This window comes from Microbacterium sp. MMO-113, from assembly GCF_037148555.1.
Taxonomy (GTDB): domain Bacteria; phylum Actinomycetota; class Actinomycetes; order Actinomycetales; family Microbacteriaceae; genus Microbacterium.
The window spans coordinates 54905-170247 of the sequence record NZ_JBBCTD010000002.1; the positions used below are offsets into that span (position 1 = coordinate 54905).

The following is a 115343-nucleotide window of genomic DNA, read 5'->3' on the forward strand; positions in this document are numbered from 1 at the left end:
GCGGCGATCAGCAGCCAGTGGCGGCGCTCCGGGAGCCGGATGCCGTGCCGCAGCGCGATGATCGTCAGCACGAGGGTGCCCACGGCCATGCGCAGCAGCGCCAAGGCCCCGGGGTCGTAGTGCGGCCCCGCGCCCCGGATCCCGATGAAGGCCGAGGCCCAGAGCACCACCGTCACCGCGGCCGCGAGCAGGACCAGGGCGCCGCGCGATCGCGCCGGCGAGCCCTGCGGGTCGAGCCGCTCCGATGCCCTGATGTCCTGTCGCACCGTCCGATCCTGGCACCGGCCGCCGACATCGGCGATGCGCGGAAGCGACAGCCGTCGTCGCATTCCCGCCAGCGTCGCCGCGGGGCGCTGCTAACGTCGAAGAGCAGCCACTGTCCGGGCAGGTCGAGCGTTCCGCTCCCACCGGGGAAGAACTGTCCTCCTCTCCCGGATACGGCTGCGCCCGATACATGACGGAAGAGTTTGAGGACGATACGTGACGAACAGTGAACGAGTAGCGATCATCGGCGCCGGCCCCTCGGGGATGGCGCAGCTGCGGGCCTTCGAGTCCGCGGCCCGCGCGGGGGCGGAGATCCCCGAACTGGTCTGCTTCGAGAAGCAGGCCGACTGGGGCGGCCAGTGGAACTACACCTGGCGCACCGGGCTGGACGAGTACGGCGAGCCCGTGCACTCCAGCATGTACCGCAACCTGTGGTCGAACGGCCCGAAGGAGGCCCTGGAGTTCGCCGACTACACCTTCGACGAGCACTTCGGACGGCCGATCTCGTCGTACCCGCCGCGTCCGGTGCTGTGGGACTACATCGCCGGGCGTCTCGCGAAGACGCAGGTGCGCGACCTCATCCGCTTCGAGACCGCGGTGCGCTGGGTGGAGTTCGACGAGGACCGTGAGGTTTTCCGTCTCACCAGCGAGCACCTGCCGACCGGACGCACGACCACGGAGGAGTTCGACCGGGTCGTCGTGGCCAGCGGGCACTTCTCCTTCCCGAACGTGCCGCACTTCGACGGCATCGAGACCTTCCCCGGATCCGTCGCCCACGCGCACGACTTCCGGGGCGCGGAGGCCCTCGCCGGGCGGGACGTGCTCGTGATCGGGTCGAGCTACTCGGCGGAGGACATCGGCAGCCAGGCCTTCAAGATGGGCGCCCGCTCGGTCACCGCGAGCTACCGGACCGCGCCGATGGGCTACGACTGGCCGGAGGGCTTCGAGGAGCGTCCGTGCGTCGAGCGCTTCGAGGGCCGCACCGTGCACTTCGCCGACGGCACCTCGAAGGAGGTCGACGCGGTCATCCTCTGCACCGGCTACCTGCACAAGTACCCGTTCCTGCCCGCGGAGCTCGCCCTGTCTTCGCCGAACAACGTCTACCCCGACGGGCTGTACCGGGGCGTGCTCTGGCAGGGCAATCCACGCCTGGCCTACCTCGGCGCGCAGGACCAGTGGTTCACGTTCAACATGTTCGACGCGCAGGCGTGGTTCGTGCGCGACGTCATCCTCGGCCGGATCGCCCTGCCCGACGAGGGCGAGCGCGCCGCGTCCATCGCCGCGTGGCGGAAGCGGTTCGCGGAGATCGACTCGGCGGCGACGGAGATCCGCTTCCAGGCCGACTACATCCGCGACCTGCTGGAGTGCACCGACTATCCGGCGTTCGACCTCGATCGCGTCGTGGAGATCTTCCTCGCCTGGAAACACGACAAGAAGGCCGACATCATGGGCTACCGCGACCGCGTGTACCCCTCGGTCATGACCGGGACGCTCGCCGCCGCACACCACACCCCGTGGCTGGACGAGCTCGACGACTCCCTCGAGCGCTACCTCGAGGCCGACGCGCTCCTCGTCTGATCGCCGACCCACCCCCTTCCGGCCGTCCCACCCCTTTTCGTACGTTCGCAAGGGGGTGGGGCGCACGGGAAGGGGTGGGTCACAGCCGGGCCCGACGCCGCCCGATCCCCACGACGAGCGCGGCAGCGGCGAGGATGATCGCGGCGATGAGGAGGACCCAGAGCGCGACGCCGCCGTAGCCGCCGTTCAGCGCGGGATCGAGGAAGGGGTAGGGGTACCACCACGGGATCCCGGTCGCGGGTGCGGTCACGAGGTTCGCGCGGAGCAGCGTGTAGATCACCCACACGATGGGGAAGATCGCGGCGATCCCCACAGCGCCCCAGCCGAGTGCGCGACGACGCGGCGCGAACAGCACGTCGGCGAGCAGGACGAGCGGGATGACGACGTGCAGCACCTCGTTCGACCAGGCGACCGTGGCCCCCTGCGGCAGCGCGATCCCGCGGAGGAGCGTGTTGTAGACGACGCCCGTGACGATCATGTAGGTGCTCGCGCACACGAGGAGTGTCGCCAGCCACGTCGGCTCGACTCTCGCGTCGCGGTGCGTCAGCGCCCAGATCCCGCCGACGGCCAGCACCACCGCGGCCAGCACGTTGGAGAGGATCGTGAAGAAGCTGAAGAAGTTTGCGAACACGGTGGGCAGGTGCGCGCCCCACGCGGTGTCCGCGGCGAGGGCGATCTCCAGCGTGCGCACGAGCTGCGCCACGATCGCCGCCACCGCGAGCGCCGCCGCCGCGAGTCGGATGTAGGGCCACCACCGCGTCATCGCCACCTCCGTCGACACTGTAGCGGGATGGGAACCGCGCCCTCCCGGCACGATGCGGGATTAAAACCGTGCTTCCGACAGCCGGATCAGGAGCATATTCCGTCCCGTATCGAGCTTCCCGGGGGCTGTCGGAGGCCTGCCGATAGGATGGGAGCGCCCGAAGAGGGCCAGCTCATCGGCCGGTGCAAACCCGGCGAAAGCCAAGGGGTTACCCATGCCAGGAATCGTTATCGTCGGCGTGCAGTGGGGCGACGAAGGAAAGGGCAAGGCCACCGATCTGCTCGGTGAGCGCACCGACTGGGTGGTGAAGTTCAACGGCGGCAACAACGCCGGGCACACCGTCGTCGTGGGCGACGAGAAGTACGCCCTGCACCTGCTGCCCTCCGGCATCCTGTCGCCCGGCGTGAACCCGGTCATCGGCAACGGCGTGGTCATCGACCTCGAGGTGCTCTTCTCCGAGCTGGAGGCCCTGTCCGCCCGCGGCATCGACGTCTCGCGGCTCAAGGTCAGCGCGAACGCGCACATCATCACCCAGTACCACCGCACGCTCGACAAGGTCACCGAGCGCTTCCTCGGCAAGCGCAACATCGGCACCACGGGCCGCGGCATCGGTCCGGCCTACGCGGACAAGATCAACCGGGTCGGCATCCGCGTGCAGGACCTCTTCGACGAGAACATCCTGCGCCAGAAGGTCGAGGGCGCCCTCGACCAGAAGAACCACCTCCTGGTGAAGGTCTTCAACCGCCGCGCCGTCACCTGCGACGAGATCGTCGACGACCTGCTCTCCTACGCCGAGCGTCTGCGTCCGATGGTCGCCGACACCGGCTACCTCATCGACCAGGCCCTGAGCCGTGGCGAGGTCGTCGTGTTCGAGGGCGGTCAGGCCACGATGCTCGACATCGACCACGGTACCTACCCGTTCGTCACCTCGTCCTCGGCCACGGCCGGCGGCGCCTCGACCGGCTCCGGGGTCGGCCCCGGCGCCCTCGACCGCATCGTCGGCATCGTCAAGGCCTACACGACCCGCGTCGGCTCCGGTCCGTTCCCGACCGAGCTGTTCGACGAGCAGGGCGACTGGCTGCGCAAGCAGGGCTTCGAGTTCGGCACCACGACCGGGCGTCCCCGCCGCGTGGGCTGGTACGACGCTCCCATCACCCGGTACGCCACGCGCATCAACGGCATCACCGACCTCGTGCTCACCAAGCTCGACATCCTCACGGGCCTGGAGCAGATCCCGGTGTGCGTCGCCTACGACGTGGACGGGGAGCGGTTCGACGAGGTGCCGGTGAACCAGACCGACTTCCACCACGCGAAGCCGATCCTGGAGTACTTCCCGGGCTGGAGCGAGGACATCTCGACCGCGCGCACCTTCGAGGACCTTCCGCAGACGGCGCAGGACTACGTGCTCGCGCTGGAGGAGATGAGCAACACCCGCATCTCGGTGATCGGCGTCGGTCCGGAGCGCGATCAGGTGATCGTGCGCCACGACCTGCTCGACTGACCGGCATGACGCGGTTCTGGCTCGGGGGCTACGGCCCGGCGATGGAGGGCTCCGCCGAGGGGATCGGCGTGCTGGCAGGCGACGAGGGCCGTGAGGCCGCGACGCTCGCCTACCGCGGACCCGTGACGCAGACGCCGTCGCCGTCGTGGCTCGCGGCGCATCCGTCCCTCGATGTCGTGTACGCGGCGTTGGAGGGCGATGCCGCCGTGCAGGCGTTCGCGCGCACCCGGGAGCTGGCGCTGACGCCGCTCGGCGATCCGGTGGCGACGGGGGACGGCGTCTGTCATCTCGCGGTGTCGCCGAACGGCCGGACGCTCGTCGCCAGTTGCTACGGCGACGGACGGGTCGTCCGGTTCGCACTCACCGCCGATGGTCGTCTCGTGCCGGCGAAGGAGGATGCGGCCGCGGCCCTGCGTGCCGCCCTGTTCGGCGACGGTGATCCGGAGGCGGCCCCGGCCACGCCCGCCGGGGACGGCATCGCCGCGGTCGACCCGTACGGCGACGCGGGCCGCGCATCTCACGCGCACGCCGCCGCCTTCCTGCCGGACGGCCGTGTGGCGACGACCGACCTCGGCTTCGATCTCGTCCGGTTCTGGCGCCTGCAGGGCCCCGGGCTCGTCCTCGACCAGGAGGTCGTGCTTCCGCGCGGCACCGGTCCGCGCCACATGGTCGTGCATCCGAGCGGTCACCTGCATGTCGTGACCGAGTACTCCTGCGAGGTCTTCACGCTCGCCGCCGCCGCCGACGGCACCTGGGGCGTCGTCTCCTCGGCTCCGGCCAGCCCCATCGCGCAAGTCGGCGCGGACTTCCCCGCCGAGCTCACCCGCTCCAAGGACGGTCAGTTCCTCTACACCGCCCTCCGTGGCAGCAACACCATCGCGGCTCTGCGGGTGCGCGGCAGCGGCGAGGCCCTGGAGCCGGTCGCGCTCGCCGACTCCGGAGTCGACTGGCCGCGACACCACCTCGTCTACCAGGGCAAGCTCCTCGTCGCCGGTCAGCGCTCCGACACCGTCACGCTGCTCGACCTCGATGAGCGGACGGGAGCGCCGCTCGGAGTCCGGCACGAGGCGCAGGCTCCCGCGCCGACAAGCATCCTCCCGCTGTGCTGACTCCCTGCCGGACCCGCGTCCATCCGGGACTTGACCTCAACCATTCTTGAGGTTCTAGCGTCGTCCTCATGACGACCGAGACCGGGCGCACCGCGCCGTCCACGCCCGCCCCGTCCCGCATCCTCGGCGGCGAGTACGTCTGGATCACGATCGGCGCGTGCGCCCTCGTGTTCCTCGGCGCCTTCGAATCGCTGGCGGTCACCACGGTGATGCCGGCGGTCAGCGCCGACCTCGACTGCGAGCGGTTGTACGCGCTCGCCTTCGCCGGACCGCTCGCGACGAGCGTGATCGGCATGGTGGTCGCCGGCAACTGGTCCGATCGGCGGGGTCCCGTGGTGCCGCTGTACGCCTCCGTCGCCCTGTTCACCGTGGGGCTGCTCGTCGCGGGGCTCGCGCCGACCATGGAGGTCCTCGTCGCGGGCCGTTTCGCGCAGGGGCTCGGCAACGGCGGACTCATGGTGGCTCTCTACGTCGTGGTCGCCCGGGTGTACCCGACGTCCCTGCATCCGGCGATCTTCGCGGGGTTCGCCGCCGCGTGGGTCGTCCCCTCGCTGATCGGTCCGACGATCGCGGGTGCGGTCACGGAGGTGTGGAGCTGGCACTGGGTGTTCCTCGGGGTCGTGGTGCTCGTCGTGCTCGCGCTGCTGATGGTCGTCCCGGCCCTGCGCGGCCTCGCGCGCAGCGGAGACGCCGCCACGCCGTGGGCTCTCGGGCGGCTGGGGTGGTCGGTGCTCGCCGCCTCCGCCGTGCTCGCCCTCGACCTCGTCGGAGAGGTCCCGGTCGCCGGTCCGTTCCTGTCGGCGGCCGCGGTGGTGGTCGCGATCGCGGCGGTGCGCCCACTCGTTCCCCGGGGCGCGCTCGTCGCCCGCCGGGGCCTGCCGTCGGTGATCCTGGTGCGCGGTCTGGGGGCGGCGGCGTTCTTCGGGGCGCAGATCTACCTGCCGTACCTGCTCACCGACCGGTACCTGCTGTCGCCGACCCTCGCCGGGCTCGCGCTGACCGGGGGTGCGCTCGCCTGGTCGGCGGCGGCGACCGTCCAGGGGCGGATGGGCGAGCGCCTGTCGAGCGTGACCGCGGTGCGGGTGGGGACGGTCCTCGTGGTCATCGGGATCGCCCTGATCCTGGTGATCACGGTCACGCAGGCCACCCCGCTGCTCGCCGCCCTCGCCTGGGTCGTCGCGGGTGCGGGCATGGGGTTGATGAGCCCGCGATCCAGCGCGCTCGTCCTCGCGATGTCCTCCCCGGCGGAGCAGGGGTTCAACAGCGGTGCGATGACCGTGGCCGACTCCTTCGGAAGCGCGCTCGCCCTCGCCGTCACGGGCTCGCTCTTCGTCGCGCTCGGGGCCGTTGCCGGAGTGGATGCGTTCGCGGGAGTGTTCGCGCTCGCCGCGGTGATCGGTGCGGCGGCGGCCGTCCTCGCCCCGCGGACGAGGAGTGTGGAGCCCGCTGGGGAGTGATTTGCGCGGGCTGTGCGGGCACCCCTACCCTGGTGAACGGTGTTCAGGTGAACACCGTTCAGGAAGGAACACCCGATGGCATCCACCTCCCGCGACACCTCCGCGACCCTCGGCCGCGTCGCTGTCTTCGCCGCGCTCATCATCGTGCTCGGCACGGTCGTCGTCCCGCTGCCCGGTGGGGTGCCCATCACCGGACAGACGCTCGCCGTCATGCTGGCCGGTCTCGTCCTCGGCCCCCGGGTCGCGCCGTGGTCCGTCGCCCTCGTCCTCGTGCTCGCGGCGGTCGGCCTTCCCGTCCTCGCGGGCGGACGCGGAGGTCTCGGGGTCTTCGTCGGCCCCACGGCCGGGTACCTGCTCGGCTGGATCGTGGGCGTCGTCGTCATCGGACTCCTGATGCGCACCGGTCGCCCGACCTGGTGGCGTGCCGCGCTCGCGGCCTTCGTCGGCGGTGTGCTCGTCGTCTACGCCTTCGGCATCCCCGTCCAGGCTCTCGTCACCGGCGTGCCGCTCGACCTCACGGCGCTCTCGACCCTGGCCTTCCTCCCGGGCGACCTCATCAAGGTGACCGCGGCGACCCTCATCGTCGTGGCCCTCCGTCGCGCCTACCCCCGGGCCTTCGCCGACCGTCGTCCCGTCCCGTCCGTCGTCGCCTGACCCTCGGACCGCCCCTGCCCGTCCCGTCGACTCCGGTCGTCCATGTTCCAGATGCACGACCGCGGCACGTCTGCCGGCGGATCGTCTCGTCCCTCTCGTGCGGCCGTCCCCAGGTCGTGCATCCGGAACGTCGCATCCGGACCCGGATCCGAAACCGAAACCCGACGTCGGGAAGGACGGGCATATCGGCGGACGGGAACAACTCACCCGTGACTCGACGTTCCTCATGAGCGAGACTGGGCCACGGACCGCCGCGGCCACGAGAGGGGCGAGCATGACTGCTGCCGAGAAGACCGACGAATACGACCTCATCGTGCTGGGCGGTGGTCCGGTCGGGGAGAACGTGGCGGACCGTGCCGTGCAGGGTGGTCTCACCGCGATCATCGTGGAGAGCGAGCTCGTCGGCGGGGAGTGCTCGTACTGGGCGTGCATGCCGTCGAAGGCGCTGCTCCGGTCGGCCCAGGCGCTCCGTGCCGCGCAGCACGTCTCCGGCGCCGCGCAGGCCGTGACCGGCTCGCTCGACGTGCGCGCGGTGTTCGAGCGTCGCGACTCCTTCACGAGCAACTGGTCCGACGACGGACAGGTGAAGTGGCTGGAATCCGCTCACATCGACCTCGCCCGGGGTCACGGCCGGCTGACCGGGGAGCGCGAGGTCACGGTGACCGACCAGGACGGCGGCACCCGGGTGCTGCGCGCGCGTCACGCGGTCGCCATCAGCACCGGTTCGGATGCGATCATCCCGCCGATCGAGGGCCTGCGGGAGGCGTCGCCCTGGACAAGCCGCGAGGCGACCAGCGCCGAGGAGCTGCCCGACAGTCTTGCGGTCATCGGCGGCGGCGTGGTCGCGGTCGAGATGGCCACCGCGTACGCGGCGCTCGGCTCGTCGGTGACACTGCTCGCCCGCAGCGGGCTGCTGGGCGGAATGGAGCCCTTCGCCGGAGAGCGCGTGGCCGACGGCCTACGTGAGCTCGGCGTCGACGTCCGCACCGACACCGGCACGACGGCGGTGCACCGCGACGGGGACCGGGTGACCATCACCCTCGACAACGGGGAGACGGTGACCGCGGCGGAGGTGCTCGTCGCGACCGGACGCTCTCCTCGCAGCGCCGACATCGGGCTCGACGCGGTCGGACTCGAGCCGGGTCGCTGGATCGCGACGGACGACACCCTCCGCGTCCCCGGGCACGACTGGCTCTACGCCGTCGGCGACGTCAACGGCCGCGTGCTGCTGACCCACCAGGGCAAGTACCAGGCGCGTGCCGCGGGCGACGTCATCGTCGCGCGGGCGCAGGGCGACGCGGTGGACGACGCGCCCTGGGGCCGTCACGTCGCCACGGCCGACCACGCCGCGGTGCCCCAGGTCACCTTCTCGATCCCGGAGGTCGGGTCCGTCGGACTCACCGAGGCGGCGGCGAAGGATGCCGGGACCGCCGTCCGCGTCGTCGACTACGACCTCAGCTGGGTGGCGGGCGCGAGCCTCTATGAGGACGGCTTCGCCGGGCAGGCGCGCCTGGTCGTCGACACCGACCGGGACGTCGTGATCGGTGCGACGTTCGTCGGTCCCGAGGTCGCCGAGCTCGTGCAGGCCGCGACCATCGCGATCGTCGGCGAGGTCCCGATCGCCCGACTCTGGCACGCCGTCCCCTCCTACCCCACGATCAGCGAGATCTGGCTGCGGCTCCTGGAGGGCTACGGCCGCGACTCCGCCTGATCCGGGCAATCCGATTCCAGACGCGTGACGAACAGAACGCGCATTGTGTCCCAGATTGACGACCCCGCGCGCAACCCGGTGCCGGATGTCGCACCCGTCTTATACGCTCGTACCCACATCCGAGGAGGCAGGACCATGAAGGCTGTACTCGCAGGAAACGTCATCGCCGAGGCCGACCAGGACGACCTCATCCGCATCGAGGGGAATTGGTACTTCCCGCCGGCAGCCGTCGCGCCGGACGCGCTCGTCGAGAGTCCCACCCCGTACACGTGTCCGTGGAAGGGCGAGTGCCAGTACTACTCCGTCCAGGTCGACGGAGAGCTGCACAAGGATCTCGCGTGGTCGTACCCGCACCCGTACCCGTCGGCGTTCGACCGGGTCGGCAAGGACTTCTCCGGCTACGTCGCCTTCGCCCCGGGCGTCGAGGTCTCGGCCTAGTCCGCCACGACGAACGACCGCACGTCCGCACGACCGTCGGAGAGACACCCTCATGATCGAGTTCCGTAACGTCACGAAACGCTTCCCCGACGGGACGCTCGCCGTCGACGACTTCAGCCTCGTGCTGCCCTCCCGCAAGACCACCGTGTTCGTCGGCTCGTCCGGCTGCGGCAAGACCACCCTGCTGCGGATGATCAACCGCATGGTGGAGCCGACGTCGGGGGAGGTCGAGATCGACGGGGAGAGCGTGCTGTCTGGCGACCCGGTCGCGCTGCGCCGGCGCATCGGCTACGTCATGCAGAACTCCGGGCTCATGCCGCACTTCACCGTGATCGACAACGTGGCCACCGTGCTGCGGCTGAACGGGGTGAAGCGCAAGGAGGCGCATGAGCGGGCCCGTGAGCTGCTCACGACGGTCGGCCTCGACCAGGCGCTGGCCGAGCGGTACCCGAGCCAGTTGTCCGGCGGCCAGCAGCAGCGCGTCGGGGTGGCCCGCGGGCTCGCCGCCGACCCGAACATCCTCCTCATGGACGAGCCGTTCGGTGCGGTCGACCCCATCGTCCGCGCCGACCTCCAGCAGGAGACCCTGCGACTACAGCACGAGCTCGACAAGACGGTCGTGTTCGTCACGCACGACATCGACGAGGCCTTCCTCCTCGGCGACCAGGTCGTCATCCTCGACAAGGGCGCCCGGATCGTGCAGGTGGGCAGTCCGAGCGAGATCATCGAGAACCCGGCCGACGACTTCGTCTCCTCGTTCATCGGAGCCGACCGCGGCCGCCGGGCGCTGCACCTCAAGCAGACCGCGCGCGGGACCGTGGTCGTCGACTCGGAGGGCCGCACGCAGGGAGCGATCGTCGATGCGCCGGAGGGCGTGGTCGACGGAGCCGACGCGCTGAAGGCGGCCCCGTGAACTGGGTCGGCGACAACCTCGGGCTGATCCTCGATCTGACCGCAGCTCACCTGCGCCAGAGCGTCATCCCGATCGTGCTCGGGTTCGTCCTCTCTCTTCCTCTCGGCTGGGTGGCATGGCGCTATCGGCTGGTGCGGGGACCGATCATCGCGCTGACCGGTCTGCTCTACACGATCCCGTCGCTCGCGCTGCTGATCCTCCTTCCCGCGGTGCTCGGCTACTCCGCGATCAACGAACCGAACCTCATCGTCGCCCTCACGATCTATGCGATCGCGATCCTCGTCCGGGCCGTCGCCGACGGCCTGGACTCGGTCGACGACGACGTGCGACAGGCGGCGACCGCGACGGGCTTCGCCGCCTTCCGACGGTTCTGGGCAGTGGAGTTCCCGCTCGCCGGACCGGTCATCCTCGCCGGGCTCCGTGTCACCGCGGTCAGCACGATCTCGCTGGCGACGGTCGGTGTGCTGATCGGCGTGCGAAACCTCGGCTATCTCTTCACCGACGGCCTCCAGCGCCGCATCATCGAGGAGGTGTTCGCGGGCGTCGTCGCCGTCGTCGTGATCGCTCTGATCGTCGATCTTCTTCTCGTGCTGGCCGGGCGCGCGCTGATGCCGTGGACGCGCACGGCGACGAAGACGGCGACCAAGGCCGCCGTGAGCCGGACGGCGGCGATGGGATCGGCCGCATGAATCTTTTCACCGATGCCTTCATCTGGCTTTTCTCACCCGACCGCTGGACAGGCCCGTACGCGCTGCCGGTGCTGTTCGGTCAGCACATCTTCTACACGGTGATCTCGGTCGCGATCGCGGCGGTCATCGCCGTCCCGCTCGGGTGGCTCATCGGGCACACAGGCCGCGGACGCGAGGTCGCCGTAGCGATTTCCGGTGCCGCACGCGCCATCCCGTCGTTCGGTCTCCTCATCCTCCTGGTGCTGCTGCTCGGGGTGCTCCGCACACCGGTCGCCGCCGTCATCACGTTCGTCCTCCTGGCGATCCCCTCGCTCCTCGCAGGCGCCTACACCGGGCTGGAGGCGATCGACCGCCGAGTCCTCGATGCCGCCCGAGCCATGGGAATGACAGAGTGGCAGGTGTTCTGGAAGGTCGAGGTGCCGCTCGGTCTCTCGCTGCTCATCGGCGGGCTCCGCTCGGCGCTGCTGCAGGTCATCGCCACCGTCACCATCGCGGCCTACGTGAACCTGGGCGGCTTGGGATGGCCGATCATCCAAGGTCTCCCCCTCCGCCGCTTCGATCAGGTGCTCGGCGGCGCGATCCTCGTCGCGGTGCTGGCGCTCCTCGTCGACCTCCTGCTCGCTCTCGCTCAGCACGCCGCAGTGCCCCGCGGCGTGCGCACGCGTCCGCAAAGACGCCGAACTCGGTCGACCGCTCGCGCGGTCGCGACCGCCTGACCCACAGCATCGTCCCCCAGAGAAGAGGAAGTCCCATGTTCACCGCACGCACATCTCGTTTCGCCCTTGCCGGCGGCGTCGCTCTCACCGCCGCGCTCGTGCTGGCCGGATGCTCCAGCAGCAATCCCCTCGACACCCCGACCGAGGAGTCCGGCTCGGGCGGCAGCGAGACCATCGTCATCGGCTCCCAGGCGTACTACTCCAACGAGATCATCGCCGAGATCTACTCCCAGGCACTCACCGCCGCCGGGTTCGACGTCGAGGAGAAGTTCAGCATCGGCCAGCGCGACGCCTACATGCCGGACGTCGAGTCTGGGGCGATCGACCTGTTCCCGGAGTACACGGGCAACCTGCTCGAGTACCTGGACAAGGATGCGACGGCCACCAGCCCGGACGACGTCTACGCCGCCCTGAAGGACGCGCTCCCGGACGGCCTCACCGCGCTCGACTACGCGGAGGCATCCGACCAGGACACCTACACGGTGCTCAAGAGCTTCGCCGAGGAGAACGACCTCACCTCGATCGCCGACCTCGCAAACGTCACCACCCCGGTCACGATCGGCGCGGCGCCCGAGTTCGAGCAGCGTCCGTACGGCCCTGCTGCGGCCAAGGAGGTCTACGGCGTCGACCTGGCGTTCTCGGCCACCGGTCCCACGACGCTGGAGTCGCTGCTCGCCGGCGAGATCCAGGTGGCGGACATCTACTCCGCCGACCCGGCATTCCAGACCGAGGACATCGTGGCGCTGGAAGACCCGGAGAACATCATCCTCGCCTCCAACGTCGTCCCCATCGCGTCCAGCGACGTGGCCGACGAGATCGCCGACGTGATCAACGGCATCAGCGCCAAGCTGACCGCCGAAGAGCTCGTCGCCCTCAACGTGCAGAGCACGGTCGACCAGAAGTCGGCGGAGGACATCGCGAAGCAGTGGCTCACGGACAACGACCTCATCTGAGTCGTCTCCCCGCGAAGCGCCCGGCCCTCAGGGGTCGGGCGCTTCGTCGTCCCCGCCTGCCGGTGTGCACAGCTTCGGAGATCTCGCCAGACACGCCGTGGAGGACCCCCGGCTGACGGTGTGTCGCCCCGGGTCTCCGAAGTTGTGCCCGGGGGTGAGGCCCGGGGTCAGGTGCGGGAGTCCTGCTTCGGCACGACCACCTGCTTGACGATGATGAGGATCGAGGCGGTGACGGGAACGGCCACGAGGGCGCCGAGCAGGCCGAGGAGCGTGCCGCCGGCGAGGGCGCCGATGACGACGAGCGAGCCCGGCACGGCCACCGCCTTGTTCATGACCCGGGGGGTGAGCACGTATGCCTCGATCTGCATGTAGACGAGGTAGACGGCGGCGAAGATCAGCGCGGCGATCGGGTTCGTGAACAGCGCGAGGACGGTGCCGATCATCCAGAACAGCACCGAGCCGACGAGCGGGATGAGCGTGACGCAGAAGGCGATCGCGGCCATGAGCGGCGGGAACGGCAGGCCCAGCACGGTGTAGAGGATGAGGGCGAGGGTCGCGTTGCAGAAGGCCAGGACGACCATCCCCATCACGTAGCCGCCCACCGAGTCGGTGATCTGCTGGGAGATGTCGCCGGCGCGGTCGCGGTCGCGGGCCGGGACCAGACGCAGCAGACCCTGGCGCATGGCCGGCAGGGTCGCGAGGAAGTACAGCGTCAGCACGAGCACCACGATCGCGCCCGAGATCCCACTCGCGATGGACGCGCCCACCTGGAGCGCGCCGCCGCCGATCGTGGCGAGGTTCCCGAAGTCCGAGAGGAACTTCTGCACCTCCGAGACGAGGTCCTGGAACTGGTCGCCGAACTGGTTGTTGAGGGTCGCGTAGAGGTCGGACTTCGTGAAGTCCTGGATCATGCCGGGGACCGACTTCACGAACCCGGCGATCTGATCGACGACGATGGGCACGATCATCCACAGGACGAGGGCGACGACGACGATGAGAGCGAGGATCGTCACCACGACGGAGAGCGCGCGGGAGATGCCGCGGCGTTCGAGGAAGCGGACGGCCGGGTCGAGGCCGAGCGCGGCGAACAGGGCGAGGGCGATGTAGATGAGGACGGTGGAGAGGCTGTAGAGCGCGCTGCCGATCACGATCGCCCCGAGACCGCCGAGGGTCACGAGGAACCCGAAGACGAACGGCCGATCGATCCGCGTCCAGAACGAGCGGCTCGGCGTGGTCGGCTCGATCACCACGGGGACGGACGGCTTCGCGACGGCGTCGGGCGCCTCCACCGCGGCACCGACGAGCGCGGCGTCGACTGGGGCGGGGACGGAGTCCGGGGCGGGGCCGCGCTGGCCGGCGTGCGGAGCGGAGGCCGGCGACTGGTCGTTGCTCATGAGCACACGATAGCGGTGCCCCTCGTCGGAAGCCGGGTGATCTGCGGCTCTAGAGTAGGGGCATGACTGCCGCTGAGGATCCGAAGGCCGAACTGCTCCGGCTGCGTGCGAGCATCGACAACATCGACGCGGCCCTGATCTTCCTGCTCGCGGAGCGGTTCCGCGCCACGCAGCAGGTGGGCCACCTCAAGGCCGAGCATGAGATGCCGGCGTCCGACCCGAACCGCGAGGAGCAGCAGGTCGCCCGGCTCCGCGCGCTCGCGGAGGATGCCCACCTCGACCCGGAGTTCGCGGAGAAGTGGTTCAACTTCGTCGTGGCCGAGGTCATCCGCCACCACACCGAGGCCGCGGAGGGGCGCTGAGCCCGCGCGTCAGGCCCCGCGTGCGGCGAGCAGTCGATCCCGCACCTCTCGCCGCAGCACCTTGCCGATGAGCGACCGGGGGAGGTCGTCGACGGCGGTGATCCGGCGCGGCACCTTGTAGGCGGTCAGCCGCGTGCGGCAGAAGTCGCGGAGGCCCTCCATGTCGTCGGCGGCACCCTTCCGGAGGACCACGGCGGCTGCGACCTCTTCGCCGCCGCTCGACCGGGGAAGCCCGACGACGGCGGCCGCCACGACATCCGGGTGCGCTTCGAGCGCGTTCTCGACTTCGCTGGGTGAGACGTTGAAGCCGCCGGTGATGATGAGCTCCTTCCGGCGGTCGACGATGGTGACGAACCCGTCGGCGGAGACCTCGGCGATGTCTCCAGTGCGGAGCCAGCCGTCCGGCAACAAGGCCTCGGCTGTCTCTCCGGGACGACCCCAGTAGCCCTGGAACACCTGCGGACCGCGCAGCAGCAGCTCGCCGGGCTCGCCCGTGGGCACCTCGACATCGGGGTCGTCGGGGTCGACGATGCGGATCTCGGTGCTCGGGAACGGGACGCCGACGGTGCCGGGCCGCCGGGTCGGGCCCATCGGGTTGCCGAGGGCGACGGGGGAGGCCTCGGTCATCCCGTACCCCTCCACGAGCAGTCCCCCGGTCGCCTCCTCCCAGCGCCGCACCGTCTCGACGGGAAGGCTCATGGCTCCGGAGATCGCGAACCGCACCGTGGAGAGGTCCACCGTGCCGCGTCCGGCCGCGCGGGCCAGCTGATCGTAGATCGGCGGGACGGCGGGGAGGAAGGTCGGCGGGCTCGTGCGGGCGGCATCGGTCACGAGTCCGAGGTCGAACGTCGGGAACAGCACCACCTTCGCCCCGATGCTCAGGGCGAACGTGAGGCACAGGGTGAGTCCGTAGGCGTGGAAGAGCGGGAGCACGGCGTAGAAGGTCTCTTCGCCGTCGCGGAGCCCGGGCACCCAGGCCCGCCCCTGCATCGCGTTGGCCCGCAGGTTCGCATGGGTGAGGATCGCCCCCTTGGGTATCCCGGTCGTCCCGCTCGTGTACTGCAGGACGGCGGTGTCGCCCAGCGACGGCCCAGGGGTGCGGCGGGGGAGCCGGCGGTGCGACACGAGCTTCTTCCACGGCGTCAGGTGCCGCGCGCGTGGCGTGCCGGTCAGCTTCGCCCGCGATGCCCGGGCCTTCGGGACCGGGAGTCGCAGCAGGAGGCGCTTCGACAGGGGCATCGCCGCCGTGAGGTCGACGCTCACGATGTGGCCGACCCGGAGGTCGTCGGGGAACCCCGCGACGGTGTCGGCGACCTTGTCCCACACGATCGCGACGCGGGCCCCGTGGTCCTCGAACTGGTGGCGCAGCTCCCGCGCGGTGTAGAGCGGGTTGTGCTCGACGACGATCGCCCCGAGACGCAGGACCGCGTAGAACGCCACGACGTGCTGCGGGCAGTTCGGCAGCACCAGTGCCACCCGGTCGCCCTTCGTGACCCCGAGATGGCGGAGTCCTTCCGCGGCGCGGTCGATCTGCTCGCCGAGCTCCCGGTAGGTCGTGACGGCGCCGAAGAACTCGAGGGCGGGGCGGCGCGCATACCGCCGGATGCCGCCGGCCAGCATCTGCGGCAGGGTCTGCGTCGGCTCGTCGATATCGGCCGGCACGCCCTCGGCATAGGAGCGGAGCCAGGGACGGGAAGACAGCGGCGCGTCGGTCATGCCCTCATCCTCCGTCACGGACCTGTGCTCCGCCTCCCCCTTGCGCTCCCGCCCGTCCGGCGTGCAGTCACTCGTCTGCGAGGATGCCCATGACGATGGCGTCGACCCACTCGCCGTCCCAGCGCAGCGCCTCCCGACGCCGGCCCTCGACGACGAAGCCCGCCTTCTCGTAGGCGCGCTGCGCCCGCGGGTTGAACGCGTACACCTCGAGCTCCACCCGGTGCAGTCCCACGGTGTCGAAGGCGTGACGGATGACCGCGCGCGTCGCCTCCGTCCCGTATCCCGCGCCGAACCACTGCGGCCCCGCGAGGGCGATGCGGAACCCTGCGGAGAGGTTCTCCTCGTCCAGATCGCTGAGGACCACCTCGCCGATGTGCGCGCCGTCTTCGCGACGGAGGATCGCCCAATCCGCCCGGTCGTCCCGGTCGGCGAGCGACCGGAGCCAGGTCTCGACGCCCTCCCGGGTGAAGCGCGCGTGGGTGCCGGTCAACCGCAGCACCTCGGGCTCCTGCAGGGCCGCCCAGGTGCCGTCGAGATGCTCGGGTCCGAGCGGCACGAGGTCCAGCCGCTCGGTCGCCAGGGCGGGGACGGGAGTGAGGGAGAGCGCCATCAGACGGTGAGCACCCGCCCCGTGACGATCCCCTCGACCGCGCGCACGTACGCCTGGCCGACCTCGTCGTCGGTGACGGGCCGGTGGCCGGGGAAGGTCGAGAAGTACCCGGGGGAGTTCGCCAGCACGTCGGGGGAGACCGCGTTGATGCGGATCCCCCGCGGGGCCTCGGCCGCCGCCGTGATCACGAACGACTCCAGGGCGCCGTTGGCCATCGCCGCCGCCGCTCCCGTCGCGATCGGCTCCCGCGCGAGCACGCCGCTGGTGAGGGTGACGGAGCCGCCGTCGGTCACGTGGTGGAGGGCGACCCGTACGACGTCGAGCTGCGCGAGGGTCTTCCCGGTGAAGGCGGCCAGATAGTCGTCGCGGTCGAGGTCGGCGAGCGGCTTGAAGGGCACCGAGCCCACCGCGACCACGACGGCGTCGACGGGGCCGACCCGCTCGAAGAGGCTGCGGATGGAGGCCGGATCGGTCACGTCCACGCTCTGCTCGCCGGAGCGGGAGGCGCGCACGACCTCGTGTCCGCGGACGTCGAGGGTGGCGGCGACGACTCCGCCGATGCTGCCGGTTGCGCCGATCACGAGTGCCTTCATGCGGATTCCTCCCAGGACGGATCGAGACGACGGACGGCCGCCTCGCGGGATCGAGTCTCCCATCCCTCCCCGGCCGGGAGGGAGCGGATGACGGGCGCGTCCGTCAGCGCGGGCTGAACTCGGCGGCCACCACGCGGGTCGCCGCGCCCAGGAGGACGGCGTCGTCGAGCGCGCTCGGCACCACGCTCGGTCCGAGGGAGGGGTGCGAGGCGGCACGGACCGCGGCGGCCGTCGCGTCCACGAACTCCGGGGAGACGATCCCGTCCGGACCGCTCAGGACGATCGTGGGAAGGTCGACGGCGGCGGCGATGACCGAGAGCGACGTGCCGAGCCGGGCGCCGGCGGCGGCGAGCACCGTCGCGTGGTCCGCGCCTGGGGTCTGCAGGCGCCGGGCGATCGCGGGAGCCGCGGCCCACGCATGGACGCAGCCTTCGCGCCCGCACAGGCAGACCTCGCCCGGATCGCCGCCCGCACCGACGTGCGCGAGCTCGCGGGCTCCGATGGAGCGCTCCACAGGGGCGCCGTCGTCGCCGACGACGCGGATCGCGGTGCCGATGCGGGTGCCGATGCGGACGAGGAGGAAGTCGGTGCCGACGGAACCGAACCGCTGCTCGGCGTCGGCCACGAGATCGGCGTCGTCGAAGAGCCGCACGGGGGCGTCGAGGATCTCCGCGAGTCGCGGTCCGAGACCGAGCAGCGCGGAGGAGCCGGTGGGCACGCCGATGCCGATGCCGAGCGCGGGACCGTCGGCGAGGGCCCGCAGCTCGGCGACGAGACCGGCGATTGTCCCGGCGACGTCCGGGGTGCGCGGCCGGTGGAGGCGGTGCGTGATGCGGCCGTCGGGTGAGGCCAGCGCGCCGACGATGTCGTCGGGCGCGGAGAGGTCGAGCGCAATGACCTGGACCGCGCGCTGGTCGAACTCGAGCATCACGGCGGGCTTTCCCGGCCGGGACTCCTGGCTCGGGCCGCTCTCCCGGATCACGCCGTCGGCGAGCAGGTCGCGCACGACCTCGGAGACGGTGGGGCGGGCGAGGCCGGTGAGGCGGGACAGATCCGCGCGACTCAGGGCCGCCTGCTCCATGAGCGTGCGGAGGACGAGGGCGCGATTGCGCTCCCGGATGCCGCGGGCGTGACCGTTGCCCGGTGTCTGCGCGGCTCGTGCCCGATCGGCGGGGCGCTCTAGGATCTGGGGGTAGCGCACGATGCTCCTCCCGATCGACGCTCGGGCTGACTAAGTTCAATGAATAAACTAACGGACCGAGCGTACGGAGCGGTACGCGCGCTGTCAATCGACGCCACCTCGGCCCCGAGAAGGAACTCGCAGATGTTCACCCACGACGACGCGCTGGACACCCAGGCGGCGGTTCGGCGAGCGAATCTGCGACGGGCGCTGCAGCTGGTCTTCCAGGCCTCTGGTTCCCAGACCCGCGCCGGCATCGCGCGGACGACGGGCCTCACGGCGGCGACCGCGTCGTCCCTCGTCGCGGAACTCATCGAGCACCGGCTCATCGCCGAAGGTGAGCAGGCGGTGAGCACGGGGGGCAAGCGCGCGACCACACTCAGCATCGACGCGGAGCACCATCTGATCCTCGTGCTCGTCGTCCAGCCGACCAGTGCGTACCTCGCGCTCGTCGCCCTCGACGGCTCCGAGGTCGAACGACGCAGCATCTCCTACACGATGCAGACCCGGGACCGGGTCCTCGACGAGACGGTCGCGGATGTCGTCGCCGCATACGGGTCGCGGCTGCTCGCGGTCGGTGTGCAGGTCCCGGGGACGACCGACGGGCGCACGGTCCTGGAGAGCGTGCAGCTGGAGTGGCACGAGGTGCCGCTGGCGGAGCGCTTCGAGAGCATCGCGGGCGTCCCGGTCCTCCTCGTCAACGACGTCGATGCCGAGGCCATCGCGGAGGCCGGACTCGACTCCGCCCCCTCGGGCTACCGGCTGTTCATCCACAGCGGCGGAGGCATCGGCGCCGCGGTCACCCTCGACGGGGAGCTCGCGCCAGGCCCCCGAGACCGTGCCGGGGAGATCGGTCATGTGCAGGTGGTGTTTGGCGACGCCGCCCGCCCGTGCCGCTGCGGGCGTCGCGGCTGCCTGGAGTCGGCGGCTGCGATGGGACCGATGCTCGGAGAGGAGTTCTCGGATGCCCTGGACGCCTCGGCGGTCCGTGCCCTCGTCGCCCGGGCGGATCAGACCCTGATCGACGACGGCGCGCGGGCACTGGCCCGGGCCATCAAGCTCATCGGGGCGCTGCTCGATCCGATCGAGATCGTCATCGGCGGCCCCGCGACCGAGCTCGGCCCCCGGTTCCTGGAACGGGTCCGCGCTGAGAGCGGCTACCCCGCGCGCGGCACCGCCGACGTGCCGATCCGGTATGCCGACCCGCGCGTGGCCCCCTCCGCCGGTCCCGCGCAGGCTGCGCTCACCGCGGTCCTCGGCGTGCGATGGAGCCCGGAGCAGCTCCGCGCCGGCGGCCGCCGTTCCTGATTCCGCCCCCTGACCTCTCCCCTCGGATGTTCCGGCTGCACGATCCGGGTACGGGTGCACGCCCGGATCCGCCCGGAACCTCTGCACGCGCGCCGCGGTCGTGCAGAGGTGCCGGAGGGGAACCCGGGGACGGGAACCCGGACGGGCTACTTCACGCTGCCGGCGGTGAGGCCGCCGACGAGACGCTTCTCGATGAGCATGAAGAGGATGATGACCGGGAGGATCGCGACGATCGAGACGCCGAACACGTACTGCCAGCTCGTCTCGTACTGACCGACGAACTTCGTGAGCGCGACCGACAGCGGCTGGTTCTTGTCCGTCGACAGGATCACCAGCGAGGCGGCGAACTCGTTCCAGCAGGCCACGAACGTGAACACGATCGCGGTGACGATGCCCGGCCAGACGAGCGGGAGGTTGATCCGGAACAGGACCGTCAGGCGTCCGGCGCCGTCGATCTGCGCCGCCTCGTCGACCTCCTTGGGGATGCCGGCGAAGAACGAGTGCATGATCCACACGGCGAACGAGAGGTTGAAGGCCGCGTTGATGAAGATCATGGCGGTCCAGGTGTCGCCGAGGCCGAGGACGGTGAACTGCCGGAACAGGCCCGACGTGAGCACAGCCGGCTGCAGCATCTGCGTCACGATCACGAGGAACAGGAACACCATGCGGCCGGGGAAGCGGAACCGGGCCGTGTAGTACGCCGCGGGGAGCGACACGAGCAGCACCAGGAGCGTCGCGAACACGGAGATGACGATGGTCGAGACGAGGTTGTACGGCAGCGGCGTCTCGGGTGTCGACCACATCGTGAGGTAGTTCTCCCAGTGCCACTCCACCGGGAGGTAGGTCGGATCGACCGAGCGGATCTGCGCCTTCGTCTTCACCGATCCGAAGAACATGATGAGGTACGGCAGCACGAAGATCGCGAGCACGAGGAACCCGGCGGCGGTGCGCAGGATCACCCGAGGCAGCGTCACCTGATCCGCGGTGTAGCGGCGCCGGCGGCCGGGGATCGGCGGGGTTCGTCGTCCGCGGGAGTCGGCGGTGGTCACGAGGGCGGTCTCGGTCACGGTCATGATCAGACCTCCTTCATGGGCTTGACGATCTTGACGTAGGCCGCGACGATCGCGATCACGATGAGGAAGGCCACGACCGACAGGGCGCTCGCGACGTCGACCTTCTTCTGCAGCTCGATGTACTTGAAGATGAGCGTCATGATCGTGTCGGCGCCGTAGCCCGGGATCGACCCCGTCATCACCTTCAGGATCGGCAGCGAGTTGAAGACGTTGATGATGTTGATGAGGATCGCCACGGCGAGGGCGCTGCGCAGCTGCGGCAGGACGATCGACCAGTAGGTGCGGGCGGCGCCGGCGCCGTCCATCTTCGCGGCCTCGATCGCGTCGGCGGGGACCGCCTGGAGCCCCGCGAGGATCGTGTAGGTCGTGAAGGGCAGCGACACGAACACCGCGATGACGATGGACCAGGCGAACGCCGTCGTCGGGTTCTTCGTCCAGCCGTAGCCCACCGCGTCGTCGGAGAGCCCGATGTCGTAGAGGAACTTGTTGAAGACCCCGAAGTACGGCTCGAGGCTGTAGTAGAAGACCATCGTGGTCATCACCACGGACGCGGCCCACGGCACGATGACCGCCATCCGCACGAGCTGGCGCCCCGGGAACGCCTTGTTGAGGATCTGCGCGAGGCCGAGCGAGATCACGACCGTGAACAGCACCACCGACACGACCCAGACGATCGTGCGGACGAAGATCGGCCAGAACTCCGGGAACGTGAAGACGGTCACGAAGTTGTCGAAGCCGACCGAGCCCTTGTCCAGGCCCGAGAGCGAGATGTCACGGGTGGAGTTGAAGAACATGACGCCGGCGGGGAACAGCACCACGCCGATGATGAGCACCAGCGCGGGGGCGATCCACGGCAGCGCTTGCAGGAGGTCCCGTCCGCCGGGGCGACCGCGCACGGCCGTCCCGGCGTCCGGAGTGCGGGGGCGGCCGGTGGCCGCCCCCGCGAGGTTCGAGGATTCTGTCGTCTGGCTCATGGGGGATTCCCGAACCTCTCCGTTCCGCGGGTCAGCCCGCGTCCACCTGGTCCTGGATCTGCTTCAGCACATCGGCCGCCGGCTGATCCTGGATCTGTCCGAACAGCGACTTGAAGGCGCCGTCCGCTGCCGACCACTTCGGGTTGGTCGACGGGTAGAACTGCGCGTCGGGCAGCACGTCGAGGAACGGCTTGAGGGACTCCTCGCCGGACAGCTCCTCGGCACCGGACTTCGTGACGGGGAGGAAGCCCTCCGCCTGCACCCACGGCACGTAGACCTCGGGCGAGTAGAAGTAGTCGAGGAACTTCGTGATCGCCTCCTGCTTGTCGCCGTCGTTCTCGAACGCCATGAGCTGGTCCATGACCCCGAGGGTGAACGGCGAGCCGTCCTTGGTCGGGATCGGCACGATCGAGTAGTCGAGGTCCGGGTTGTTGTCGGCGATCTGGCCGACCGTCGGCGGCAGGCCGACCTGCATGCCGATCTTGCCCTGGATGAAGATGTCCATCAGCGGGGAGCGCTGCGTGGAGCCGGGGTCGGCCTGGGTCGCCCCGGCGTCGATCATCTTCTTGATCTGCTCGGCGCCGACGAGGTTCTCCGGGGTGTCGATGGTGATCTCGGACGCGTCGCCGAAGGATCCGCCGCCGCCCCAGAGCCAGACGGCGGCCTCGGCCTGCGCCTCCTCCGAGCCGAGCGGCATGCCGTAGCCCGCGACGCCGCCGCCGAGGGCGGACACCTTGGTCGCCGCGTCGAGCAGGGAGTCCCAGTCGGTCGGCGCCTCGACGCCCGCCTGGGAGAGGAGGTCGTTGTTGACGAAGAGGGCGCGTGCGGAGGCGATCATCGGCAGGGCGTAGGCCGTGCCGTCGACCTCGGCGTTGGCGAGGAAGGAGTCCTGGAAGTCGGAGTAGACGTCGTCGGACACGACCTCCTCGACCGGGTAGAGCAGCTCGTCCTCGACGAAGCCCGCGAAGGGGCCGCCGTTGTAGATGTCGGGCGCCTCGCCGGCCTGGACCTTTGTGGAGATGACCTTCTCGAGGTTGTCCCACGACTGCACCTCGAGGTTGACCTTGATGTCGGGGTTGTCCTTCGTGAAACCGTCGATGACGTCTTCCCAGAGACCCTTCGTGGCGTCGGAGTAGCTGGGGACGAGCAGGTCGAGCGTGCTGGCGTCGTCGCCGCCGCCGCTGTCTCCTCCCGATCCACCGAAACCGCAGGATGCGAGCGACAGCGTGGCGACGGCCGCGACCGCTGCGGCCCCGTATCGCCGTGACTTGTTCATGGGCATTGCATTCCTCACTGTGGGTGCTGCTCCAGCGGGCGGGGTCCGCTCTCCGGAGAGGGGGGTGGTGCACAGTCGCAGAACACTCCACGCGACGGTGCGTGATGATCACGCCGCCGAGGTGGTCGCGATCGTCCGAGCGGGGGCTCGGGGGAACTCGTCCTGATTATTTGTCAGGCAAACAAACAAATCAAGATGTTGCTCTCTTGGGACGAAATACTATGATCGGATTACGCCCGAAACAATCACAAGTACGCAACAACTCGTCCGAAAGGCCTCATCATGACCGATTCGCTGCCCGGCGCGCACATGCGCGAAGAGCTCCGCTCCCAGCCGCAGATGTGGGCCACCGCCGCCGAGCTCACCGCGGAGCAGGCGCTGCTGCCGGCTCACGGGGCACGGGTCGCGGTCGTCGGCTGCGGCACCTCGTGGTTCATGGCCCAGTCGTACGCCGCCCTGCGCGAATCGTCCGGTCACGGCGAGACCGACGCGTTCGCGGCCTCCGAGGCCTTCGTGGACCGCGGCTACGATGCCGTCGTCGCCCTCACCCGCTCCGGCACCACGACCGAGGTGCTGGAGCTCGTCGACCGCATCAAGGGGCGCACCCGCACGATCGGCGTGATCGGCGACCCCGACTCCCCGCTCGTCTCCCTCGTCGACGACGCCGTGCTGCTGCCGTTCGCCGACGAGCAGTCGGTGGTCCAGACACGCTTCGCCACGACCGCGCTCGCCCTCTTCCGGGCGTCGCTGGGCGAAGACCTCTCCGGGGCCATCGCCGATGCGACGGCCGTGCTCGCCGAGGAGGGCGACGACATCGCGCTGCGCGACGCCGAGCAGTACACGTTCCTCGGGCGGGGCTGGACGATCGGCCTGGCCCACGAGGCCGCGCTGAAGCTGCGCGAGTCGTCGCAGTCCTGGACCGAGGCGTACCCGTCGATGGACTACCGCCACGGTCCGATCGCGATCGCCGCCCCGGGCCGGGTGACGTGGCAGTTCGGAGAGGCGCCGGAAGGACTGGCCGCGGAGGTGCGCGCCACGGGCGCCCGATTCGAGCACCGCGCGATCGACCCGCTCGCCGACCTCGTGCGCCTGCACCGGACGGCCCTCGACCGTGCCGTGGCCCGCGGGCTCGACCCCGACCAGCCGCGCAACCTCACGCGATCCGTCATCCTGGATGCATGACGCCAGCGATCCCCGGAGCCGAGCGATGACCCCGAACGACGCCGCGGACGCGATCCCCGACGTCGCGAGGGACGAGGCCGGCGAAAAGCTCGCCGCGGTGCGCACGCTCGGTGCCGGGTCACCCGTCCTCGCCTTCGACGTCGGCGGGACGGACATCAAGTCGGCGCTGTTCGACGCGGACGGGCGGGCGCTCGGCCTCCGCCGCACGCCCACCCCCACGGCCGACGGCGACCGCACCCCCGCGCTACTCGACCGGCTGGAGGTGCTCGCCGCGCAGCTCCGCGACGAGCATCCCGACGTGGTGCCTCGCGCCGCCGGCCTCGTGGTGCCGGGGATCGTCGACGCAGCCGCCGGGATCGGCGTGTTCGCGAGCAACATGGGCTGGCGGGACGCGCCGCTGCGCGCGCTCGCCGCGGAGCGTCTCGGCCTCCCCGTCGCGTTCGACCACGACGTGCGCGCCGCGAGCTGGGCCGAGCACGAGCTGGGCGGCGCGCGGGCCTACGACGACGCGGTGATCCTCGTGATCGGCACCGGCATCGCCGGGGCCCTGCTCGTCGGCGGCCGCCCCTACACGGCCGGGGGCTACGCCGGCGAGATCGGGCACTCCCCGATCGCCGACGGACCGGTGTGCCCGTGCGGTGCCCGTGGCTGTCTGGAGGCCGTCGCCTCGGCGGGCGCCATCGCGCGCCGCTACCGGGAGGCCACGGGGACGACCCCGGACGGCGCCAAGGACGTCATCGCCCGGGCGGCCGCCGGGGATCGGGTCGCCGCCGACATCTGGGACTCGGCGCTGGACGCGCTCACCCTGTCGCTCGCGCAGCTGACCGCCGTGGTCGCCCCCGAGGCCGTGGTGATCGGCGGCGGACTGTCGCGGGCGGGCGGCGCGCTCTTCGACGAGCTGCGCACCCGCCTCGCCGCCCGCCTCAGCTTCCACCGCCTCCCCGCGCTCGTCCCCGCCGAGCTGTCCGGCAACGCGGGCCTGATCGGCGCCGCCCTCCGTGCCAGGGAGCTCGCATGATCCTCACCGTCACCCCGAACCCCGCGCTCGACCTCACCTGGCAGGTCGATCGGCTTGTGGCAGGCGGGACGCACCGCGCCGACACCGGGGCGTCCCGCGCCGGCGGCAAGGGCCTCAACGTCGCCAGGGTCGCACACGCCGAGGGGGCATCCGTCCTCGCGCTGACCACGGCCGGCGGTCCGGTCGGCGCGGAGTTCGCCGCGGAGCTCACGGCCAGCGGGGTGCCCCATGTGCTCGTGCCCGTCGCGGCCGACACGCGTCGCAGCATCGCCCTCGTCGACGAGGCAGCGGGCGACACCACGATCGTCAACGAGCGAGGGGTGAACCCGACAGATGCCGAGTGGGGCGGGCTCCTCGCGGAGGTCGTCGACCGGCTTCCCGGTGCCGCGGTCCTCGTCGTCTCCGGGAGCCTTCCGCCCGGGGCGCCGGAGTCGCTCGTGCCGATGCTCGTCGCGGTGGGTGCGGACGCCCGCGTCCCCGTGATCGTGGACACCTCCGGCCAGGCCCTCCTGAGCGCTGCCGACGCCGGAGCGACCGTGCTCAAGCCCAACGCCGCGGAGCTCGCCGAGGCCACCGGCATCGACGACCCCGTCGAGGGCGCGCGGTCGCTGCTGGTCCGGGGCGCCGAGCTCGTGCTCCTGTCGCTCGGGTCCGACGGCATGCTCGCCGTCACCGCGACCGATCTCCTGCACGCCCGACTCGACGAACCGCTGGCCGGCAACCCGACCGGGGCGGGAGACGCCGCGGTCGCGGCCTGCGCCGTGCTCTCCGCGGAGGGTGAGCGCGATCCCGAGCGCATCCTCCGTCGCGCGACCGCGTGGTCGGCAGCCGCCGTCCTCATGCCGCTCGCCGGCGACATCTCCCCCCGCTGGCGCGCGCTCGAGGAGCAGCTCCGCGTCTCCCGCCCCGACCCTGCCTCCTTCCGGAAGGACCCTTCGTGACCCTCGTCTCCGCTCGGGAGCTCGTCTCCGCGGCCGCCACCGCCGGCACCGGCATCGGTGCGTTCAACGTCATCCACCTGGAGACCGCAGAAGGCCTCGTGCGGGCCTCCGCGCTCGCCCAGCTCCCCGTGATCCTGCAGATCTCGCAGAACTGCGCCGACTACCACGGCGGTCTGGAGCCGGTCGCCCTCGCGACGCTCGCCGCGGCGAGACGAGCGGAGACCCCGGTGGCGGTGCACCTCGACCACGCGGAGCGGCCGGAGCTCGTCGACGAGGCCGTGGCCCTCGGGTTCGGCTCGGTCATGTTCGACGGCGGCGCGCTGCCCTACGACGAGAATGTGGCGCTCACGGCCGAGGTCGCCGCCCGGGCCCGCGCGGCGGGAGTGTACGTGGAGGGCGAGCTCGGCGAGGTGGGCGGGAAGGACGGCGCCCACGCCCCCGGTGTCCGCACCGATCCGGACGAGGCGCGGGCGTTCGTGGCCGCGACGGGAGTGGACGCGCTCGCCGTGGCCGTGGGGTCGTCGCACGCCATGACCGACCGCACGGCCTCCCTCGACCTCGACCTCATCGCCCGCCTGCGTGCGGCTCTGCGCGGAGCCGCCGCGGACGGCACCGACGTCCCCCTCGTGCTGCACGGCTCGTCCGGGGTGGCCGACGCCGTGATCGCCGATGCCGTGCGCGCCGGCATGACCAAGGTCAATGTCTCCACCCACCTCAACGGCTTCTTCACGCGCGCGGTCCGCGAGGTGCTCGCCGCCGACGAGCGTCTGGTCGACTCCCGCAAGTACCTCGCTCCCGCCCGCGCCGCCCTCGCGGACGAAGCCGCCCGGATGCTGCGGCTGTTCGCCCTGCTGCCGTCGCAGAATCCCGCTCCGGTCGCAGAGGTTCCGGGCACGACTGCGACCTCGACGCGAAACGACGACCGGTGAAGCGCGCGGCCCGACTGCACGCGATCCTCGACCTCCTCGCGGCGGACGGAGAGGTGACGGTGGAGGAGCTGGTGGAGCGGTTCGGGGCCTCCCCGGCCACCACCCGCCGCGACCTCGACTCCCTCGCCGAGCAGCGGCTGCTCACCCGCACGCACGGCGGTGCCGTGGCGCAGACCGTCGCCTACGAACTGCCCCTCCGCTACAAGAGTCATCTCCGCACGCACGAGAAGGAGAGCATCGCCCAGACCGCGGCGGCGCTCGTCACCCCCGGCATGGTGGTCGGGCTCTCCGGCGGCACGACGACCACGGCCATCGCGGCCGCGCTCGCCGCGCGGGAGGATCTGGCGGCGGAAGGCGGGATCACGGTGGTGACGAACGCGGTGAACATCGCCGCCCAGCTCGCCACCCGACCGGAGATCAAGGTGGTCGTCACGGGCGGGGTCATCCACGCGCGCACGTATGAACTTGTCGGCCCGTTCGTCGAGCAGCTCCTCCGCGGCGTGCGGCTCGACCTCGCCTTCATCGGCGTGAACGGGATGGATGCGGTAGCCGGGGCGACCACGCAGGACGAGCGCGAGGCGGCGGTGAATCGCATGATGGCGGAGCGGGCGCGACGGGCCATCGTCGTGACCGACGGCAGCAAGCTCGGGGCCGAGGCGTTCTCCACCATCGGCGGGGCGGACCTCTTCACCACGGTCATCACCGATCGAGGAGCCGACGAGGCCGCCCTCGACGCGCTGCGCGCTGCGGGCTACACGGTCCACCTCGCCTGAGGCACCCCGGACGCCCCGAGGGCCTCGGCGTCCCCAGATCGCCGAGGCCCTGCAGGAGCATCGCGGCTGCATACCGCGACGCTCCCGGAGCAGATGGTGTCCGTCTCGTCTTCCCGCTCCCCAGCGGCGTTTCCCCAGAACCGACGGCGCCTCCCTCGTGCCTCTCCCTTCGAGGCCTGTCGCTCGACACCTTCCGAAGAACAGGAGAAGGCCGGTGCGGTTCTGATACCTCGATCCGGGAAAAAAGTCAGAATCCGTTGCCGTGACACTGGAACGGGGCGGAAACCCCCGTCGTGAGCGCGGCGCTCGCCAGGGCGTCGGCGGCAGACGCGCCGGCAGAGAGGCCGTCGTGGACCGCGGTCAGGAGCTCGCACGCGTCGTCATCCGGCACCGTGACGGGGGCCGCGATCACCGCCTCCGCGCCCGCATGCAACCAGACGCGCGTCATGCCCAGGGCCTCCTCGCCCCAGCGCACGGAGGACCGCCCCAGCTCGCACGCCGAGAGGATCACAGTCCGCGGCACCCGGGCGATGAGGTCGACGTCGTAGCCGAAGAGCACCCCGTCGGCGAGTTCGAACCCGGAGAACAGCGGATTGTCGACCGCGTGACGCCCGTGCGCGGCGATATGGAGCACGTCGACGGAGGCCGCCAGCGCGGTGACGGCGGTCACGGTCGCGGTGGTGTCCTGCAGCATCCGGGTCGTCCCTCGTCCCGCCCACGACTCCGTCGCGCGCTGGACTTCTTCCGCCGCCCGCGGCACGCGCGGTCCCGCCGCGAACCCGACGCTGGGGGCCGAGGAAGCCGAGGCCTCCCCGTCGAGCCAGCGCGAGACCGAGGTCGCGAGGGTGAACGGCACGCCGTGCATGCCGGGGAGCATGGCCCACGGCACCCCACCGAGGATTCCGGGAACGGTGATCACGAACCGCGCGGCACCCGCGGCGGCCCGACGCATCGGCGCGAGCAGCTCCTCGTCGAGGACCGCGAGGCGCGCTGCCAGAGCGCGCGCGGTCACCGGACCCATCGCGCCGTCCCGCGTGAGCGCGGCCATGTCGAGGTCGGCACGCAGGCCGTCGAGAGCAATCCGCACCCGCGGCCACGACAGGTCGACGAGGGTCGCGGCGTCCGGCTGCACCACCACCCCGTGCAGGCCGGTGCCGGTGTAGACGTAGGCCAGAACTGCCGTGTCGGCCGGCAGCAGGGCGGCGGCTTCGGCCAGCGTCCGACGTTCCCGCGTCGCCCCGGAGCCCGTGGCGGACCACTGCCGCTCCCGCACCCGGTCGCGGAGCGCACGGACGGTGGGGTCGGTCGTCCAGTCCGCCCCCGCGAGGTCGGCGCGCAGCATCCGCAGCTCGGCGAGGTCGGCGGCGAGGGCGTCGTCATGCGGCGGGCGCACCGGGGCGACCTGCTGACTGAGGTGCCGGGCGCGCTCGGACCACTCGAAGAGCGTCGCCGGGTCGCGGCGGCGGACGGCCGCGGCGAGTCCCGTGAACACGAGGTCGCTGGCATGCATGGCGACGGAGGCCTGCAGGTCGAGGGCGCCGAACGACCGCTGCCACGCCGACAGCAGGTCGAGCCCGGTGGCCGCGGCGCGCAGCGCCTCGCCGTCGCGACCGCGTCCGGCGGCGCGGGCCGCGCGCACCTCCTGCGCGCGGAGTCGCAGCGGCGTCGGAGCCGAGGCGGGGACGCGCGGGAGGCGACCGGTGCCCTCACGACGAGCGGTCAGCCGCAGGGCCGTTGCCTCGGTGCGGAAGCCGCTCCGGTCGAGCTCCTGCGCCACCCGCTCCCACGCGGCGGCATCGAGGGGACGATCGGACCGGATCCGCTGTCGCGCTTCCAGCTCCACCGCCGCGGCGCGGGCCGCCCAGCCGCTGCTGCCGAGGGAGGTGAAGCGGCGGGCGGCCGTCCTCGCGGTGCGCGCGGCGGCCCGGGGATCGTGCCGGACGAGCGAGCGGGCGAGGTGGAACTCCGCTTCCCCGCGGGCCTGGCGCATCCGCTGGGCGCCGAACTGCACGGCCACCTGGGCGAGCAGGGCCTCTGCCTCGGTCGTCAGCCCGGCGTCGCGGAGCACCTCGGCGCGGTCGAGGTCGCTGATGGCGGTGGCGAGGGCGCTGGTGGCGGCGAACGTCGGCCGGGACTCGGCCATCAGGCGCAGCGCCGACACGAGGTCGCCGCCGAGGAGTGCGGCATAGCCGAGGTTGTGCGTGGCCTCCGCGAGGGAGTCCCGTTCGTCGTGCGCCTCGTAGATCCCGATCGCACGACGGAGATCGGCCATGCAGGAGTCGAGCTGATGGCGCTGCATCCGCACCACCGCCCGGTTCATCAGGCAGTTGGCGAGCGCGGGGGTCTCAGCCCCGGCGCCGAGGGCATCGATCGCGGCGGTGAGGCTCGCCTCGGCCTCCTCCAGCCGTCCGCCGTGCATGAGGAGGGCGCCGAGCTGCCCGCCGAGGAGGGCGACCGTCTCGGCCTGCAGCCCGTCCCTTGCCAGCGCCTCCCGGCACAGCGCCTCCGCGGCCGCGGGCTCGCCGGTCTGCGCGAGCACGTAGGCGGTCGTCCCGTCGATGCGGGCGCGGAGGTCGGCGTCGTCGGTGCGGGCAGCGGCCTTCTCCAGTTCCCGTCGGGCGCGGGTGAACTGCCGGGCGTTGGCCGCCTCGACGCCGCGTCGGTGCAGCGCGCTCGCGGACAGGGGCATCCGTCCAGGATGCCGTGCCGGAGTGGCCGTGCGGAAGGGTGTGAGGTGTCAGGACCCCTCGTGCGGCGTCGGCAGCGACGTCAGGACGGCGGCGACGGCCTTCGCGGCGACGGCGGGCTTCACCCCCTCGGCCGGGACGGCGCCGAGCTGAGCCGCGACCCGACCGGCGATGTACGGAGCCGCGAAGGAGGTGCCGCTCCACACCGCGAAGCCGCCGCGGTAGTCGTCCGGGTCGAGCGTCTCGCGCGGCAGCCCGTCGATGTCCGCGCGGGTCGCCGCCTGCGCGCCGCCGACGAAGGCCGGCGAGGTGCTGACCACGGCGGCGCCCGGGGCGTACACCTGCACCCACGGGCCGACGTTCGAGAACAGCGCGACGGAGTGCGCCGACGGGTTCAGGGCGCCGACCGACACGTGCGGAGCGCCGTCGTCAGACGGCAGCCCGTTGTCGGCGCCGGGCCACGGCCACAGCGAGGCGGGGAACGAGGGCCGGTCGATCGCGTCGTTGCCGGCCGAGCAGACGACCACGCAGCCGAGCTCTCTGGCCTTCGCGAGCAGCTCGTACAGGGTCGTGCTGAAGAGTCCGTCGGTCGGGGTCTCGTGGTAGTAGCTGAGGGAGAGGTTGAGCACGTCGATCGGGAAGCCCGTCTTCGGGTCCTCGCGGTGCCGCCGCAGCAGTTCCACGACCTGCGCCACGGTCTCCAGGAGCGTGCTCTCGTCGACCACCCCGAGCGCGCCGGCGACACGGATGGAGAGGATGTCGGCGTCCGGTGCCGCCTGACGCACGAGGCCTGCGATGAAGGTGCCGTGCCCGGCGACCGCGTCGATCTCCCCGTCGAGCTGCCCGTACAGGTCGGGGTAGCGTTCGGGGTCGGCGTCGTCCGTGAAGCCCACGGGGACGCCGTCGAGCTCGACGTGCCGGGTGACGATGTCGGACGGCAGCCAGGCGTGCTCGCCGCAGCCGGTGTCGAGGATCGCCACGACCGGCCGTCGTCCGCGCTTCGGAGCGGCGGCGCGAGCCGGTGCGGGTCCGAGCCAGGTGACCGGCTGCCGCGCCCCGCGTCCGGGCTCCAGGTAGTCGTCGCTGCCGCCACCGCCGGGAGCGGCACCCCGGACGGGATTCGTCCGGGTGAACGGGTTTGTCCGCGTGAACGGGTTCGTCCGGGTGAACGGGTTGAGTCCGACCGGATCGATCGAGAGCACGTGCTCGAGGCTGGTCCGCGGCATGGTCGAGCGTGACAGCCGGCGCGCGCGCTGCAAGACCCGCCAGGCGTCGGGTGCCACGGGGGATTCGCCCCTGGTCGGCTCATCCGGCGTGGTCAGGCGCGCCCGCAGGAACCCCGCGACGCCCGGCACGAGCTCGCCGTTCCCGATCTCGCGCTCCGGAGACTCCAGTTCCAGCCGCCAGCCGAAGGAGTCCGCGGCATCCCTCAGGGCGCGCAGCTCGCGGTCGTACGCCTCCTCCTCGCCGAGGGCGCGCGTGATGAGCAGGCGCTCCGGCAGGTACGCGGTGGGGAACGCCCGGATCCCGTCCACCGGTTCCGTGCTGGGGTCGAGGGCGGTGCCACGGCGGATCGATCCCTCCGCGCGGTCCTGCCAGGTCCATCCCTGGGGCTGATCCATCGGTCATCCTCTCCGTGGGCATCGACGGCGACGGCGCCGGCGATGCGGGGTCACAACTCGAACTGCGGGGTCTCCAGGGTGCGGGTCTCGTCGCCGACCGTCGCGGTCAGGCGCACGCGGCTGAGCCCGGACGGCACCTCGTCGAACACGAATCGGCCCGTCTCCGCCGGGGTCGTCCGGCGCTCGCGCTCGCCCTGCAGCAACAGGATCTCCGCGGCGGCGGTGTCCACCCAGCCGTCGATCCGCCGTCGCCCGGACGCGGTCGTCGTGACGTGGAGGAGGATGCTCGTGCTGCCGTCGCTGAACTGCAGGGTGAGGGCGTCGGTCTCGCCGCGGACCGCGCCGCGCTGGCCTTCCACGAGCGTGAGCAGCGCGTACTCGCGGTTGAGCCCCTCTGCGGCGACCGCGGCGACCATCCGGTCGATCAGCCCGGCAGGGACCGGATCGACCTCTCTCCAGAGGCTGCGCAGGCGGGCGAACAGCCGGGCGTCGTCCTCATCGCTCATGATCGTCCCTCCGTCCGAGTGGCCGGGGCGTCGAGGAGGTCGCGGAGCTTCGCGAGGCAGCGGCTGCGAGTCGGGCCGATGCTGCCGACCGGCATGGAGAGGTCGCGCGCGAGGCGCGCGTAGTCCGGACGATCCTCGAAGGCGATCACCCGGAGCAGGCGCTGACACCGCTCGGCGAGGCGGCGGACGGCGGCCCAGAGCCGTCGGTTCTCGTCGTCGAGCGCGGCGTGCTCCTCGGCGGACGCTTGCTCCGGAAGGAGGGCGTCCAGGTCGTCGGACTCCGCGGTGTCGACGCGACCGTTCGCCTTGCCGACCTTCCAGGCCTCGCGGCGGGCGGTGGTCGTCAGCCAGGCGGAGACGGCGCGCGAGTCGGCGATGGCGCCGTGGCCGCGCACGAGCTGGAGCCAGGTCGTCTGCACGACGTCTTCCGCGAGGGTGCGTTCGAGGCCGTAGGCGCGCACGACGTGCCAGAGCACGGGCGTCATCAGCCGCACCAGGTCGTCCATCGAGCGGCCGTCGCCATCGCGCCACGCATCGAACAGGTCCGCGGCGCGTTCCCAGCGTGCGCGCCCGTCGTCGGATGCGGGATCGAAGGCGGCGCCGGGGGCACCGTCGATCATGAAGCCCATTGTGATCACACCTACCAGGAGCACGGCAAGGGCTCGGTGATACATGTCGCCGTCCAAGAATTCCGACGGCCCGATCCGTGGTGCCACGCCGCCCTCGCTAGCGTGGAGGGGTGATCGCTCTCGTCGTCGTGCTGTTCCTCAACGCCGGTTTCAACGTGCTCGTCTGGCCGCGGTTCTACACCCGCGTCGCGAAGGACCCGCGTGCCAGGGACGAGAACGGCAAGGCCACCCCGTTCCTCCGTGTGCACGTCATCCTCATCGCGATCGCGCTGGTGCTGGCCGTGGCCTCCGCGGCGGCGGGGATCACCGTGCTCGCGCTCGCGCCATGAATCGGTGGTCTCCTATCGGCTCTGATGTGACGGCGACCGACATCGATCGCGACCACTGTCCCGGGTGAGCCGCCGGCGAGATGTGTTCAGCTCTACGCGCTAGACGTCTTTGAACAAGACGAGAATCGGGAGAATCGGCACGGCGGTTGTCGCAGGATTGGTTGCTGAAGGGTGATTCGTGCGGATCGGTAGCCTGGGAGCATGCCGGAACTCTTCCGAAGTGCCGCCGGAAGCTTGCAGGAAGCCGGGTGGACGTTTGAGCCGCCGACGTCGATGGAGAACGGCGTTCCCTCCCCGCTGCGCGCGGCACCCGAAACGGTGATCCGCTGGGTGTCCTCGTTCTCACTCCTGTCGAGCTCAGACGAGACGGTGTGGTTCTTGTCCCGCGACGACTACTCGACCGGCGCGGAGGGGGCGTTCGCGTGGAACGAGTGTGAACTGCTGAGCATCCAGGCCGCGACGACGGATGATGAGGCGGTCGCGGTCTCCCGTTTCTGGAGGCGCCACGCACCCATCCTGCTTTCCGTTCGCAACGGATACGAGTACCTGGCGGTGCGAGACGACGGAGCAGTCGTCCACGGTTCCGAGCCAGAGTTCGAAGAAGCGGTCGTCGTGTTCTCTCACTTCGAAGATCTGCTGAGGTACACCACCGCGCGGCCGGCCCGGCGCGACCAGGTCGTCGACAGCTTGCTGTTCGGTGCCGCCGACGTCACTGGCCCGACGCCAGGCGACTAGCGCAGTGTCTCCACCTCAGTCCGCCTCGTATCGGGCGGCGTGCGCGGCCCAGCGAGACTCGACCGGGAGGCTGCGGAGGGCGCGGTTCCCGATCGCGAGGGCGGCGGCCACCACGCAGAGGGCCGCGCAGAGGAGGATGGTGCCCTGTCGTCCGAGCCCGGCGAGGCCGAAGCCGGCGATGAGCGGGGCGAGCGGCATCGCGCCCATCGCGAGGACCCCCATGGCGCTGTTCGCGCGTCCCAGCAGACGTGACGGCGTGGCCACCATGAAGTAGCCCATCATCCCGGCGTTCAGGGCGGGGACGAGGAGCACCGTGGCGCCGAGGACGGCGGCGACTGTCCACGGTGCCGACGCGAACGACAGCACGACGGCGCCGAGGGCGACCACTGCGAGCCCGCCGATCGTGAGCACGCCCGCCGGGATCCGGGGCACGAGGAGCGGGGCGACGATCGCGCCGACGAGCATCACGGCGCCGATGGCCGCGCTGACGGTTCCGATGAGGAGTTCGGAATGGCCTGCCTGCTGCAGCGCATAGACGGCCGTGGTGATCGCGGCGTTGAAGCCGAGGTTGACGATGGTCATGATGAGCATGACGCCGCCGAGGTCGGGGCGGGACAGCAGCCAGCCGAAGCCCTCGCGGAACTCCCGCCAGGCGTTCGGGCCTGCGGAGGGCGCGCCGCCGTCGTCCTCGTCCAGAGCGCCGACGTCGGCGATTCCCGCGCGCCGGACCTGTCGCCCGAGGAGCCCGGCGGTCACGGCGGCGACGAGGTGGCACAGGGTCATGACCGCGCCGACGAGCCAGCCGCCGACGCCGAGCAGCAGCCCGCCGAGGGGTCCGCCGGCGAGCTGGAGGGCCGCATCGCGCCCCTGGTTCGCGGCCTGCGCGCGCCCCATCGCGTCGTCCGGGACGATCTCCTTCAGCGCACTCTCGCCGGCGACGTCGAAGAGGCCGCTCCGCGCGGCCAGCAGCACGTCGATCACGAGGAGGGTCGCGAAGGTGAGGGCGCCGCCGAGGGCGACGAGCGTGAAGGCGCCGGCCAGCACGATCCCCAGAATCGAGCCGATGAGCATGAGCACGATGCGCCGGTGCCGATCCGCGATGATCCCGCCCACGAGCGTGAGCAGCACACGCGCCACCGTCCCCGCCCCCGCGATGATGCCGGCCTGTGCGGGGTCGTTCGTGATGACGAGCGCGAGGAGCGGGACGGCGAACCCGAAGAGCGCCGAGGCGAGCCCCTTGCTCGTGTCGCTGACGAGCCAGGTGAGGTAGCGCGTGTTCTGCCACAGGCGGTGGGGCGGGGTCGTCGTGCTCATGGCTCGACGATAGTTTCGCAAGAATAATTGCGCAACTGTTCGTGCGCATTTGCGTGACTAGGATCGGGGAATGGCTGACGACGCGGAGAAGACCTCTCGGGAGGACGCCGCCTTCATGACGTCGGCGATGCTCAAGGCCTATTCACACCCGCTGCGCCGGCAGATCCTGCGCCTCATGGCACGCCGTGGTTTCCTGCGCGCCGCGGACATCGCCGGCGAGCTCGACGTGCCGGCCAACAGCGCCAGCTTCCACCTGCGGGTGCTCGCCGAGGCAGGGCTCATCGAGGAGGCTCCGGAGCAGGCCAGGGACCGCCGCGACCGCGTGTGGACGGGACGCAAGGGGGCCCTCAACGTCGGCGGTCCGGAGAGTCCCGTCGCGGATCAGGCGCTCGGCGATGCGGTGGTCGCCGCGCTCGCGGAAGACCACGTCGACCTGCTGCGTCGGGTGGTGGCCTGGACGCCCGAGTACGTCTCCGGTCGCACCGCCGAGGTGCACGCGTCGTTCGTGCAGCGCACCATCCGGCTGACCGAGGCCGAGTTCGACGACGTGATGCGCAAGATCAACGACGTGCTCTCCGCCGCCGACGCCGCGCACGACGACACGGATCCCGCGGGGCGTCACTGGCAACTGGACATCGTCGTCGCCGACGACACCATCTGACTCACTCGTCGTCCTCGTCGTCGGGGCGCTCGCCGCTGAGGATGAGGATGCGGCGGAGGTGCATCACCGTCAGCACGCCCGGTCCCATCGAGCTGCGCGCGTCGAACGTACGGTCGTCGACGCGCTCCAGCAGGAGTCGGATCGCCCGTGCCGCCTCCCCACGGCGGCGGTGCGCCGCGCTCGAGGCGGGGTCGTCCTCCGCGATGACGTCGGCGACGGCATGGCAGGCCGCCGACAACGGCTCAGGCAGGGCCGGGTCCAGTGACATGGCGGCCGGACGTTCCCAGATCGTGTCGGCCGTCGCGTCGGCGATGTCCCGGATGAGGTGCGCGATGCGGTCGAGCGTGGAGAGCTGCTCGTGGATGGGGGCGGTGCCCGCCTGCCGGCGGCGCGCCCGCGGGTTGTAGCGGACGCTCTCGTCGGCCTCGGCCAGGGCGGCACGGAGGTCGGCGGTGGTCTCGGCGAGCGCTGCGGCATCGCCCGCCCACTGCGCGGTCTCCGGGGGCCAGGATTCCGAGACCGCGGAGCCGATGTCGTGGAGGTGCCCGGCGAGCTGTCGTCGGAACTCCTCCACCCGGGCCTCGGCCGATCCGATGAGCGGTGCGGGGGCGAAGAGGAGGTTCACCGCCAGACCGATCACGATCCCGACCCCCATCTGGGCCAGGTAGCCGAGGGAGTAGTCGTCCGCGTTCTGACCGCCGATGATGAGCACGAACAGCGCCGCCATCGGGACGTACTCCTTGCCGACGCCGAACCAGCCGGTGCCGGAGACGAGGACGCCGAGGCCGACAACGAGGGGGATCGTCCACCACGTCGGCCCGACGGTGAGCACGATCAGCGCGGCCAGACCGATGCCGGTGGCCAGACCGAACAGGGTCTGCAGGCTCGACCGCATCGACCCCATGAGCGTGGGGTACATGCTCACGAGTGCGCCCAGGGGTGCGTAATACGGGTATTCGTCGGTGACCCCCGGCATGTGCGGCGCGATCGTCCACGCGAGCCCGACGGCGAGCGCCGTCTTGACCACGAGGAGCAGGCGCGCGGGGCGGACGGCCTCGCGGACGGTGCGGGCGAGGTACGAGCGGCGTTCGCGGACGCGCAGGCGCGAGAGATCGGGCGTCACGTGATCCTCTCCTCGCGGCGGTCGGGTGGTCCTGTCCGGCGAGGATAGGGCGGCGCGCGGCGTGCGGCCACCGGGTTGCCTCGGCTCCGGTCGCCGGGTAGAGGGCGGCCGGACGCGGATGCCGCGACCGCGCGGGGTGCGCGGCCGCGGCATCCGCGGATTCCGGTCGTCGCGTCAGGGAGTCGCTCGACGGAACGCGAGGAAGGAGACGACGCTGAGGACAGCGACGACCACGAGTCCCCAGAGGGCGAGGCCCACGGCGCCGAGGTCGAGGATGCCGAGCCACACGTCGCGCCACAGCTCGAGCCGCGTCACGAGGAACACGACCCCGACGAGGAGGAGCGCCAGGGCGACGCCGACGATGGTGAGCACCATCGGGCCCCAGCTCTTGTAGATCGTCGCGCCGGTGAACCCGACCACGAAGAAGAACAGGGCGAGTGTGAAGTAGACGACGAAGGCGCCGAGCGGGCCGGCCTCCCACAGCCACGGCAGGTGGAACACCCAGCCGTTCACGCCGTAGCCGTTCGTGGCCAGCTCGATCGCGCCGCCGAGGAGGAAGAGGATCCCGAGCAGCGCGCTGCCGAGGATCGCGGTCAGCAGCGTTCCGATGAAGAACTCGCGCCGGGTGACGCTCATGGCCTGCGAGAAGGGGAAGGTCAGGGTCATGGCCGACAGCCCGATCGCGAAGAAGTACCACAGCGGCGCCTGGCCGCCTCCGCCGTACTTGGGGGCGTCGCCGGGGATCATCGCGTAGATGAGGACCGAGATCACCACGGCCGAGGCGAGGATGATCAGCGGCACCCAGACGAAGGTCTGCCGGTTGATGAGCTGCAGGCGGATGACGTTGAGTGTGCGTCGCATCAGCGGACTCCTTCCGTTGCGGCCTCGGCCCTCGTGGCGGCGCGGGTCTCGGCCTTCTGGGTGAGGCGGACGATGAGCTGCTGCAGGGACACGGGGGCGAGGTCGAGGCCGGCGGCCCGCACCTCCGCGCGGTCGTCGGCGGTGAGCGCACCGAGCACGGTGACCGAGGCGACGCGCCCGAGCTCGTCGCGGTGCAGCACCTCGCGATCGCCGACCCAGGCGTCGACCTTGGCGGCGTCGCCGACGACGGTCACGGCGCGGTCGCGGACGGCATCCGTGTCCTCGTTGAGGAGGATCTGGCCGTTGTCGATCACGATGACCTTCTCGATGAGGTTCGCGACCTCGTCGATCAGGTGCGAGGAGAGGATGATCGTGCGCGGGTGCTCCGCGTAGTCCTCCACGAGGCGGTCGTAGAAGATCTGCCGGGCGACGGCGTCGAGCCCGAGGTAGGGCTCGTCGAAGAACGTGATCTCGGCGCGGGAGGCCAGGCCGATGATCACGCCGACCGCGGAGAGCTGCCCGCGGGAGAGCTTCTTGATGGTCTGCTTCATCGGCAGCTGGAACTCCGCGATGAGCTCGTCCGCGAGGCTCTGGTCCCAGTGCGGGAAGAACAGGCGCGCGGCGGCGAACGCGTGCCGCGGGGTGGCATCGTCCGGGTACTTCTGGCTCTCCCGGACGAAGCAGATCCGGCCGAGCACATGGGCGTTCTCGTACGGATGCTCGCCGAACACCTTTACGGTGCCGGAGGATTCGAAGTTCTGGGCCGTGAGGATCGACATGAGTGTCGTCTTCCCGGCGCCGTTGCGGCCGAGGAGCCCGTAGATCGAGCCTCCCTCGAGAGCGAGCGACACGTTGTCGAGCGCCCGCTTCTCCTTGTAGCGCTTGGTGAGGTTCTGCACCTCGATGACGGCGGTCATGCGGGGTTCTTCCCTTCTGGGGTGGGGGCGGATGCGGCGCGCTGACGGAGCAGGTCCGCGAGGTCTTCCGCGCCGAGGCCCAGCGTGCGGGCCTCCGCGAGGAGCGGGTCGATGTAGCGGTCGGCGAAGGCCGCGCGGCGCTCGCCGAGGAGCAGTTCCCTGGCGCCTTCCGAGACGAACATGCCGATGCCTCGGCGCTTGTGGAGCACTCCCTTGTCGGCGAGCATGGCGACTCCCTTCGCGGCGGTGGCGGGGTTGATGCGGTAGAACGCGGCGAGCTCGTTCGTCGAAGGGGCCTGCGCCTCCTCGGCCAGCGAGCCGTCGAGGATGGAGTCCTCGATCTGCTCGGCGATCTGGAGGAAGAGCGGCTTGCCTTCTTCGATCACGAGTCCTCCGCGGTTGCTGGGTTACTTACTTGACTAAGTAACCACGGAACCAGGGCGGTGTCAAGCAACTGCTGCCTAGGCTGCGGGGGCGAGCTCGCGGCGACGCATCAGGGTCAGGGCCCCGGCGCCTCCCGCGATCAGGGCGAGCACGAGCCACCACAGGCCGCGTATATCCACGCCGCTGCCGTCCACCACCGGGGTCACGCCGAAGGGCGAGAGGTTCATCGTCCAGTCCGGCAGTCCGAACAACGGGCCGAACAGCCCGAACAGGGTCGCCAGCAGGACGAGGCTCCACGCGACGGCCGTCGTCGCGCGGGGGAGCAGCACGAAGACGAGCGCGGTGAGCACGGCGAAGACCGCCGCCGCGAGGGCCTGCCCCGCTCCTGCCACGGCGACGATGCGGTACAGCGGATCCGCGCCGCCGTTCACCCGGATCCCGACCCAGCCGGCGAGCACCGCGGCGGCGACCACGATCACCACCGCGACTACGCCAACAATCACGTAGTCGGCGAGCCAGCGCACACGACCGACCGGGGTCGCCAGCACGGCTTCGGCAGTGCCGCGCGCCTCCTCCTGCCGTGCGCGCACCACGATCTGCACGGCGCAGCACGCGGCGAGGATGCCGAGAAGGGTGAAGAACACGGTGACCACGACCTCGTCGAGCCCGCCCGTCGCTCCGCCGATGGTGGTCAGGATGTTGGCCACGGCCGGGTTCTCGCCCGAGATCCGGTCGACCAGTCCGCTCAGGGTGGTGGCGAGGATGCCGGTGATCGCCCCGCCGACCGCCCATCCCACGATCGCTCCGGACGTGAGCCGCCACACCAGCGCGTGCGGCGAGGCGAGCGCGGGCCGTGCCGATACCCGGCCGGGGCGCTCCGCGACGAAGCTCGCGTCGATGTCGCGCAGCGACTGCAGGGCGACGGATGCGCCGGCGAGCACGAGCCCGAAGGCCAGGCCGAGCAGCATCGGCCCGACCAGGTCGGCGTCGTAGGGGCGGCTCTGCTCCACCCATCCGAAGGGGGACAGCCACGCCGGCCACGCGCTCGTCATGCTCGTGAGATCGTCGCTCGGCGTGCCCGCCGCGTTGCCGATCCCGCGGATCAGGAACGTCGCCACGAGCACCCAGACCGTCAGCGAGTTCGCGCCTCGGGAGGTGCGAATGAGCTGCGCGGCGAGGAGGCCGATGCCGAGGAACGCGATGCCGCACGATGCCGCTGCGGCCCCCGCCAGGACCGATCCTGCGAGCGGAAGGCCGGTGGCGACCAGCGCGAGCGCCGTGAGTAGGGCCAGGGCGACGTTCGCGAGGACGCCGTGCACGAGGGTGGCGATCGTCGGAAGGCGGCGCCCGGCCGGGGTGGCCCAGACGAGCTCCGCCCGTCCCGCCTCCTCGTCGCCCCGGGTGTGCCGCACGGCGAGGAATGTGCTCATGAGGGCGGCGAGGAACGCCAGCCACGGCAGCACCTCGAAGGCCAGGAACGCCCCTTCGGACGTGCCGGACGGCAGCCCGCGGAACATCAGGATCACCGGATTCGCGAGCGCGGCCGCGAGGATGTTCTGCCGGTCGGCGAGGGTGGAGTACGACTGGCTGACTCCGGCGTATCCGGCGAAGGCCATCAGCGCCGTGCCGACGATCCACAGCGTGAGCTGCAGCCGATCACGCCGCAGCCGCTGTCCCAGCAGCACGCCGAAGGCGGTCATCACGCACGATCCTTCAGTGCGCGGCGGGTGGAAGGCGCTTCGTGCTCCGTCTCGCCGTCCTCGGCCGCCTCGAGGCCGGCGAGGTCATCGCCGTAGTGGCGCAGGAACAGCTCCTCGAGCGAGGGCGGGGCGACGCGGAGATCGCTGATGCCCAGAGTGGCGAGGGCGGGAAGCACCGTCGCCGTGTGATCGCTGTCGACGGAGAGGCGGAAGCGGTCGCCGTGCTGCGCGGGGTCGTGCACGTCCGGGATGCGGCCGACCTGTTCGAGGGTCGCTCCGGCGGAGGTGAACGACACGTCGCTGCGGGTGAGATGACGCAGCTCCGACAGGGTCCCCGTCTCCACGACGCGGCCGGCGCGGATGATCGACACCCGGTCGCAGAGCTGCTCGACCTCGCTCATGATGTGGCTCGACAGCAGCACGGTCGCGCCGTTCGCGTGGGCGCGGGCCACTTCACGCTGGAAGATGACCGCCATCAGGGGATCGAGTCCGCTGGTCGGCTCGTCGAGGATGTAGAGGTCGGCAGGCACGGCGAACGCCGCGATCAGAGCGACCTTCTGCCGATTGCCCTTCGAGTACGCGCGGCCCTTCTTGCGCGGGTCGAACTGGAACGCGTCCATCAGACGCTTCTTCTCGTGCTGGTACGAGGCGTCTCTCGTGCGTGCGCCGCGGAGTCGGGCAAGCAGGTCGACTGCCTCGCCCCCGGACAGGTTCGGCCAGACGCTGACGTCTCCTGGCACGGACGCGATGCGTCGATGCAGGTCGACGGCGCGATCCCACGGGTCTTCGCCGAAGACCTCGACCTCACCCCCGGTGCGCCGCGCGAGGCCGAGGAGGATACGGATCGTGGTTGACTTGCCGGCCCCGTTCGGACCGAGGAAGCCGTGCACCTGACCCTGCTCGACGGTGAGGTCGAGGCCATCGAGGGCATGCACGTGCCCGTAGTGCTTCGCGAGGTCGCGGGTGGCGATGACGGTGGTCATGCGCGGAGCGTACGCCCGATCCACGACGTTGTGAATCGGGCGAAATCGACACATGCGAGATCCTTACGTGCCCCGCGTACAGTGGGCTGGTGCCGGAGTTCCCCTACAGCCGCCTGCGTCGCTGGCCCGACGTCGAGGCAGACAACCTCCAGGCCCACGATGCGACCGACCTCCTGCTCGTGGAACGCGCACTCGCGCTCGACGTGCCGGGGTCAGAGACGGTCGTGATCGGAGACGAGTACGGCGCGATCACGCTCGCTCTCACGGCGGCCGGGCGCTTCGGGATCCGGGTGCACCAGGACCTCGCGACCGGACGCCGCGCACTCGCCCGCAACGCCGAGGAGCTCGGAATCGGCGGGTTCGCGCCGCACGAGCTCGATGCCGATCTGCTCGCCGGAGCGAGACTGGTGCTGCTGCAGCTGCCGAAGGCCCTCGCCGAACTGGAGGAGATCGCCGACGCCGTGGCTCGCTGGGCCGCCCCGGAGGTGGTGCTCGTCGCGGGAGGCCGCGTGAAGCACATGTCCCTCGGTCAGAACGACGTCCTGGCGCGGAGCTTCGCCCACGTGCAGGCGCAGCGCGCCGAGCGGAAGTCGCGGCTGCTCGTCGCCACCGAGCCCCTCCCCGTACCGGGGTCCCCGCCGTTCCCGGTGTCGGCGCGGCACGGCGACCTCGTCCTCGTGGCCCACGGGGGCGCGTTCGCCGGTGCCCGCCTCGATATCGGCACCCGTGCGCTGCTCGATGCGCTCGACCTCGACGGGAACGCCGGGCGCCGCGTGCTCGACCTCGGCTGCGGGACGGGCGCGCTCGCCGTGTCCTGGGCGCGTGCTCGCCCGCAGGACCGGGTCGTCGCCACGGACCGCTCGGCCGCCGCCGTCGCCTCCGGCCGTGCCACCGCGTCGGCGAACGGGGTGGCCGATCGGGTCGAGGTCACCCACGACGACGCGGGGTCGGCGCTCGCCGCGGGGAGCTTCGACACGGTGCTCCTGAATCCGCCGTTCCACCTCGGCGCCAGCGTGCACACCGGCGCCGCGACCCGCCTGTTCGAGGCCGCCGCGCGCCTGCTCCGACCGGACGGGGAGCTGTTCACGGTGTACAACTCGAGCCTCGGCTACCGGGCCGAGCTGACCCGGCTCATCGGCCGCACCGAACAGCTCCGGCGCACCCCGAAGTTCACCGTGACGCGCACCGTCCGTCGCCCGTGAACACGGTGCGCCGAGATTGCTAGACGCTCGTACTATCCCCCGGTCAGCGGCGGAAACCCGGACAGGTCGGCGGTGCAGGATTTGCCGCTGACCGGCCATTTCGTTACGTTGGTCTGCGGGCCTGACGGCCCATAGACCAGTCCGCGGTCACGTCCTTCCTTCGATGAGCTGTGCGGCGAAGAGGCGTGGGCGTACGGTCGATCCCCTCTGCGGCGGATCCGAAATCCGCCGCCTGTGCCGCCACAGCGAAGACGTCGAACGGCCTCGTGAGGATCACCCGGGCGTGACCGAAGCAGGCTCAGCCACCCGAAGGCCGAGCCGCAGGGGAAACGTGTCCGAAACAGCACTCGAAGCGCGCCATCTGTACAAGGTGTTCGGGAGGAATCCGAGCGCCGCCGTCCGTCGGCTGAAGGCTGGAGAGAGCCGCGCCGCCGTCGCCGACGCGGGGACCGCCGCCGTCATCGACGCCAGCTTCACCGTCAACCGCGGTGAGATCTTCGTCATCATGGGCCTGTCAGGATCGGGCAAGTCGACCATCATCCGCATGCTCAATGGCCTGCACGACATCACCGCGGGCACCGTCACCGTGGGCGGCGACCCGATCACGGGCATTCCGGCCGCGCGCCTCCGGGAGATCCGCCGCGACCGGATCTCGATGGTATTCCAGCACTTCGCGCTGCTGCCGCACCGCACGGTCGCCGCGAACGTCGCCTACCCGCTCGAGCTCAAGGGCGTCGGCAAGGCCGAGCGCCAGGCCAAGGCCGAGGAGATCCTCGCTCTCGTCGGGCTCGAGGGTCAGGGCGACAAGCTGCCGTCCGAGCTCTCCGGCGGTATGCAGCAGCGCGTGGGCATCGCCCGCGCCCTCGCGGCCGACAGCGACATCCTGCTCATGGACGAGGCCTTCAGCGCGCTCGACCCGCTGATCCGCCGCGAGATGCAGGAGCAGCTCCTGGAGCTGCAGCAGAAGCTCCAGAAGACCATCGTCTTCATCACGCACGACCTCAACGAGGCCATGTTCCTCGGCGACCGCATCGCCGTCATGCGCGACGGCCGCATCGTGCAGATCGGCACCCCGGAGGACATCCTCATGGACCCGGCGAACGACTACGTCGAGCAGTTCGTGCAGGACGTCGACCGTGCCCGCGTGCTCACCGCCGCCAACGTGATGGAGCGTCCGCGCCCCGTCGTCGCCGAGTCGGCCGGTCCTCGCACCGCGCTCCGCCAGATGCGCGACGCCTACATGTCGGCGACCTACGTGGTCGGCAAGGACCGTCAGCTCGTCGGCGTGGTCACCGACCGCGACGCCGTGAAGCTCGTGCGGCAGGGCGCCACGCGCCTCGACTCGATCATCAAGCCGGTGCTGCAGAGCGTCCGCGAGGACGACGTCCTCATGAACCTGTTCGTCCCGGCCGTCGAGTCGCCGTTGCCCCTCGCGGTGACGGATGCCGACGGCCGCCTCGCGGGTGTGATCCCGCGCGTCACGCTGCTCGCGGCGCTCGGTCCCGGGCCCGGAGCGACCGAGGAGATCCTGCTGCCGATGACCCCCATGCCCCAGGCCGAGATCGACGCCGTGCTCGACGACGGATGGACGGCCGAGCCCGGCCCTTCGACGAGCTCAGGGACCCAGGGCGGGTTCGCCTCAGGGACCCAGGCGGAGGAGGTGCGCTGATGGACGGTTTCCGCATTCCCGTGGGCGACTGGGTCGCCGCCGGCGTCGACTGGATCACCGCCAACCTCGACGGCCTGCTCGACGCGGTCTCGTTCGTGGTGAGCTTCCTCGTCGACGGCCTCACCCGTCTGCTCCTCACGCCGCACTTCGCCGTCATCATCGTGATCGCGGCGCTGATCGCCTGGCTCGTGCGCTCGTGGCAGCTCGCCATCGGCACGATCCTGTCGTTCGGGCTCATCGTCGCCATGGACCTCTGGGTGCCGGCCATGCAGACGCTCGCCCTGGTGCTCGTCGCCGCCGTCGTGGCCGTGCTTATCGCGGTGCCGCTCGGCATCTGGTCGGCGCGCAATGCGACCGTGCGCGCGACGCTCAAGCCGGTGCTCGACTTCATGCAGACCATGCCGGCCTTCGTGTACCTGATCCCGGCGATCGTGTTCTTCGGCATCGGCGTGGTGCCCGGACTCGTCGCCACCGTGATCTTCGCGCTGCCTCCCGGTGTGCGCCTGACCGAGCTGGGCATCCGAGGCGTCGACGCGGAGACCGTCGAGGCCGGACACGCCTTCGGAGCGACGCCGGGGCAGATCCTCCGCGGGATCCAGCTTCCCCTCGCGATGCCGACCATCATGGCCGGCGTCAACCAGGTCATCATGCTCGCCCTGTCGATGGCGGTCATCGCCGGCATGGCCGGTGCCGACGGGCTCGGGAAGATGGTTGTCGAGGCGATCTCGACGATCAACATCCCCAAGGGTGTCGAGGCCGGACTGGGCGTCGTGCTCATCGCCGTGTTCCTCGACCGGGTGACCGCCGCTCTGGGCGCGCCCGGCGAGAACCGCTCCTCGCTCCTCGGCATGCTGAAGCGTCGCGGTTCGTCCCGGCCCTCCGCTCCCGTGGCGTCGGAGCCCGCAGCCTCCGCGCCCGCCGAGGAGGCTTCGACCGAATCCGAGCTCGCCCGCGCCTGAGCCCGCGCGTCCCCGTCTCCGTCCCACCCCCTTTCGTCCGGTGCGGGACGGAAAAGGGGCGCCGGGGCGCGGATCCCGGCACGGTTTCGATCCCGGCACAGCTGTCCCGCGGCCTCGTCCGCACCTCCTGAATCACATACGGAACGCAAGAGAGAGAGTCACATGAAGAAGAAGATCCTGACCATCACCGCCCTCGGGGCTGCCGCAGCGCTCACCCTCGCCGGATGCAGCGGCGACGGCGCCGGCGGCACGAGCGGCGGCGGCGACGGTGCCGAGGACAAGGGCACCATCACCCTCGGGTTCCTGCCCTCCTGGACCGACGGCCTCAGCACCGCCTACCTCCTGCAGGACCAGCTCGAGAAGATCGGCTACACGGTCGAGATGAAGACGCTCACCGAGGCCGGCCCGCTCTACACCGGGCTCGCGCAGGGCGACGTGGACATGTACCCGTCGGCGTGGCCGGAACTCACCCATGCCTCCTACATGGACAAGTACGGCGATGACATCGAAGACCTCGGCACGTACTACGAGAACGCCAAGCTGACCCTCGCGGTGCCGGAGTACTCCGAGCTCACCTCGATCGAGGACCTCGCGGGCAAGGGCGCCGACTTCGACGGCAAGATCTACGGCATCGAGCCGGGTGCGGGCCTGACCGCTCAGACCCAGAAGATGATGCCCGAGTACGGCCTCGACGGCGAGTACGAGCTCGTCACCTCGTCGACCGCGGCGATGCTCACCGAGCTGAAGACCGCGACCGACAAGAAGGAGGACATCGTCGTCACGCTGTGGCGTCCGTTCTGGGCCAACGACGCCTTCCCCGTGAAGGACCTCGAAGACCCGAAGGGCGCCATGGGCGAGGCCGAGGGTCTGCACTTCCTTGGCACCACCGGTTTCGCGGACGAGTTCCCCGAGGCGGCCGAGCTGATCAAGAAGATCAAGCTCGACGACGAGCAGTACGGCGCGCTCGAGGACCTCGTGGTCAACGAGTACGGCGAGGGCAAGGAAGCCGACGCGGTCGACGCGTGGCTCGAGGAGTACGGCGACCAGTTCGACTGGACCGTCACCAGCTGACACCCGTCGCACGTCTCGAAGGAGGGTCTCCCGCACCGGGAGGCCCTCCTCCGTCATGGGTGACCCTTTTCGCTCGCGGTCACGGTCGTGGTCGCGCTCAGCTATTCCGATCGTCCGGTCTGATTGCGCTGTCCCCCGAAGGGGGGACAGCGCGCCTACGACAGCCCGGGTACTGTCCTGTATAGGCGGGATGTTGAACTAGATACAAGAAGAGGTATCTGATGAATCGACAGAACCGCTTCCCGCGCGTCGGTATCGCGAGCGTCGTAATTGTCGCCATGCTCGCTTCCTCCGGGGGTGTGGCAGCGAACGCGTCTGAAATCGACGGCACGGAGGAAGCCGTGGACGTCGTCTCAATTAGCGTGAAAGAGTCTCCTTGCGGTGGAGAAAACCATGACCAATCTGTTGTTAGCGGCGCTGATGGTTTTGTCCACGGGCGCCTTGATGTCGACCGACCTTCGCCATACACGATTGGTGCACGTAACGCTGTGGGGGCTCATGCTCTCAGAAGTCGCCCTCCTCGCTCTGCTGGTCTTCGTCGATGGAGCGAGTGCTGCGGGGTGGATGCCGCTGATCCTCTGTATCGCCGCGGGAGTGAACGTCGCATTGTGGATCGGAGCTTTCGTCCGGTCGTCGGGAGGAGCCGGTAGCGAGATCTGACACCCGTCGCACGTCTCGAAGGAGGGTCTCCCACAGTGGGAGGCCCTCCTCCGTCATGGGTGACCCCCCTTACATTCCGGTGCCGAAGGTGGAAGCATGGCGCGGAACCGGCGGGTCGACCGGCCCGCGGACAGGGGGGTATGACCATGTGCACAGGACTGAGCTTCACGACGGCCGACCACTACTTCGGGAGGAATCTCGATCTGGAGTTCTCGTACAACGAGACCGTGACCGTCACACCGCGGAACTTCCCGTTCCCGTTCCACCGGCTGCCGTCGATGCCGACACACCACGCGATCATCGGGATCGCCACGATCGCCGACGGCTACCCGCTCTACTACGACGCGGTCAACGAGAAGGGGCTCGGCATGGCGGGGCTCAACTTCCCGGACAACGCGCACTACCCGGCGCCGGGGTCGGGGGACACCGAGGTCACGCCGTTCGAGTTCATCCCCTGGGTCCTCGGACAATTCGAGACGGTGGCCGAGGTGAAGGAGGCCCTGCGGTCGGTGAGTCTCGTCGACATCAACTTCAGCCCGGAGTTCCCGCTGTCGCCACTGCACTGGATCATCGCCGACAAGAGCGCATCGATCACGGTCGAGAGCGTGCGCGGCGGCCTCAAGGTCTACGACAACCCGTGGGGCGTGCTCACGAACAACCCCACGTTCGACATCCAGAGCTTCCGGCTCAACGACTATCAGCACCTCTCGAAGCGGCAGCCGGAGAACACGTTCGCCGCGGACGTGCCGCTGGACCTCTACAGTCGCGGCATGGGCGGGATCGGGCTGCCGGGAGACCTGTCGTCGTCGTCCCGGTTCGTGAAGGCGGTGTTCACGCGCATGAACTCGGTGTGCGGTACGTCGGAGTCGGAGTCGATCAGCCAGTTCTTCCAGATCCTCGGCTCTGTCGCCCAGCAGCGCGGGTGCGTGCAGGTCGGCGACGAGGAGAAGTACGAGATCACCATCTACTCGTCATGCGCCAACACCGCGACGGGCGTGTACTACTACACGACCTACGAGAACAGCCAGATCACCGGTGTGGACATGCACAAGGAGGATCTCGACGGCTCCGAGCTCGCGGCATACCCGCTCGTGAAGGGGCAGCAGATAGCGATGCAGAACTGATCTCCGCTCCGCGCAACCCCCTCATCGGGCGGGCGGCCGCGGCGTAGCCTGTGGCCGTGGACGGGTTCGCAGCGGTCGACTTCGGGTTCGCCCGTGAGGTCCTGCAACGGGGCATCGCGGCGCTGTACCTCGTCGCGTTCGTCTCGACGCTCAACCAGTTCCGCCCGCTCCTCGGTGAGCACGGGCTCCTGCCCGCGCCCGTGCTGCTGGACTGGGTGGCGCAGAAGCGCGAGCGCCGGAAGCTGCTGCACCCCACGCTCTTCACCCGCGTCCGCTACACGGACCGGCGCCTGGTCGCGCTGTGCGGGGCGGGGATCGGCATCGCCGCCCTGCTCATCGCCGGGGTGCCGCAGCTCGGACCGCCGTGGGTGCCGATGCTCGCCTTCCTCGCCCTGTGGTTCGGCTACATGTCGGTGGTGAGCATCGGGCAGACGTTCTACTCGTTCGGGTGGGAGATGCTGCTGCTGGAGGCGGGGTTCCTCGCGGTCTTCCTCGGCTCGAACGACCAGCCGCCGCCGACCGTGGTGATCGTGCTGTTCTGGTGGCTGCTGTTCCGGCTGGAGTTCGGCGCCGGGATGATCAAGATCCGCGGCGGACGCGAGTGGCGCGACCTCACCGCGATGACCTTCCACCACGAGACGCAGCCGATGCCCGGGCCGCTGAGCCGCCAGGCGCATCTGCTGCCGCGGTGGTTCCACACGCTCGAGGTCGTCGGGAACCACGTCGCGCAGCTCGTCGTGCCGTTCTTCCTCTTCGCCCCGCTGCTGTCCCTCTGGCTCCCCGGTCCGGTGCCGCAGGCCGTCGGTGCCGTCGCGGCCGGCATCGTGATCGCGACGCAGCTGTGGCTCGTGCTCACCGGGAACTTCGCGTGGCTGAACTGGGCGACGATCGTGCTCGGGTTCTCCGCGATCGGCCTCCCCGGCATCGGGGCTCCGGAGCGGGTGCCGGAGACCTCGCTGCCGTGGACGGTGTCGGGCATGCCGCTGTGGTGGGTCGTGACGACCTCGGCGGTCGGGGTGCTGTTCGTCGTGCTGAGCGTGCCCGCCGTGCGCAACCTCTTCGCGCGACGACAGCTCATGAACGCGAGCTTCCACCGCTGGCAGCTCGCCAACGCCTACGGAGCCTTCGGCACGGTCACGCGGGAGCGGATCGAGATCGTCGTGGAGGGATCGGACGACGAGGAGGGCCGGCACTGGCGCGAGTACGAGTTCCGCGGGAAGCCGGGGGACGTGCGGCGGATCCCGCGGCAGTTCGCCCCGTATCACCTGCGGCTGGACTGGCTGATGTGGTTCCTGCCGCTCGGGCACTCGCTGGACGACTGGTTCTCGGTGTTCCTGGTGCGGCTCCTGGAGGCGGATGCCCCGACGCTGCGGATGCTGCGCGTGGACCCCTTCTACGGGGAGCGGCCGCGATGGGTGCGCGCCGTGTCGTACCGCTACCGCTTCACGACCCGCGCCGAGCACCGTGTCGACGGCGCCGTCTGGGTCCGGACCGGTCGCCGCGTGGTGCTCGGTCCGGTCGGCCTCCGCTGACTTCGAGTCGCCCACTTTGCGGCACATCCCGGCCGGATGGAGCCATTCGGGCGATTCGAACGGCCGCCGAGCGCGGCGAAACGCCCCGGCCGGGGAGAAGTCCCCGGTCGGAGCGTTCCGTCTCGCTGGACGTCGATCAGCTGACCTTCTTCCGGTACGAGATGATCGCGAACACGTAGGCGACCACGAGGATCCCGACGCACCAGGCGAGAGCGATCCAGATGTCGGACCCGACCGGCTCCCCCGCGAACAGCGCCTGGATGGAGTTGACGATCGAGGTCACCGGCTGATTCTCCGCGAACCACTGCACCGGTGCCGGCATGGTGTCGGTCGGCACGAACGCCGAGCTGATGAACGGGAGGAAGATCAGTGGATACGAGAAGGCACTCGCGCCGTCGACGGTCTTGGCGTTCAGGCCCGCGATGATCGCCAGCCACGTGAGTGCCAGTGTGAACAGCATCAGGATGCCGATCACTCCGAGCCAGGCCCAGACGCTCGCCCCGGTGCGGAAGCCCATGAGGAATCCGACGCCGAAGATGATCGCGAGGGTGATGGCGTTCGCCGTGAGAGACGTCAGCACGTGGGCCCACAGCACGCTCGACCGCGCGATCGGCATGGAGTGGAACCGCTCGAAGATGCCGCTCTGCATGTCGGTGAACAGTCGGAACGCCGTGTAGGCGATGCCCGACGCGATCGCGATGAGCAGGATGCCCGGCAGCAGGTAGTTCACGTAGTTCTCGGCGCCGGTGCTCTGCTGGAGCGCGCCGCCGAAGACGTACACGAACAGGAGCATCAGGGCGATCGGGGTGACCGCGGTGGTGATGATCGTGTCGGGGCTGCGGAAGATGTGCCGCATCGAGCGGCCGGTGAGCGTCGCCGTGTCGGCGGCGAAGTGCGTGGTCATGCTGCCTTCTCCTTTCCGGATGAGGGGCCGATGAGGGTGAGGAAGATCTCCTCGAGGGTGGGCTGCTTCTCGACGTACTCGACCTTCGCGGCAGGAAGCAGGCGCTTGAGCCCGGCGAGGGTGTCGTTCGCGATGATGCGGCCCTCGTGCAGGATCGCGATGCGGTCGGCCAGCTGCTCCGCCTCGTCGAGGTACTGCGTGGTGAGCAGCACGGTCGTGCCGCTGCCCGCGAGCTCCTTCACGACGTCCCACACCTCGATGCGCGACTCGGGGTCGAGGCCCGTGGTCGGCTCGTCGAGGTAGATGACCTCGGGGTCGCCGACCAGGCTCATCGCGATGTCGAGCCGGCGTCGCATCCCGCCGGAGTAGGTGCCGACCTTGCGGCCCCCGGCGTCGGTGAGGCGGAAACGCGCGAGGAGCCGATCGGCCACCGCACCGGCGTCGGGGAGATGCCGCAGCTTCGCGACCAGCACCAGGTTCTCGCGTCCGGTGAGGATCTCGTCGACCGCGGCGAACTGTCCGGTGAGGCTGATGCGCTCGCGCACTCCGACCGGGTTCGCCGCGACGTCGATGCCCTGCACCGTCGCCGTGCCCGCGTCGGCCCTCAGCAGCGTGGAGAGGATGCGCACCATGGTGGTCTTGCCCGCGCCGTTCGACCCGAGGAGGGCGAAGATCGATCCCCGCTCCACCTCGAAGTCGACGCCGCGCAGCACGTGCAGATCCTTGTACGACTTCTCGATGCCGTGCACCGAGAGGGCTGGCGTCGTCATGATTCCTCCTTCTTCTTCGCGTCGTCGAACGCCTTGATGAGGCGGGCGCGCTCCTTGTCGATCCACTGCGTCCCCCCGTAGGCGCGGGCGTACTCCTCGGCGTACTCGACGGGGTCGTCGCCCACGATCGCGCTGACCGGCGTGCCGTCGAGGGCGGCGCGCTCCCAGAGGTCGGCGAGGTCGAGGAACATCGTCACGATGGTGTCGCCGTCGGTGATGCCGCCGTAGTACAGGTAGTACCGGTACTGGGCGTTGGCGACCGTGCGGTACGGCTCCGGCAGAGCCTCGATCCGCGCCTTCGCCTGCTTGTACTGCTTCTTCTGCTCGAGCGATCCGGTGAGCGCTTCGATCCACTTGGCGGCCATATCAGTTCTCCTTGTTCGTGGTGTTCGTGGTGTGCAGTCGTTCGATGTGCGTGCGGAGGAAGTCCCAGGTCGTCCAGAACTCCTCCAGCTCCTGGCGGCCCTGCGGGTTGAGGGTGTACACCTTGCGGGGCGGGCCCTTCTCGCTCGGCACCTTCTCGACGTCGACGAGCTTCTTCTGCTCGATCCTGACCAGCAGGGCGTAGACGGTGCCCTCGGCGGTGTCGGTGAAGCCGTGCTCGCGCAGCCGGCTGGTGATCTCGTATCCGTAGGCCGGCTGCTCGGCGAGGAGGGCCAGCACGATGCCCTCCAGGGTGCCCTTGAGCATCTCGGTCATCTGCTTGCCCATCGTCCCCTCCTCTCGTTCTCGGTTTGGTACTCAGTGTTGCTGGGTACCGGTACAAAGTAACACTGAGTACCGGTACTTAGCAACACCGAATACTGAACTTCCTCATCCCTCTTTCTCGCTGAGACCCCGGGTACGCGGCGAGACCCCGGGCTGCAGACGCGAAGGCCCCGGGGTGTCGACGACAACACGGGGTCTCGGCGGGACGGAGGGGGTTTAGGGGAAGAGGCGGCGGAGCAGGGGGAGGTCGTCGTCGTGGAGCGCCTGGGTGATCACGGCAGCCGTCTCCGGGGGCATGTCCTTCTCCAGGCGCTGCCACAGCCACCGCGCGGCACCCAGGTCAGCGGTGGCGACGGCGGTCGAGAACGCGGCGACGCCGTCGTAGTACGGGATGGTGGACGAGCCGGGCGGGGCGTTGTACGGCGAGTAGATGTCGACGAACGGAAGAGTCGGGTCCGGGCGGAGGTAGAGGACGTCGCCGGGTGCGATCGGCTCGAAGCCGCGCACATGGTTGAAGCTGCCGACAGTGACGTAGTCGACGCAGAAGCGCTCGCCGATCGCGATCAGACTGTCGCCGGACTGGACCTCGTAGGAGAAGATCCGCCCGTCCGCATCCCGGGTGACGGGACCGCGCGCCAGTTCCGACGCGCCCATGTCGACGAGCTCGCCGAGAAGCTTCGCATGATGCGCGGAGCCGTCGTCGCTGCCGATGTTGATGAACGCTTTGGTGGAGCAGTCCCCCGGTCCGCCGGCGGGCACGCTTATGCCGTCACCCAGGTCGACGAGGTCGTCCTCGGTCGTGCCCTCGGCTTTCAGGGCCGCCGGGGTGGGGGTCGGGGACGGTGCGGCGGCGAAGCGCTCCGACGCCCACGAGGTGACGTCGAACACGGCGGACGCGGCGCTGACCACGACAGGAGCGGCCGCGACGACCAGGCCGGCGACGGCGACGGCGACGACGGCGGCGGTGATCGTGGTGGAGCGCTTCATCCCGGTCAGCATGGCATCGAAGCGTGCCGAGCACCAGAGGGGGAGGAGGCCCGGAGTGGTCGTGAAGGTCAGGGGCATCCGCACGCCGCCCGGGGTGAAAAGGAGGGGTGAATTCCCCGGAGATGGCCGGCGGGCTCCGTGGCGGCCGGGCAGGCTGGCGGAGGCCCGGACCGAGTCCACCCTGCCCGAAGGGTACTCGGCGGTCGCCTGAGGGGGCGGGGGCTTCCGTGTGCGCGGATGCGTGCCGGAACGCGATGAATGGGGAGAGCACTCATGGGATTCCGTGTTGCCCGCAAGGACCGCACGTCCGATGTCCTTCCGCCGGAGCGGCACAGCCGCCGGCGGGGCCGGACGAAGAGGCTGATCGGCGGTGTCGTGAGCACGGCGCTCGTCGCGTCGTCGATGGTCGTCGTCGGTGGGGCGCTGACCGCCGCACCCGCCGCCGCGGCCGAGCCGTTCCTCTGCACGCCCGGAGCGGTGTACGTGCAGAGCGCCACCGAGGTGCGCGAGTTCGCCGTGAACGAGCAGGGGGGTGCCCCCGGCGACGGCGGCACGCTCGGCTCCATCAACCTCGGCACGAACCACTCCAACAACGCCCTCGGGCTCTCGTCGACCGGGCGGTACGCCTACACGGTCACCAACGCCGCCGGTACCAAGACGCTGGCCAAGCACGACCGCGTCACCGACACGACCGCGCAGACGACGTTCACGCTGAACTCCTCGGTGCTGCGCGGTGCCGTGCACCCCGTGACCGGCGTCTACTACTTCGCCAGCGGCACGGTGAACGGCGCCATCAACCTCTACGCGTGGAACGAGAAGGTCACGCCGCAGGACTACGTGCAGGTCGGAACCCTCCGTCCGACCGCGGGCAGCAGTGCGTTCGGGGCCAACGGCGACATGGCCTTCAGCGCCTCCGGTCAGCTCGTGCTCGTCGCCGACAACTTCATCTACTCCTCCGACCTCCCGGCCACGCTCGAACCCAGCACCGCGACGATCGACGCCAAGCAGGTGCACGACATGGGTGCCGGGGTGCAGGGCAACGGCATCGCCTTCGGAAACCTCGGCCACATCTTCGTGTCGGTCTCCGGCGGCGGCAACCGCATCATCGAGGTCGACCTGCCGCGCGGGCAGACGGTCAACACGACCCAGCTGGGCACGTTCTCGCCGACCGATATGGCGAGCTGCACGTTCCCGAACACGCTGACGCTGAAGAAGGACCTCCCCGAGGGCCGTCACGCGGCGACCGATCAGTTCGGCCTCCGGGTGCAGTCGCCGGCCGGCTACCAGGTCGCGCAGACCGACGCCGTCACCCGCGGCGACCGCTCCGGTCTGCAGCCGGACTACGCCGGCCCCGTCTTCACGAACCAGGGGGACACCTTCCGGCTCTCCGAATCGGCGGCGGGCTCGACCGACCTCACGAAGTACGACGCGTCACTCGTCTGCCGGCAGGTGAACGCCGACGGCTCGACCACCCCGGTGGCCGTCACCGCCGACGGACAGGTCACCCAGCCGGCCGGCCCGCTCGGCACCGACGTCACGTGCACGTACACGAACGTCCGCCTCGCGCCGGACCTCGCGCTCCGCAAGACGTCCGACCCCGCCGACGGCACTGCCGTGCAGGCCGGCCAGCGACTGACCTACACGGTGCAGGCCGAGAACACCGGCAACACCCGCCTCGATCCGGTCACCGTGACCGACGACCTGTCCGGCGTGCGCGCGTTCGCCGAATACCAGGGCGACGTGGCCACGGCGATCGACGGCGACCCGGTGTCGTCCGGCGCCGCCACCGTCTCGGGCGACGACCTGGCCTGGACCGGCGCCCTCGAGCCCGGTCAGGTGCTCACGATCACCTACTCCGTCGTCGTCGACGAGGGTGTGGAGGGCGAGCGCATCGCGAACCGCGTCACCGCATCCGGCACGCCGCCCGGGGGACTGCCTCCGATCACCCCTCCGGCCGTCACCACCGAGCACCCCGTCGCCGGCTTCGAGGTCGCGAAGACCTCCGATCCCGCATCGGGCACCGTGGTGGAGCCGGGCCAGACCATCGAGTACACCGTCACCGGCACGAACACCGGGGCGACCGTCCTCGACCCGGTGACCGTCACCGACGACCTCTCCGGTGTGCTCGCGAACGCTGCCTTCAACGACGACATCACGACCACGGTCGGCGGCACCGCCGTCACCACGGGCGGCGCGACCCTCACCGGCAACGCCCTCGGCTGGACCGGAACGCTCCAGCCCGGACAGACCGTGACGATCACGTACTCGGTGACGGTGGGCGACGACACGTCCGGCGAGATCCTGCGCAACAGCGTGACCGGAACGGGCACGCCGACCACCCCGAACCCGGGCGACCCGACCGGGCCGCAGGTTCCCGGTGAGCCGATCGTCCCGCCGACGGTCACCACCGAGCACCCCGTGATCGGCTCGGGCTTCACCATCTCGAAGTCGGCCGACCCCGCCTCCGGCACGGCCGTGTCCGCGGGCGACACGATCACCTACACGATCACCGGCACCAACACGGGCGACACCGACCTCGATCCCGCGGAGATCGTCGACGACCTGTCGGGCGTGCTCGGCTCCGCCGGCTACAACGACGACGTCACGGCCGACCGCGGCTCCGTGCGGGTCGCCGACGCCACCCTGACCTGGACCGGCGCCATCCCGCGCGGGGAAGCGGTCACGATCCGCTACACGGTGACGGTGGACGCGGGTGTCGAGAAGGCCCTGCTGCACAACGTCGTCACCGGATCGGCCACGCCGCAGATCCCGACCGACCCCGCCGATCCCTCCGGTGCGAAGACCCCGGGGACCCCGATCGTCCCGCCGACGGCGGAGACGGAGCACCCCGTCGTCGACACCGGCTTCGAGGTCTCGAAGTCGGCCGACCCGGCCTCCGGCACCGCCGTCCGCGCGGGTGACACGATCACCTACACGGTCTCGGGCGTCAACACCGGCAACACCGTCCTCGACCCCGCGACGATCGTCGACGACCTCTCGGCCGTCCTCGCGAACGCGGAGTACGGCGGCGACGCGAAGGCCTCGGCCGGATCCGTCGCGCTCTCCGGCACGACGCTCACCTGGACCGGGACGCTCGCCCCCGGCGACCGCGTCGACATCACCTACACGGTGACCGTGGACGAGGATGCGACCGGCGTGCTGCTCCGCAACACGGTGTCCGGTGAGGGCACCCCGCTGATCCCGACCGACCCGACCGACCCGGAGAGCCCCACCACGCCGGGCACCCCGGTCGTGACCCCGCCGGCGACGACGGAGCACCCCGTCGCGACCCCCGGGTTCACCGTCACCAAGACGGCCGACCCGGCGACGGGCACGCGCGTCGACCCCGGCAGCGTGATCACCTACACCGTGACCGGCCGCAACACGGGCGACACCGTCCTCGACCCGGTCGAGATCGGTGACGACCTGCGCGCGGCGCTGGCCCACGCGTCGTACAACGACGACGTGTCCGCCACCCGCGGCGACGTCCGCGTGGCCGACGGCGCCCTCTCGTGGAACGGCGTGCTGCGCCCCGGCCAGGACGTCGTGATCACCTACTCGGTGACTGTCGATCCCACCGCCGGCGGCGAGACCATCGCGAACACGGCGACCGGAGAGGCGACCCCGCTGATCCCCGCCGACCCGAGCGACCCCGAGAGTCCCACCACCCCCGGCACGCCGATCACGCCGCCGCCGTCGAGCACGGAGCACCCCGTGAACGAGCCCGGCTTCAGCTTCGCCAAGACGGTCGACCCCGCCGCCGGTACCGCTGTCGACCCGGGTGCCGTGCTCACCTACACGCTGACGGCCGCCAACACCGGCCAGACGGCGCTCGACCCGGTGACGATCACCGACGACCTGTCGGGTGTGCTGCCGTACGCGACCTTCAACGCGGACGCCGTGGCGAGCATCGCGGGTGCCGCTGCGGGTGCCGCGACCCTGGACGGCACGGAGCTGTCGTGGACGGGGGCGCTCGCGGTCGGCCAGACCGTGACCGTCACCTACTCCGTGACCGTGAGCGCCGACGGCGTCGGCACCGTGATCGAGAACGCGGCGTCCGCGACGGCGACCCCGCCGGGAGGATCGACGATCACGCCGCCGCCCGGTGTCACGACCAACCCGGTCAACGAGCCCGGATTCTCCGTCTCGAAGCGCGTCGACCCGGCTGCGGGCACGGCGGTCGACCCGGGCAGCGTCCTCACCTACACGGTGACCGGTGTGAACACGGGCGAGACGGCTCTCGACCCCGTCACCATCGCCGACGACCTCTCCGGTGTCCTGGCGCACGCGGAGTTCAACGACGACGCGACGGCGACGATCGGCGGCACGGCGACGACCGCGCCGACGGTGGTCGAGGACCGGCTGTCCTGGACGGGTGCGCTGCAGGTCGGTGAGAGCGTCACGATCACGTACTCGGTGACCGTGCGCGCGGATGCGGGCGGCGCCGTCATCGAGAACTCGGCCTCCGGCTCGGCGACCCCGCCGGGTGGGGTGCCGCCGATCGAGACGCCGCCGGCGACGACCGAGAATCCCGTGAACAAGCCCGGCTTCGAGCTGCGCAAGTTCGCCGATCCCGCGTCCGGCACCCGGGTCGACCCGGGCAGCGTCGTCACCTACACGGTGACCGGCGTGAACACGGGCGAGACGGCTCTGGCTCCGGTCCGCATCCTCGACGACCTGTCGGGCGTGCTCGCCCACGCCGCCTACAACGGCGACGCGACGGCGACCCTGAGCGACGGCACCGCCCCTGAGCCCGTGGTCGCGGGCGACGAACTCACCTGGGCCGGTGACCTCGCGGTCGGCCAGCGTGTCACGATCACCTACTCGGTGACCGTGCACGGCGACGCCGGCGGTGCGATCATCGCGAACACCGTCGAGGGCACGGCCACGCCTCCCGGCGGCGCCGAGCTGACCCCGCCGCCGGTGACGACGGAGAACCCCGTCGGCACCCCGGGCTTCACGTTCCTCAAGTCGTCCGACCCCGCGTCCGGCTCCGCCGTCGCGACGGGTAGCGTTGTGACGTACACCCTCACCGGCACCAACACCGGCGAGACGGGTCTGGACGAGGTCGTCGTCACGGACGACCTGACCGGAGTGCTGCGGCATGCCGACCTCCGCGGAACGGCGACCGCCACGGTGGGTGACCGTGCGGTGGCCGCGCCGACGATCGACGGCACGACGCTGCGCTGGACCGGCAGCCTTGCCGAAGGGGAGCGCGTCGTGATCACCTACGCGGTGATCGTGCACGCCGACGCGGCGGGTGCGACGCTGCGGAACGTGGCCACCGCCTCGGCCACGCCTCCCGGCGGTGAGACGATCACCCCGCCGACGAGCACGACCGAGAACCGGGTGCTGACGCCGCTCGCCCTCACGGGCGGACAGCTGGCCCCGTGGATCCTCGGGCTCGCGATCGCCCTGCTGATCGGCGGCGCGGTGCTGCTGCTGGTGCGCCGACGCCGCATGCAGAGCTAGCGGTTCCGGCAGAAGGCCCCGCCCGTCGTCTCCGACGGGTGGGGCCTTCGTCATCCGGGGAGGAGGCCGTGCCGGGCGGCCTGCTCCAGGGCTTCGGTGCGGTTGGCTGCGTCGAGCTTGCGATAGATGCTGCGGAGCTGCGTCTTCAGGGTGTTCGGCGAGACCCGCAGCTCCGCGGCGATCTCGGGCAGCGGCGCCCCGGTCGTGAGCGCATGCAGCACCACCTGCTCCCGCGAGGAGAGCTTCGGGCGCGCCGCGAACGAGGGCAACGCCGAGCGGATGGGCAGCGGCGGGTCGCCGACCGGAGCGAGGTCGGCCCGGACGGCGGCGAAGTCCTCGGCGCCGAGCAAAGCCAGCGGAGTGCGCAGGCCTCGGTCGGCGAGCTGGGCGTGCAGCGCCTCGGTCACGGCCTGTGCGGCGGCGGGACTGACGCGGTGGAGGGCCGCACTGTGCACCGCCGCGGCCTCCGCGCGCTCGCGGGAGGTCGTCGGCTCGAGGCGCGTGGCGGCGAGCAGCCGCACCGCATCCGGAGCGCGACCGTCGATCAGGGCGATCCTGGCTCGTTCCAGGAGGGTGCCGAACCGGTCCGTCCCGGCGTCGCGCTGCTTGATGCCGCGCGCGGCACGGACATCGCCGAGCGCCAGGTGCAGCAGGATGCGGGGGCGGCTCAGCGCCTGGCGCGCCGACGTCGACCCGGCCTCGCGCCCGCGCATCCGGGCGAACGACTCCAGCCGCTCCAGTCCGCCGGCGGCCTCGCCGTCGTGTAGCGCGATCCAGGCTTCCACGGTCGCCATCGTCGTCCAGTGCTCGCTCGTCGCCCGGTGCGGCTCGAAGGCGCGCACGTGCTGCTTGGCCGTGGCGAGGTCGCCCTCTTCCACGGCGAGTATCGCTTCCGCGACGCGGTAGAACGTGCCGCGGTACCCGTCCAGCAGGGCGGGGTCCCACGAGCCGTCCCGGACGATCTCGACGTAGTGCCGCGCCTCCGGCAGGTCGCCGTTGAGGGCGTGGATCCCGCTGAGCAGGCTCACGGCGTGGAAGGCGTTGCCCGTGCCCTGGGACGAGGCGAGCGCAGCGGCCTCGTCGAAGAGGCGGAGGGCCTGCTCCCGGCGACCGCCGTAGTACAGCGAGATCCCGAGGTGCGTGCACAGCAGCGGCATCTCGATCGCGTACTGCTGCCACTGCGACTCCGAGGTCTCCGTGTACACCGCCAGCGCGCGGGCTGCGACCTGCCCGGCCCGCTCGGGCATCCCGACCACCCGCAGCGCCGCGCTCTCGGCGGTCCAGATGAACAGGCGCTCCGTCGGCGAGAGGGCGCTCCGCCGGGCGTTCGCGGCGGAGATCGCCATCCGCAGCAGCTGCAGGCCGCGTACCCGTCGGAGTCGGTTGGCGTTGAGGCAGATGCCCAGCAGCATCGCCACCAGCGGCTCCTGCTTGAGCCGCGCGAGGGGCAGGTCGCCCAGCAGCGCCACGACCCGGCGACCGTCGTGATCCAGAAGGTGGCTCCAGCCCGACATGATGACGTGGGCGGCGAGGTGGAGGTCGTCCTCCTCCATCGCCAGGCGGAGCCCCTCGAAGGGGTCGTCGCGCCGCAGCGCACCCTCGATCGCGAGGCGCCGGAGCAGGCGGATCTCGGCCGGGAAGCGCTCCAGGAGATCGCGGCGCAGAAGGGCGCGAGCCGGCGCGGCGATCATGAAGGTCCCACGCCCGGATTCCGTCGACCACCGGCCGAAGCCGAACGCCTCGGCCTCGTCGAGGGCGGCACCGATGTTCGGATCACTGCTCAGAGCCTGCGCCAACGGCAGATCCACCGTGTCCGTGATGCTGATCCGGATCAGGCCCTCGAGGACGCCGGCGCCGAAGGTGCCCTCCTCCATGCGGCTGCGGAGGTAGTCGTCGACCGCCGCCGTCGCGACCTCCGCGATCGCCGTGTCGTCGGGGACACGGCCGCGGAGGGCGACGGCACGGATGACCGCCGCGAAACCCGCCGGTGGTCTCGCGCACGGCGACGGCCGTGTCCTCATCGACGTCGAGCGCGCGGCGGATCTCATCCGTGTCGAAGGCGAGATCCTCCGGAGAGATCAGAGCGGTGTCGAGAACGAGGGCGATCCCGTCGCTGTCGAACGGGCTGGGGCGGTTCGTGGCGACGATCAGGCGGACGTGCGCCGGGACGGCGACCGTGCGGCACAGGTCGAAGACCGCATCCCGGTCGAGTGCGGCGGCGTCGTCGAGCACGACGACGAGAGGCTCCTCGTGGTCGCACAGGTACTGGGCGACGGCGGACCACCCCTCTCCGACGTCCGGGGCGGGGTGAGGGCTGCCGACGGCCTCGCCCGCGCCGCTCAGCACCCGCAGCAGAGCGGCGGCGAGGGCCGCGCTCGTCGCCAGCGCGGGCGTGACTGTGAGCCACACGACGCGGTCGGCGGACGTGAAGGCCCAGCCCACCAGGACGGTGGTCTTCCCGGAGCCCGCGGCTCCGCGCAGCAGCGTGAGCGGAGCTCCGTCGTCCAGCGCGGCGTTCACCCGCGGACGTCCGATGACGTGCGCGGAAACCCGCGGCAACCTCTTGTCCCCTTGCGCGCCGAAAGCCGGCATCGTCCCTCCCCAGGTACGCATCCCCACCCCTACGATATCCAACCCCCGCGTATGCCTGGTCGCGGCCGCGCACACCGCGCTGCCGTTCCGGCGCGACGCCCCCGTCCGCCCGGCCCGTGTCCTGCGTGCGGGGGCCGCCCGCGGAGCCGGCATCGAGATCTGCATACCCCTACGGGGTACCATGAGCACATGGCCGGTCGTCGCGTGCTCCAGGGGGCGCTGCTCGTCGTCGTCCTCGTGGGCGGCGTCGTGCTCGGACTCCTCGGCATGCATGCGCTCGACACCCATGGCACGGCCGGAGCGCACGCGATGGCAGGCCACGCGGTCATGGCCCCCGAGAACCCGTCGGGGTCGTCGGCGCACGCCGCAGGTGGCGCCGAGACGGCTGTCGCGCCCGGAGACCCCGCGGGCGATGGCGGCGCGGCCTGCGTCCTCGCGCTGCTCGGCGGGCTGCTCGTGCTGCTCCGTCCCGCACGCAGTGCCCTGACCGGACCTCTCCTCCGCGTTCTCCGCTCGCCCGCGGAGGCGGCCGCCGCCCCCCTTCGTCCGCCCTCGCTCCACGTCCTCTGCATCAGTCGGACCTGATCGGCGCCGATGCGCCCGGGCTCCGTGTCCGCGGACGCCCTTCCGACAGACAGAGATGAGAGAGAAATGACGAATCGAACCACTGCCGCCGCTGCCCTCGTGCTGGCCGGAACCCTCGCCCTCGTCGGGTGCGCCTCGACCGCACCTGCCGGGCCGGCCGACCATTCCGGCATGGATCACTCGACCTCGGACGCCCCGCTGACCGGAGCGAACGAGGCCGACGCGATGTTCGCATCCATGATGATCGTCCACCACGAGCAGGCCGTCGAGATGTCCGACATCGTGCTCGCGAAGGACGACGTCGACCCCCGGGTCGCCGACCTCGCGGAACGTATCAAGGCCGCTCAGGGCCCGGAGATCGAGCAGATGCAGGGCTGGCTCGACGACTGGGGGGCCGAGGCGGGCGACCCCGCCGACATGGATCACGGCGACGGCATGATGAGCGACGACGACCTCGCCGCGCTGGAGGCCGCCGCGGGCCCGGAGGCATCCCGGCTGTTCCTGGAGCAGATGATCGCGCACCACGAGGGCGCGGTCGAGATGGCCGAGGCGGAGGTGGCGGACGGCGAGAACGCCGACGCCGTCGCCCTCGCGCAGGACATCGTCGACGCGCAGACCGCCGAGATCGCGGAGATGAAGGAGATCCTCGCCACGCTCTGATCCGGCACCGGGCCCCGCGTCGCCTCCGCGGCGCGGGGCCCATCGCCCGTCCGCGATCTGTCCTTTCCGCGCTGCTCTGTACGTTTCGCACCACGTCGTGCACGCCGGCCACCGTCGCGAGGTCTACTGCTAGCGACGGGGGCGGCGCAGGCGGCGCAGCGGGGCAGACAGGCGGTGCCACAGCGTCGGGGCGGGCTCCTCGTCCTCCGCGGGCGGCGGGGCGACGGCGAACTGGACGAACTCCTCCGCGCCATGGTGCACGACGCGGTAGAGCGCCGTGCCGATGAGCACTCCGAGCGCGATCGACATGACGGAGACGAGGGCCGCGGTGAAGTCGGCGAGGCCGTTGTCGGTCGCCACCGCCTCGGTGAGCCCCACCAGCCCGGCGGCTCCGGGCACCAGCAGCCAGAAGGCCGGGAGGAACGTGAGCTGCGACGGGGCTCCGTGACGCAGCCCGGCGATCCAGAACACGACCGGGGTGACGGCGACCGCACCGACGAAGCCGCCGACCGCCGGGTCGATGAACTCGGTTCCCGCCCACTGGCCGAGGTACGCGACGACCAGGGCGAGCAGCACCCACCCGAACGTGGACGGCGGGGAGGAGAAGTGCAGGTAGTTGCCGAGCGCGAACACGAGGATGCCGAGCAGCGGCACCCACCAGGGGAGGTACGACGAGGAGGCGTCGAGGGCTTCGTACGAATCGCTCGAGACGCCCACCACAGCCCCCGCGGCGAGGATGCCGAAGGCGAGGAGCGCGAGCTGCACGAACCCGTAGATGAGGCGGGACGCGCCGGAGATCATCTGGCCCGCTGCGAGCTCGACCGTCGCCGTGGTGAGCACGCCGCCGGGGAGGAAGGTGACCAGTGGGGCGATCAGCAGCCGGATCGGGTCGCCGATCTCGATGACCTCCGCGAGGAGGAACACCGCAGCCGCGCACACGAAGGCCGCGGCGATGGGCATGACGAGCTGCAGGGTGGGGGAGCGCACGAGTTTGAGCAGACCGATCCCGAACCCGAGCACGAAGGCGACGAGCGCGCCCTGCCAGGTCGGTGCGAGCAGGAGGGCCAGGCCGGTCGTGAGGATGGCATGGCCGAGCGTCCGGGTGAACCAGCCGAGGCGCGGACGCATCGCGCCGATCTCGTTCAGCCGGCGGATGCCGTCGAGCGGGTCGACCTCGCCGGTCTTGGCCTGCGCGATGAGGTCGTACAGCGCGGCGATCTGATCGAAGCGGAACGAGGCGTTCGTGGCCGAACGGAACGCGACCCGCTGCTCCTCCGCATCCCCCGTCTCCACGATGATGATGGTCGGCAGGACGACGAAGTCGGCGCCGTCGCCGCCCGATGCCGTGGCGACCTCGGCGATCGTGTCCCGGATGCGGTCGACGGACTCCGCCGACGCGTTCATGCCCTGAGCCAGTCCCAGCAGGAACTGTCGCAGCGCCGACCGGTCGACGACGTCGGTCATGTCACGTGAACAGGAACGACAGTGCCACCCCGACGACGATGGCCGTACCGACGTAGACGAGGTTCGGCAGCTGGAACGAGTGATCGAAGACGAACTTGCCCATCTTCGTCGTCCCGGTCTGGTCGAACGCGACGGTCGCCACCTGGCTGCCGTTGGCGGGCAGCGTGTAGATGCCCATCGCCGCCGGCCACAGTCCCACCAGCAGGGAGGCGGGCAGACCGATCGTGATGCCGATCGGGACGATCGCGTTCGTGGCGCTCGATTGGCTGGTCGTGAGCATGGCGACCGCGAAGAGCGCCAGTGCGAACAGCAGGGCCCCGAGGAAGGCGGACGAGCCGGAGACGACCGACCCCAGCCCGTCGACGATGAGGGTCTGGTTCGCGGCGACGAACGTGTTGGCGAGCCACGCGATGCCGAACAGGGCGATGGCGCCGACGATGCCCGCGGGGAAGGTGGACTGCTTCGGCACGTCGGCGGCCTTCACCTTGCAGAACACGAAGATCAGCGCGGCGATGATGCCCATGACGACCTCGATGATCACCGTGACGCTCAGGCGCAGCGGATCGCCGTTGTCGTCGGTGCCGATGACCGGACGGAGGTTCTCGAACAGGCCGAAGAACACGATCACCGCGACGCCGGCGAGGAACAGCGAGGCCGACAGCACGGCGGTCGGCGGGAGCTTGTTCTCGTGCGCGTCGACGGTGGGCGGCTTGATCTGTCCCTCCGCCAGGCGCTTCTGGTACTCCGGGTCGTCCTCGAGGTCCTTGCCGTGACGCATCATGACCAGCGCGGCGACGAGGAGGCCCGCGATCGATGCCGGCCACATGATGAGGAGCAGACCGCCGAGGTCGACGCCCTGCGGCGCCAGCAGCACGACCATCGAGGCGGTGGCCGCGGAGACCGGCGAGCAGAGGATGCCGACCTGCGAGGCGACGGCCGAGACCGACAGCGCCCGCTCCGGCCGGATCTTCTGCTGGTAGGAGACGTCGTAGATCACCGGCAGCAGCGGGTAGAAGATGTTTCCGGTCCCCGCGCCGACCGTGAAGAGGAACGACATCGCCGGTGCGAGGAAGACGACGGACTTCGGCCGTTTGCGGATGACCTTCGCCGCCACCGACACCATCCAGTCGATGCCGCCAGCGGCCTGCATGGTCGAGGCGGCGGTGATGACCGTGATGACGATGAACACGGCGTCGACCGGGGCGTTGCCGGGGGCCTCCCCGAACACGAACACGAGCACCGCGACGCCGACGAGGCCCCACACGCCCAGGCCGATCCCGCTCGTGCGGGTGCCCATGAAGATCGCCAGGACGACGACGATGAGCTCGGCGACGAGGATCCAGACGTTGTCGTTCACGACGACGGCCCCTTCACGATCGGTGCCGATCCGGAGAGGATCTGCACGGGCAGCTCGGTCTCGACGATCTCCCCGTCGACCGCCTCGACCTTCAGCGCCAGTGCGTTCTCGACCGGGCTGACCGCGGTGACGAACTCGCCGTTCTCGAAGTGGAGCGACTGCAGATTGCCCACCGCATAGCCGGTGGACAGCTCGCCGCTGAGGAGCGAGGCGTGGAAGAGCGGCCGGCGCTGGTCCTCGGCGTCGTAATGCGGACAGAAGCTGCCGTGCAGGAACCCGAGGCCCTCGGGGAGCACCTGCAGGGTGGGGCCATAGCTGTCGGTCGTGCCGCCCTCGAACCAGCAGATGCCGCCCGCGCTGCCGCCTGTGAACACGACGTTCGAGGAGGGGTCCTCCCACATCTCGCGCATGATCTCATCGAGGCCCTGACGCTTCCAGACGTCGAGCATGTTGGCGGTGTTCCCCCCGCCGACGTGGATGACGTCGAAGCCCTTCACGAAGCCGGCGAGGTCGTCGACCGCCCGATGGAAGAGCGGCAGGTGATGCGGCGCGCATCTGTCGGAGTCGTACGTGGAGTAGAAGCTCACGATGTAGGCGGTGTCGTCGCCGGTCGCGGTGCCGACGAAGAGGACTCGTGGTCGCTCCTTGCCGGTGAGCTTCAGGATGTACTCGTGCGTCGGATCGTTCCGACGTTCCATCATGGCCTTGCCGGCCCCCGTTGCGACGATGTGCGACATGCCCCCACCTCACTGTCGAGTGCGAATGCGCTCAACCTAGCGTCGCGGTGCAACCGCCGTCCAGAGCGGTCACCCTGGCCGGGTGAATCCGGGCCTCTCAGCCGAAGATGCGGGCCGTGCCCACCATGCCTTCCAGAAGGGCGATCGTACGGGCGCGGGGGCCCTCCGGCGCGATGCCGAGCACGCGGGCGAGCTCCAGAGCGAGGGCGGCGTGCCCGACCGCGCTGGGGTGGAACGGGTCGTTCATGAGGCCCCACGGCACGCCGCCGTTCCCCAGCTCCGCGAAGTGCGCGTGCTGGTCGACGAGGATCACGTCCTCCGCGGAAGCGACCCGGCGGACGGCCTCGGCGAAGTCGGCGATCCGCGCCCGCTCCGGCGCATTGCGGACGTCGATGGCGGGCGGCGTCTGGAGCACCGGGATGGCGCCGAGCCCGCGTACCCGGCGCACGAAGTCGTGCAGAGACGCGGCGTAGTCCTCTGGCGAGATGACCGGTCGCGGTCCGCCGTCGGAGGCGTCGTTGGTGCCGACCATGAGGGTCACGACATCCGGCTGCCAGGCCGCGACCCGACGCTCCCAGTCGTCGAGGATGTCGACGATCCGGTTGCCGCTGATCGCGGTGTTGAGGACGATGTCCCGGACGCGCTCGAGCTCGCCTCGGACCAGCTCGTGGAGGTGCTCCGGGTAGCTGCGCCCACCCTGGGTGTGCACCAGACCGTGGGTGATCGAGTCGCCGGTGATGACCCAGTTCAGCGGTGCGGGGTCGCGGAGGGCGGCGGCGAGGCGGCTCAGGTCGTCGGACGCGGTGGCGGAGGAGGCGGAGGGGGCGATCGGCACGTCTCAGAGCTTATCCGCCGCCAGCGCTCTGCTTCCGGACAGGGCGGCGTAATGCCCTGGCATCGTTCCCGTCCTGTTTCCCGAGGGGCGAGGCTGGGCACGTGAGCGCGGACGGGATCCGCGGCCCAGGACATCGTCGAATCCCCAACCAGACGATGTGGAGAAATCGAGTCCCTCGTGCGGCGGGCTGCTCCCCCGGCCCGCCGCACATCCCCGGTCCGGGAGACGTTCCGTCGGCCCATTCCGGAACGCCGATATACGCGCGGCTGCGAACACCGGCGACCCGCCGCATGAGGGGTACCGTCGTTCGCGGCCCGTTTGAGGGAGGGGAACCTTGCGGGCCGGGGGAGAGCTCCGCGGCATCGCCGCGAGCAAGGGTGCGCCGCTCCGTGCGGCGTGGAGACGCGCGGCGTGCGTCGTCGAGATCCGCAATCCGGCGGAGTCCGCGTAGTACGCCGGGCTTCACCGTGTCTCATCTTCGACCGTGCCCACGTCGCGTGCGCGCGGCTGTCACCGGAGGAACACATGCTGACCCATTTGCCACCCGTCCGACCCCGCTCGGGACGGAGGAGCCGCGTCGCCCGCCGCGTCGCGGCCTTCGTCGCGATCGTCGGAGGAATCGTCGGAGCCCTGCTCGCGCCCGTCGTCGCGACGGCGGCACCGCCGTACACGACCAGCGCCGCGGTGTCGTCGCTCGCCTTCACGGAGAAGGCCGTCGCGAGCGGTACCAAGGCCGAGCTCACCGGCACCTGGTCCCTGCCGGACAACCCGGTGGCACCGGCCGGGTTCGTCGTCGATCTCCCCGAGGATCTCCGCGGGCTGCCCGACGCGTTCCCGCTGCTCGACGCCGATGACCAGGAGGCGGGGAGCTGCGTGGCGACCGCCACCCAGCTCGTCTGCGACATCGACAGCACGTACCTGCAGGAGCACCCCGTCGGTCTCTCCGGGGGCTTCTCCTTCTGGGTGACCGTGACCACCGAGGTGACGGAGACCACCACGGTCACCTATGACTTCGGCGACGTCACGGCCGCCGTGGACGTGAAACCGGACCCCTTCGCCTGCTCGACGGACTGCGACTTCCGCGGTCGGACCAACTTCAAGAGCGGGGAGTATCAGAACTCGTCCGACACCATCGCCTGGGACGTCGCCGTCGGTGCGGGAGCGAAGGGCATGGTCGCGGGTCAAGAGGTCGTCGTCACCGACGTCATCGGTCCGGATCAGGAGCTCCTGCGCGAATCCGCCGCCGGCGAGCGCTACCCGTCGCTCTGGGTGGCCACCGGGCTGGAGACGCTCCCCAGCGGCCTGGTCGTGCCGGGGCCGATCACCGAGGTCCCGGCCTCCGATTACACCGTCTCCGCGGACGGCACCACCGTGACCTTCACCGCCCGCGAGGGGGCCTTCTACAACGTGCACTACCTCTCGCGCGTGACCGACGACGGCGCAGCCGGCAGCTACCGCAACGCCGCCGAGATCCGGGTCGGCACCGAGACCTCGTCGACGGTCACGTCAGAGGTCACCCGCCACGGCGGCTCGGGGACGGGGAACGGCACGCGGGTCGGGCGGTTCACGGCGCTGAAGACCCTCGCCGGTGAGGCGGCCGCGACCGAGCGGATCCCTGCCGAGACCCGGTACGTGCTGGAGTACGCGTATCCGGCGGGCCGGGGCTTCCCGGCGGGGTCCGGGGTGCTCACGCTCGAGGCGGGATCGTCGGTGACGAGCCCGGCGCTGCCGGTCGGTGCGGAGGTCACGGTCCGCGAGCGCGCGCCCGAGTCGGTGGCCGGCATCGCCTGGGGGACGCCGCCGATCAGCCCGGAGCGGTTCACGGTAGGGGACGAGACCGTCGCCGTGAGTGTGCAGAACCCGGTGTCCGTCGTGCCGCCGCCGACGCCGAGCACGCCGCCGACCCCGGGCACTCCGACCACGCCGCCGACGCCGGGCACTCCGACCACGCCGCCGACGCCGGGCACTCCGACGACGCCCACCACGCCGGGAACTCCGGGCAGATCGCTGGCGTCGACCGGTGGCGAGATCGCGGTCACGGGTCTGGTCGCCGGGGTGCTGCTGCTGGGGATGGGGGGTGCACTGGCGGCCGCGCGACGCGCACGCCGCGGCAACCACTGATCGCACGTGCCGTGCGGGGTGCTGCCGATGTCTGTCGGCCGCACCCCGCATCGGCGCGAGAACGCACGGGCGAGGTCTGTCACCTCGCCGATTGATGCCCTGGGGGAAGGGAACACCATGAGCGACGAACGCAGAGACGAAGAGAGGGAACGCGATGCCGATCTGCTGGACCGCGTCCGTGGGGGGGACGAGCAGGCCTATGCGGAACTGTGGGAGCGGTACGCACCCGCGGCCGCGGCTGTGGCGCGCAGCTACTGGTGGTCGGCCGATGCCGACGACCTCGTCGCGGAGTCGTTCACCCGCATCTACCAGGCGATCCAGGCAGGGAAGGGTCCGACGGCCGCGTTCAAGCCGTACCTGTTCGCCACCATGCGCAACCTCGCCATCAGCTGGGGGCGTGCCCGTCGCGAAGTGCCGATCGAGTACATCGAGGCAGTGGAGGATCCGAACAGCACCGACGCCGCCGCGGACGCCGACTTCGACGCCTCCCTCGTCTCCCAGGCCATCCTGGCCCTGCCGGAGCGCTGGCAGGACGTGCTGTGGTTCGGCGAGGTCGAGCACCTCTCGATGCACGAGATCGGCAAGCGCCTCGACATCAGCGAGCGAGCCGCCGCGGTCCTCGCCTTCCGGGCCAGAGAGGGGCTCCGGCAGGCCTGGATCACCGCGCACGTCGCCAGCCGTCCGCCGGCATCGCGAGAGTGCCAGTGGACGATGGGGAAGCTGGGCGCGCACGCCCGCCAGCGACTCACCCCTCGAGACACCGCTCGCGTGCACGCCCACCTCGACGAGTGCGCCGAGTGCCGCGCGAAGGCTGACGAAGCCCGTCACGCCAGTTCGCGCATGTTGTCGGTCCTGTTCCCCGCCGGCATCGCCGTGGGGGTGGGCGCGCAGATCTGGCAGTCGTTGACCTCGGCGGGACTCTCCGCCAGCGCCGCACCGCTGCCGCCCGCGATCGCTGCCCCGGTCGCGGGCATCGCCGCGGCGAAGGCCACTGTCGCCATCGTGACCGCGGTCGCCACGACGACGCTGGCAGCGAGCGTCGTCGCCACCGTCGTTGGCGGCACCGCGGTGGACGCGACCCCCGCCGCCCGTCAGGTCGTGACGTGGACCGTGCCGACCCCGACGGCATCGCCCTCGGCGGCCCCCGCCCCGGTGGCGACGCCCGTCGAGACGACGAAGCCTCCGGTGGAATCCGAGCCGCCCGCCCCGGCGGAGCCTCCGGCGAATCCGGATCCGGAGCCGGCGCCGGACCCGGTTCCTGAGGCGACCGTGCCGAGTCCGCCGGTCCTCATCTCCGTCCCGGGCCAGGTCTCACGCACCAAGCTCCTGTCTGTCACCGTGGCCTGCGAGGCGGGCGCCGACCTGACGGTGTCCGCGTACGGCGCCACGCTCGCGGCGGGAACCTGCGCGGCGAACGAACGGTGGCAGGCGAGCTTCGAGGTCGACGCCTACCCGGTCCCGGCAGGGACCGCGGTGACCCTGAGTTTCGCGCAGTCCAACATCGCCGGAGTCTCCGGGGGCGCGATAGCTGAGGTGGTCATCGTGGATTGAATTTTGGACCGCGCGTAATAACCCCCGCGCAGTGCTGTCCCATAAGGGTTCGCCATCTCCGGATACCAGCGGATGAAGAGATCGAGATTGGAATCACACCGCCATGAGGAAACGATCGGGCGCCTTCGTGCTCGGATTGCTGCTCGCCCTCGGTGCCGTCGTCGCTGCGGCCCCCGCGACCGCTGCGACGGGAGCGGCGACCATCGTCGACGCGAACACCGGCAGGTTCACGCTGCCGGACGGCACGGTCGCCACGGCGACACTGTCGGGTGGCTCGCGCATCTTCGGGGGCGAGGGCAAGACGCTGAGCTCTTGGAGCGGCACGGACGCGATGTACGCCCCCGGCGTCTCGGCGAAGGACCTCGCGACGCTCAACGTGCATTCGAAGGCGAACTGCGGCACGGCGTCGCGGTGCGGTGAGGGGCAGCTCACGATCACGTTCGACCGCCCCGTCGACGACCCCGCCATCCACATCGCCGAGTTCGGCGCCGGGACCGGAGGTACCGGGATCGCCATCGCGGACGGCATGCGCTTCGCCTCCGCCGACGGCGGCGCCACCCGCGCGGTCGTCTCCGACGGCGCGACCTTCGTGGATGGAGGCGACGGGTACGTCCGTGGCGACCTCCGCATCTCCTGCACCGCGGCCTCGCGCCCCGGGGGCTGCGGAAGTTTCACCGTCCCGGGCACCCAGATCACGCGCATCGTCTTCGACGTCGCCCGCTTCGCCCTCGGCGGCACGCAGACGACCGCGACCGACGGCTACGCGCTCGGGATCACGGCCACCGCCACACCGGACCCGAAGCTCGCCGGTCTCTCGATCGCGAAGGTCGTCGACAAGGCGGCCGCCGCGCCCGGCGACACCCTCGACTACACCCTCACCGTCCGGAACTCCGGCGAGGCGGACGCCGGGCAGGTGCCCGTGACCGACACCCTTCCCACCGGGCTGCGTGATGTGACGGCCGATCAGGGCGGCGTCGTCGCGGACGGCACGGTCACGTGGACGATCGACTCCCTCCCCGCCGGCGGCACGAGCACGCTGCACGTCCGCGGGACGGTCGATCGCGCGGGTGCGGGCAGCACGCTCGTCAATCGCGCCGTGGTGAAGAACCCCGCCGATGCCGCGGCCGAGACGCCCGCACCCACGTCGGCGACGCCGTGTGCGGACGACGCGGGTGCCGCTTGCGCTGCCACGACGGTCGCCGCCCTGCCGGCGTTGTCGCTCGCGAAGACGGTCGACAAGCAGGTCGCCGGCCACGACGAGGTGCTGACGTACACCCTCGTCGTCGCCAACGCCGGCACGGGTCCGGCGACCGACGTCCCGGTGACCGACCTCCTGCCGCCTGCCCTGACCGCGGTCTCGGCCGATCAGGGCGGCGTGGTCGCCGACGGGACCGTCCGCTGGACCCTGCCCGAGGTGCCCGCCGGGGGCGAGGTCGCGCTGCACGTGACCGGAACGACCCCGGGAGGCCGGGACGAGGCGCAGCTCCTCAACCGCGCCACCGTGCAGAACCCTGCGGATGCGCCCGCCGGGACTCCGGCGCCGACGGTGACCACGCCGTGCCCCGACGACCCGCGGCAGGCGTGCGCCCTGACCGCGGTGGCCGCGCTCGCCTCGCTCGAGATCGACAAGACGGTCGCGCAATCCGCGGCGGTCGCCGGATCCATCCTCGACTACACGATCACCGTGTCGAACGTCGGCCCCGGCACCGCGGCCCAGATCCCCGTCGTCGACGACCTCCCGGACGGCGCACGGTTCATCGCCGCCTCGGCCGGGGGCGTCGCCGTGCAGGACCGCGTGGGCTGGGTGGTGCCGGAGCTCGGACCAGGGGAGTCTGCCACGATGACCCTGCGTGCCCAGCTGCCGCGCGACGCGGAGGGCACCATCGTCAACCGCGCCACCGTGGCCTACGACGAGTCGATGATCGCCGGTCTGCGGGCGGCAGCGGTCCAGGCCGGGATCGCCGTCCCGGGCGATCTGTCCGGCCTCCCCGCGCTGCCGCCGCTGTCGGCGGCGCACGCCTGCGCGGACGACGCGCAGTGGTCGTGCGCGGCGACCGTCGTCCGTGCCCCTGCGGCCGCAGGGCTCGCCCAGACCGGCGGCACGCCGCTCTCCGTCCTCCCCGCGATCGCGCTGCTGGCAGGTGGGGCTCTGCTCCTCATCGTCTCCGCGCGTCGCGCGACCCACCGATAACCACTGATCGCGTCAGCCACGGGGGACCTCCCTCCGGGGGCTGATCGAGGTACCCAGAAATGCACTTCTCACAGTCCACTTCGTCCGTTCCGCTGCCGAAAGGCTCCGTCATGATCGTCTTCGGGACCCGTCCCGAGATCATCAAGCTCGCCCCCCTCGTCCGGGAGTTGGGAGACGCCGCCTTCGTCGTCCATACCGGTCAGCACTACGACCCGGGGATGTCCCGGGTGTTCCTCCGAGCCTGCGGGATCGAGCGGGTCGACCTCCAGCTGCACGTCGGAGGTCTCCCGCGGGCCGCCCAGATCGGCCGCGCCGCCGAGCAGATCGCCGAGGCCATCACGCGCTTCGAGCCGGGGTACGTCGTCGTCCAGGGGGACACGAACGCCACCTTCGCCGCCGCTCTGGCCGCGAACGCCGCCGGAGTCCGCCTCGGGCACGTCGAAGCAGGACTCCGGGCGAACGATCGCCGGATGCCAGAGGAACACAACAGGGTGATGGTCGACCACATCGCCGACGACCTGTTCGCGGCGACCGAGGCGAACCGCGCCAACCTCCTCGCCGAGGGCATCGATGATGCGCGCATCCTGGTCACCGGCAACCCGGTGGTGGAGGCGGTGCGTGCGCAGCGCGCCGGGGCGGAGGGCGATGCCGAGGCGCTCGCCGAGCTCGGACTGACTCCCGCAGGCTACGTCCTCGCGACCGTGCACCGACAGGAGAACGTGGACACCCCGGAGAACCTCCTGGCCACGCTCCGTGCGTTCAATGCCATCGCGGCATCGGGGTGGCCCGTCGTGTTCCCGGTGCACCCGCGCACCAGGGCGATGCTCACCACGCTGGACGCCACGCATCTCCTGGACGCGCTGATCGCCGAGGAGCCGCTCCCCTACGAGCGGTTCCTCGCGCTCGCCGCGCATGCCGCCCTACTGGTCTCCGACTCCGGAGGCATCCAGGAGGAGGCGACGGTGATCGGGCGCCCCGTCCTCGTCGTCCGGGACTCGACCGAGCGCCCCGAGGCGCTGGGCTCCTTCACGCAGCTGGTCTCACCGCAGGAGCTCGCCGCTGCGGCAGCCACCCTGCTGGATGCGGTGGAGCCGACCCTCGCCCGACTCGCCACCGTGCCGTCGCCCTTCGGTGACGGCCAGGCCACTGCGCGCATCGCGGCGCACATCCGCACCACCGTCGTCCCGTCCCGTACCGAGGAGTCCTGATGTACAGCAACGCCCTGACCACCCCGCTCGCCACGGTCGGCGCCCTTGCCGCCACCGGGCCGGAATCCATGACGACCGTGGTCATGGCGGCGGGGATCGCGGTGACCGTGGGGGCGGGACTGCTCCTGCGCACCCGCCTGCTGCGACGATCGTCGCCGGCTCCTCGCCCGATCCGCCGATCCGTCGCACCGGAAGAGGACCCCGTGCAGGGGAGGACTCCCTGATGTTCCCGGTGCTCAACGCGTTCACGGTCCTGCTCGGCGTCGCGTTCGTCACGTACGTCCTGTTCATCCTCATCCCCTATCTGCGTTATCCGAAGACCGTTCCCGGTGACCCGGCGCACTTCGAATGGCACTTCTTCATCCCGTGTCGGGACGAGGAGGCGGTCATCGACACCACCGTGTCGCGGGCGCGGCGGGACTTCCCCGGGGCCCACGTCTGGGTGATCGACGACGACAGCGAGGATGCCACGGCGGCGATCGTCACGCGCTGGGCCGATGCCGACGAGCACGTGCATCTCGTCCAGCGACGGCGGCCCGAGGCGCGGACCGGCAAGGGCGACGCTCTCAACGCCGCCTACCATCAGCTCCTCGCCTGGCTTCCCGCCGACGCCGATCATGATCGGATCGTCGTCGTCGTCATCGACGCGGACGGCGAGATGGAACCCAACGCCCTCGAGATCTGCGCGGCCGACGACATCTTCGGCGACGAGAGCGTGGGGGCGGCGCAGATCGCGGTGTGGATGAAGAATCGCGACGACCCGAAGCCGTACCCGCACGGTGGTCGGTTCGCCAACATGTTTGCGCGGTTCCTGCTGCGGATGCAGGATCTCGAGTTCCGCACCACGATCGCCGCGATGCAGTCGCTGCGAGCCAAGACGGGGACGGTCGGGCTGGGAGGCAACGGGCAGTTCACCCGGCTCTCCGTGCTCGACGCGATCGGCGACACGTTCGGCGAACCGTGGCACGGCGCCCTGCTCGAGGACTACGAGCTGGGCGTGCACGTCGTGCTGGCGGGCTACCAGGTCCGCCACGTCTACGACACGCACGTGAACCAGGAGGCGCTTCCGTCGATCCGCCGCCTGCTCACCCAGCGCACCCGGTGGGCACAGGGGAACATCCAGTGCGTCAAGTACATCCGCGAGGTGGTGAAGTCGCCGTACGTCGACAACGCCGGGGTCATCGAGACGGTGTACTACCTCGTGCTGCCGTTCCTCCAGATGCTCGGCGGACTTTCGTTCCTCATCCTGTTCGGAGCTCAGGTCGGGTACTGGGTGCAGCAGCCGGAGCTCTTCCGGGTCGCGCTCGGCGACACCCTCGGCGTCCTCGGGCTGCTGTTCGCCTTCTCCGTCGCCCCGTTCGCCGTCTGGGGGTTCGTCTACAAGATCCGCTGCGAACCCCAGGCGAGCTGGTTGACGGCGCTGGGGTGGGGGCTTGGGGTGTGGCTCTACGTCTACTACATGTACATCTGCATCGCGCGGGCGTTCCTGCGCATCGTCCGGGGCAAGAACGGCTGGGCCAAGACACGCCGCAATGCGGAGGCCCACGTCGTCGTCAACGGATCCGTCGCCGTGGAGGCCTGATGACCACCGTCACCGAAACCCTGCCCCTGCTCCGCGCCCGTCGGCTGGATCGGGTGTCGCCGCCGAACCGTGCCGCGCGCGTGGTCGTGGCGCTGCTGATGCTCGCGGCGGGGGGAGCGCTCCTGGCGGTCAACACCACCTTCCGCGCCATCGAGGCGGTCGTCGCGACGTGGTTGCTCTCGCCGTTCGTCGAGGGCCAGCGTGCAGCGATCGGCGAGCACTACCTCGTGTGGACCCCGACCGGAGACCTGATCGCCCTGCAGGTCACGGTCGAGTGCACGACGCTGCTGATCGGACTCCCGCTCACGGCCGTCGCGGCGGTGATCCTCGCCTTCACCCGCGTGCGGTGGAGCCGGCTCTTCGGCGGGCTCGCGGCGATGTGGGGCATCGTCTTCGCGGTCAACATGCTGCGGCTCGTGCTGATCGGCTGGGCCACGCAGACCTGGGGCCTCGATCCCGGATACAAGGTGAGTCACGTCTTCGTGGGATCGCTCGTCGGCGTGCTCGGCTACGTCGTGGGACTCGTCGTGATGCTCCTCATCATCGGCGTCCGCGCACCGCAGCGCCGGTATTCCCGCCGCGCACGGGCGTAATCGTCCGTCATCGTCTCTGTCTCATCCGCGGCGAAGCACTCTGCTCGTCGTGTCCACATCAAGAAGAGAGGCTCATCATGAAGAGCATCCTCAAGACCGCATGCAGCGCCGGCGTCGGCCTGCTGATCGTCGGGGGCTCGATCCTCGGCGCGCAGGGGGCCATGGCCGCCGACGAGCCGGACTCCCCGAGCACCACGTCCAGCGGCGGGGTCTCCTCGGTCCGCAGCACGGAAGACCTCGACGGTCAGGTCTCGACGCGCGGCTACCTGGGTCGAGCCACCCAGACGGCCGCGACGGGCGTGACGCCGGGATCGGAGATCAAGGAAGGCGCGATCGTGCAGCTCGTCAACGACGAGCAGATCGACGGCGTCTACAAGGTGATCCTGCCGGTGCCGGAGCACACGACCTTCGTGTCGGCGACCAGTGGAGGCCAGCTCATCGGCAGCAATGTCGTCTGGACCTTCAACGTCGCGCACGACGGCGGCACCAGAGCCGTCACGCCGATGGCGACGTTCACCGTCGACGCCGACTACTGGGGTCCGCAGATCACCAACAACGCCACGGTGCTCTACACCGGTGGTGTCTTCACCGACGACCACCGCTTCACGTACAACTACAGCCACAGCTTCGCCGAGCGTGCTGCGGTGCCGGTGGCCGATCCGACCGTCGGACTCGCGGGGGCCGGGGTGATCGCGGTCGGAGCCGCGGGCGCGTTCGCACTGCGCCGTCGTTCCTCGGCGACCCGGTGACGGGCGCCGGACAGAGACGGAGGACGAGAGACCTGTGAAGAAGACATCCTTTCTTCGGGGTGCGCTGACCGTGGGGGTGCTCACCGCTCTGGCGGCGGGCGCCCTCGCGGGCGCCCCCGCCGCCTCGGCCGCCGACGTCAACGGCTGGAGCGGATCGGGAGACACCCGTACCGCGTCGGCCGCCGGCGCCACGGCCCGTATCACCACCACCGACAAGGTGCAGATCAAGAGCTCGGGGAACGTGGTCAACCTCGCCACGGTCCGCGACGGCGGAGAGCTCGGGCTCAACGTCATCGGCCTCAACGAGGGATACCCCTGCAAGAACGGCATCGAGTGCGTCCGCGGGAACGTCGTGATCGACTTCGGACAGAAGGTGACGAACCCGAAGATCACCCTCGCCAACCTCGGCGGTGACGTCTACTCCCTCGGCGGCGTGGTGCAGAGTTCGGCGAAGTACACGCTGAAGACCTCCGGGGTGAGCCTGCGCGCTGTGAGCGGGAACCTCGATGTGACATCGAACACGATCACCTCGACCTCCTTCGCCGCCAAGACCGGCACGGTCCAGGTCACCGGCACGGTCTCGAAGGTCGAGTTCCAGCTCAGCATGCGCTCGAAGGGCGCGTTCCTCGGACTCGTGCCGACGTGGACGAAGGTGCCGAGCGACCTGCACAGCATCGACATCGATGTGGACAAGCCCACGGCGCCCGCGCTGACGGTGGACAAGAACGACCACCGCGACTCGGCCGTGATCGGCGACCAGCTCTCGTACGACATCGTGGTGCGCAACACCGGCACCGGTGCGGCGAGCAACGTCGTCGTCAGCGACGACCTGCCTGCCGGGCTCACCGGGATCACCGCGGCGTACACCGCCGGCACGACCGGGACGGTCTCGATCACCGGGCAGCGCGTCCAGGGGACCATCCCGTCGCTCGCTCCCGGGGCGTCCTCGACGATCACCGTGAAGGCCACCGTCGGCGACGCGACGCCGATCGGGAACCTGCGCAACAACGCGTGCGCCGTGGCGACCTCCACGAACCAGGCGTGCGACTGGGACGACACCACCATCACCAAGAAGACGACGCCGGTGCTGACCATCAGCAAGGACGACGGTCAGGGTGATGTGAAGCTCGGTCAGAACCTCACGTACGACATCGTCGTGCGGAACACCGGAGACGGCGCAGCCACGAACGTCGTGGTCAGCGACCCGCTCCCGGCCGGTCTCGACTTCGTCTCGGGCAGCGGCCCGTCGGGCGTGACGGTGAGCGCCTCCGGCCGCTCGGTGACCGCCGACCTCGGGACGCTCGGGGCCGGGCAGTCGGTCACGCTGAAGGTGAATGCCAAGGTCAACCAGTCGGCGCCTCCCGGGGTGCTGACCAACCAGGCCTGCGTGGTCGCCGGGAACGCCGCGAACGTGTGCGCGACCGACACCGACACCGTCAAGCGCGAGTTCTTCCAGTACACGTTCAACTCGAACCCGACCGACCCGCAGCCCGGGCAGGTCGTGACGTACCGGCTGGAATACGGCAACAACGGCAACGTCGACTCGGCGAACGCGGAGATCGCGTACGCGCTGGCCGGCATCCTCGACGATTCCAGCTGGAACCCGTCGAGCGTGACCGCCAATCGCGGCACCGTCACCGTGAGCGGCGACAGCATCGACTGGAAGGGACCCCTCGCCTCGGGTGAGACGGTCGTGATCACCTTCACCGGTGTCTGGAACGGGAACGGCGACGGCTTCGCCTTCCCTGACGTCACCTACTACGGCAGCGCGCGCTAGCCGGAACTCAGGCGGACGCGCGGGTGCAGGCCCCTCCTCTGGAGGTGGCCTGTGCTCGCGCGTCCGCCTGTTTCCGCGTGTGGCGGGTCAGTCGCGGTCGGCGCGACTGATGAGGTCCATCAGCTCGTCGAGCGTGTCGACGTCGATGACCTCGGTGCCGTCGGGCTCGCGCACCTCGATGCCGTCGACCTCCAGCTCCTCATCGAGCTGCACCAGGATGCGCGACTCCGGGAACTGCTTGGGGGCGACGAACGCCAGCAGCACGGCATCCGCGAACACGACGACCGACGTGGCCTCGAGGTCGTCCCGCAGGTCGATCTGTTCGACGACGGGCTCGTCGTGCACCGCATCCTCGATGTCGAGCGCGACCTCCTCGACGATCGCCCGCCAGCGCTTCTCGCTCATCGAGAGCACGCGCGCGATGGCCGCGACGAGCTCGTCCGGATCCAGGTCCTCCGCGCTCTCGTCGCCCTCCAGTTCGGGGTCGACGTTCACGGTCACGACGGTGCCGGCGGCATCCAGGCTCGCCCGACCGTAGACGAGACCGTTCTCGGACACGGGGTCTTCGAGCAGACCGCTCTCGACGATGCGGGACAGGAGGAGATCGAGCGCCATGCTTCCAGTCTCGCGCATCTCGCCCGCCGCGGCCCCTGGTTCTTTCGCGACCCGGATCGGGACCGCGCGTAACGGAACGCCCCCACCCGCCTCTTGTTCACCGGACCATCCCGACTCGACGGCCCCCGGCCGCGTTCGAAAGGCAGGCTGCTGTGACCCGTCGTCCCCTCTCCCGCGGCATCGGCGTGGCGCTCGCCGTCGGTGCCGCTCTCGCCCTGGCGATCCCGTCATCCGTGCTTCCGGCGGCCGCTGAGGTCGCCCCCGACGCCCCGGCCCTGAACTGGGTCGTGAACACCGCCCCCGGCGGCCCGAGCGAGGAGACGCTGCGCGCGGCCATCGCCGATGCGGGAGGGACGCTGCTGATCTCGTACCCGGAGATCGGGGTCACCGTCGTCCGGGCGCCCGAAGGGGCGTTCGCGACGCAGCTCCGCGCTCAGCCGTGGGTGCAGTCCGTCGGCCCCACCCGCACGTCGACCGCGCCGGACCGTCTCCCGGAGCCCGCGGCGTCGGCGGCGGGGGGCACGGAGGAGCCCGAGGCCATGCCCGCGGAGGGCACCGCGTGGGACACCGTCGCCGTCGGCGCGACGACCCCCGGCGGAGCCGGAGTCGTCGTCGGGGTGGCGGACAACGGCATCGACGCCGGGCATCCCGACCTCGCCGACCGCATCGACCCCGCACTCTCCGTCGGCTGCGGGATCAACGGCGTCCCTGACACCCGGCCCGTCGCATGGCAGCCGGCCGCAGGGCTCGTCGGAGCCCACGGCACCCATGTGGCAGGGAGCATCGCCGGCGCCGCGAACGGCTCCGGGATCCGCGGCATCGCCCCGGATGCGCGCGTCGCCGCCATCAAGGTCGACAACCAGGCAGGGCACATCTACCCCGAGGCCAGCATCTGCGCGACGATGTGGGCGGTCCGACACGACATCCCCGTCGTGAACCACAGCTACTACGTGGACCCCTGGTACGTCTGGTGCGCCGGTGAGGAGACACAGTCCGCCGCCCTGGAGGCCCTCCGCCGCACGTACGCCTATGCGCACGAGCAGGGCGTGGTCAGCGTCGCCGCCGTGGGCAACGAGGCGCAGGACCTCGCCACCATGACCACGGACGTCCTCAGCCCAGACGACGGCGCACCGGAACCGCGCCCCGTCGACTCCTCCTGCCTGAAGGCCCCCGCCGGACTGCCGGACGTGATCTCCGTCGCCGCCGCCGATCAGGACGAGACCAGCGGCACCGTCGTCATGGCCGGATTCTCCAACTACGGAGCGGGCAAGGTGACCGTCACCGCGCCCGGTGTGGTCTGGTCCGCGGTGCCTCGCCAGGATGACGGCTCGATCTACGCTCTGTTCCCCGGTACATCCATGGCCTCGCCGCACGTCGCGGGGCTCGCTGCTCGCATGCTCGCCGCCGACCCGACGCTCACTCCCGACGAGGTCACGCGTCGCATCAGGGCCACGGCCGACGGCGTCGCCGACGAGGGACCGGATCGGGTGGGCGCCGGACTCATGGACGCCGACATCGGCGCCTCCGTCCCCGCCGTCGGGGTCTACTCCCGCGTGGCGCTCACCGGGCAGTCCTTTCGGGTGACCGGCAGCGGACATCCGCCGCGGAGCACCGTCGAGCTCCGCGTAGGCACCGCCACCATGCCGGTGCAGACCGACGCGCAGGGACGGTTCGCGACCGTGTTCCCCCTCCCCGCGGATGCTCCAGCCGGGCCGAGCACCCTGATCGCCGGCGAGGCCAGTGCCCCCATCGTCATCCGCACCTCCCCGGCCACGCCGACCATCCTCACCCCGAAGACCGGGGCCACGGTCACCGCGACCACGACGACCATCTCCGGTACCGGCGTCCCGGGCTCCCGGGTCCGGGTGCACGTGCGCGACGGGGAGCTGACGCCGTTCCTGCGGTTCGTGACTGTGCGCGACGACGGCACCTGGACCGTCAACGCGCCGCTGACGCAGGGGACCTACGAGGTCGTGGCCAGGACGATCGTGGGCAGCGACACCTCGGCCACCACCGCGCCGGTCCGGTTCTCGGTGCACACGAAGTCGGCGATCGGCTACTCGGTCGAGCTCTCCCCGCAGCCCGGGGCTACGCACGACACGCTCATCCTCCTCGATCTCGCGAATGCGGGGGCGGCGGGCGGACGAGCGGTCGTCGACATCGATCTGACGACTTTCGGGGACGTCGAGGTCCCGGTGCCGTCGGTGGGCGAGGTCGAGCGGACGGCCCGCGGGCTGCGGTGGACCCTCACGCTGGACTCGGCGGAGAAGGCCCAGCTGCAGATCCCCGCGGCCTCCGGCGACGTGCCGGCCTTCCCCGTGATCGCCGTGCGGTGAGACAGGCGGCCACGCCGGTTCAGGCGCTTTCCGGAAGCGATTGCCTGAACCGGCGCGACCGCCTGCGCGTCAGAGCCACCTCTTGTACTTGAACACCCCATAGAGCCCGACCGCGAACGCGGCCATCGCCCCGATCGCCATCGGATAGCCGAACGCCCAGTGCAGCTCGGGCATCACGTCGAAGTTCATGCCGTAGACGGTGCCGACGAGCGTGGGTGCGAAGATGATGGCCGCCCACGAGGAGATCTTCTTGATCTCGTCGTTCTGGGCGAGCCCGGCCTCCGAGTGCCGGCGTGCGACCAGCGCCGACTGCACCGTCAGGGCATTCTCCAAGATCGCGCGGAACGAGTCGACGCGCTCGTTCACGCGGATCGTGTGGTCGAGCACGTCCCGGAGGGAGCGCTGCAGCTCCTCGTCGATGCGGTACTTCTCCGACCCGCGGCGCAGCCATTCCAGCATGCCGCTCAGGGGGTGCACCGCGCGCTGGAAGTTGATGACCTCGCGGGAGAGCTCGTAGATGCGGCGGGAGAGGGCGTCGTCGTCGCTGTCGCCGAAGAGCTGGTCCTCGATCTCGTCGATGTCGTTCTCCAGGCCCGCCACCACGGGCTCGTACTCGTCCACGACCTCGTCGAGGATCGCGTAGAAGACCGCTTCCGGTCCCATCGCGAGCAGCTCCGGGTTGGCCTCCATCCGGCGGCGGACCGCGGCGAGGTTCGGCGACTCCGCGTGGCGGATCGTCACCACGAAGTCGGGGCCGATGAACAGGTGCAGCTCACCGAACTCGATCGACTCCTCCTTGTCGCGGTAGCGGGCGGGGCGCAGCACGGCGAAGAGCGTGTCGCCGTAACGCTCCACCTTCGAGCGCTGATGCCCCGAGAGCGCGTCCTCGACGGCGAGCGGATGCAGATCGAACTCGCGGGCGACGGAGGCGACCTCTTCCGGACTCGGTCGGTACAGGCCGATCCACGCGATCCCGCCGGCGGCGTCCAGCATCCGGTAGGTCTCGTCCAGGTTCTTCGGGGTCTCCACGCGACGTCCGTGGACGTACACGCCGTTGTCGATGAGCGCCATGATGCGGCTCCGTTCTCGCGGGCGCACGGAGACGCGTGTCTCGCGTGCGGGTTCGTCAGGGGGCGGGAGACGCCGCCGATGACTGCGAGGCGAGAGGCACGGACGCGGAGCAGGAGCTCAACGCGTGGGTGCCGGGAAGCGCGACGCAGCGAGGGCGGCGCCGTTACTATCGTCGGACATCGCCATCACCGCCTTTCCGTGCTTCTCCGGGGGCCAGCTTACCCCTCCGTTTCGAATCGCCCGAATGGCCCCATTCCGGCCGCAGATGCCGCCAAGTGCGCGATTCGAAAGGTCAGGGGACGATCGCGTCGATGTAGCCGCCGTCGACCCGGACCGCGGCGCCCGTCGTCGCCGAGGCGAGCGGGGACGCGAGGTAGGCGACCATGTTCGCGATCTCCTCCGGTTCGATGAGCCGCTGGAGCAGGGACTGGGGGCGGTGCACGCGCATGAACTCGCGCTGGGCCTCCTCCCACGACAGCTGCGGATCCACGAGCGAGTACACGAAGTCCTCCACGCCGCCGGTGTGGGTGGGGCCGGCGAGCACCGAGTTCACCGTCACGCCCGTGCCGGCCGCCTCTTTCGCGAAGCCCCGGGAGACGGCGAGCAGTGCGGTCTTCGACATCCCGTAGTGGATCATCTCCGCGGGGATCACGACCGCCGAGTCGCTCGCGATGTCGAGCACCCGACCCCAGCCGCGCTCCTTCATGCCGGGCAGGGTCGCGCGGATGAGCCGGACGGCGGCGAGCACGTTCACGTCGAAGTACCGGCGCCACTCGTCGTCGGAGATGTCGAGCGCGGGGGTCGCCCCGAAGATACCGAGGTTGTTGACGAGGATGTCGACGTCTCCGGTGGCGGCGAGCACGCGGGCGGCGCCGTCCTCCGTGGTGACGTCACCCGGCGCGGCGACGAGGCTCCGGTCCGGATTCTCCTCCTGCAGCGCGGCGATGACCGACGACACCGTCTCGGGACTCCGGCCGTTGACGGCGACCCGTGCTCCCGCGTCGGCCAGGGTCGTGGCGATGGCGAGTCCGATGCCCTGGGTGGATCCCGTGACGAGGGCGGTCTTCCCGGCGAGGTCGATGCGCATGATGTCTCCTCCGTGTCGCTGCGGCCCCGGGTGCAACGCCCGTCGCGCCGGTTTCATGCCCGCGCGCTCTCCTGCCATGGAAGGGGCCGGGAGTCGGGCGTGCGCGCACGGTCCGCGTGTGGAAGGCCCGAGTCTCGGACATGCCGTCTCCGTGCGGGACGGGAAACGGGCCCGGGACAGGAGCGGGAGGCGCGGTTTTGATCCCGCACGGCGGGACGCGGCGCGTGCGGGATGGGAAACGCGCCGGGGGTGAGCCGGGGAGGTGCTCTTCTGATCCCGCACCGTGGCGGGGGTGGGCGGACGGGCGAGGACGCACCCGGGACAGCGGGCCCGGCTTCGAGACCGCGTGCGGGACGGGAAACGGGCCTGGGGGATAGAAGTGGGGGCGTTTTCGATCCCGGGAGGTGGGTGCCCGGGTCAGAGGGGGATGGGGGTGCCGGCGCGGGAGGCGGACTCCTGCGCGGCCTTCACGATCTCGACGGTCCGGATGCCGACACCGGCGTCGGGCTGAGGCTGACGGCCCGCGCGGACAGCCTGCACGAACTCCTCGAGCAGCAGGGCGTCGAGGTCGGCCCCGACCGGGGTCCAGGTCTCGCCGTGGGCATCGTGACCGGACACGCCCTTCGCGAAGGGGCTCACGGTCACGGTCCCGCGCTCGGCCACGACCTCGAGGGTGAGGCCGCCCCAGGTCGGCGAGCTCAGCGGCCAGCTCCACGAGCAGTCGATCGTGGCGATCACGCCGCTCGGGTACTGGATCGTCACGAGGCCCCCGGTCTCGACCGCGAGGTCGCGCTCGGCGTGCAGGATGCTGTTCGACACCGCGCGGACGGTGTGCGGCCGCCCACCCAGGAGATCGTCGAGGAGGTCGGCGCAGTGCACGACGTGGTCGACCAGGGCACCCCCGCCGGCGAGGGCGGGATCGGTGAACCAGGCCCGGTCCTGCGGGAGCTTGCCGTTGTTGATGCCGGTGACGCCGAGGATCTTCCCGAGGCGTCCGCTGCGCAGCTCGGCGACGGCGTCGCGCACCGCGGGGGAGAAGCGCACCGGGTACGCCACCATGAGCAGCACGCCCGCCCGGTCGCAGGCGTCGCGCATCGCGATCGCGTCCTCGACCGTCGTCGCCAGCGGCTTCTCGCACAGCACGTGCACGCCGGCCGCGGCGGCCTGCTCGACGAGGGCGCGGTGACGGGAGTTCTCGGCGGCCACCACGACCGCGTCCGGACCCCAGGCGAAGGCCTCATCGTAGGTCTCGACGTACGCGACCCCGAGCTCCGCGGCCAGGGCGGCACCGCGCGGAGCGTCGTCCGGGGCGGAGGCGCCGTCGGGGTCGGCGGCGATCAGCTCGACACCGGGCATCTGCTGCAGCGCGTGCACGTAGCTGAGGGCGTGCGTGTGCGCGAAGGACAGCACGGCGATCCGCAGCGGGCGGGGAGCGGTCATCGGGTGGCCTCCTCGGCGACGGCGACGGCGGGGGACGAAGCGGGGAGGGCGACCGGGGCTCCGGAGGCGATCGAGGCGTAGGCGGCCTCGGCGACCGCGACCGCCCGGATCCCGTCCTCTGGGGTGACGGCGGCCTCGCGTCCCTCTGCGATGGCGGCCACGAAGTCGGCGATCTCCGCGTAGTACGGGCTCTCCTCCGGTGACATCGGCGGGAGGTAGTCGGTCGCGCCCTCGACGAGCACGGCGTCGGTGCGCAGCGTGTGGTCCTCGGCGCTGTCGTAGCGCAGGCGCCCCTCGGACCCGGCGACCTCGATGCTCGTGCGGAACGGCATGCCGGGCTGCACCCAGCTCGCGTGCACGTGGCTGATGACTCCGTTGCGGTGGGTGAGCACGACATGGGCCGTGACCGGGGCCGGAACGCGGTCGTCGACCGTCGGCGGGTTCTGCACCGCGTAGACGCTGTCGACCGGCCCGGCGAACCACAGCGCTTGGTCGATGTCGTGGATCATGAGGTCGCGGATGACGCCGCCGCCCGCCCGCTCCGAGAAGAACCAGGGAGCCTGAGGCGCGGCGCCCAGACGGCGGAAGCGCTGCACGGCGGGGGTGCCGATCTGCCCGGCGTCGATGCCGGCCTTGATCCGGCTGTACTCCCCCATGTAGCGCACGACGTGGGCGGGGAACAGCCGCACTCCCGCGGCGGCTGCGGCAGCGGTCACCTCGGCGGCGGCCTCCGCGGTCGCGGCGAGCGGCTTCTCGCAGATCACGTCGATCCCGCGGGCGATGGCCCGAAGGGCGAAGTCGGCGTGGGTGCTGCTCGGCGTGACGATGTCGACGACGTCGACCTGCTCCAGGAGCGCGTCGACGTCGGCCACGACCTCGAAGCCGTACTCGGCGGCGATCTCCTTCGCGCCCTCCTTCGAGGTGACGAAGCCCTGCACGCCGAGCGCGCGCCAGGCGTCGGCGTGCACGCGGGAGATCCCGCCCGCGCCGATGAGTCCGACCTTCAACGTGCTCACTGCTTCTCCTCGGGGTCGTCGCCGGCCGCGGGGTCGTGCGGCAGGGGGGTGATCGGTGGGGCGGGCATGTCCTCGATGCCGTAGATGTCGCCCGGATGCCGCTGGAACGCATGCACGACGGCGCCGTGGGCGGCCGCTTCCGCACCCAGCCGGGCCTCCGCGACGGGCACCTGGAACGGCAGTCCGAGGTGGCCGGGCAGGGCGGCGCGCAGGGGGTCGAGCAGCTGCTCGTGCGCGGCCGAGAGTCCGCCGCCGATCACGACCATGGCGGGGTCGACCGTCATGATCAGGGTCGCGATCCCATGGGCGAGCTCGTCGATGAAGCCGTCGAGCTCCTCCCGGGCGGCCTGCTCCCCGCTGCGCGCCAGGGCGAACACCTCGGCGGCCGTTGGGGCGGTGCGCCACGAGATCTGCCCGGTCTCGGTGTTCAGGCCCCGGAACGCGAGACGGCCGATGTCTCCCGCCGCGTTGTGGATGCCGCGTCGCGGACGGCCGCCGAGGATGAGTCCCATGGCGATGCGGTTGCCGACCGAGAGGTAGATGACGTCGTCGACGAGCTGCGCGACGCCGAGGTGATGTTCCGCGACGGCCGCGAGCCGCACACCGTTGTCGACGGCCACGGGGCAGCCGAACGCCTGGCGCAGCTGCGAGCCGATGTCGATGCCGGACCACTCCGGGATGACGACCGAGGTGGTGACCCGCCCGTCGTCGTCGACGATGCCGGGCAGGGAGACGCCGATCGCCCGCAGGCCGGTCCGCGGCAGCGAGAGCGGGGCGAGCGTGCCCCGGACGTCGTCGATCACGGCGGCGAGCTTGGCCGGGCCGTCGGGTTGCTCCGCGACGCCGGGGAACGCCCGCTGGGCGATGACCACGCCCGCGAGGTCCGCGACGACGACCCGCACGCTCGCGACACCGATGTCCACGCCCACCACCACGCCGGCGGCGGCGTGGAAGGAGTAGCGGCGGGCCGGGCGTCCTGCGCCGCCGCCGTTCTGCGCCGGGGCGTCGACGAGGAGTCCGGAGTCGGAGAGCACCGCCACGGCGTTCTCGACGGAGGTGCGGGAGACCTCGAGCGACCGGGAGAGGTCGCTGACGGTCGTCGGTCCGGCGTCGCGCAGCCGGAGTGCGGACCGCGCCACGATCGAGAGCGTGCTGGTCGCGCCCATCGGGTCCCTCCTTCGTCTCCGCCATTGGTGCGATCAAATTAGCACACCCGATTCTCAGATAGGGGATTGTTGTTCACGGCCGAGAAACACGGCCGAAACAAGCCTCTGAGAACTTGTGCTTGACGAATTATCCAAAGCCAATGTCATAATGAACCGTACTCAGCACGGTTTACGCAAAGGAGCACCATGCGCGTCAGCAAGATCACCGGCGTCGTCGCGGGAGTCGCGGCCGCCACCCTGTTGGCCGGATGTTCGGCCGGCGGAGGCAACACCGCAGAGGGCGAGCAGGACATCACGGTCTGGCTCTACCCCGTCATCGCCGACGAGGCGGTGCACAAGGACTTCTGGGACTCGACCATCGAGGCGTTCGAGAAGGAGAACGAGAACGTCACCGTGAAGTACGAGATCTTCCCGTGGGCGAACCGTGACGAGGCCCTGCAGACGGCGATCGCCGCCGGCAAGGGACCGGACGTCGTCTACCTCATCCCCGACCAGCTCGCGGCGTACCAGAAGTCGATCGCCCCGCTGAACGACCTGCTCAGCGAGGAGCGCCAGGGCGACCTGCTCCCCAACGTCAAGGAGTCGGTCACGCTCGGCGGCGACATCCTCGGCGCCCCGATCCTCACCAGCGCGCAGCCGCTGATCTGCAACGCGGCCGCGTTCGAGGCCGCCGGGGTGACCGAGTACCCGGAGACGTGGGACGACATCGCTGAGATGGCTCCGGCGTTCATCGACAAGGGCATGTACGCCCTCAACTACCCGGCGTCGGCCGAGAACACCCTCAACCTCACCTACTACCCGCTGCTCTGGCAGGCCGGCGGCGAGGTCTACACCGAGGACGGCGAGGTCGGCTTCGACAGCAAGGCCGGCGAAGAGGCGCTCACCTTCCTGACCGACCTGGCCGAGGAGGGCGCGCTCGACCCGGAGGCCCTCACCACCAACGTCCCGCTGGAGCAGACCGCCATCGCCCAGGGCAAGGTCGCCTGCACCTGGAACAACGCCGTGACCGAGGTCGCGCCGTTCTGGGGCGAGGAGAACGTCAAGGTCCTCGCGCCGCTGACCGACAAGGAGTCCGTGGCCTACGGCACCGTCGGCTCGCTGTCCGTGCTCAAGGGCTCGAAGGCCCCCGAGGCCGCAGCCGCGTTCGCCGAGTTCGCGACCGGCGCCGACGTCGTCGAGCCGTACCTCAAGGCCGCCGGCTACTTCTCCGCGCTCAGCACCACCGAGCCGCTGTACGCCGACGACCCGCTCCTCGGCGAGGTCGAGAAGTACGTCCCCGACACCACGGTGGGCGAGCTCGACGCCAGCTCCCGTGCGCTCATGGGCGTGCTCTCGCCGGAGATCCAGGCCGCCCTGCTGGGCCAGAAGTCCCCGGCCGACGCCCTGAAGGACGCCGCGGCCGCCGCAGCCCCGCTGCTGCAGAAGTGACACCCCGGGGGCGTGCGGGTACCCGCCGCACGCCCCCTCTCTCCCGCCCCCCACGTGAGGAATCGACAATGACGACGGCCACCACGGCGCCGAAGCCCGCAGGACGGGTCGCCCGGGTGCTCGCCCGACGGGAAGCGCGCGTCGCGTTCCTGTTCGTGCTCCCCGCCTTCCTGCTGTTCATCGCCTTCCGCTTCGGCCCGAGCATCGCGGGTGTGGCGCTGAGCTTCTTCGACTACGACATCTCCGGCGAGATCGCCTGGCGCGGCCTCGACCACTTCCAGCGCCTCGTCGCCGACCCGCTGTTCTGGCGGGCGCTGGGGACCACCCTCATCTACACGGTCTTCGCGGTGCCGATCGCGCTCGTGCTGTCGACGATCATGGCCCTCGGCGTGCGCCGCGCCTTCCGCGGCGCCCGTTTCTTCCGCTCGATCTTCTTCCTCCCCGTCATCACCTCGCTCGTGCTGGCCGGCTCGATCTTCGTCTGGATCTTCTCCGCCAACGGTCCCTGGTCCGCCCTGATGACGCCGCTCGGCCTCGGCGGCTCCTGGCTCGGCAGCACCGTGCTCGTGATCCCCGCGATCGTCGTCGTGGGCGTCTGGTCCCGGTTCGGCTACGGGATGATGATCCTCATCGCCGCCCTGCAGGACGTGCCGCGCGAGCTGGAGGAGGCGGCGCTGGTCGACGGCGCGAACGCCTGGCAGCGTTTCCGCTGGATCATCCTCCCGCACCTGCGCCCGACGTTCTTCTTCCTCGCGGTGATCGAGACGACGGCCGCCTTCCAGGTCTTCGACGTCATCTACGTGATGACCCAGGGCGGGCCGGCGAATGCCAGCTACTCGCTCGTCTACATGCTCTACGACCAGGGCTTCCGCTACTTCGACTACGGCTACGCGGCCGCGGTGGGCGTGGCCCTGTTCCTCATGACCCTCGTGGTCGCCCTCATCCAGCGCCTCGTGATCGGAAAGCAGAAATGACCGCCCTCCTGCAGCCGCCGACGCAGACGACGCCGCCCGCGACGCGTCCCGCCGCGCGGAAACGCCGCTCGTTCCGCGCGCTCGAGCCGACCGGCTGGGGCATCGCCGTCCGCTGGATCTGGCTGAGCCTCGCCGGCATCCTCAGCTTCTTCCCCTTCTATGCCATGGTCGTGCTGAGCCTGAAGCCGGGCATGCTCGTCGAGCTCCCCGGCTCGCTGCTCCCGTGGAACGACATCTCCTTCGAGGCGTACGAGCAGGTGCTCGGCGGGCAGAACATCCTCGTCTGGCTGTTCAACACGCTCGTCTACTCGCTCGTGTCGGTCGTGGCGGTGCTGTTCCTCTCCGCGCTCGCCGGATACGCCTTCGCCAAGAAGCGCTTCCGCGGCAAGGAGGTCATGTTCTGGTCGTTCCTGGCGATGGTCATGGTGCCGTTCCACGTGACGCTGATCCCGACGTTCATCCTCATGGCGAACCTCGGCGGCATCGACACGTACTGGGGGCTCATCCTGCCGACGCTCGCGAACGCGCAGGCGGTCTTCCTCATGCGCCAGTTCATCCAGGGCCTTCCGGACGAGCTCTTCGAGGCCGCCCGCATCGACGGCGCCGGCGAGTTCCGCATCTTCCTGCGGATCGTGCTGCCGCTGTGCAAGCCGATCCTCGCGACGCTCGGGATCTTCGTCTTCCTCTGGCACTGGAACGACTTCCTCTGGCCGCTCATCATCGCCAAGTCCAACTCGATGTTCACCCTCACCGTGGGCATCTCGTCGCTGCAGCAGCAGGATGTGCCGCTCAGCACCATGCTCGCCGGCTCCGTCGTGGCGCTGCTGCCGATCTTCCTCGCGTACCTCATCGCTCAGCGGTACGTGCAGGAGGGCGTCACCGGCACCGGGATCAAGGGCTGAGAAGAAGGGAACCGCACGACAATGACGCAGTACGCATTCGCCTCCGAGGCCGGGCTCGAGGAGGCGCTGGCCACCCCGAGCGACGGGCTCGTGGCCGACCTCGCCCAGGGGTCCGGAGACCTCGTGATCCTCGGTGCCGGCGGCAAGATGGGACCGACCCTGGCGATGCTCGCCCGGCGCGGCCTGGATGCCGCCGGCCGCACGGACGACGCCGTGTACGCGGTGTCCCGCTTCGGCGACGCCGCCATCCGCGAGCGCCTGGAGGCCGCGGGGGTCCGCGTCGTGCCGTTCGACCTCATCGAGAACGACGACCTCGCCGGTCTCCCCGACGCCCCGAACGTGGTATTCATGGTGGGCGCGAAGTTCGGCGCCGCGACCAACGCCTCCTGGGCGTGGGAGGTCAACGCGGCTCTTCCCGACCGCATCGCCCGCCGCTACCGCGACAGCGCGATCTCGGTGCTCTCCACCGGGAACGTGTACCCGTTCGTCCCGGCCGCCTCGGGCGGCGCCGCGGAGGAGACCACGCCCGCGCCGATCGGCGAGTACGCGCAGTCCTGCCTCGGTCGGGAGCGCGTGTTCGAGTTCGGGGCGCAGGAGCGCGGCACCAAGGTCGCGATCATCCGCCTGAACTACGCCGTCGACCTCCGCTACGGCGTGCTCGCCGACATCGGCAGCGCCGTGCACGCGGGGGAGCCGGTCTCGGTCGCCACCGCCAACGTCAACGTGATCTGGCAGGGCTACGCGAACGAGGTCGTGCTGCGGAGCCTGGTGCACGCCTCGACCGACCCCTTCGTGATCAACCTCACCGGTCCGGAGCTGCTCAGCGTCTCCTCGATCGCCCACCGCTTCGGCGAGCTGTTCGAGCGGGAGGTCGAGATCGTCGACGAGCCGCAGCCGACCGCGCTGCTCAGCGACGCCCGCCGCTGCATGGCCCTGTTCGGCTACCCGTCCGTCTCCGCCGAGGAGCTCATCCGCATGCAGGCCGGCTGGATCCGCGACGGGTTGCCGATGATCGCCAAGCCCACGAAGTGGGCCGTGCGGGACGGGAAGTTCTGATGACCGACGCCGCTTCGCACCCGGCGACCGTGCCGTCGCTGCGCCCTGAGGCCGCCGCGACCCTCGCCCGCGGTGCCGTGATCCCGGCCCATCCGCTCGCCCTCACCGCCGCGCGCACGCTCGACGAGCGGCGGCAGCGGGCGCTCTCCCGCTACTACCTCGACGCCGGAGCCGGCGGACTCGCCGTCGGCGTGCACACGACGCAGTTCGAGATCCGCGACCCGGAGCACGCGCTCTTCGAGCCGGTGCTCGCGCTGGCCGCGGAGGAGATGGACGCCCGCGGCGACGCGACCCTCGTGCGCATCGCCGGCGTGGCGGGCGACACGGCCCAGGCGGTCGCCGAGGCGGAGCTCGCCCGCTCCCTCGGCTACGACGCCGTGCTGGTGAGTCCCCGCGTCGCGGGTGCGGACGAGCGTGCCCTGCTCGACCGCGCCCGCGCCGTCGGCGAAGTGCTGCCGCTGGTCGGCTTCTACCTGCAGACCGCGATCGGCGGACCCGTGCTCGACCGCGAGTTCTGGCGCGAGTTCGCCGCGATCCCGTCCGTCGTCGCCGTGAAGGCTGCTCCCTTCGACCGCTACCGCACCCTCGAGCTCGTGCGGGGCGTGGCTGCCTCGGGGCGCGCCGACGAGATCGCGCTGTACACGGGCAACGACGACGCGATCGTCGCCGACCTGCTCTCCGAGTTCCACGTGGACTCCCCGTCCGGGCGGCGCACCCTCCGGTTCGTCGGCGGGCTGCTCGGCCAGTGGGCGGTCGGCACGCACGCGGCGGTCGCGCTGCTGGAGCGGGTGCACCGCGCCCTCGCGGGAGACGCGGAGGCCTACCGTGAGGTGGGACGCCGTGCCTCGGACATGGTGGACGTGAACCAGGCCGTGTTCGACCCGGGCAACGACTTCCACGGGGTCATCGCCGGGGTGCACGAGATGCTCCGCCAGCAGGGCCTCCTGGAAGGCATCTGGTGCCTCGACCCGGCCGAGGGCCTCTCCCCGGGACAGGCGGAGGAGATCGCCCGCGTCCGGCAGGCGTACCCGGAGCTCAACGACGACGCGTTCATCGCCGAGAACCTCGAGGCCTGGCTGCGATGACCGCCGGGACGAGCGCTCCGACCGTGGTCGCGGCATGCTCCGCGGAGCTGTTCGCCGAGTTCTTCTCGCCCGAGGACGCGGCCCGGCTGGAGACCGTCGCGGCGCGGCTCGGCGGGACGTTCGCGCGGGTGGACCGGCTCGCGGATGTGGTGCTCGACGAGGCGCGCGTCGTGGTGACGAGCTGGGGCGTGGGTCCTTTCGACCACGCGGTGCTCGCCACCCTTCCGAAGCTGGAGCTCATCGCGCACACCGGAGCCACGATCAAGCCCTTCGCGACCGACGCGCTCTTCGACCGCGGCGTGCGGGTGACGCAGGCCGGGGCGGGGATGGCCCGGTCGGTGGCGGAGGTGTCGCTGACGTTCACGCTCGCCCTGCTGCACCGGGTGCCGGAGATGCACGACGCGTTGCGCGCCGGCGACGGCTGGTGGGACGCGGAGGCCGTCGGGGTGCAGCACGAGATCCTCGGCGCTCCCGTCGCGGTCATCGGCGCCTCCCGGACCGGGCGGGCGTACCTCGACCTGCTCCGGGCGCTCGGCGCCGAGCCGCTGCTCGTCGACCCCACGCTCGACGCGGCCGAGGCGTCGTCCCTCGGTGCGGAGCTCGTGACGCTCGACGAGGCACTCCGCCGTGCGCAGATCGTCGCGGTGCACGCCCCCACCCTGCCGGAGACGCATCACCTCATCGGAGCGCGGGAACTCGCACTGATGCCGGACGGTGCCGGCCTGGTCAACACGGCGCGGTCCTGGCTGGTCGACGAGGCGGCCCTGCTCGCCGAGCTCCGTCGTGGCCGGTTGAGTGCCGCGATCGACGTGTTCGACGAGGAGCCGCTGTCCGCGGAGAGTCCCTTCCGCTCGGCACCGCGCGTGCTGCTCACCCCGCACCGTGCGGCAGGCACCAGGGAGGGCCGGCTGCGGCAGGGGCGCATCGTCGCCGACGAGCTCGACGCCTTCGCCGCGGGGCGCCCGCTCGTACACGCCGTCGACCGCGCCCAGCTCTCCTCGATGGCATGAGCGCCGTGGTCGTGCGGTCGGCGCGTGCGGAGGACCAGCCCGCTCTCGCGGCGCTGTGGGCGGCCGCCTTCACACCGCCCCTCGCGCCGGACCAGTGGCTCGTGGACGACGAGCGGCTGAGCCACACGCTCGTCGCGGAAGACGACGAGGGCGTGTGCGGGTCGATCTACGGCCTGCCGAAGCGCCTGCGGGAGTCGGGCGGCGGGGTGGCGCAGGTGCACGCGATCGGCAGCGTCGCGGTCGCCGAGCGGGCTCGTGGCCGGGGACTGGCCCGCCGACTCGTGGCCGCCACCCTGGACGCGGCGGGCGACGCCGACTGGGCCCTGCTGTTCACCGGAACTCCCGAGGTGTACCGGTCGAGCGGCTTCACGACCTTCTCGATGCCCCGCACGATGGCCGGGCCGTGGGCGGCGTCGGCGACGGCCGTGGAGCCCGCCTCGGTCGCGCGCGAGTCCGTCGGACTCGGTGTCCTCGCCCCGCTCCGCGAGGTCTACGAGCGCTCCCGCACGGGTGTGGTCGTGCTCGCTCCGGTGCGCGGCGACCGCGACTGGACGATGGCGGAGGTGCGGCTGCGGGGCGCGACGCTGTACCGGGTCGCCGAGGCGCAGGCGACGGTCGGCTACGCCGTGGCGGAGGTGCGCGACGGCATCGGGCTGCTGCACGAGACCGCGACCGATCCCTCCGTGGCCGATCCGGACGCGGTGCGTCGCGCGGTGCTGGAGGCCGTGACCGCGGACTGGGCCGCGGCGGGCGTCCGCACCTGCGAGCTGGCCGTCCCCGCGCTCGCCGCGGAGGAGCGCGCCGTCCGCGCGTTCGCTCCGGCGGCCGTGCGGCAGGACGACCGCACCGGGATGATCCGCCCGCTGCGCCGCGAGGCCCGGGTGGACGGCATCCGCCACTTCACGGCGGGCGACTACTTCTGAGCATCCGCTCGGAGAGCGCTGGGGATCGGGGACTGATCGGTGACCGCGATCCGGCCGAGGGCCGGACGCCTGACCGCGGCGAGGACGCCGCAAGGAGGATGAGCATGACCCAGCTGGACACCACCACCGAGACCGCGGCGATGCGCAGTCGACGGATGCTGCTCGCCGGTTTCGGCGCCGCCGCCCTGGGCGGGGTTGCCGCGATCGGCGCCCCCGCCGCGGCTCAGGCCGCCGGACCCGTCGTGCCGCAGGAGTCGTCGGGCTCGAAGAACGTCGCGCACGGAGGCGTCGCCACCGCCCTCGCGACACGCAAGGGCAAGGACGGCGACCTCGTGCGCACGAGCGGCTACGCGGCCCCCGGCGACGGCGGTGACGGGCTCTACCGCTTCGTGAAGAAGGACGCCCCCGCGGCCAACGGCGGCACGGTGCTCGCGGGGCCGAAGGGCGGCGCCTGGGTGCTCGTGCACGACGGCACGGTCGACTTCCGGAAGTTCGGCATCATGGACGCCTCCGCGCCCGCGGACGACGCGCTCGACGCGATGGTGGGCGACGCCGGGGTGCGGCGCGTGGAGGCGCACACCGACCTCAACTTCGTCCGCCGCCACAAGTTCTCCCGGTCGAACATCGCGTTCGACTTCGGGAATCACCTCATGACGACCGAGGGCATCGAGAACGCCGGGAAGGACGACCCCTTCGCGGCCGTCATGTTCTTCCGTGGCGAGGTGACCGACGCGGTGCAGGAGGCGAAGCTCGGCGAGGACGTGCCCGACCTCGCCGACATCTTCCCCGTCGCCGACTCGTCGTTCTTCGCGGTCGGGGAGTGGTACGCCGCCGAGGTCAACGCGCTGTCCGGTCGCTGGGAGCGCGAGCTGCAGCGGCTGGTCCAGGTGACCCAGATCGTCGACGGTCGGCACATCCGCGTGAACTACAAGAACGGCTGGCCGCTCGGCAAGGACCGCACGATGACGTGGCGGCACGTGAAGCCGGTGCAGGACGTGACCGTGTCGAACCTCAAGTTCCTCGGCAAGGGGACGGACGAGTACACCGGGTCGCACCCGCTGGCCTTCGAGTACGCGGTGCGCTGCGACGTGGACCACATCGACGGCACGGCGACCTTCTGGCCCCTGATCCAGCGCCGGTGGAACACGTACTTCACCACGGAGAGCTGCACGCTGAAGAACCCGACCTCCGTCACGTGGGGTGGAGCCGGCTACCTGACGCAGCAGATCTACTGCCTGTACGGCTACGTCGCGAACTGCCACACCGCCAACGCCCGGCACCTCAACGACTTCACCGCGAGCGCCTACTGCCTCGTGGAGAACTGCCACGGCGACGGCGACGACCAGGGTCCGTTCGTCACCCACGGCCAGTACGAGCACGACCTCACCTACACGGGCAACTCCGGTCTCATGACGTTCGCGAACTCCGGGGCGGCGTGGGGCTCGGCGGCCAAGCGCATCACCGTCCGCAAGCACGTGTGCTCGTGGTTCGTGGCGCGGGTGCGCATCACCGACCTGACGCTGGAGGACGTGCAGGTGATCGGCAAGCCCTCGCTCACGGGCTCCGGGATGCTGTGGATCAACGCGGACGGTGCGCAGCTGCGCGGCTGCACCGCCTCGGACACGCTCGTCATCACCCAGGCCTCCGACAACTCCGCCCGGCCGACCGTGATCGCCGACTCGCACTTCACGTTCGTCGCTCCCGGCGAGCTCACCAACGCGACGGTGAAGACGCCCGTGACCTTCGTCGACACGGTGCTGGACCGAGTCGGCGGCATGAAGATCAACGGACTGGGAGCGGTCACCTTCCGTGGCTCGACCCTCACCGCGCCGGACGACGCCGCCCCCATCGCCTCCGCGACGGGGAAGCTGCGCATCGAAGGCTCCACGCTCCGCAACGCCCGCATCGCGGCAGCATCGAAGGACCGTCAGGTCGTCGAGATCGCGGGCTCCGAGGTATCGGCGAAGGGCGGGACGACAGTGTCGCGGTCGGGCGCGGGCGAGCTGCACCTGACGCTCGCCGACAGCACCTTCCGGGCCGAGGGGTCGACCACGCACGTCGCCGTGACGAGCGGCGCGACCCACTACCGCGCGGTCGGCAACCGGTTCGAGGGCGGCGCCCTGGAGCTCCGCGACGACGCGTTCGGGTCCGGCTCGACGCTGCTGCACACCGGCAACGTGGAGGCCGGCGTCACCCGCACGGCGTTCCCCGGCGAGGGCGACCGCGTCGTCGACACCGCCAACCTCGTCGTCGGCTGATCCTCCCGGGCACGACTTCGGAGCTGCGGCGCGACCCGCCGCCTCCCCGGCCCCGCCTACGGCGTGTCGCCGGGGGTCTCCGAAGTCGTGCCCGGGCGGTGCCGGGGGTTGTCCGGGTTCAGGAGCGAGTGCCGACGGCTGTAGGCGAAGTACACGACGAGTCCGATCACGAGCCAGACCCCGAACCGGAGCCACGTCTCGGGGTGGAGCTGCGAGATGAGGAAGAGCGAGAAGCCCACGCCGACGATCGGGACCACGGGCATGAACGGCAGCCGGAACGTCCGCGGCGCATCCGGCTTCGTGTAGCGGAACACGATCACGGCGACGCAGACGACGACGAAGGCGGCGAGGATGCCGATGTTCGTGAGGTCGGCGACGGCGCGGATGGGGAACACCCCCGCGAAGAACGCCGCGCCCAGCCCCGCGATCCAGGTGACCCGCTGCGGGACGCCGCGGCGGTCGACCCGCGCGAACCAGCCGGGGAGCAGTCCGTCGCGGCTCATGCTGAACCACACGCGAGTGGCGCCGAGCAGGAACGTGAGCATCACGGTGAGGATCGACACGACGGCGAACACCGAGATGACGGAGGCGACGACCGGGAGCCCCACACCCGTGAACGCCGAGGCGAAGCCCGCCTTCGGATCGATGTCCTGGTAGTTCTGCATGCCCGTGAGCACGAGCGTCGCGGCGACGTAGAGCACCATCGCGATCACGAGGGACAGGATGATCGCCTTCGGCATGTGTCGACGCCCGTCCTTCGCCTCCTCGGCGGCCGTGCTCATCGCGTCGTAGCCGAACACCGCGAAGAACACCGTCGCGGCACCGGTGAAGACGGGGCCAAAGCCGTTCGGCAGGAACGGGTCGTAGTTGGCGGGGTCGATGAAGAAGACGCCGAGGACGACGATGAACACCACGAGGAGGATCTTGATAGCGACGGCGACGAGCTCGAAGCGGCCGAACGTGCGGGTGCCTCGGCTCAGCAGGAACGTCACGAACAGGCAGATGAGGATGGCCGGGATGTTGACCACGCCGCCCGGCTGGTCGGCGGTCTCGGTGATCGCGGTCGGCAGCTCCAGCCCGAAGCCGGAGAGGAACGCGTCGAGATAGCCGGAGATGCCGATCGCGACGACGGCGACGATGGCGACGTACTCCAGGAGCAGGTCCCAGCCGATGAACCAGCCGACGAGCTCGCCGAGCGCGACGTAGCCGTAGCTGTAGGCGGAACCGGCGCGCGGGATCATGCCGGCGAACTCCGCATACGACAGCGCGGCCGCCGCCGACGCGAGCCCGGCGATGAGGAAGGAGAGGACGACGGCGGGACCCACGGCGGGAGTCGTCGCGTCGCCGTGGGCGACGAGCCCGGCGAGCGAGAAGATCCCGACACCGACGATGCCGCCCACGCCGATCGCGGTGAGCTGCCAGAGCCCGAGCGTCCGGAACAGACCGCTCCCGCCCGACTCCTCTGTCATGTCGCTGACGGGCTTGCGACGCCACACGGACGTCGTGGGACGGGGTCGATCGGTCCGGGGCATCGTCGCCTCTCTCGTCAGGAACGGTAGAACGTTACCTCCCTGGATGAGGGGCCACAAGGCTCCGCCGGGATCAGTGGACGAGCTCGGCGATCCAGTCGGTGGCGATGACCGCTTCCCGGCGCTGGAAGTCGCGGAGCGTCGTCATCCCGTCCGGCGCGGGAAGACGGCACTTCTCGAACCAGGCGCCGCCCGCGGCGGACAGGAGGGCGACATGATCCTGCGTGGTCGATCCGGCGAAGACGGGGTGATCGAGCAGGGGACCGACCTCGGCCGCGGCGTCCTCCACGCGGAGATCGAGCTGCGCGCACCACGGCGTGGTCGTCTCCAGGAGCCCTGCCTCCTCGAGCCGTCGCCAGGATCCGGAGTCCTCGTGCAGCTCGTCGGCGAGGCGGGGAAGCGCGCGCGGCGCCTCGGCGGTGGCCAGGGCGGCGATCGCATCCAGGACATGCGCGGTGTCGGGCGCGGTGGCCGAGCGTTCCGGATGACGACCCTCGACGTCTTCGATGAGAAGCACCGCCCATCCGTCCGCAGTGAAGGCGTCGACGAGGTGCGCGGCGGGGAGGGAGCGGGGGATCGCGCCGAGCACCTCGGCCTCCCGCACGTAGAGCGCGAACGTGCCTTCCGCGGACTCCTGCACCGCCTTGACGAACAGCCGCCGTCCGTCGGCGAAGGTCAGTCGTGAGGCCAGTCCCGCGGAGAAGCCGCCGTCCTGCGACTGCGCTCGGGCCACCGGGGAACCGGCGAACTCCTCGACCCGGGCTCGGAGAGCAGGAGGGAGCTGGGTCCAGTCGAGGCGCGCCATCGCCCCAGCGTAGACGGCGGGCGCTCAGTCCCCGGCCACGCCGACGAGCTCGGCGCTGCGCTGCCAGAGTGCCTCGGCGAGAGCCGGGTCGTTCACCTGCGGGTTCACCCGGGTGCTGAGGACGCGCTCGTCGTAGTAGCCGCCGGAGATCCAGGTCTCGCCCGGCGTGCCGTCGAGGAACCAGCGCAGCGTCGCGCCGCCGCGGTCGCTGCCGATGAGGACGAGGCGGCGCAGCGGGGTGCGGTAGACGAGGCGCATGATGCTCGACGACTCGGCGGCGAAGTTCGTCGCCACGGTGCCGGGGTGGAAGGCCACCGCGCTGAGACCTTGAGCATGGAACTTCTCGTGCAGGCTCTTCGCCATCAGGACGTTGGCGAGCTTGGCGTCGCCGTAGGCCTTGTTCGGCGAATACCGGCGGGTGTTGTCGAGATCATCGACGTCGAGGTGCCCGAAGAGGCGATGGGCGACGCTGGAGGTGTTCACGACCGCGCCGCGGGCGGCGAGCAGCTGCGGGAGCAGGAGGTTCGTCAGCAGGAACGGGGCGAGGTGGTTCACCTGCATCGTCTTCTCGTGCCCGTCGACCGTGGGGGTGCGGTCGCCGAAGATGCCGCCGGCGTTGTTGGCCAGCACGTCGATGCCCGCCGCTCCCACGGCGTCCGCGAGCTGCGCGGCGAGGGCGCGCACGGCGTCGAGGCGCGCGAAGTCCGCGGTGAACCACTCCGCGCCGGTCTCCGCCGCCACGGCCCGCATCTTGTCGGGCGAGCGGCCAACGAGGAGCAGGCGGTGCGGGGACCCGGCGAGCTGGCGGGCGGCGGCGGCGCCGATCCCGTCTGAGGCTCCGGTCAGCACGATGGTGCGTGCGGCCACGGCGGCGCTCACTCGGCCGACGGCGTGATGCGGCGGACGGCCCTGGTCACGTGCTCGGCGATCACCGCGCGCGCCTGCTCCGGATCGCCGGTCGCGATGGCGTCGACGATCTGCTGGTGGCTGCGCACGTGCTCCTCCTGCTCGGCGGGGTCGAGGGCGGAGTTGGCCGCCTGGATGAACCCGGCGATCCGGCCGCGGAGCTGGGCGCTGAGCTCATCGAGGAACCGGTGTTCGGCGAGGTCGGCGAGGGTCTCGTGGAAGAGGCGGTCCTGGCGCAGGACCTCGGCCACATCGCCCGGAGCCGCCGCCGCCATGGCTTGGATGATGGCTTGCAGCCGCGCCGCCGACTCGTCGTTCCACCGCTCCTGCACCCGGATCGCCATGAACTGCTCCAGCACGATCCGCAGGCTCGAGATCTCCTCCAGGTCCTGCGCGCTGAGCTGGGCGACGCGGGCGCCGCGGCGGGGCTCGCGGGTGATGAGGCGCTCCTCGGCGAGCCGGGTCAGGGCCTCGCGCACGGGGATGTGGCTGACGCCGAGACGGTCGGCGAGCTTGCGCTCCACGAGGCGCTCGCCCGGGGCGAGCTCTCCGGAGTGGATCGCCGCCCGGAGCTCGTCCGTGACCTGCTCGGCGATGTTCTGATCCGACACGCTGCGCATCCGGGGCCCTTCTCGATCTCGCGCGGCCCGGTGCTCGTCGAGCGGGGGCTCCTTCGCTCGGTCGATGCTATGGCATGAGGGTGGGACTGGACAGGAACCCCGCGGTGCTAGATGCTATAGCAAACCCCGAAACCGATGACGAAGGAGTTGTCATGTCCGGCAGAGAGACCCTCGCGCAGGCGCGCGCCGCGGAGGACGCGGTGGGAGCCGCCGCCATGAAGAAGGCGATCTGGAGGCTGGGTCCGTTCCTCGGACTGCTCTACCTCGTCGCCTACATCGACCGGAACAACGCGGGCTTCGCGAAGCTGGAGATGACCGCCGCCCTCCAGATCACCGAGGCCGCCTTCGGCTTCGCGGCGGGCATCTTCTTCATCGGCTACCTGTTGTTCGAGGTGCCGAGCAACCTGCTGCTGGAGAAGTTCGGCGCCCGCAAGTGGATCGCGCGCATCATGATCTCGTGGGGCATCGTCGCCGCGCTGACCGCCTTCGTGCAGGACGCGACGCAGTTCGCGATCGCGCGCTTCATCCTCGGGATCGCGGAGGCCGGATTCTTCCCCGGGGTGCTGCTCTACCTCACGCTGTGGTTCCCGCGGCAGTACCGCACGCAGGTGCTCGCCGTCTTCGTGCTCTCGAACCCGATCGCCAACGCGGTCGCCGCGCCGCTGTCCGGCTGGATGCTGGAGCTGCACGGCCTGTGGGGGCTCGAGGGGTGGCAGCTCGTCTTCCTGCTCCAGGGCGTCCCGGCTGTGCTCCTCGCGTTCGTCGTGTTCTTCTGGCTCCCCGACCGTCCGCAGGACGCGCGCTGGCTGAACCCCGCCGAGCAGCGCTGGATCACCGACACGCTCGCCGCCGAGACCCAGGCGACCGAGCAACGGCACGGACGCCTCCGTCTGGGCGAGGTCTTCCTCAACGGCCGCCTCTGGACGCTTATCGTGCTGTTCTTCGGCGTCGTGTTCGGTGCGTACGGCCTGGGGATGTGGCTGCCGACGATCGTGAAGAGCATGGGCGACTTCTCGAACTCCACCACGGGGTGGCTCGTGGCGCTGCCGAACCTGTGCGCGGCCCTCGTGATGCTGCCGTGGGAGCGCGCCGCCCGGAGGCAGGGCAACATCCCGCTGCAGATCGGCATCACGCTCAGCATCACCGCCCTGTCGCTCATCGCGGCGGTGGCGGCGCAGGGCACACCGGTGCTCGCGCTCGCGGCGCTGTGCGTCGGGATGTCGGCGCTCTTCTCGACCACCCCGCTGTTCTGGAGCCTGCCGCCCATGGTGCTCACCGGCACGGCGGCCGCAGCCGGCCTCGCCTTCATCAACTCGGTCGGCAACCTCGCCGGCTTCGCGGGACCCTACGCGATCGGCTGGATCAGCGAGACCACGGGATCGGCGGTGTGGGGCCTGCTCCTCATCTCGGGGCTCACGCTGCTCGGGGCGACGATCGCCTTCGTGCTCAGCCGCCGCTCGGACTTCACGACGGCGCCCGACCTCGCCGTCGAGGCGTCCACCGCCCGGCGATGACCGGGCCGGGTCGGCGGTCGTGACGAGAACGTGACCCCGCCGGCCCGGTTCGCTCTAGACGCCCCTCCGCTTTTGCTACATGCTATAGCGCAACACCCTTACCCGAAGCACCACCCGACCTTGGAGGCACCCATGTCGCGTCGTCGTGTTCGGCTCGGCGGAGCAGCAGTGCTGCTGACCGCCGCGCTCATCACCGCTGGTTGCAGCACCTCATCCACCCCCGACGGCCAGGCGCAGGAGGGCGGCACGCTCACCGTCGCCGCCGCGCAGGGCATCCCGCAGCTCAATCCCGCCATCCGCACGTTCGCGTGGGAGGAGGTGCTGTTCCCGCTGCTGTGGAACGGCCTCACCAAGACCGACGAGTCCGGCGAGATCGTCGGCGATCTCGCCGAGAGCTGGGAGGCGTCCGCCGACCAGAAGACCTGGACGTTCACCCTCCGCGACGGCGTGACGTTCTCGAACGGCGAGGCCTTCACCGCCGACGACGCGGTGGCCGCGTTCGACTACTACCTCGACCCGGAGACGGCGACGCAGGAGAAGAACAAGATCTCGATGGTCACCGACGTCACCGCCCCGGACGAGAAGACCGTCGTGGTGACCCTGTCCGAGCCCATCGCGACCTTCCCCGCGGGCATCGTCTGGGTGAAGATGATCGACGTCGACGCGCTCGACACCATCGACAAGGAGCCCATCGGCACCGGTCCGTACGTCGTGGACGCCTTCACGCCGGACGACAGCCTCACCCTCGTCCCCAACCCGGAGTACTTCGGCGAGGCGCCGGCGCTCGACGAGATCACGATCGTGAAGGCCGCCGAGTCCACCGCCGCGGTCACCGGTCTGCGTTCCGGCGACATCGACGTGCTGTGGTCCGTGCCACAGGGCGACGTGGCGGGTCTGGAAGGCGGCGACATCGCCCTGGTGAAGCCCGAGAACCCGAGCCAGTGGCCGTCGTGGGAGATCGACACGACGTCGCCGCCCTTCGACGACGTACGCGCCCGGCAGGCCCTCGCCTACGCGACCGACCGCGAGGCCATCCTCGACGCGGCCTACTACGGCCAGGGCACGGTCTCGCCGACGAACAACGCGCTCGGCGAGGTGAACCCCTGGTTCGGCGGCGAGCTGACCGACTACTCCTACGACCTGGACAAGGCGAAGGAGCTGTTCGCCGCGGCCGGGGTGACCGAGGGCAGCACGCTCACCTGGTGGGGCGTGGCCGGTCAGTACCCCGAGTGGAACACGAGCGGCGAGATCCTGCAGGCGAGCCTGAAGGAGATCGGCATCACGCTGATCATCGACAACAACGACATCGGCACCTGGGTCGACGCGTTCTACCCCGCGGGCAAGAGCTACCCCGGGTACATCGTGCCGAACTTCCAGTCCACGCCGCCCGAGCCGGCCTACTCGCTGAACTTCTACCTGGAGGGGCGGTGCGAGTGCAACTGGGTCGACCCCGACTTCCAGACCGCGTTCGCGGATGCTGTGGCCGAGCCGGACGAGACCGCGCGGGCCGAGAAGTGGGGCACCGTGCAGACCATCATCAACGAGCAGGTGCCGCTCATCGTGCCCCTGCAGTCGACGGTCGTCACCGCCACCAGCACGGCGGTCGACGGCGTGTGGGTCGAGGGCGGCGGACAGCTGCACCTCGAGGGCGCGCAGCTGAAGGGCTGACGTGGTCCTCTCCGTCCTCCGGCGGGTGGCGAGCAGCCTCGCGATGCTGATCGCCACCTCGCTCCTCGTCTTCGTCGTGCTCCGGCTGCTGCCGGGCGACCCCGTCATCACCCGCCTCGGCTCGACGCCGGGCGTGGATGCCGAGACCATCGCCCGGCTGCGGGAGGAGGCCGGCCTCGACGCCCCCGTCATCGAGCAGTACCTGCGCTGGATCGGCGGCGTCTTCACGGGCGACTTCGGTCAGTCCTACTTCAACCAGTACTCGGTGACGGAGCTCATCGCCCAGCGCCTGCCCGCGACGCTGGAGCTCACGCTCATCGGCGTGCTCCTGGCCGTGCTCATCGCCACCCCGGCCGCCGTGTTCGCCTCGCTGCGTCCGCTCGGCGTGGTCGACCGGGTGCTCACCGCGATCTCGACCGCGGGCATGGCTCTTCCGCAGTTCCTCATCGGCATCGTGCTCATCGTCGTGTTCGCCGTGCAGCTCAAGGTGCTGCCGGCCCGCGGCTACACGCCGTTCGCGGAGGATCCAGCCGAGAACCTCGTGCGCATGATCCTCCCCGGCCTCACCCTCGCCTTCGCGGCGGCGCCGCTGCTCATGCGGTTCCTCCGGGCGTCGATGGTCGAGGTGCTGGACGCCCCCTACATCCGCACCGCGAAGGGCAAGGGACAGTCGGCGAGCGGCGTCGTGCTCGGCCACGCGCTCCGCAACGCCCTGATCCCCGGGCTCACGATGCTCGGCCTGATCGTCGGCTACACCCTGGGCGGCGTGGTGATCGTGGAGTACGTGTTCGGCGTCCCCGGACTGGGCTCGCTCGCCATCGACGCGGTCTTCAAGCGGGACTACGCGGTGCTGCAGTCGGTCGTGCTGCTGATCTCCGCGATGTTCATCCTCACCACGCTCATCGTCGACCTCCTCTACGGGGTGCTCGATCCGCGTCTTCGTGCAAGGAGCAGCCGTGGCTGACACCCTCACCCTCGCACTGCGCTCCGCGCGTCCCCGTCGCAGAATCGCGTTCGCGTCGTGGATTCCGGTGGCACTTCTTGCGCTGATCGTGCTGATCTGCGTCCTCGCCCCGCTCCTGGCCCCGTACGACCCCGCGGCGCAGTCGTCCGACCGGTTCGCCGGTCCCTCGGCGGCGCACCTCTTCGGGACCGACGAGCTGGGCCGCGACCTCTTCAGCCGCGTGCTCTACGGCGGCCAGCTCACCGTGTTCATCGCCGGGGGCGCGACCCTCGTGGCCATGGTCCTCGGCATCGCCTGGGGTATGGCGGCGGCGTTCGCCCGCGGCTGGGTCGACGAGATCCTCATGCGCCTCGCCGACACGGTCATGGCGATCCCGCAGATCCTCTTCGCGCTCGTCTTCATCTCCGCGTTCGGTGCCGACCCCGTCAAGCTCGCCGTCATCATCGGGGTGCTCCTCACGCCGACCACCGCGCGGCTGGTGCGGTCGTCGGTGCTCAGCGAACTGCAGGAGGACTACTTCACGGCCGCGGTGGCCTTCGGATCCACCCGTCGCCGGCTGCTCTTCGCCGAGGTGCTGCCGAACGCCAAGGGGCCGATCGTCGTGCAGGCGGCCATCAACGCCGCCAACGCGATCCTCCTGGAGGCGTCGATGAGCTTCGTCGGGCTCGGCATCGCGCCGCCCGAGGCCACCTGGGGCACGCTCGTGCAACAGGGCTACCAGAAGATGTACCAGTCCATCGGGTACGTGCTGTTCCCCGCCCTGTTCATCTTCGTCACCATCTGGCTGCTCAACGTGCTCGCCGACCAGTTCGGCGGCGATCGGAAGGGGAGGGGCCGATGACCGACCTCACGCCCGTCCTGCAGGTGCAGGACCTCACTGTCTCCTACGGCGACGTCATGCCCGTCCAGGGCATCACGTTCGCGGTGCGGCCCGGTGAGCGCATCGGCCTCGTCGGCGAATCCGGTTCCGGCAAGTCGCTCACGGCGCTGTCGATCATGCGGCTGAACGACGGGGCGACCCTTGGCGGCAGCATCCGGCTGCGCGACCGCGAACTGCTCACGCTGAGCCCGCGGGAGATGACCCGCGTGCGTGGCGGCGAGATCGCGATGGTCTATCAGGACCCGATGTCGTCGCTGAACCCGGTCCGCACGATCGGGCACCAGCTCGTCGAGGCGATCCGGCTGCACGACCGGGTCTCGGCGGCGGCCGCCCGCGCGCGGGCCGTCGAGCTGCTGACGGAGGTCGGGGTGCCGCTGCCCGAGGAGCGTCTGGGCCAGTACCCGCACGAGTTCTCCGGCGGGATGCGGCAGCGCGTGATGATCGCGATGGCCATGTCCTCTCGGCCCGCCGTGCTCATCGCGGACGAGCCGACGACGGCCCTCGACGTGACGACGCAGTCCCGGATCATCGACCTGCTCGACCGGCTCGCGGAAGACCACGGGACCGCGGTCGTGCTCATCACGCACGACCTCGGCGTCGCCGCCGGGTTCTGCGAGCGCATCCACGTGATGCGGCACGGGCGCGTGGTCGAGGAGGGCCCGGTCGACCGCATCTATGCGACCCCCGAGCACCCGTATACCCAGGCGCTCCTCGGCGCGGTCGTCGACCTCACGGTCGACGTGCAGCAGCCCATCCGCACCGCTGCGGAGGTGCTCGAACGCGGGACGGAGCCGCTCGCCGAGGCCGGATCGATCAGCGCGGTGGATCGGGCGCGGGAGTCCGGCGACGTGCTGGTGGACGTGCAGGGCGTGTCGAAGGTGTTCACGCTCGGCTCCGGGCGCCGGGTGACCGCGGTCGACGACGTGTCGTTCCAGATCCGGCGCGGCGAGACGGTCGGGCTCGTCGGCGAGTCGGGCTCCGGCAAGTCGACCGTGTCGAAGGCCGTGCTCGCGCTCGGCGGCATCGACGGAGGGTCGGTCGTCTTCGACGGGCAGCGCTCGCACGACCTCCGCGGCGAGGAGCTGCGGCGGCTGCGCAAGCGCATGCAGATGGTGTTCCAGGACCCGTTCTCGGCGCTGAACCGGCGGCAGACCGTCGCGCAGATCATCGAGGCGCCGCTGCGCGCCCACGGCATCGGCACCCGGGCCTCCCGCGCCGAGAAGGTGCGCGAGACCATGCACCGCGTGCGCCTGGACGAGGAGTTCGCGCACCGGCTGCCGCGCTCGATGTCCGGTGGGCAGTGCCAGCGCGTGTCCATCGCCCGGTCGCTCGTGCTGGAGCCGGAGTTCCTCGTGCTCGACGAATCGGTGTCGGCGCTCGACGTGTCGATCCAGGCGCAGGTGCTCAATCTGCTCCGGGAGCTGCAGGCCGAGCTCGGACTCACGTACCTCTTCATCAGCCACGACCTGGCGGTGATCCGGTACATGTCCTCGACGGTCGCCGTTATGCAGCAGGGGCGCATCGTGGAGATCGGCGCGCGCGACGCGCTCTTCGCGAATCCGCAGCACGAGTACACGCGCGGGCTCATGGCGGCGATCCCCGTCGCCGACCCGGTCCTCGAGCGCCGACGGCGTGCGGAGGCCGCGGCGCTCTGGCAGGCCCAGGGCGGGCAGACGGGCGCGGTCCCCGCCGCGCTCGCCGGACGAGGAGGACGATGATGACCATCACGGATCAGGGGACGGGGCCCGCGGCGGACACCGCGGGTGCCGGCGCGGCGGTGCGGTCGACCGGTCGCCGGGCGCTCATGGCCGGGCTCGGCGCGGTCGCGCTCGGCACGGCGGGCGCGCTCGCGAGCACGGCACCGGCGCAGGCCGCCCCGGTCGCCGCCGGTGCCAAGGACGTGACGCGGGCGGAGTCCGTCCCCGACCTCGGCCGCCTGCGGGCCCGTGACGGCGAGGTGGCGGTCGTCGCCGGGTACCGGAAGCCCGGCGACGCCGGGCTGCTCGTGTATGTGGGCAGCGAGAACGCGAAGACCACGCCCAACGGCGGCACCGTGATCGCGGGGAAGGACGACACCCGCTGGGTCCTGCAGCATGACGGGACCGTCGACTTCCGCGTCTTCGGCATCACGGGACCGGAGAGGCCGGCCGACGATGCGCTCGCCGCGATGGTGAACGATCCCCGCATCCGCCGGATCGAGGCGAGCACGGATCTCCTGTTCCGGCGCCGACACCGCTTCACCCGGTCGTACGTCGAGATCGACTTCGGCGGACACTTCATCACGACCGACGGCATCGAGAAGAACACGCACGACAACCCGTTCGGCGCCGTGATGTTCTTCACCGGGGTGTCGAAGGACGTCACGGTCGAGCATGCGCTGGCCGAGGCCTGGCCCGAGCTGACCGATGCGGTCGCCGTGCCGGATGCCTCCCGGTTCCCCGTCGACTCCTGGTGGGCGGTGCAGTGCGATCCCGTCGCCGGCGGAGGGGCGGACGAGCGCGAGCTGCAGCGCTTCGTGCAGGTGACGCAGCAGATCGACGCCACCCACATCCGCATCGACTACCTCAACGGCTGGCCGCTCGACAAGGGTCGGAAGCTCCTCTGGCGGCAGATGGAACCGGTCGCGGGCGTGCGCATCGCGAACATGCGGTTCCTCGGCGCCGGGCCCTTCGACGGTCCCACCGACGGCTCCTTCCCCGACTCCCGCGAGCTCACCGGCTCCCACCCCATCGCCTTCGAGTACGCGATCCACTGCGACGTGGCCGACGTGCACGCGAGCCGCACCTGGTGGCCCGTGATCATGCGGCGCTGGAACACGCACTTCACGACGGAGCGCTGCTCGGTGGAGAACCCGCCGACCGTGTTCTACGGTGGCGCGGGCTACCTCACGCAGCAGATCTACAGCCTCTACGGGCGCGTGAGCGACTGCACCTCGTCGAACGCCCGGCACCTGAACGACCTCACTGCCAGCGCCTACTGCCTCGTCGAGAACTGCCACGGCGATGGCGACGACCAGGGCGGCAACCCCTTCACCACGCACGGCCAGTACGAGCACGACCTCACCTTCATCGGCAACTCCGGGCTCATGGACATCGCCAACTCCGGGGCGCAGTGGGGCACCGCCGCCAAGCGCATCACGGTGCGCGACCACGTCTGCTCCTGGTTCGTCGTCGGCACCAAGATCAGCGATCTGACGCTGGAGAACGTGCGGGTCATCGGCCGCTCGACCTTCGACACGCAGGCGACCATGACCATCAACGCCGACGGTGCCCAGGTGCGCGGCTGCACCGCGGGACTTCTGGCGATCGGACAGCGGTCGCAGCGCTCGTCGCGGCCGACCGTGATCGCGGACTCCACCTTCGCGCTGCCGAAGGACCAGGTGCTCGTGCAGACTCCGGTCACGGCTCCCGTGCGCTTCGTGGACTGCACGATCACCGGGATCGACGGGGTCAAGGCCCGCGGGTCCGGGCCGGTCGAGTTCGTGGACTGCCGCCTCAGCGGCCCGGCGGCGGGTGCGCCCTTCGAGCTCGGCGCCGCCACGGTCACCATCCGCGGCGGTTCCGTGCGCGACGTGCGCCTGACCGCGACCGCGGTGCGCGATCAGCTCGTCGCTCTGGACGGGGTCGACCTCTCCACGGAGCGGACGGACGGCGCGCTGCTGAGCAGGGCTGCCGGTGCCGGGGTCGTCACCTGGCGGGTGAGCGGGGTGACCTCGACGGTGCCGAAGGGCGCGGCGCACCTCGATATCGGGACCGGCATCAACCACGCCCGCGTCACCGGCAGCCAGTTCGTCGGCGGAGGACTGCGGCTGGCGGACGGGTTCGCCGAGCCGTCGACGCTGCTGTACAGCGACACCGTCGAGCGCGGCGTCGAGACCGCACTGCCGGAAGCCGGACCGCGCGTCGTCATCGCGGACGTGCTGGCGAGCGCGTGACGGACGGCATCATGGACATCAGGGAGGACCACGCGTGAACGACACCGCAGCGGCGACGCACCTCGGAGACCGCATCCGCATCCCCCGCACGCGGGCGCGCATCGGCGTCGCCCGGCGCGACATCACCCCGCCCGTCGGCATCCGCGCCAAGAACTGGGGCCCGGCCGACTGGGAGCGGTCCGAGGGGGCGCATCGGCCGTTCGCGCTGACCGCGCTCGCCGTGGTGGCCGCGGACGAGCGGCCGCGGGTGCTGCTCGCCGTGGACGGCACGTGGTGGCGTCGAGTCGCCGATGAGCAGGGCGTGCGCGGGGCGATCCTCGACGGTCTGGGCCTGGAGCCCGATCAGCTCATGCTCTCCCTCTCGCACACCCACGCGGGGGCCGTGCTCTGCGCCGCGGACGCGCATCTACCGGGCGGCGAGCTCATCCCCGGGTACCTGGAGGCCCTTGCTGCTGCGGGTATCGCGGCCGGGCGGGAGGCGCTGGAGGCCGCGCGACCGGGGCTCATCGAGTGGACCACGGGCACCTGCACCCTCGCGGCGGAGCGCGAGCTCGACCTCGACGGCCGCGCGCTCGTCGGCTACAACCCCCAGGGCACCGCCGACGACACGGTGACCATCGGCCGGATCAGCATCGACGGGGAGGTGCGGGCGACGCTGGTGAACTACGCCTGCCACCCGACCACCCTGGCCTGGCAGCACCGCGAGGTGTCTCCGGACTACGTCGGCGCCATGCGCGAGATCGTGGAGGCCGCGACCGGCGCACCGTGCCTCTTCGTGCAGGGGGCCTCGGGCGAGCTGGCCCCTCGGGAGCAGTACACCGGCGACGTCGCGGTGGCCGACCGGCACGGACGCTCACTCGGGCACGCGGTGCTCGCGGCGCTGGACGGGCTCCCGGTACCCGGCGAGGAGCTGACGCTGGACGGGGTCGTGGAGTCGGGGGCTCCGCTCGCGATCTGGACCGGGACCCCGGCGGACGGCGGCGACGGGGCGGCGGGACTCGTCTCGGCGGTCGAGCTGCCGCTGCGCGACCTGCCCACCCTGGACGAGCTCGCGGAGGAGTGGAAGGACATCGACCCCCGGTCGCGGGAGGAGCGCCTCGGACGGGCGCGGAATCTCCGTGACGGCTACATCGACGGTCCGACCGTGTCGCATCCGGTGTGGGCCTGGCGGCTCGGAGACGCCGTGATCGTGGGGCATCCGGGCGAGGCGTACTCGCGGCTGCAGACGACGCTGCGGGAGCGGTTCCCCCAGACGCCGATCGTGGTGATGAACCTCACGAACGGCCCGGGCTTCGTGTACCTCCCGACGCGCGAAGCCTACGACCGCGGTGCCTATCAGTCCTGGCAGACGCCCTTGGCTCCCGGCGCCCTGGAGCTCCTGGAGTCCCACGCCGTGTCGGTCGTGGCCGGGTTGCTCGGGTAGCCCCGTTCGAATCGCCCACTTTGCTCCATTCCCGGCCGAGATCGAACCAGTTGCGCGATTCGAACGGGCTAGAGTTGCTATAGCAAATCCCCGAGGTAGAGGAGAGACATGACCGCGCGCCCCGTCGCCATCGTCACCGGAGGCTCGGCCGGCATCGGCTGGGAGATCGGACAGCGACTCTCCGCGGACGGCTACCTCGTCGTCGCGACCGACCGCGTCCCCGGGCTCACTGCGGGCGAGAACCCCGCCGGGATCCTGTGGCGGGAGCTCGACGTCACCGACCATGCCGCCGTGGACCGGGTCTTCGGCGAGATCGAGGCGGAGCTCGGGCCCATCGAGGTGCTCGTGAACAACGCCGGCATCCAGCGGCACCGCGGGATCGAAGACCTCACGTGGGACGAGTGGTCCGCGGTCGTGGACGTGAACCTGCACGGGGTGTTCTCCGCGCTCCAGGCCGCCGGGAAGCGCATGCTCGACCGGGGCGAGGGCCGCATCGTCAACATCTCCTCCATCTCCTCGCGCGGCTCCGCGGGGCGGGCGCCGTATGCCACGACCAAGGCCGCCGTCATCGGACTCACCTCCACGGCGGGAGCGGAGTGGGCGTCGCGCGGTGTCCGAGTCAACGCGGTGGCCCCGGGCTACGTCGACACCGGGGTGTTCCGGCAAGGCGTCGAGCAGGGCACGCTGAGCCTCGACACGATCCTGTCCCGCATCCCCGCGAAGCGCCTCGCCGACGCGAGTGAGATCGCCGCGGCCGTGAGCTTCCTCGTGTCGGACCAGTCGCGCTACATGAACGGGCAGACCCTGTACGTCGACGGCGGGTTCATGGTGGACTACGGCGTGCCCCTCGCGAAGAAGCCCGAATGACCGCCGTCGCCCGGATCGACACGGCCACGGCGGTCCTCCCCCTTCCCGCGCCGCTGCAGCTCGGCGCGATGACGGTCACGCGGCGGGAGTATTCCGCGGTTCGGGTGACGGCGGACGACGGCACCACCGGGATCGCCTACTGCCTGTCGCGCGAAGCGCCGATGGCGGAGATCGTCGAACGCCTGGTGGCTCCGCACGCGGTGGGGCTCGACGCCGACGACCCGGCGGCCGCGTGGGACCGGATGCTCCGGGGCAGCGCGATCGTCGGACGGGTGGGACTCGTGCGGCGGGCGATCGGTCTCGTCGACATCGCCCTGTGGGACGTCGCGGCCCGTCGCGCCGGCGTGCCGCTGTGGACCCTGCTCGGCACCGGTGACGCCCCGCGGGAGGGGATGCTCGTCGCCGCGTATCCCTCTCCGCAGCGGCCGCCGCGGGAGATCGCGGACGAGGTGCTCGCGCAGGCGGAGGGCTGGGCACAGGTGAAGATTTCGCGCATTCCCGATCCGGCATACATGCGCGAACTGCTCGCGATCCTCGGCGCGGAGCTGCCGTCATCGACCGGACTCGTCGTGGATGTGGGCTTCGGCTGGCCCGACGCGGAGTCCGCTGTGGCGGAGGTCGCGCAGTGGGGCGAGCCGCGCCTGGCCTGGCTGGAGGATCCGCTGCTCCCCGAGGACGCGGCCGGTGTCGCCCGCATCCGCCGGGAGACCGGGCTGCCGGTGGCGGTGGGCGACGAGGTGACCGACCCCGCGGTGCTCCGGGGTCTCGTCGAGGTCGGCGAGGTCGACGCGCTGCGCCTCGACGTCGTCGCGATCGGCGGCATCACCCCCGCGCGCGAGCTCATCGGCTGGGCGACGGCGCGCGGTGTCCCCGTGTCCGGACACGTCTATCCCGAGGTCACGGCGCACCTCGGCATCCAGGTGGAGACCTTCGCCCGCGGGGTGAATCCCTACGACCCCGCACCCTCGTTCGTCACGGGCGGGCCGCAGTTCGCCGGCACCGTCACGCCGACCGCTGCTCCGGGGCTCGGCTTCGGCCTCGATCCCGCCGTCTTCCGATTCGAGAGGGACTGACATGACACCTTCCCCGCGCAGCGTCGTCGTCACCGGCAGCGGCAAGGGCATCGGCCGCGCCGTGGCCGCGCGGCTCACCGCCGACGGCTGGATCGTCGTCGGGCTCGAACGCTCGCCCGGCTCCGGGACCGTGGAGGAGGGCATCGTCGCCGAGGTCGTGCTCGGCGACGCCTCCGACCGCACGGCCCATCAACGCGCGGCGGCCGCGGCGCGCACCAAGGCTCCGCTGGCCGGCTGGGTCAACAACGCCGGCATCACGAAGCGCACGCCGCTGCACGAGCTCGACGAGACCGTCGTGCGCGAGATCATCGACATCAACGGCTTCGGCTACCTCTGGGGCTGCTCGACGGCCGTGTCCGCGTTCCTCGATCAGGGCGTGGCCGGGGCGATCGTGAACATCGGGTCGATCCACGGTCGCTCGAGCTTCGTCGACCACGCGGCTTACGAGTTCACGAAGGGCGGGATCGACGCCCTCAGCCGGAGCGTCGCCGTGACATATGGCGGAGTGGGCATACGGGCCAACACCGTCGCACCGGGCGGCGTGCGCACTCCGCATCTGGAGGCGCAGATCGCGCGGGCGGCCGATCCTGCGGCGGAGGAGCGCCTGCTCGCGGAGGGTCCGCCCATGGGACGCATCGCCCGGGCGGAGGAGGTCGCCGCGGTGACGGCGTTCCTGCTCTCCGACGAGGCCCCCTACCTCTCGGGCCAGTCCATCGCGGTCGACGGCGCCTGGACGGCGTCGTTCGGGGACATCACCCTCGACCCCGCGCTGCGGGAGCGGTTTGCGGCGCCGCCCGCTTCCTGAGCGCCTGCCACGCCGATGTCCCCGGTCCGTGCGACGATCCGCTCGTCGACGGGAGAACGGGATGCGCGGGGAAGCGACGGTTCTGCACGCCGATCTCGATGCGTTCTACGCCTCGGTCGAGCAGCGTGATGCGCCGGAGCTCCGCGGGCGTCCGGTGATCGTCGGCGGCGGGGTCGTGCTGGCCGCGAGCTACGAGGCGAAGGCGCGGGGCGTCCGCACCGCGATGGGCGGCCGGCAGGCGCGGGAACTGTGCCCCGACGCCGTCGTCGTGCCGCCGCGGATGGAGGCCTACTCCGCGGCCAGCAGGGATGTCTTCCGCATCTTCCGCGACACCACCCCGCTGGTGGAAGGGCTCTCCATCGACGAGGCGTTCCTCGAGGTCGGCGGGCTGCGACGCATCGC

The 115343-nt window shown here is 70.9% G+C and carries 102 protein-coding genes (2 of these 102 running past the window's edge); 60 read left to right on the top strand and 42 right to left on the bottom strand.

Going from position 1 to position 115343, the window contains the following annotated elements; translation table 11 throughout:
* Positions 1–266, bottom strand: partial view of a DMT family transporter gene (locus tag WFJ36_RS07195; RefSeq protein ID WP_292787676.1) — the start only. Its footprint begins 667 nt before the window's first position; only the first 266 of its 933 coding nucleotides appear in the window; the start codon lies at positions 264–266; the stop codon falls past the left edge of the window.
* A 214-nt stretch (positions 267–480) separates the two neighbouring features.
* Between WFJ36_RS07195 and WFJ36_RS07200 the strand changes: the two genes are divergently transcribed.
* On the top strand, positions 481–1842 hold the full coding sequence (locus WFJ36_RS07200; protein WP_085604283.1) for an NAD(P)-binding domain-containing protein: 1362 nt from the start codon (positions 481–483) through the stop codon (positions 1840–1842).
* A 79-nt stretch (positions 1843–1921) separates the two neighbouring features.
* On the opposite strand, the gene WFJ36_RS07205 is transcribed toward WFJ36_RS07200, so the two are convergent.
* A complete protein-coding gene (locus WFJ36_RS07205; protein WP_336642999.1) occupies positions 1922–2605 on the bottom strand; it encodes a Pr6Pr family membrane protein in 684 nt (227 codons plus the stop codon).
* Positions 2606–2819: 214 nt separating this feature from the next.
* Between WFJ36_RS07205 and WFJ36_RS07210 the strand changes: the two genes are divergently transcribed.
* From WFJ36_RS07210 to WFJ36_RS07255, 10 genes are all read left to right on the top strand, one after another.
* Positions 2820–4106: an adenylosuccinate synthase gene (locus WFJ36_RS07210; RefSeq protein ID WP_071327988.1), complete on the top strand. Its 1287-nt coding sequence runs from the start codon at positions 2820–2822 to the stop codon at positions 4104–4106.
* Between the two features lie 5 nt (positions 4107–4111).
* Positions 4112–5215 carry a lactonase family protein gene (locus tag WFJ36_RS07215; RefSeq protein ID WP_336643000.1) on the top strand — a complete coding sequence of 368 codons (1104 nt, stop codon included), beginning with the start codon at positions 4112–4114 and terminating at the stop codon, positions 5213–5215.
* Between the two features lie 68 nt (positions 5216–5283).
* Positions 5284–6672 carry an MFS transporter gene (locus tag WFJ36_RS07220; protein ID WP_336643001.1) on the top strand — a complete coding sequence of 463 codons (1389 nt, stop codon included), beginning with the start codon at positions 5284–5286 and terminating at the stop codon, positions 6670–6672.
* A 75-nt stretch (positions 6673–6747) separates the two neighbouring features.
* Positions 6748–7326, top strand: a complete 579-nt coding sequence (locus WFJ36_RS07225; protein WP_071327985.1) for a biotin transporter BioY — start codon at positions 6748–6750, stop codon at positions 7324–7326.
* A gap of 274 nt (positions 7327–7600) precedes the next feature.
* On the top strand, positions 7601–9037 hold the full coding sequence (locus WFJ36_RS07230; RefSeq protein WP_071327984.1) for a dihydrolipoyl dehydrogenase family protein: 1437 nt from the start codon (positions 7601–7603) through the stop codon (positions 9035–9037).
* 135 nt (positions 9038–9172) lie between these two features.
* On the top strand, positions 9173–9475 hold the full coding sequence (locus tag WFJ36_RS07235) for a DUF427 domain-containing protein (protein ID WP_136051454.1): 303 nt from the start codon (positions 9173–9175) through the stop codon (positions 9473–9475).
* A gap of 52 nt (positions 9476–9527) precedes the next feature.
* Positions 9528–10388 carry an ABC transporter ATP-binding protein gene (locus WFJ36_RS07240; protein ID WP_071327982.1) on the top strand — a complete coding sequence of 287 codons (861 nt, stop codon included), beginning with the start codon at positions 9528–9530 and terminating at the stop codon, positions 10386–10388.
* Positions 10385–11077, top strand: a complete 693-nt coding sequence (locus WFJ36_RS07245) for an ABC transporter permease (protein WP_071327981.1) — start codon at positions 10385–10387, stop codon at positions 11075–11077. Before WFJ36_RS07240 ends, WFJ36_RS07245 begins: the two co-directional genes overlap by 4 nt.
* Positions 11074–11793 (top strand): ABC transporter permease, encoded by a 720-nt coding sequence (locus tag WFJ36_RS07250; protein ID WP_071328089.1) that lies wholly within the window; start codon positions 11074–11076, stop codon positions 11791–11793. The genes WFJ36_RS07245 and WFJ36_RS07250 overlap by 4 nt, the downstream gene beginning before the upstream one ends.
* Positions 11794–11828: 35 nt before the next feature.
* The gene (locus WFJ36_RS07255) at positions 11829–12746 is read left to right on the top strand and encodes an ABC transporter substrate-binding protein (protein ID WP_292787693.1); all 918 of its coding nucleotides are present in this window, start codon (positions 11829–11831) and stop codon (positions 12744–12746) included.
* Positions 12747–12913: 167 nt separating this feature from the next.
* Here the strand turns inward: WFJ36_RS07255 and WFJ36_RS07260 are convergent, their stop codons facing one another.
* Complete coding sequence (locus WFJ36_RS07260) at positions 12914–14140, bottom strand: AI-2E family transporter (RefSeq protein ID WP_336643002.1); 1227 nt, start codon at positions 14138–14140, stop codon at positions 12914–12916.
* Between the two features lie 62 nt (positions 14141–14202).
* On the opposite strand from WFJ36_RS07260, the gene WFJ36_RS07265 reads away from it, so the two are divergent.
* Positions 14203–14502 carry a chorismate mutase gene (locus tag WFJ36_RS07265; protein ID WP_071327978.1) on the top strand — a complete coding sequence of 100 codons (300 nt, stop codon included), beginning with the start codon at positions 14203–14205 and terminating at the stop codon, positions 14500–14502.
* Between the two features lie 9 nt (positions 14503–14511).
* Here the strand turns inward: WFJ36_RS07265 and WFJ36_RS07270 are convergent, their stop codons facing one another.
* The 4 genes from WFJ36_RS07270 to WFJ36_RS07285 all read right to left on the bottom strand — a co-directional run bounded on the left by WFJ36_RS07270 (position 14512) and on the right by WFJ36_RS07285 (position 18622).
* Positions 14512–16218 (bottom strand): long-chain-fatty-acid--CoA ligase, encoded by a 1707-nt coding sequence (locus WFJ36_RS07270; RefSeq protein WP_071327977.1) that lies wholly within the window; start codon positions 16216–16218, stop codon positions 14512–14514.
* Positions 16219–16285: 67 nt separating this feature from the next.
* Positions 16286–16828 carry a GNAT family N-acetyltransferase gene (locus WFJ36_RS07275; protein WP_292787699.1) on the bottom strand — a complete coding sequence of 181 codons (543 nt, stop codon included), beginning with the start codon at positions 16826–16828 and terminating at the stop codon, positions 16286–16288.
* The gene (locus WFJ36_RS07280; RefSeq protein ID WP_336643003.1) at positions 16828–17421 is read right to left on the bottom strand and encodes a short chain dehydrogenase; all 594 of its coding nucleotides are present in this window, start codon (positions 17419–17421) and stop codon (positions 16828–16830) included. The genes WFJ36_RS07275 and WFJ36_RS07280 overlap by 1 nt, the downstream gene beginning before the upstream one ends.
* Positions 17422–17524: 103 nt before the next feature.
* On the bottom strand, positions 17525–18622 hold the full coding sequence (locus WFJ36_RS07285) for an ROK family transcriptional regulator (protein WP_336643004.1): 1098 nt from the start codon (positions 18620–18622) through the stop codon (positions 17525–17527).
* A gap of 123 nt (positions 18623–18745) precedes the next feature.
* On the opposite strand from WFJ36_RS07285, the gene WFJ36_RS07290 reads away from it, so the two are divergent.
* Entirely contained in the window at positions 18746–19909 is a 1164-nt protein-coding gene (locus WFJ36_RS07290; protein ID WP_336643005.1) for an ROK family protein, read from the top strand.
* A 146-nt stretch (positions 19910–20055) separates the two neighbouring features.
* Here the strand turns inward: WFJ36_RS07290 and WFJ36_RS07295 are convergent, their stop codons facing one another.
* The 3 genes from WFJ36_RS07295 to WFJ36_RS07305 are packed head-to-tail and all read right to left on the bottom strand — an operon-like array spanning position 20056 to position 23238.
* Positions 20056–20982, bottom strand: coding sequence for a carbohydrate ABC transporter permease (locus WFJ36_RS07295; RefSeq protein ID WP_025104200.1), 927 nt, complete (start codon positions 20980–20982; stop codon positions 20056–20058).
* Between the two features lie 2 nt (positions 20983–20984).
* The gene (locus WFJ36_RS07300) at positions 20985–21956 is read right to left on the bottom strand and encodes a carbohydrate ABC transporter permease (protein ID WP_060923387.1); all 972 of its coding nucleotides are present in this window, start codon (positions 21954–21956) and stop codon (positions 20985–20987) included.
* A 31-nt stretch (positions 21957–21987) separates the two neighbouring features.
* Complete coding sequence (locus WFJ36_RS07305; RefSeq protein ID WP_256209365.1) at positions 21988–23238, bottom strand: extracellular solute-binding protein; 1251 nt, start codon at positions 23236–23238, stop codon at positions 21988–21990.
* 276 nt (positions 23239–23514) lie between these two features.
* Between WFJ36_RS07305 and WFJ36_RS07310 the strand changes: the two genes are divergently transcribed.
* From WFJ36_RS07310 to WFJ36_RS07330, 5 genes are read left to right on the top strand one after another with little or no spacing between them, the layout of a single operon-like run.
* Complete coding sequence (locus WFJ36_RS07310; protein ID WP_336643006.1) at positions 23515–24414, top strand: SIS domain-containing protein; 900 nt, start codon at positions 23515–23517, stop codon at positions 24412–24414.
* Positions 24415–24439: 25 nt separating this feature from the next.
* Entirely contained in the window at positions 24440–25432 is a 993-nt protein-coding gene (locus WFJ36_RS07315; protein WP_336643007.1) for an ROK family protein, read from the top strand.
* Complete coding sequence (locus tag WFJ36_RS07320) at positions 25429–26373, top strand: 1-phosphofructokinase family hexose kinase (RefSeq protein ID WP_336643008.1); 945 nt, start codon at positions 25429–25431, stop codon at positions 26371–26373. Before WFJ36_RS07315 ends, WFJ36_RS07320 begins: the two co-directional genes overlap by 4 nt.
* Entirely contained in the window at positions 26370–27302 is a 933-nt protein-coding gene (locus tag WFJ36_RS07325) for a class II fructose-bisphosphate aldolase (protein WP_336643009.1), read from the top strand. Before WFJ36_RS07320 ends, WFJ36_RS07325 begins: the two co-directional genes overlap by 4 nt.
* Positions 27299–28075: a DeoR/GlpR family DNA-binding transcription regulator gene (locus WFJ36_RS07330; protein WP_071327968.1), complete on the top strand. Its 777-nt coding sequence runs from the start codon at positions 27299–27301 to the stop codon at positions 28073–28075. The genes WFJ36_RS07325 and WFJ36_RS07330 overlap by 4 nt, the downstream gene beginning before the upstream one ends.
* A 247-nt stretch (positions 28076–28322) precedes the next feature.
* On the opposite strand, the gene WFJ36_RS07335 is transcribed toward WFJ36_RS07330, so the two are convergent.
* From WFJ36_RS07335 to WFJ36_RS07350, 4 genes are read right to left on the bottom strand one after another with little or no spacing between them, the layout of a single operon-like run.
* Entirely contained in the window at positions 28323–30764 is a 2442-nt protein-coding gene (locus tag WFJ36_RS07335) for a CHAT domain-containing protein (protein WP_336643010.1), read from the bottom strand.
* A gap of 48 nt (positions 30765–30812) precedes the next feature.
* A complete protein-coding gene (locus tag WFJ36_RS07340) occupies positions 30813–32384 on the bottom strand; it encodes a S8 family peptidase (protein ID WP_336643011.1) in 1572 nt (523 codons plus the stop codon).
* 50 nt (positions 32385–32434) lie between these two features.
* Complete coding sequence (locus tag WFJ36_RS07345; protein WP_336643012.1) at positions 32435–32890, bottom strand: hypothetical protein; 456 nt, start codon at positions 32888–32890, stop codon at positions 32435–32437.
* A complete protein-coding gene (locus WFJ36_RS07350; protein WP_256209364.1) occupies positions 32887–33510 on the bottom strand; it encodes an RNA polymerase sigma factor in 624 nt (207 codons plus the stop codon). Before WFJ36_RS07350 ends, WFJ36_RS07345 begins: the two co-directional genes overlap by 4 nt.
* Before the next feature lie 119 nt (positions 33511–33629).
* Between WFJ36_RS07350 and WFJ36_RS07355 the strand changes: the two genes are divergently transcribed.
* A complete protein-coding gene (locus WFJ36_RS07355) occupies positions 33630–33848 on the top strand; it encodes an SCO4848 family membrane protein (protein WP_136051470.1) in 219 nt (72 codons plus the stop codon).
* Between the two features lie 201 nt (positions 33849–34049).
* Positions 34050–34583 carry a hypothetical protein gene (locus WFJ36_RS07360; RefSeq protein ID WP_025104187.1) on the top strand — a complete coding sequence of 178 codons (534 nt, stop codon included), beginning with the start codon at positions 34050–34052 and terminating at the stop codon, positions 34581–34583.
* A gap of 15 nt (positions 34584–34598) precedes the next feature.
* On the opposite strand, the gene WFJ36_RS07365 is transcribed toward WFJ36_RS07360, so the two are convergent.
* Positions 34599–35897 (bottom strand): MFS transporter, encoded by a 1299-nt coding sequence (locus tag WFJ36_RS07365; protein WP_336643013.1) that lies wholly within the window; start codon positions 35895–35897, stop codon positions 34599–34601.
* Between the two features lie 70 nt (positions 35898–35967).
* Between WFJ36_RS07365 and WFJ36_RS07370 the strand changes: the two genes are divergently transcribed.
* Positions 35968–36558: a helix-turn-helix domain-containing protein gene (locus WFJ36_RS07370; RefSeq protein ID WP_336643014.1), complete on the top strand. Its 591-nt coding sequence runs from the start codon at positions 35968–35970 to the stop codon at positions 36556–36558.
* 1 nt (position 36559) lies between these two features.
* On the opposite strand, the gene WFJ36_RS07375 is transcribed toward WFJ36_RS07370, so the two are convergent.
* The 6 genes from WFJ36_RS07375 to WFJ36_RS07400 form a co-directional block, all read right to left on the bottom strand.
* A complete protein-coding gene (locus WFJ36_RS07375; RefSeq protein ID WP_336643015.1) occupies positions 36560–37681 on the bottom strand; it encodes an FUSC family protein in 1122 nt (373 codons plus the stop codon).
* Positions 37682–37855: 174 nt separating this feature from the next.
* Positions 37856–38542, bottom strand: a complete 687-nt coding sequence (locus tag WFJ36_RS07380; protein ID WP_292787731.1) for a hypothetical protein — start codon at positions 38540–38542, stop codon at positions 37856–37858.
* The gene (locus WFJ36_RS07385; protein ID WP_071327960.1) at positions 38542–39459 is read right to left on the bottom strand and encodes an ABC transporter ATP-binding protein; all 918 of its coding nucleotides are present in this window, start codon (positions 39457–39459) and stop codon (positions 38542–38544) included. The genes WFJ36_RS07380 and WFJ36_RS07385 overlap by 1 nt, the downstream gene beginning before the upstream one ends.
* A complete protein-coding gene (locus tag WFJ36_RS07390; protein ID WP_292787734.1) occupies positions 39456–39845 on the bottom strand; it encodes a GntR family transcriptional regulator in 390 nt (129 codons plus the stop codon). Before WFJ36_RS07390 ends, WFJ36_RS07385 begins: the two co-directional genes overlap by 4 nt.
* Positions 39846–39920: 75 nt before the next feature.
* Positions 39921–41543, bottom strand: coding sequence for an ABC transporter permease (locus WFJ36_RS07395; RefSeq protein WP_336643016.1), 1623 nt, complete (start codon positions 41541–41543; stop codon positions 39921–39923).
* Positions 41543–42526 (bottom strand): ABC transporter ATP-binding protein, encoded by a 984-nt coding sequence (locus WFJ36_RS07400; RefSeq protein WP_292787739.1) that lies wholly within the window; start codon positions 42524–42526, stop codon positions 41543–41545. Before WFJ36_RS07400 ends, WFJ36_RS07395 begins: the two co-directional genes overlap by 1 nt.
* A gap of 89 nt (positions 42527–42615) precedes the next feature.
* Here WFJ36_RS07400 and WFJ36_RS07405 point away from each other — a divergent pair, with 89 nt between their 5' ends.
* The 7 genes from WFJ36_RS07405 (at position 42616) to WFJ36_RS07435 (ending at position 50743) form a co-directional block, all read left to right on the top strand.
* On the top strand, positions 42616–43728 hold the full coding sequence (locus tag WFJ36_RS07405) for a methyltransferase (protein WP_336643017.1): 1113 nt from the start codon (positions 42616–42618) through the stop codon (positions 43726–43728).
* A gap of 331 nt (positions 43729–44059) precedes the next feature.
* On the top strand, positions 44060–45397 hold the full coding sequence (locus tag WFJ36_RS07410; RefSeq protein WP_071327956.1) for a quaternary amine ABC transporter ATP-binding protein: 1338 nt from the start codon (positions 44060–44062) through the stop codon (positions 45395–45397).
* Positions 45397–46356, top strand: a complete 960-nt coding sequence (locus WFJ36_RS07415) for an ABC transporter permease (RefSeq protein WP_060923286.1) — start codon at positions 45397–45399, stop codon at positions 46354–46356. The genes WFJ36_RS07410 and WFJ36_RS07415 overlap by 1 nt, the downstream gene beginning before the upstream one ends.
* A 162-nt stretch (positions 46357–46518) precedes the next feature.
* Positions 46519–47427 (top strand): glycine betaine ABC transporter substrate-binding protein, encoded by a 909-nt coding sequence (locus WFJ36_RS07420; RefSeq protein WP_292787746.1) that lies wholly within the window; start codon positions 46519–46521, stop codon positions 47425–47427.
* 393 nt (positions 47428–47820) lie between these two features.
* The gene (locus tag WFJ36_RS07425; protein ID WP_292787748.1) at positions 47821–48087 is read left to right on the top strand and encodes a hypothetical protein; all 267 of its coding nucleotides are present in this window, start codon (positions 47821–47823) and stop codon (positions 48085–48087) included.
* A gap of 146 nt (positions 48088–48233) precedes the next feature.
* Positions 48234–49211 (top strand): choloylglycine hydrolase, encoded by a 978-nt coding sequence (gene bsh / locus WFJ36_RS07430; RefSeq protein WP_336643018.1) that lies wholly within the window; start codon positions 48234–48236, stop codon positions 49209–49211.
* A 56-nt stretch (positions 49212–49267) separates the two neighbouring features.
* Entirely contained in the window at positions 49268–50743 is a 1476-nt protein-coding gene (locus WFJ36_RS07435) for a lipase maturation factor family protein (protein WP_336643019.1), read from the top strand.
* Between the two features lie 136 nt (positions 50744–50879).
* Here WFJ36_RS07435 and WFJ36_RS07440 read toward each other — a convergent pair whose 3' ends face one another.
* From WFJ36_RS07440 to WFJ36_RS07460, 5 genes are all read right to left on the bottom strand, one after another.
* The gene (locus WFJ36_RS07440) at positions 50880–51647 is read right to left on the bottom strand and encodes an ABC transporter permease (RefSeq protein WP_102208519.1); all 768 of its coding nucleotides are present in this window, start codon (positions 51645–51647) and stop codon (positions 50880–50882) included.
* The gene (locus WFJ36_RS07445; RefSeq protein WP_336643020.1) at positions 51644–52417 is read right to left on the bottom strand and encodes an ABC transporter ATP-binding protein; all 774 of its coding nucleotides are present in this window, start codon (positions 52415–52417) and stop codon (positions 51644–51646) included. Before WFJ36_RS07445 ends, WFJ36_RS07440 begins: the two co-directional genes overlap by 4 nt.
* Entirely contained in the window at positions 52414–52782 is a 369-nt protein-coding gene (locus WFJ36_RS07450; protein ID WP_071327951.1) for a DUF1048 domain-containing protein, read from the bottom strand. Before WFJ36_RS07450 ends, WFJ36_RS07445 begins: the two co-directional genes overlap by 4 nt.
* 1 nt (position 52783) lies before the next feature.
* Positions 52784–53128 (bottom strand): PadR family transcriptional regulator, encoded by a 345-nt coding sequence (locus WFJ36_RS07455; protein WP_071327950.1) that lies wholly within the window; start codon positions 53126–53128, stop codon positions 52784–52786.
* Between the two features lie 213 nt (positions 53129–53341).
* A complete protein-coding gene (locus WFJ36_RS07460; protein WP_336643021.1) occupies positions 53342–54190 on the bottom strand; it encodes a LysM peptidoglycan-binding domain-containing protein in 849 nt (282 codons plus the stop codon).
* 195 nt (positions 54191–54385) lie between these two features.
* Here WFJ36_RS07460 and WFJ36_RS07465 point away from each other — a divergent pair, with 195 nt between their 5' ends.
* Positions 54386–59584 (top strand): isopeptide-forming domain-containing fimbrial protein, encoded by a 5199-nt coding sequence (locus tag WFJ36_RS07465; RefSeq protein WP_336643022.1) that lies wholly within the window; start codon positions 54386–54388, stop codon positions 59582–59584.
* A 50-nt stretch (positions 59585–59634) separates the two neighbouring features.
* On the opposite strand, the gene WFJ36_RS07470 is transcribed toward WFJ36_RS07465, so the two are convergent.
* Both WFJ36_RS07470 and WFJ36_RS07475 read right to left on the bottom strand, forming a co-directional pair.
* Positions 59635–61458: a LuxR C-terminal-related transcriptional regulator gene (locus tag WFJ36_RS07470; protein WP_336643252.1), complete on the bottom strand. Its 1824-nt coding sequence runs from the start codon at positions 61456–61458 to the stop codon at positions 59635–59637.
* Positions 61358–62197, bottom strand: coding sequence for a hypothetical protein (locus tag WFJ36_RS07475; RefSeq protein WP_336643023.1), 840 nt, complete (start codon positions 62195–62197; stop codon positions 61358–61360). The genes WFJ36_RS07470 and WFJ36_RS07475 overlap by 101 nt, the downstream gene beginning before the upstream one ends.
* Before the next feature lie 168 nt (positions 62198–62365).
* On the opposite strand from WFJ36_RS07475, the gene WFJ36_RS07480 reads away from it, so the two are divergent.
* Together WFJ36_RS07480 and WFJ36_RS07485 are read left to right on the top strand one after the other, a co-directional pair.
* Positions 62366–62761 (top strand): DUF6153 family protein, encoded by a 396-nt coding sequence (locus WFJ36_RS07480; protein WP_071327946.1) that lies wholly within the window; start codon positions 62366–62368, stop codon positions 62759–62761.
* 66 nt (positions 62762–62827) lie between these two features.
* Complete coding sequence (locus WFJ36_RS07485) at positions 62828–63421, top strand: DUF305 domain-containing protein (protein WP_071327945.1); 594 nt, start codon at positions 62828–62830, stop codon at positions 63419–63421.
* 129 nt (positions 63422–63550) lie between these two features.
* Here WFJ36_RS07485 and WFJ36_RS07490 read toward each other — a convergent pair whose 3' ends face one another.
* From WFJ36_RS07490 to WFJ36_RS07505, 4 genes are all read right to left on the bottom strand, one after another.
* Entirely contained in the window at positions 63551–64885 is a 1335-nt protein-coding gene (locus tag WFJ36_RS07490; RefSeq protein ID WP_071327944.1) for a threonine/serine ThrE exporter family protein, read from the bottom strand.
* Position 64886: 1 nt separating this feature from the next.
* On the bottom strand, positions 64887–66242 hold the full coding sequence (locus WFJ36_RS07495) for an anaerobic C4-dicarboxylate transporter family protein (RefSeq protein WP_083391646.1): 1356 nt from the start codon (positions 66240–66242) through the stop codon (positions 64887–64889).
* Positions 66239–66979 (bottom strand): peptidase E, encoded by a 741-nt coding sequence (locus tag WFJ36_RS07500; protein WP_071327943.1) that lies wholly within the window; start codon positions 66977–66979, stop codon positions 66239–66241. The genes WFJ36_RS07495 and WFJ36_RS07500 overlap by 4 nt, the downstream gene beginning before the upstream one ends.
* 97 nt (positions 66980–67076) lie before the next feature.
* Positions 67077–67814: an SGNH/GDSL hydrolase family protein gene (locus WFJ36_RS07505; RefSeq protein WP_071327942.1), complete on the bottom strand. Its 738-nt coding sequence runs from the start codon at positions 67812–67814 to the stop codon at positions 67077–67079.
* A 525-nt stretch (positions 67815–68339) separates the two neighbouring features.
* On the opposite strand from WFJ36_RS07505, the gene WFJ36_RS07510 reads away from it, so the two are divergent.
* From WFJ36_RS07510 to WFJ36_RS07550, 9 genes are all read left to right on the top strand, one after another.
* Positions 68340–69935, top strand: a complete 1596-nt coding sequence (locus WFJ36_RS07510; protein WP_336643024.1) for a DUF5979 domain-containing protein — start codon at positions 68340–68342, stop codon at positions 69933–69935.
* 117 nt (positions 69936–70052) lie between these two features.
* Positions 70053–71486 (top strand): sigma-70 family RNA polymerase sigma factor, encoded by a 1434-nt coding sequence (locus WFJ36_RS07515; RefSeq protein WP_071327940.1) that lies wholly within the window; start codon positions 70053–70055, stop codon positions 71484–71486.
* Between the two features lie 103 nt (positions 71487–71589).
* Positions 71590–73677, top strand: a complete 2088-nt coding sequence (locus tag WFJ36_RS07520) for a DUF11 domain-containing protein (RefSeq protein WP_071327939.1) — start codon at positions 71590–71592, stop codon at positions 73675–73677.
* A gap of 110 nt (positions 73678–73787) precedes the next feature.
* Entirely contained in the window at positions 73788–74885 is a 1098-nt protein-coding gene (wecB, locus tag WFJ36_RS07525; protein WP_256209361.1) for a non-hydrolyzing UDP-N-acetylglucosamine 2-epimerase, read from the top strand.
* Entirely contained in the window at positions 74885–75109 is a 225-nt protein-coding gene (locus tag WFJ36_RS07530) for an LPXTG cell wall anchor domain-containing protein (RefSeq protein WP_071327937.1), read from the top strand. The genes wecB and WFJ36_RS07530 overlap by 1 nt, the downstream gene beginning before the upstream one ends.
* Entirely contained in the window at positions 75109–76467 is a 1359-nt protein-coding gene (locus WFJ36_RS07535; RefSeq protein WP_071327936.1) for a glycosyltransferase family 2 protein, read from the top strand. Before WFJ36_RS07530 ends, WFJ36_RS07535 begins: the two co-directional genes overlap by 1 nt.
* On the top strand, positions 76467–77060 hold the full coding sequence (locus WFJ36_RS07540; protein WP_071327935.1) for an exosortase/archaeosortase family protein: 594 nt from the start codon (positions 76467–76469) through the stop codon (positions 77058–77060). The genes WFJ36_RS07535 and WFJ36_RS07540 overlap by 1 nt, the downstream gene beginning before the upstream one ends.
* A 77-nt stretch (positions 77061–77137) precedes the next feature.
* Positions 77138–77809: a hypothetical protein gene (locus WFJ36_RS07545; protein ID WP_071327934.1), complete on the top strand. Its 672-nt coding sequence runs from the start codon at positions 77138–77140 to the stop codon at positions 77807–77809.
* A 34-nt stretch (positions 77810–77843) separates the two neighbouring features.
* A complete protein-coding gene (locus WFJ36_RS07550) occupies positions 77844–79586 on the top strand; it encodes a DUF11 domain-containing protein (RefSeq protein ID WP_336643025.1) in 1743 nt (580 codons plus the stop codon).
* A gap of 87 nt (positions 79587–79673) precedes the next feature.
* On the opposite strand, the gene WFJ36_RS07555 is transcribed toward WFJ36_RS07550, so the two are convergent.
* Entirely contained in the window at positions 79674–80201 is a 528-nt protein-coding gene (locus WFJ36_RS07555) for a cytochrome C5 (protein WP_071327932.1), read from the bottom strand.
* Between the two features lie 152 nt (positions 80202–80353).
* Here WFJ36_RS07555 and WFJ36_RS07560 point away from each other — a divergent pair, with 152 nt between their 5' ends.
* Positions 80354–82537, top strand: a complete 2184-nt coding sequence (locus WFJ36_RS07560) for a S8 family peptidase (RefSeq protein WP_336643026.1) — start codon at positions 80354–80356, stop codon at positions 82535–82537.
* A 69-nt stretch (positions 82538–82606) separates the two neighbouring features.
* On the opposite strand, the gene corA is transcribed toward WFJ36_RS07560, so the two are convergent.
* From corA to WFJ36_RS07585, 5 genes are all read right to left on the bottom strand, one after another.
* On the bottom strand, positions 82607–83608 hold the full coding sequence (gene corA / locus WFJ36_RS07565) for a magnesium/cobalt transporter CorA (protein WP_025104158.1): 1002 nt from the start codon (positions 83606–83608) through the stop codon (positions 82607–82609).
* A gap of 292 nt (positions 83609–83900) precedes the next feature.
* Complete coding sequence (locus tag WFJ36_RS07570) at positions 83901–84695, bottom strand: SDR family NAD(P)-dependent oxidoreductase (RefSeq protein WP_336643027.1); 795 nt, start codon at positions 84693–84695, stop codon at positions 83901–83903.
* 417 nt (positions 84696–85112) lie between these two features.
* Complete coding sequence (locus WFJ36_RS07575; protein ID WP_336643028.1) at positions 85113–86135, bottom strand: Gfo/Idh/MocA family protein; 1023 nt, start codon at positions 86133–86135, stop codon at positions 85113–85115.
* Positions 86132–87151, bottom strand: a complete 1020-nt coding sequence (locus tag WFJ36_RS07580) for a Gfo/Idh/MocA family protein (RefSeq protein ID WP_336643029.1) — start codon at positions 87149–87151, stop codon at positions 86132–86134. Before WFJ36_RS07580 ends, WFJ36_RS07575 begins: the two co-directional genes overlap by 4 nt.
* Complete coding sequence (locus WFJ36_RS07585) at positions 87148–88317, bottom strand: ROK family transcriptional regulator (protein ID WP_071327926.1); 1170 nt, start codon at positions 88315–88317, stop codon at positions 87148–87150. The genes WFJ36_RS07580 and WFJ36_RS07585 overlap by 4 nt, the downstream gene beginning before the upstream one ends.
* A gap of 186 nt (positions 88318–88503) precedes the next feature.
* Between WFJ36_RS07585 and WFJ36_RS07590 the strand changes: the two genes are divergently transcribed.
* From WFJ36_RS07590 to WFJ36_RS07625, 8 genes are all read left to right on the top strand, one after another.
* Positions 88504–89745 carry an ABC transporter substrate-binding protein gene (locus WFJ36_RS07590; RefSeq protein WP_336643030.1) on the top strand — a complete coding sequence of 414 codons (1242 nt, stop codon included), beginning with the start codon at positions 88504–88506 and terminating at the stop codon, positions 89743–89745.
* A gap of 68 nt (positions 89746–89813) precedes the next feature.
* Entirely contained in the window at positions 89814–90719 is a 906-nt protein-coding gene (locus WFJ36_RS07595; protein ID WP_062633348.1) for a carbohydrate ABC transporter permease, read from the top strand.
* Positions 90716–91621: a carbohydrate ABC transporter permease gene (locus WFJ36_RS07600; RefSeq protein ID WP_312674201.1), complete on the top strand. Its 906-nt coding sequence runs from the start codon at positions 90716–90718 to the stop codon at positions 91619–91621. The genes WFJ36_RS07595 and WFJ36_RS07600 overlap by 4 nt, the downstream gene beginning before the upstream one ends.
* 21 nt (positions 91622–91642) lie before the next feature.
* On the top strand, positions 91643–92677 hold the full coding sequence (locus WFJ36_RS07605; RefSeq protein ID WP_336643031.1) for an NAD-dependent epimerase/dehydratase family protein: 1035 nt from the start codon (positions 91643–91645) through the stop codon (positions 92675–92677).
* Positions 92677–93762, top strand: a complete 1086-nt coding sequence (locus WFJ36_RS07610) for a dihydrodipicolinate synthase family protein (protein WP_336643032.1) — start codon at positions 92677–92679, stop codon at positions 93760–93762. Before WFJ36_RS07605 ends, WFJ36_RS07610 begins: the two co-directional genes overlap by 1 nt.
* Positions 93759–94772, top strand: coding sequence for a hydroxyacid dehydrogenase (locus WFJ36_RS07615; RefSeq protein ID WP_336643033.1), 1014 nt, complete (start codon positions 93759–93761; stop codon positions 94770–94772). The genes WFJ36_RS07610 and WFJ36_RS07615 overlap by 4 nt, the downstream gene beginning before the upstream one ends.
* Positions 94769–95695 carry a GNAT family N-acetyltransferase gene (locus WFJ36_RS07620; protein WP_336643034.1) on the top strand — a complete coding sequence of 309 codons (927 nt, stop codon included), beginning with the start codon at positions 94769–94771 and terminating at the stop codon, positions 95693–95695. The genes WFJ36_RS07615 and WFJ36_RS07620 overlap by 4 nt, the downstream gene beginning before the upstream one ends.
* A gap of 104 nt (positions 95696–95799) precedes the next feature.
* The gene (locus WFJ36_RS07625) at positions 95800–97953 is read left to right on the top strand and encodes a peptidase C14 (RefSeq protein ID WP_336643035.1); all 2154 of its coding nucleotides are present in this window, start codon (positions 95800–95802) and stop codon (positions 97951–97953) included.
* Positions 97954–98009: 56 nt separating this feature from the next.
* Here the strand turns inward: WFJ36_RS07625 and WFJ36_RS07630 are convergent, their stop codons facing one another.
* The 4 genes from WFJ36_RS07630 to WFJ36_RS07645 all read right to left on the bottom strand — a co-directional run bounded on the left by WFJ36_RS07630 (position 98010) and on the right by WFJ36_RS07645 (position 101813).
* Positions 98010–99422: an APC family permease gene (locus WFJ36_RS07630; protein WP_336643036.1), complete on the bottom strand. Its 1413-nt coding sequence runs from the start codon at positions 99420–99422 to the stop codon at positions 98010–98012.
* Between the two features lie 133 nt (positions 99423–99555).
* Positions 99556–100287 (bottom strand): hypothetical protein, encoded by a 732-nt coding sequence (locus tag WFJ36_RS07635; protein ID WP_336643037.1) that lies wholly within the window; start codon positions 100285–100287, stop codon positions 99556–99558.
* 24 nt (positions 100288–100311) lie between these two features.
* Entirely contained in the window at positions 100312–101154 is an 843-nt protein-coding gene (locus tag WFJ36_RS07640) for an SDR family NAD(P)-dependent oxidoreductase (protein WP_336643038.1), read from the bottom strand.
* 8 nt (positions 101155–101162) lie between these two features.
* Positions 101163–101813 (bottom strand): GntR family transcriptional regulator, encoded by a 651-nt coding sequence (locus WFJ36_RS07645; protein WP_071327918.1) that lies wholly within the window; start codon positions 101811–101813, stop codon positions 101163–101165.
* Positions 101814–101965: 152 nt separating this feature from the next.
* Between WFJ36_RS07645 and WFJ36_RS07650 the strand changes: the two genes are divergently transcribed.
* From WFJ36_RS07650 to dinB, 11 genes are all read left to right on the top strand, one after another.
* Positions 101966–103327: an MFS transporter gene (locus tag WFJ36_RS07650; RefSeq protein ID WP_071327917.1), complete on the top strand. Its 1362-nt coding sequence runs from the start codon at positions 101966–101968 to the stop codon at positions 103325–103327.
* Between the two features lie 132 nt (positions 103328–103459).
* A complete protein-coding gene (locus WFJ36_RS07655) occupies positions 103460–104995 on the top strand; it encodes an ABC transporter substrate-binding protein (protein ID WP_292791845.1) in 1536 nt (511 codons plus the stop codon).
* Between the two features lies 1 nt (position 104996).
* Entirely contained in the window at positions 104997–105959 is a 963-nt protein-coding gene (locus WFJ36_RS07660) for an ABC transporter permease (protein WP_336643039.1), read from the top strand.
* Positions 105952–106800, top strand: a complete 849-nt coding sequence (locus WFJ36_RS07665; RefSeq protein ID WP_218138554.1) for an ABC transporter permease — start codon at positions 105952–105954, stop codon at positions 106798–106800. Before WFJ36_RS07660 ends, WFJ36_RS07665 begins: the two co-directional genes overlap by 8 nt.
* Positions 106797–108557 (top strand): ABC transporter ATP-binding protein, encoded by a 1761-nt coding sequence (locus tag WFJ36_RS07670; protein WP_336643040.1) that lies wholly within the window; start codon positions 106797–106799, stop codon positions 108555–108557. The genes WFJ36_RS07665 and WFJ36_RS07670 overlap by 4 nt, the downstream gene beginning before the upstream one ends.
* Positions 108554–110773, top strand: coding sequence for a peptidase C14 (locus tag WFJ36_RS07675; RefSeq protein ID WP_336643041.1), 2220 nt, complete (start codon positions 108554–108556; stop codon positions 110771–110773). The genes WFJ36_RS07670 and WFJ36_RS07675 overlap by 4 nt, the downstream gene beginning before the upstream one ends.
* A gap of 34 nt (positions 110774–110807) precedes the next feature.
* On the top strand, positions 110808–112196 hold the full coding sequence (locus WFJ36_RS07680; RefSeq protein ID WP_292790596.1) for a hypothetical protein: 1389 nt from the start codon (positions 110808–110810) through the stop codon (positions 112194–112196).
* A gap of 108 nt (positions 112197–112304) precedes the next feature.
* Positions 112305–113063 (top strand): SDR family NAD(P)-dependent oxidoreductase, encoded by a 759-nt coding sequence (locus WFJ36_RS07685; RefSeq protein ID WP_085604421.1) that lies wholly within the window; start codon positions 112305–112307, stop codon positions 113061–113063.
* Positions 113060–114136 carry an enolase C-terminal domain-like protein gene (locus tag WFJ36_RS07690; protein WP_071327912.1) on the top strand — a complete coding sequence of 359 codons (1077 nt, stop codon included), beginning with the start codon at positions 113060–113062 and terminating at the stop codon, positions 114134–114136. The genes WFJ36_RS07685 and WFJ36_RS07690 overlap by 4 nt, the downstream gene beginning before the upstream one ends.
* 1 nt (position 114137) lies before the next feature.
* A complete protein-coding gene (locus WFJ36_RS07695) occupies positions 114138–114941 on the top strand; it encodes an SDR family NAD(P)-dependent oxidoreductase (RefSeq protein ID WP_071327911.1) in 804 nt (267 codons plus the stop codon).
* A gap of 61 nt (positions 114942–115002) precedes the next feature.
* Positions 115003–115343, top strand: partial view of a DNA polymerase IV gene (dinB, locus tag WFJ36_RS07700; protein ID WP_336643042.1) — the 5' portion only. The gene runs 856 nt beyond the window's last position; only the first 341 of its 1197 coding nucleotides appear in the window; its start codon is at positions 115003–115005; its stop codon lies off the right edge, out of view.

Bases quoted from the DNA above. Each gene is read 5' to 3' on its own strand.
- WFJ36_RS07205 (WP_336642999.1), bottom strand. From the start codon at position 2,605: ATGACGCGGTGGTGGCCCTACATCCGACTCGCGGCGGCGGCGCTCGCG.
- WFJ36_RS07210 (WP_071327988.1), top strand. From the start codon at position 2,820: ATGCCAGGAATCGTTATCGTCGGCGTGCAGTGGGGCGACGAAGGAAAG.
- WFJ36_RS07215 (WP_336643000.1), top strand. From the start codon at position 4,112: ATGACGCGGTTCTGGCTCGGGGGCTACGGCCCGGCGATGGAGGGCTCC.
- WFJ36_RS07220 (WP_336643001.1), top strand. From the start codon at position 5,284: ATGACGACCGAGACCGGGCGCACCGCGCCGTCCACGCCCGCCCCGTCC.
- WFJ36_RS07225 (WP_071327985.1), top strand. From the start codon at position 6,748: ATGGCATCCACCTCCCGCGACACCTCCGCGACCCTCGGCCGCGTCGCT.
- WFJ36_RS07230 (WP_071327984.1), top strand. From the start codon at position 7,601: ATGACTGCTGCCGAGAAGACCGACGAATACGACCTCATCGTGCTGGGC.
- WFJ36_RS07235 (WP_136051454.1), top strand. From the start codon at position 9,173: ATGAAGGCTGTACTCGCAGGAAACGTCATCGCCGAGGCCGACCAGGAC.
- WFJ36_RS07240 (WP_071327982.1), top strand. From the start codon at position 9,528: ATGATCGAGTTCCGTAACGTCACGAAACGCTTCCCCGACGGGACGCTC.
- WFJ36_RS07250 (WP_071328089.1), top strand. From the start codon at position 11,074: ATGAATCTTTTCACCGATGCCTTCATCTGGCTTTTCTCACCCGACCGC.
- WFJ36_RS07255 (WP_292787693.1), top strand. From the start codon at position 11,829: ATGTTCACCGCACGCACATCTCGTTTCGCCCTTGCCGGCGGCGTCGCT.
- WFJ36_RS07260 (WP_336643002.1), bottom strand. From the start codon at position 14,140: ATGAGCAACGACCAGTCGCCGGCCTCCGCTCCGCACGCCGGCCAGCGC.
- WFJ36_RS07265 (WP_071327978.1), top strand. From the start codon at position 14,203: ATGACTGCCGCTGAGGATCCGAAGGCCGAACTGCTCCGGCTGCGTGCG.
- WFJ36_RS07270 (WP_071327977.1), bottom strand. From the start codon at position 16,218: ATGACCGACGCGCCGCTGTCTTCCCGTCCCTGGCTCCGCTCCTATGCC.
- WFJ36_RS07275 (WP_292787699.1), bottom strand. From the start codon at position 16,828: ATGGCGCTCTCCCTCACTCCCGTCCCCGCCCTGGCGACCGAGCGGCTG.
- WFJ36_RS07280 (WP_336643003.1), bottom strand. From the start codon at position 17,421: ATGAAGGCACTCGTGATCGGCGCAACCGGCAGCATCGGCGGAGTCGTC.
- WFJ36_RS07290 (WP_336643005.1), top strand. From the start codon at position 18,746: ATGTTCACCCACGACGACGCGCTGGACACCCAGGCGGCGGTTCGGCGA.
- WFJ36_RS07295 (WP_025104200.1), bottom strand. From the start codon at position 20,982: ATGACCGTGACCGAGACCGCCCTCGTGACCACCGCCGACTCCCGCGGA.
- WFJ36_RS07300 (WP_060923387.1), bottom strand. From the start codon at position 21,956: ATGAGCCAGACGACAGAATCCTCGAACCTCGCGGGGGCGGCCACCGGC.
- WFJ36_RS07305 (WP_256209365.1), bottom strand. From the start codon at position 23,238: ATGCCCATGAACAAGTCACGGCGATACGGGGCCGCAGCGGTCGCGGCC.
- WFJ36_RS07310 (WP_336643006.1), top strand. From the start codon at position 23,515: ATGACCGATTCGCTGCCCGGCGCGCACATGCGCGAAGAGCTCCGCTCC.
- WFJ36_RS07315 (WP_336643007.1), top strand. From the start codon at position 24,440: ATGACCCCGAACGACGCCGCGGACGCGATCCCCGACGTCGCGAGGGAC.
- WFJ36_RS07320 (WP_336643008.1), top strand. From the start codon at position 25,429: ATGATCCTCACCGTCACCCCGAACCCCGCGCTCGACCTCACCTGGCAG.
- WFJ36_RS07335 (WP_336643010.1), bottom strand. From the start codon at position 30,764: ATGCCCCTGTCCGCGAGCGCGCTGCACCGACGCGGCGTCGAGGCGGCC.
- WFJ36_RS07340 (WP_336643011.1), bottom strand. From the start codon at position 32,384: ATGGATCAGCCCCAGGGATGGACCTGGCAGGACCGCGCGGAGGGATCG.
- WFJ36_RS07345 (WP_336643012.1), bottom strand. From the start codon at position 32,890: ATGAGCGATGAGGACGACGCCCGGCTGTTCGCCCGCCTGCGCAGCCTC.
- WFJ36_RS07350 (WP_256209364.1), bottom strand. From the start codon at position 33,510: ATGATCGACGGTGCCCCCGGCGCCGCCTTCGATCCCGCATCCGACGAC.
- WFJ36_RS07360 (WP_025104187.1), top strand. From the start codon at position 34,050: ATGCCGGAACTCTTCCGAAGTGCCGCCGGAAGCTTGCAGGAAGCCGGG.
- WFJ36_RS07365 (WP_336643013.1), bottom strand. From the start codon at position 35,897: ATGAGCACGACGACCCCGCCCCACCGCCTGTGGCAGAACACGCGCTAC.
- WFJ36_RS07370 (WP_336643014.1), top strand. From the start codon at position 35,968: ATGGCTGACGACGCGGAGAAGACCTCTCGGGAGGACGCCGCCTTCATG.
- WFJ36_RS07380 (WP_292787731.1), bottom strand. From the start codon at position 38,542: ATGCGACGCACACTCAACGTCATCCGCCTGCAGCTCATCAACCGGCAG.
- WFJ36_RS07385 (WP_071327960.1), bottom strand. From the start codon at position 39,459: ATGACCGCCGTCATCGAGGTGCAGAACCTCACCAAGCGCTACAAGGAG.
- WFJ36_RS07395 (WP_336643016.1), bottom strand. From the start codon at position 41,543: ATGACCGCCTTCGGCGTGCTGCTGGGACAGCGGCTGCGGCGTGATCGG.
- WFJ36_RS07400 (WP_292787739.1), bottom strand. From the start codon at position 42,526: ATGACCACCGTCATCGCCACCCGCGACCTCGCGAAGCACTACGGGCAC.
- WFJ36_RS07415 (WP_060923286.1), top strand. From the start codon at position 45,397: ATGGACGGTTTCCGCATTCCCGTGGGCGACTGGGTCGCCGCCGGCGTC.
- WFJ36_RS07420 (WP_292787746.1), top strand. From the start codon at position 46,519: ATGAAGAAGAAGATCCTGACCATCACCGCCCTCGGGGCTGCCGCAGCG.
- WFJ36_RS07425 (WP_292787748.1), top strand. From the start codon at position 47,821: ATGACCAATCTGTTGTTAGCGGCGCTGATGGTTTTGTCCACGGGCGCC.
- bsh (WP_336643018.1), top strand. From the start codon at position 48,234: ATGTGCACAGGACTGAGCTTCACGACGGCCGACCACTACTTCGGGAGG.
- WFJ36_RS07440 (WP_102208519.1), bottom strand. From the start codon at position 51,647: ATGACCACGCACTTCGCCGCCGACACGGCGACGCTCACCGGCCGCTCG.
- WFJ36_RS07445 (WP_336643020.1), bottom strand. From the start codon at position 52,417: ATGACGACGCCAGCCCTCTCGGTGCACGGCATCGAGAAGTCGTACAAG.
- WFJ36_RS07450 (WP_071327951.1), bottom strand. From the start codon at position 52,782: ATGGCCGCCAAGTGGATCGAAGCGCTCACCGGATCGCTCGAGCAGAAG.
- WFJ36_RS07455 (WP_071327950.1), bottom strand. From the start codon at position 53,128: ATGGGCAAGCAGATGACCGAGATGCTCAAGGGCACCCTGGAGGGCATC.
- WFJ36_RS07460 (WP_336643021.1), bottom strand. From the start codon at position 54,190: ATGCCCCTGACCTTCACGACCACTCCGGGCCTCCTCCCCCTCTGGTGC.
- WFJ36_RS07465 (WP_336643022.1), top strand. From the start codon at position 54,386: ATGGGATTCCGTGTTGCCCGCAAGGACCGCACGTCCGATGTCCTTCCG.
- WFJ36_RS07470 (WP_336643252.1), bottom strand. From the start codon at position 61,458: ATGGAGGAGGGCACCTTCGGCGCCGGCGTCCTCGAGGGCCTGATCCGG.
- WFJ36_RS07475 (WP_336643023.1), bottom strand. From the start codon at position 62,197: ATGCGTACCTGGGGAGGGACGATGCCGGCTTTCGGCGCGCAAGGGGAC.
- WFJ36_RS07480 (WP_071327946.1), top strand. From the start codon at position 62,366: ATGGCCGGTCGTCGCGTGCTCCAGGGGGCGCTGCTCGTCGTCGTCCTC.
- WFJ36_RS07485 (WP_071327945.1), top strand. From the start codon at position 62,828: ATGACGAATCGAACCACTGCCGCCGCTGCCCTCGTGCTGGCCGGAACC.
- WFJ36_RS07490 (WP_071327944.1), bottom strand. From the start codon at position 64,885: ATGACCGACGTCGTCGACCGGTCGGCGCTGCGACAGTTCCTGCTGGGA.
- WFJ36_RS07500 (WP_071327943.1), bottom strand. From the start codon at position 66,979: ATGTCGCACATCGTCGCAACGGGGGCCGGCAAGGCCATGATGGAACGT.
- WFJ36_RS07510 (WP_336643024.1), top strand. From the start codon at position 68,340: ATGCTGACCCATTTGCCACCCGTCCGACCCCGCTCGGGACGGAGGAGC.
- WFJ36_RS07515 (WP_071327940.1), top strand. From the start codon at position 70,053: ATGAGCGACGAACGCAGAGACGAAGAGAGGGAACGCGATGCCGATCTG.
- WFJ36_RS07520 (WP_071327939.1), top strand. From the start codon at position 71,590: ATGAGGAAACGATCGGGCGCCTTCGTGCTCGGATTGCTGCTCGCCCTC.
- wecB (WP_256209361.1), top strand. From the start codon at position 73,788: ATGATCGTCTTCGGGACCCGTCCCGAGATCATCAAGCTCGCCCCCCTC.
- WFJ36_RS07530 (WP_071327937.1), top strand. From the start codon at position 74,885: ATGTACAGCAACGCCCTGACCACCCCGCTCGCCACGGTCGGCGCCCTT.
- WFJ36_RS07535 (WP_071327936.1), top strand. From the start codon at position 75,109: ATGTTCCCGGTGCTCAACGCGTTCACGGTCCTGCTCGGCGTCGCGTTC.
- WFJ36_RS07540 (WP_071327935.1), top strand. From the start codon at position 76,467: ATGACCACCGTCACCGAAACCCTGCCCCTGCTCCGCGCCCGTCGGCTG.
- WFJ36_RS07545 (WP_071327934.1), top strand. From the start codon at position 77,138: ATGAAGAGCATCCTCAAGACCGCATGCAGCGCCGGCGTCGGCCTGCTG.
- WFJ36_RS07555 (WP_071327932.1), bottom strand. From the start codon at position 80,201: ATGGCGCTCGATCTCCTCCTGTCCCGCATCGTCGAGAGCGGTCTGCTC.
- corA (WP_025104158.1), bottom strand. From the start codon at position 83,608: ATGGCGCTCATCGACAACGGCGTGTACGTCCACGGACGTCGCGTGGAG.
- WFJ36_RS07570 (WP_336643027.1), bottom strand. From the start codon at position 84,695: ATGCGCATCGACCTCGCCGGGAAGACCGCCCTCGTCACGGGATCCACC.
- WFJ36_RS07575 (WP_336643028.1), bottom strand. From the start codon at position 86,135: ATGACCGCTCCCCGCCCGCTGCGGATCGCCGTGCTGTCCTTCGCGCAC.
- WFJ36_RS07585 (WP_071327926.1), bottom strand. From the start codon at position 88,317: ATGGGCGCGACCAGCACGCTCTCGATCGTGGCGCGGTCCGCACTCCGG.
- WFJ36_RS07590 (WP_336643030.1), top strand. From the start codon at position 88,504: ATGCGCGTCAGCAAGATCACCGGCGTCGTCGCGGGAGTCGCGGCCGCC.
- WFJ36_RS07595 (WP_062633348.1), top strand. From the start codon at position 89,814: ATGACGACGGCCACCACGGCGCCGAAGCCCGCAGGACGGGTCGCCCGG.
- WFJ36_RS07600 (WP_312674201.1), top strand. From the start codon at position 90,716: ATGACCGCCCTCCTGCAGCCGCCGACGCAGACGACGCCGCCCGCGACG.
- WFJ36_RS07605 (WP_336643031.1), top strand. From the start codon at position 91,643: ATGACGCAGTACGCATTCGCCTCCGAGGCCGGGCTCGAGGAGGCGCTG.
- WFJ36_RS07610 (WP_336643032.1), top strand. From the start codon at position 92,677: ATGACCGACGCCGCTTCGCACCCGGCGACCGTGCCGTCGCTGCGCCCT.
- WFJ36_RS07615 (WP_336643033.1), top strand. From the start codon at position 93,759: ATGACCGCCGGGACGAGCGCTCCGACCGTGGTCGCGGCATGCTCCGCG.
- WFJ36_RS07620 (WP_336643034.1), top strand. From the start codon at position 94,769: ATGAGCGCCGTGGTCGTGCGGTCGGCGCGTGCGGAGGACCAGCCCGCT.
- WFJ36_RS07625 (WP_336643035.1), top strand. From the start codon at position 95,800: ATGACCCAGCTGGACACCACCACCGAGACCGCGGCGATGCGCAGTCGA.
- WFJ36_RS07630 (WP_336643036.1), bottom strand. From the start codon at position 99,422: ATGACAGAGGAGTCGGGCGGGAGCGGTCTGTTCCGGACGCTCGGGCTC.
- WFJ36_RS07635 (WP_336643037.1), bottom strand. From the start codon at position 100,287: ATGGCGCGCCTCGACTGGACCCAGCTCCCTCCTGCTCTCCGAGCCCGG.
- WFJ36_RS07645 (WP_071327918.1), bottom strand. From the start codon at position 101,813: ATGCGCAGCGTGTCGGATCAGAACATCGCCGAGCAGGTCACGGACGAG.
- WFJ36_RS07650 (WP_071327917.1), top strand. From the start codon at position 101,966: ATGTCCGGCAGAGAGACCCTCGCGCAGGCGCGCGCCGCGGAGGACGCG.
- WFJ36_RS07655 (WP_292791845.1), top strand. From the start codon at position 103,460: ATGTCGCGTCGTCGTGTTCGGCTCGGCGGAGCAGCAGTGCTGCTGACC.
- WFJ36_RS07670 (WP_336643040.1), top strand. From the start codon at position 106,797: ATGACCGACCTCACGCCCGTCCTGCAGGTGCAGGACCTCACTGTCTCC.
- WFJ36_RS07675 (WP_336643041.1), top strand. From the start codon at position 108,554: ATGATGACCATCACGGATCAGGGGACGGGGCCCGCGGCGGACACCGCG.
- WFJ36_RS07685 (WP_085604421.1), top strand. From the start codon at position 112,305: ATGACCGCGCGCCCCGTCGCCATCGTCACCGGAGGCTCGGCCGGCATC.
- WFJ36_RS07690 (WP_071327912.1), top strand. From the start codon at position 113,060: ATGACCGCCGTCGCCCGGATCGACACGGCCACGGCGGTCCTCCCCCTT.
- WFJ36_RS07695 (WP_071327911.1), top strand. From the start codon at position 114,138: ATGACACCTTCCCCGCGCAGCGTCGTCGTCACCGGCAGCGGCAAGGGC.